Consider the following 111,942-nt stretch of genomic DNA (forward strand, 5'->3'; position numbering starts at 1 on the left):
GGCGGCGGGCTTCCATTTCCTCGGCGGAAAGGCCACCGGCATTGGACTGGCCGCGCGGCGCGTTGCCGCGCGGTGCATTGCCGTCCTGACGCGGGCGAGCAACATCAAAGCCCTGAGGGCGCTGATGGCCGCCACCAGCGCCCGGGCGGCGCTTGGTTTCGACAACAACCGTCTTCGACCGGCCGTGGCTGAAGCTTTGCTTCACCGTACCGGTCGAGACCGAGCCTGCAGCCCGCGGCTTCAGAGTCAGCGGGGCGCGTGCGCCGCCTTGGGAAGGCGCATTGCCAGGGGTCTTGCCGTCGTTGGTTTTGTCGTTTTCGTCGCTCATCCGGTCGCTTTACTTGTGACGGAGAATTCCGCCTTCGTCTTTCATACCCATACACGAATGCGGCCCCGCCTCCTTAACCGGAGGCTGGTCCACACCCACCAAACCCGTCAGGGCTCTCCTTCGGAACCTTGGTCCCGAATATCCTCCGCGGCGTCGCCTGTGTCCAACCGGCGCCAATCCTGGGGATGGAGAAGCCTGAAACCCGCCAGTCGCTCGACCTCTTCGGTCCAGCGCGCAGCGCGCCCGCCTTTCAGCAGGACGGCGTGTATCGCATTTTCCAGCCCAAGGGCCAAACTCAATTCATCCGCACTGAACGCGCCGCATATTTTCGGCGCCGGAGACACATGTCTCGCTAGGGCTATCAGCTTATTGCGGCCATCTGGGGACCCGTCGGACGCTTCCAGCATCCATGCGGCCTTACCACTGCGGATCGCAGCAGCGGATTTTTCAAACCCAGAGATAAGTACGCCTTCGCGTCGGGCAAGGCCCAACTGGTCCAAACAACGCTTTACCAGCAGTTTTTCGACCATATCCGACAGATCGGCTGCCGGTTTCAGCGGGGCCTTGGCGGCCCGCGCGAACATATTCTTCTTTACTGCCGCATCGATGGAGGCGCGATCGGCCGCGACCCAAAGGCCGCGACCGGGCAGTTTGCGCGCCAAGTCGGGATAAACCGCGCTGTCCGGACCGGCAACGAAGCGGATCAGACGAGACTCATCGAGAACCTGGCGGGACACCAGATCCTGACGCTCTCTATCGATCAGCACCTCGGAAACAGTCATGAACAGCAGCGGTCCTCATCACGCGTCTTGGGGTTCGTCGGTGTCGCCTTGCGGCTCACCGGCTTCAACTTCGCCTTCGGCGAGGTCGTATTCACCGTCAAAGGCTTCTTCGCCTTCGATCTCTTCTTCGTATTCCGGCTCGACCTGCGGCAGTTCCGAAGCGTCGATCCAGCCAGCAGCCACACGGGCTTGCAGGATCAGCAGTTCGGCCGCTTCCTGCGACAGGTTGAAGCTTTCCAGAACACCGGCAACCTTCACACGCTCGCCGCCGCGGATTTCAACACCGCCACGGATTTCGTCGGTGGCCAGGTCAGCCAGGTCTTCCACGGTCTTCACGCCACCTTCGCCGAGGGCAACAGCCATCTGCGGGGTGATGCCCGGAACTTCCAGCACGCCGTCCTCGACACCCAGCGCCTTGCGCTTGTTGTCCAGTTCGGTGGCCTGACGCTCCAGATACTCGCGGGCGCGGGTTTGCAGCTCGTCGGCGGTTTCCTCGTCGAAGCCTTCGATCTCGGCCACTTCGTAAGCCTCGACATAGGCGAGGTCTTCCACGGTGGCGAAGCCTTCGGTCACCAGCAGCTGGGCGATGGTTTCATCGACGTCCAGAGCTTCCTGGAACAGGGCGGTGCGCTCAGCGAATTCCTTCTGGCGACGTTCGGAGTCCTGCGTCTCGGTGATGATGTCGATCTGCCAGCCGGTCAGTTGCGAGGCCAGACGCACGTTCTGGCCGCGACGGCCGATGGCCAGCGACAGTTGATCGTCCGGAACCACGACTTCAACGCGGTCGGCGTCTTCGTCCAGAACCACCTTGGACACTTCAGCCGGAGCCAGAGCGTTCACGATGAAGGTCGGCTCGTCATCAACCCACGGGATGATGTCGATCTTCTCGCCTTGCAGTTCGGCCACAACGGCCTGAACGCGCGAACCGCGCATACCCACGCAGGCACCGACCGGATCGATCGAGCTGTCGTTCGACAGCACGGCCATCTTGGCGCGCGAGCCAGCGTCGCGGGCGGCGGCGCGGATTTCGATCACGCCGTCATAGACTTCCGGCACTTCCTGCGAGAACAGCTTGGCCATGAAGCCCGGATGGGCACGCGACAGCATGACCTGAGGGCCCTTGGCCTCGGGACGGACGTCGTAGATGTAGGTGCGGATGCGGTCGCCGATGTTGAACACTTCACGCGGGATCGACTGGTCGCGGCGCATGATGCCTTCGCCACGGCCCAGATCCACGATGGTGTTGCCGTATTCGACGCGTTTGACCGTACCGTTGACGATCTCGCCGACGCGGTCCTTGAACTCTTCGTACTGGTTGGCGCGCTCGGCTTCGCGGACCTTGCCGGTCACGACCTGACGGGCCATCTGGGTCTGCACGCGGCCGAACTCGAACGGCGGCAGGTTTTCGATGTATTCCTTGCCGACAAAGGCTTCCGGATCGCGCTTGGAGGCGTCACGCAGACGCACCATGGCGCTGTCGTTGAACTCTTCCAGCTCGTCTTCCGGCTGCCAGTCGTCGGCCACAACCGTGGTGTGACGGGTCAGCGAAAGCTCACCGGTCTTGTGGTCGATCTTGGCGCGGATGTCGTGGTGCGCGCCATAGCGCGACTTGGCACCTTTCTGGATCGCTTCCTCGATCGCGTCGATCACGATCTCGCGGTCGATGTTCTTTTCACGCGCGACAGCGTCGGCGATCGAGAGCAGTTCCAGACGGTTTGCGGAAATTCCGGTCACGGCCATCAGGCTTCGTCCTTGGACAGGTCAGGGTTTTCGGTATCCGGCGCGCCTTCCGGCAGGCCGTCATCTTCGGGCTCGCCACGGGCGGCACGCAGGGATGCGCCACGCTTGAGCAGTTCGTCGGTCAGCACCAGCTTGGCATCGGCCAGCCAGGCGAACGGGATAAGGGCGGTGTCTTCCTCGCCGTCGAGGTCGATGGCGATGTCCTCGCCTTCGGTACCGGCCAGAATGCCTTTGAAGCGCTTGCGGCCTTCGACCATGCGGTCGGTTTCAAGGCGGGCCTCATAGCCTTCGAACAGGTCGAAGTCCGACAGACGGGTCAGCGGACGGTCGATACCCGGCGAGGACACTTCCAGCAGGTATTCGCCGGCAATCGGATCGGCGGCGTCAAAAACTTCGGAAACGGCACGCGACAGACGGGCGCATTCCTCGACCGAGATGTCGTGGTCCACCTTGCGTTCGGCCATGATCTGCAGACGACGACGCAGGGTGCCGCCCATCAGGCGCACGCGTACCACCGCCAGCCCCTGGCTGTCGGCGATAGGGTCGATCATCTCGAGAAGAGCACGGTCTTCTGCGGTTTTGGCCCGCACGCGGAACCTCCGGAAAAACAAAAGCGACGGACCGTCCGGACCGCCGCTGGAAACGACGTCGTTGGACGTCGGCCTAACGATGTGGAGGCTCATATAGGGCAAACAGGCCGTCTTGTCAGCCCTTAAACGCTTGCAGCCCTACCGAACCGCGTGTTTCAGAAACCGGATGAAGGATTTCGCGCCCCGTTTGATCGCCCTCGTCGCCTTCGCCATTCTCATGGCTCTCGGGGCCCAGATCGATGTGCCGATGCATCCGGTCCCGATGACCATGCAGTCGTTTGCCATCTTTCTGGCAGGACTGTGCCTGGGTCACAGAGACGGTTTTCTGGCCGTACTGGTCTATCTGGCAGCAGCAGCAGCGGGCCTGCCAGTTCTTGCCGAAGGGGCTTCGGGGCTGAAGCCGTTCACGGGAGCGACGGCGGGATACATCTACGCCTTCCCCGTCGCCGCCCTGCTGGCGGGGCTCTGGGTCCGCGCGGGGCAAAGCCGCCCCCGGATACTGCGCCCCTGGTGGATCATCGCCGCCCTGTTTGCCCTGCACCTTCTGCTGCTCGGCATGGGGACGGCCTGGCTGGCGACGCAAATCCCGCTTGCCGATGCCATCAGCGGCGGCTTCACCCCCTTCCTGATCGGGGCGGGCGTAAAATCGCTGCTTTGCTGGCTGGTCTGGGCGATCCAGCGCCGGTTCAGACGCGGCGGAACTGGATGAAGATCGGGTCGGTGTCGCCCAGCTTCTTTTCCTCGTAGCGGGTCACGAAGTGATCCGACGGCGGCACGAACCAGTCCTGCCCTTCCGTCTCGATACGCTCCAGCCCCTCGGTGCGCAGCAGGCGCTCCAGCGTCCATTCGGCATAGTCGAACCAGTCGGTGACGAAGCGCACCACGCCGCCCGGCTTCAACAGACGGGTGATTTCCTGGGCCGTCTCGTCCTGCAGGAAGCGGCGTTTGTTGTGGCGGGCCTTGTGCCACGGATCGGGGAACAGGATCATCACGCGATCCAGCGAGGCGTCCGGCAGGGCCGACATGACCGCGCGGGCATCATCGGCATGCAGGCGGACGTTCTTCAGATCGCCCTCCTCGACGTGACGCAGGGCCGAGGCCACGCCGTTCAGGAAGGGCTCGCAGCCGATCATCAGGGTGTCGGGGTTCTGCGCCGCCTGATGGGCCAGATGCTCGCCACCACCGAAACCGATTTCCAACCACGCACCTGTCGCTTCGGGCATCATGGCCTTGGGGTCGATCGGGCCCAGCTTGGGGTCCGGCACGGCGATCTGCGGCATCAGTGTGTCGAACAGCGCGGCCTGACGGTTCTTGATCGGGCGCGACTTGATGCGTCCGAACGAGCGCAGCGGACCGTTGGGCTTGGCCCAGTCGGGACGGTCGTTGGTGTTGTCGGGGGTGTCGGGCGTATCGGTCATGTGCGCGCCCCTAGCCGATTAAGCGCGCGCACGCAAAGTGTAGGAAGGCCTAAAGTCTCAGCTCCAGGGCCCGCGTGGACCATCCTGTGGTGTAGCGGGCACGCTGGTCTGCGAGGCGGAACGGGTCGGCGGCGCGCCGGTCCCGGCAAACCCCTGCGCAGTATTGCGCGGGGTACGGCCCATCTTCATCGCCAGTTCCATCAGGGCCCGCACACGGTTGTGGGTCGCCGGGTGGGTCGAGAACAGGTTGTCCGCGCCCTTCCCGTTCAACGGGTTGATGATGAACATATGGGCCGTGGCCGGATTGCGCTCGGCCTGCGGATTCATATTGCCGCGGGCATAGGCTTCGATTTTTTGCAGGGCGCTGGCCAGAGCATCGGGATCGTTGGCGATCTCGGCGCCAACGCGGTCGGCCTCGTATTCGCGTGACCGGCTGATGGCCATCTGAACCAGACCCGCCGCCATTGGTGCCAGCAGCATCAGGGCGATGGTGCCGATCATGCCGCCCGGACGGTCACGGTCATTGCCGCCAAAGAACATGGCGAAGTTGGCCAGCATCGAGATGGCACCGGCAATCGTTGCCGTGATCGTCATCGTCAGGGTGTCACGGTTTTTAACGTGGGCCAGTTCGTGGGCCATCACCCCACGGATTTCGGCGCGGGTCAGCATGTCGAGCAGGCCGGTGGTCGCAGCCACCGCCGCATTCTGGGGGTTGCGGCCCGTAGCAAAGGCGTTCGGCTGATTGTTCGGAATGATGGTGATCTTGGGCAGGGGCATGCCCGCATCCAGCGCCATCTGCTTGGTATCGGCCACATAGGCGCGCACCACGGCATTGGGATGGCTCTCGTCCACCACCTCGGCCTTGTACATCTTCAGGACGATCTTGTCGGCGTTCCAATAGGAGAACAGGTTCATCCCGATGGCTATCAACAGGGCGATGGCCATGCCTCCCTCGCGGCCGATCATGAAACCCACCCCCATGAAAAGGGCGGTCATCGCGGCCAGCAATGCGAAGGTCTTGAGATGATTCATTGGGCTTTAGTCGTCAAAGTGGGTGGCACAAGCGTCCTTATCCCCTATTTGATCATCTAACTCCCCGCTCTCAAGACGGTGCCCCTGTGACCGAACATCCCACCCCATCGTGCGGCTGCGCCTCGCACAACTGCGACACACACGCCGAAGCCGAAGCTCCCCGACCGGCCTTCAACGAGGATGTTCCGCATGCCACGCGCGAGCGTCCGCTGACCGAAGCTGCGCGCCGAGCCTTGCTGGAAGCGGCAGAGCGCCGTGCCGTGGACCTGTCGGCACAGCAAAATCCGACCGAAGTCGGTGGCCGCAAGGGGCCGGAACCGACCCGCTTTGGCGACTGGGAAAAGAAGGGCATCGCTATCGACTTCTGAAGATAGCGCGACGGACAGCGACCTTCCGCCGCAGGCAGGAAAAACAACGGCGGCCCGCATGGAGCCGCCGTTATGCGTTCAGCCTGTACAGACCCGCGCGATTTCGCGTGTAATGGCCCGGGCCGCCGCACGGGGGTCGCTCGCCGCCGTGATCGGACGGCCGATGACCAGATGTGTCGCGCCGCCCAGAAGAGCCGCTTCCGGACTGGCGATACGCATCTGATCGTTCAGGTCAGCCCCCAAGGGCCGTACACCGGGCGTAACAACCAGAAAATCATCCACGCCGCGAATGCGGGCGGCCTCGCGGGCAGCGGCAGCCTCGACCGGACTGGATACAACCCCGTGGATACCGGCATCCAATGCCTGCTGAACACGAAGCCCCACCAGTTGCTGGGCATTCAGTGTGTGGTCGTCGGCCTTGAGGTCTTCATCCGTCAGGCTGGTCAGCACCGTCACGCCAAGGATTTTCAGGTCTGAGCCGGCGGCCCCGCGGGCTGCCGCTGCCATCACCTGCGGACGGGCATGTACTGTCAGCAGATCGCAACCTGACTCCGCCAGAACCGCCGTGGCCTTTTCAACCGTCACGCCGATGTCATGGAGCTTCCAGTCGAGGAATATCTGCGCGCCCGAGGCCTTCAGCTCTCGCGCCAGCGCCATGCCATCAGAGGCAAACAGCTGCAGACCGATCTTGTAGAAGCCCACCGCATTACCGATGCGCTCGACCAGCGCCCGCGCCTCGTCGGCCGTCGGCACGTCCAGGGCGCAAATGACACGCGGGTCGAAAGGACGGTCGGCGAGGTCGTTATTGACGGCTTCTGACATTTTGGACCTCTGTGCGGGTTGCAGCCACAAGAATATACCCCGATAGGAGAACTATAGGGGCGCCAAGGGCGCATAGGCTGTTTTTGATGAGGCGAGGCGATGAACGCCAGCGAACTGGGTGTCAACCTCTTCGTGACGCTGTTTGCGTTGTTGGACCCGATCGGGAACCTGCCAATCTTTGCCGCCGCGACGGTTGGAGCCACCCTGCGCCAACGTGTTTCGGTGTCGTTCCTTATCTGTCTGTTCGCCGCAGCCTTTCTGGCCTTCTTCCTGTTTACGGGTCTGGGTCTGCTGCAATTCTTCGGAATCTCGCTGGCGGCATTCCGCATCGCGGGCGGTATTCTGTTGCTCTTCCTGGGTCTGGATATGGCCCGCGAAGACTTCCTCAAGATGTTCGCAGACACCGATATCACCCATGACAAGGCCGATGTACGCGGTTATGCCCGCCGCCGCTTCCAACGTCTGGTGGTGCCGTTCGCCATCCCGCTGATGATCGGCCCGGGTGCCATTTCGGCTGTCATCATCAATGCTGGCGAGGCCGCCAAACTGGGTGCCATCGGCATGACCTGGTCGATGGCGGCCATTGCTGCCGCAGCCTTTGTGTCTTTCATCTGCTTCTCGATGACCGGCTGGCTGAGCCGGATTCTGGGCGAAGTCGGCATGGCCATCATTGTGCGCGTGCTGGGCCTGATCCTGTGCGCGCTGGCGATCCAGTTCATCCTGATGGGTCTGGGCGAGGCCCTGCCCGGCATGATCAGCTCGGGCGTGACCACGCCCTATCCGTCGGGTCACTAGTTCACATGACAACGGCGGCTCCTGCGGGAGCCGCCGTTTTCAATTTCAGATCCGTTCAAGCGCCTTGGCGTGTTTGGCCGCTGTGTTCAGCCCCATCCGGTCCGGCATCAGCTTGCTGATCGTCGCCAACACCCGATAGCGCTTGCCCGGAATGATGCGCGGCCTGTCGGCTTCGACCGCGTCCCAGCCGTCCTGTGCCACGCGCTCGGCGCTCAGCCACATCCATTTCGGATAGGCCTTGGACACCTGATCGCGCGAACCGTTCACATCGTGGAACTCGGTATAGGTATAGCCGGGGCAGAGCGCGGTGACGTGCACACCCTTGCCGCGGTTTTCGATCCAGAGCCCTTGGGAGAAGCGGATCAGGAAACTCTTGATCGGGCCATACAGCGTGTCGCCGCCGGTGGCCTGAAGGAAACCCGCCATCGACGCCACATTCAGGATGCGGCCCCAGCCGCGTTCCTGCATGCCCGGCATCCATACGCGGGACAGTTCGACCGGTACGGTCAGCATCACACGCAACATGGCGGCCTGCGCCTCCGGCGGGGTTGTGACAAATCCCTTGGTGTTGCTGAAGCCCGCATTGTTGATCAGGCCATCCACCGTCAGCCCCTTTGCGGCGACGGCAGCGACCAGTTTCTGCGAGGCATCCGGTTCGGCAAGGTCCGCCGTGATGACATGGGCCTTGATACCGTGGGCCTCCTCGACCTCTGCCGCCAAGGCGCTCAGCGGGGCTTCGCGGCGGGCGATCAGTATCAGGTCATAGCCCTTGGCGGCACAGACCCGCGCCAGCGCCGCGCCAATCCCTGCCGATGCGCCTGTGATGGCAATCGTGCGTCGTGCCGTCATCCGTCCCTCTCCTAAGCGGATGCTATGTCAGTAATCTCAGGCCGCCTGCGGACAGGAGGCGTGCGGTGCAAACCCGCGCAGGCACTCCGGATCCTCGGCCAGAAGGTCCGCAATGGTGATCTTGGCCAGCGCCTCTGCAGCAGCAGTATCTGCGGCGGTCAGGGCCTTGGCCACCTGACGCGGTATGTGCTGGCCGATCGGACAGCCCTTGGCGCCTTCGGGGGTCGAGCCGAGATGGGCGCAACCGTTCACAGCCCGCAGAACCTCATCCAGATGGATCGTTTCGGGGCGACGCAGAAGCCATGAACCACCGCTGGCTCCCGGACGTGTTGCGATCAGGCCTGCCTTGGCCAGCAAGGCCGTGACGCGACGGATGACCACCGGATTGGTCGGCACGGATGCCGCCAGCACAGCGCTCGGCGCAGCATCCTTGGCCTCATACGCCCCCTTGTGGGCCAGATAGGCCAGGGCGTGGGCGGCGACCGGGAATTTTTGGCTGTCAGACATGATGCATAACTCTCCGGCTTATAAAGTAGGCTGTCGCAGGGGGTTTCACAAACCGATCTGCATCAGATTCTGTTTCTTTTTGCGAGTTCTGACCCTAAGCTCCTGCCTTTACAGCATATTTCCACGCGGCATCAGACAAAGGTTTAACCTGTGCCGCCATGAGTCTGGCGTGTTCGCTGGCGGCGGTTCCGTCGCGCACGCGGCCCGCTATTCCCTGACAGATGGCGGCCAGACGGAAGAGATTATAGCTCAATAGCCATTCGAGATTGCCCGGTGTGCCCCACCCCGTCGCCTTGCCATACCGGTCGGCCAGCGCCTCTATAGACGGAATGCCCAGACCTTCGATGTCGGCGCCGTTCAGACCGTTTCGAAGCTCCGCCGGAATGGCATAGGCGATCAGCAGATAGGAAAAGTCGGCCATCGGATCGCCCAGCGTCGATAGTTCCCAGTCCAGCACGGCCTGAACGCGGGGCTCGGTGGGATGCAGGATCATATTGTCCAGACGCCAGTCGCCATGAACAATGCGGCTCGGCCCCTCGGGCGGCAGGGTTGCGGGCAGGAACTCCATAAGCCTGTCCATCTCCGGTACGGCCACCGTCTCCGATGCGCGATACTGTTTGGACCAACGGGCCACCTGACGGGCGAAGTAGTTCCCCGGCTTTCCATAGTCACCCAGACCTATGACCTGCGGATCGAGGCGATGTAGCGCCGCGAGAGTATCCACTTGAACGAACCATATTTCGCGACGCTGTTCAGGTGTCAGTCCGGGCAGTTTCAGGTCCCAATAGATACGGCCCTCGACCTTTTCCATCACATAGAAGATCGAGCCGATGACGGTTTCGTCCTCGCACAGCCCATAGGGTCGCGCGACCGGAAACCCCTGCCGGTACAGGGCGCTGATCACGGCGAACTCGCGGTCCACGGCATGGGCGCTGGCCAACAGAGTGCCCGGCGGCTTGCGGCGCAGGACATATGAACGTGAAGGCGTGACCAGTTCATAGGTCGGGTTCGACTGCCCGCCCTTGAACTGCCTGACCTCGATCGGGCCAGCAAAACCTTCGACATTGGCGTTCAGCCATTCGAGCAAAGCCGCCTCGTCCAGCCGGTAGCGGGGATCAACCTCGCGCGTACCCGAAAAGGCTTTCTGAGCATCCAGGACTTCGGTCATACCGTCCCTCCCCTTCAATGGTCTTCAGTCTGCGTCAGAGGCCGCAACGATGGCCGCCTTGACCGCCCTGCGCCATCCCTTGATGAGTTTCAGGCGTTCGGACGCCTCCATCCCCGGCTTCCAGATGGCGGGGGCCGTTTGCGGCGGTGACCACAGCTCGGCCGTCAGGCCACAGCCGAAGGCCGCCAGCCGTGCCGCCCCCAGTGCCGTCATTTCCTGAAACGACGGACGCTCGACCTCGATGTCGCAGATGTCGGCGATGAACTGCATGACGAAGGCATTGGCCGTCACCCCGCCATCGACCTTGAGCCGCTTCATCGGCGGGGCACCGTCCTTTTGCAGTGCTTCGAGAAGGTCGTTGGTCTGGTAGGCAAGGCTCTCCAGAGCCGCCCGCACCAGATGGGCCGGACCGCTGTCACGGCTGAGACCGATGACAGTGCCGCGCGCATCCGGCTCCCACCACGGAGCGCCCAGACCTGTAAAGCCCGGCACCAGATAGACACCGCCATTGTCGTCAAGCGTCTGTGCCACCGCTTCGGATTGCCGCGAGTCCGAAATGGCCTTCATGCCGTCGCGCAGCCACTGCACCGCAGAGCCCGCCGAAAAGATCGAGCCTTCCAGCGCATAATGGACCGTGCCGTCCGCCGCCCAGCCCATTGTCCCCAACAGACGGGCTTCAGAGCGGACGATCTTCTGCCCTGTGTTAGCCACCAGAAACGCGCCTGTGCCATAGGTGATCTTGGCATCGCCCGCTTCCAGTGCCCCGTGGCCCACGAGGGCCGACTGCTGATCGCCCGCGACCCCGTGGATCGGCAGGGCACGCCCCAACAGTGAAGGCTCGCAATCACCGAAAGCGCTGTCGCTCGGTTTGATTTCAGGCAGGGCTTCGATCGGAACATTGAACAGGTCGCACAACGGCGGCGACCACTGCATCATCTCCAGCGCCATCAGATTGGTACGCGCCGCATTGGTCACATCGGTGACGTGCGACGCTCCATCCGTCAGCTTCCACATCAACCAGCTGTCGATGGTGCCCAGTTTGATCTCGCCCGCCCGTGCGCGTTCGCGACCGTCCTTGACCTGATCCAGCAGCCACGAGAATTTGGACGCCGAAAAATAGGGATCGAGGATCAGCCCTGTCTGCTCGCGCACCCTATCCTCGTGACCGGCCTCGACCAGTCGCTCCATCTCGGCGGCGGTACGGCGGTCCTGCCAGACGATAGCGCGGTGTAGAGGCTGGCCGGTTCGGGCGTCCCAGATGACGGAGGTTTCGCGCTGGTTGGTTATGCCGACGGCAGCGAAACGCTCGACGCTGCCGGACTTCTTGATCACCTCGCGGCAGGTTTGCAGCACCGCCCGCCAGATCTCTTCGGCGTCATGCTCGACCCAGCCTGAATGGGGGAAATGCTGGGCCAGTTCGATCTGGCTGACGGCCAGCACCGAGAACACGCCCTTGGGCGAAACCTCAAAGGCAATGGCACGGGTCGAGGTCGTGCCCTGATCGATCGACAGGACGAGATCATGTTTCATGAGGGTAACTATGCAGATGTCACAGTTACCCGTTAAGGAAAAACTATGCGCAGTCCTTCGTATTCCGGCGTGATCGACGCCGCCCGCCAGATCGCTCCCGCCGCCGTCCGCACCCCCGTTATCGAGCATCCTGCCCTGAATGACGCCGTGGGCGGACGGGTACTGATGAAGGCCGAGACATTCCAGGTCGCCGGTGCGTTCAAGTTTCGCGGGGCCTATAACCGCATCAGCCGTCTGAGCGAAGAAGAGCTTACACGCGGCGTGGTGGCTTTCTCGTCGGGCAATCACGCGCAGGGTGTGGCCGCCGCAGCCAAGATGGCGGGCACCCGATCCATCATCGTCATGCCGTCCGACAGCCCCAAGGTGAAGGTCGATGGCGTTCGCCACTTCAGCGGCGAGGTTCGCTTCTATGACCGCTGGACCGAGAGCCGCGAGGATATCGGGGCCGCCATCGCCAAGGAACGCGGCAGCATCCTCGTGCCGCCGTTTGACGACCCTTACATCATCGAGGGTCAGGGCACCTGCGCGCTGGAACTGCTCGACGATGCCGATGCCCCCATCGACCAGTTGCTGTGCGGGGCCTCGGGCGGGGGACTGCTGGCCGGTATCAATCTGGTCATGGCCGAACGCAGCCCCGGCACCGCCGTCCATGTCGTAGAGCCCGAAGATTTTGACGACACCCGCCGCTCGCTGGAAGCGGGCGAGCGCACCGCCCATCCGCAGGGCAAACCGTCCATCTGCGATGCGCTGATGGCCCCCATGCCGGGGGAGCTGACCTTCCCGATCAACCGCCGTCTGGCCGGGGCGCTTACCGTCTCGGATACCGAGGTGGCCGAGGCCATGCGTTTTGCCTTCCGCTGGCTGAAGCTTGTGATCGAACCGGGGGGAGCGGTTTCTCTGGCGGCGCTGCTTTCGGGACGGATCGACGCCGGCGACAGGACCACTGCCATCATCCTGTCCGGCGGCAATGTCGATCCTGATCAGTTCGGAGACATCATAGGCGGTCGCTTCGCGGGCTAGTTGCCCTCACTTGCATTTGCGTAAACGACGCGCAAACCTGACCTCATATAACAAGGGGAGGTTAGGTCATGACATCTGCACAGGATTTGCCGTCGCTTATCGGGTCCGAGGTCGGCCTTAGCCGATGGTTCGAAATCGATCAGGACCGCATCAACGCCTTTGCCAAACTGACAGAGGACGAGCAGTTCATCCATGTCGATCCCGACATGGCACGCCACACCCCTTTTGGCGGCACCATCGCCCACGGCTTTCTGACGCTCAGCCTCGGCTCGGCCATGAGCTATGACGCCGTAAAGCCCGTGGACGGTGTGGTCATGGGCGTGAACTATGGCTTTGACCGTCTGCGCTTCCTCGCGCCCGTCAGGGCCGGCAAACGTGTGCGCGGCCGGTTCGTACTCAAAAATGCCGAGAACAAGGGCAGCGACGGCGGCATCACCCGCTGGCTGCTGACCCATGAGATGACGGTCGAGATAGAAGGCGAGGACAAGCCCGCCCTTATTGCGGACTGGCTGTCGATGCAGATGGTGCGTGAAGAAGGCTGAGATCACGCGGCCTGAACCCTCTGCAAATCCATGCACAGGCCAGGGCCGCCAACGCGCCGACGACGAACATAGCCCCCAAGCCGTACGCGATGCTTCCCCATAAGCCGTGCTCGCGTCCCAGCAAATATACCAGCAACGGCGTCTGGACAGAGACCGCTGAAAACACGCCACCTAATGCAGTGGTGTAAGTGCACCAGCGCCACGTACTTAATGTTCCACGTGAAACCAAGCCGCTGAAAAACCCCGTGATTAGGGCTGAGACAAAGCCCATTGGGGCAAGGACAAACAGGACAGAGGCCAGCCTGACCATCCCGGCGGCAAAGCTGATCGAGTTCGGGCCACTTGGGGCCACGCTCAAGCTGAAGGCCAACATAAAAATCAAGGTGCCGATGATCGGGCCGAGTATCGAAAAGGCAAAGGTCAGACCCAGAAGCGTGCCGCGATTTACGGCAGGCCGGGCGCGGGGCGCTTCATATTCCACCGCATCTGGATGATCCTGGGCCAAAGGGCGCCACCGCATCATGAACCGTGCCGTCCCGGCCCCTGCCACTGCACCGCTGGCGATCGTGATCATCCAGATCCACGACCACCACCAGACATCATGGAAGCGGAGCACGAGCGGCGCATAGGAAAACACACCCAGCAGGCTTCCGATCAAAGCCCCGCGCATGATCCACAGGCGCGGCGTCGCGGTCTTTCTTGACACCAAGGTCCCTATCGCACCGAACAGCATTCCGACCGGCACAAAAACCCATCCCGTGGCGATGGCATAAAAGGGCAGCGCTGGCACAGCAAAGAGTGCAATGCCTATGGGCAAATCCCCATAGGCCGTTGTCTTCGCCAGATAGATGGAACCGACAACAAGGCGGTACAGGAACGGATAGGCCAGCGCCGAAACGCCCACCATCAGCGCAAATGATCCCCTGCCCCAAGCCTTCATCATCGGTACCAAATAAAAACGGCGACCCGATCCGGATCGCCGCTTTCATATCAATGATGTCTGAAGAACTTATTCCGCGAGGCAGCGCAGGGCCACTTCAAGGTTCCGCAGGCCGTCCTCGCCGGTAACAGCGGGGGTTTCGCCCGTGGCGATCGCCGAGGCGAAGGCTTCCAGCTCCTTCTTCAGCGGCTCGTTGGGCCAGCTGTTCAGCATGCGGGTCGAGTACGAACCGTCTGGCTGCTGACCGAAGTATTCGGTGACCTGACGGGTGATCAGGTCGGCAACCACGAAACGCGACTTGGTGGCGACCTGCAGGGTGCGGGTCTTGTACGGCGTCACCCAGTTGGTGGTGATGTGGGCGATGGTGCCGTTTTCCATACGGAACTGCAGCAGGGCCGAGTCCTCGCGCAGGGCGTGGGTGTGGCCCAGCAGCGATTGCACATCCGACATTTCCGAGCCGGTCAGGTGGCGGATGATGTCAATGTCGTGCACCGCCAGATCGATCACGACGCCAACGTCGCCCATACGCGGCGGGAACGGGCCCACGCGGGTGATCTGGATCGAGATGATTTCGTCATCGGCGATGGCGCGTTTGACGGTTTCGACCGCCGGATTGAAACGCTCGACATGGCCGACCATCAGCACGCGGTTGTTGGCGCGGGCCGCATCGATGATGCGCTGGGACTCTTCAACGGTCGGGGCGATCGGCTTTTCGACCAGAACGTGGATGCCACGCTCCAGCAGGGCCACAGCCGTTTCGGCGTGGAAACGGTTCGGTGTTGCGACAATCGCCGCTTCGATGCCCGACGCGGCAAAAGCGTCGATGTCGGTATAGGCGGTCGCCTCATAGGCGGCGGCCACTCCGTCGGCGGTCACGCCATCCGGATCGAATACAGCCGACAGGTCGAACTCGCGCATATCGGCGGCGACGCGGGCGTGGTTGCGGCCCATGACGCCGACACCGGCGACACCCAGTTTCAGAGCGTTCATATCAATTAGCCTTTGAACGAGATGACAGCGGCGATGATCTTGTCCTGGGTCGCCTCGTCCAGATCCGAGTGCATCGGCAGGCTGATGACAACATCCTTCAGGCGCTCGGTTTCCGGCAGACCACCGGCACCGCGCGGGAAGGCTTCATACGCCGGCTGCATGTGCAGCGGGATCGGGTAATAGACCGCGGTCGGGATGCCTTGCTCCTTCAGGTGCGCGGCCAGGGCGTCGCGGTTCGGGTGTTCGATGGTGTACTGCGCCCAGTTGGAGATGTTGCCTGCCGGTACATCCGGCACCTTGGCGACGTGGGCGCGCAGACCCTCGTTGTAGCGGGCGGCGATACGGTTGCGCCACTCGATCTCCTGACCGAAGACCTTCAGCTTTTCGATCAGGACAGCGGCCTGGATGGTGTCCAGACGGCTGTTACGGCCGATACGCATGTTCAGGTATTTCGGGTCGTGGTCGAAGGTACGATCCTTCAGGTCCACAGCCACCGCCTTGCCGTGCACGCGCACCGAGTCCAGCAGCTGGGCCAGCTCGTCGTCATTGGTCAGAACGGCGCCGCCGTCGCCATAGCAGCCCAGCGGCTTGGCCGGGAAGAAGCTGGTGGTGGTGACATCGGCCCATTCAAGCGGGTGCTTGCCGTCCACGGTGCAGCCAAAGCCCTGGGCCGAATCCGAGATCAGCTTCAGACCGTGCTCATCGACAATCTTCTTGATGGCCGGATAGTCAGCCGGCTGACCGAACAGGTCCACGGCGATGACCACGCGCGGGGTCAGGCGACCCTCGGCCTTGATGGCGTCGATGGCAGCGGCCAGCTTGGCCGGATCCATGTTGTAGGTGACCGGATCGACGTCAACGAACACCGGCTCGGCACCGAACCACGGCACGACCTCGGCGGTGGCGGCGAAGGTGAAGCTGGGCACAAAGACGGCGTCGCCCGCACCGATTTCCCACGCCATCAGCGGCAGGGCCAGTGCGTCGGTACCGTTGGCGCAACCCAGCGCGTGCTTGGCCTTGCCGAAGGCAGCCAGATCGGCCTCGAATTGGCGGACCTGCGGGCCCATGACCCACGCACCACCGACGACAGCCTCGGCCACAGCAGCCTCAATCTTGCCATCCAGACGCAGACGCTGGGCTTGAAGGTCAATAAACGGGATCATGATTTTCGCTCTCCACACGGTCGGGGGCGGCACCCACGCGGGCGCGACAATATTCTGGCGACGGTCTAGCAAAACCTCGCACCCGATCAAAACGCCACGGGGTCACTTCGCGTTGCCGGATGCAACGAAGCTGTAACAATCACAGCGTTCCCAAAAGAGCCGCAGCGGGCTATCCAACCCTATCCTCCCTGACTGAACAGGTTTGCCCCTATGAGCCGCCCAGCCGCTTTTCTCGACCGCGACGGTGTCCTGATCCACGATTGCGGTTATCCGCACCGACCGGATCAACTGCAGATGATGCCCGGCGCCGCTGCGGCGGTGAAGAAGCTCAATGATGCAGGCTATGTGACGGTCATTGTGACCAACCAGTCGGGTATTGCGCGCGGGTACTTCTCCGAGGACACCATGCACGCCTTCCACAAGCTGCTGCTGGCGGAACTGGACAAGGGCGGGGCGAAAATCGACGCCATCTATTTCTGCCCCTTCCACAAGGTGGCGGTGGAAGCGCGTTACGAGCACCCCAACCACCCCGACCGCAAACCGAACCCCGGCATGCTTTTGCGCGCCGCAGCGGATCTGGATCTGAAACTCGACGAAAGTTCCATCATGATCGGGGACAATCTGTCGGACATGGAAGCCGCCAGAAACGCCGGAGTACGGGGCTTTCACTTCCTTGGCGGTGACCTCGAGGCCTTCGTCTCGACCATAGTCGGCGGCTGATCGACAATTCCCTATGGGATGAATAACCTGAGGCTAATTCAATGCCGAGGGGTCGTCCTATATGTCTAGTGCCGCGTTTTCAGAGTTTTTTTGGACCAGCCGTGATGGTCTGAGACTCTATGGTCGCGACTACGCCCCGAAAACCGACGCCGGCAAGCTGCCTATCATCGCCATTCATGGCCTGACCCGTAACAGCACCGATTTCGGCAGCATCGCCCGCATTCTTCAGAATGAGGGCTATCGGATTATCGCCATCGATGTGCGCGGTCGGGGCAAGTCGCAGTATGCGGCCGATCCGATGACCTATGTCCCGACGACCTATGCCTGTGATGTCGTCGATCTGCTGGATCATCTGTCCATCGACAAGGCGATATTCCTGGGTACATCGATGGGCGGACTGATCACCATGTGTCTGGCGGCGCTGAAGCCGGATGCCATCGCCGCCGCCATCCTCAACGACGTCGGCCCCGAGGTCGCGCCCGAAGGACTGGCCCGCATCGCCGCCTATACCGGCAAGCCCGTTGTGATCGAAAACTGGGACGACGCGACCGAATACGCGCGCCAGATCAACGAGGTCGCCTTCCCCCACTACGACCGGAGCGACTGGGAAGCCTTCGCCCGCCGCATCTTCAAGGAAGATGAGAACGGTGTGCCGGTTCTGGCCTATGATCCCGACATTTCCGCGCCGATCCGTGCGGCGGGTTCGGGCGCGCTTGTGCCGGACCTGTGGCCGCTGTTCCGCGTTCTGGCCGAGCGCCCGACCCTGATCGTGCGCGGCGGCACCTCTGACCTGCTGAACACCGCCATTGCGGGCCGCATGATCATGGAAGGCAAGAACACCCGACTGATCGAGGTGCCCGACATCGGCCACGCCCCGATGCTGGACGAGCCGGAAGCCAGCGAGGCCATCCTGAATTTCCTGTCGGCCTTGAACTGACAAAGCAAAAGGGGCGCTGGTGACAGCGCCCCTTTTTCAATGGGTCAGGCCTTTTTGACGAACTCGGTCCGCAGGACGAGGCCGCGTACCTTTTCGACATTGGCTTCGATCTCATCGGGATCGCCGGTCAGGCGGATCTTCTGGACCTTCGTGCCGCGCTTCAGCGTGACGCCGCCGGAGCCCTTGACCTTGAGGTCTTTGATGAGGGTGACGCTGTCGCCGTCTTTGAGCTCTGCGCCGTTGCTATCGCGTGTGATTTCGTCGGTCATTTTCGCCCTCTAGCGAACCGCCCCGCTCCAAGTCCAGAAAAACCTTGCTCAAGGCAGGGTTTTTATTTCACCGCCGACAGGGTGACCGGCGGCAGGTTGGCGTCCAGCTCGTCCAGCCACACCCGCGCAGAGGAATCCGATGGTGCCCGCCAGTCGCCGCGCGGTGACAGCGAGCCGCCCGTGACCACCTTGGGCCCGTTCGGCACGGCGGAGCGTTTGAACTGGCTGGTCTGGAAGAAGCGGATCAGGAATTTGCGTAGCCAGAAACGGATCGTCTCCAGATCGTACTGGACCATCTCTTCCTCGGGCGTGCCGACGGGCCATAGCCCCCTCTCCCGCTCGCTCCATGCCTGTTGCGCCAGATAGGCGACCTTGGACGGGGCCATGCCGAAACGGCTGATGTGGAAGAGGAAGAAGTCGTTCAGCGCATAGGGCCCGACCGTGCCCTCGGTGGACTGGATCTTGCCGTCGCTACCTGCGGGCACCAGTTCCGGCGAGATTTCGGTCGCGAGGATGGAATAGAGCGTCGGAGCGGCCTCCTCGCCCACCAGCTTCCTGTCCGCGACCCAGCGGATCAGATGCCGGATCAGGGTTTTGGCTACGCCGCCATTGACGTTGTAGTGGCTCATGTGGTCGCCAACGCCATAGGTGCACCACCCCAGCGCCAGTTCCGACAGATCGCCCGTGCCCAGCACAAAGCCGTTGTTGTGGTTGGCCAGACGGAACAGATAGTCGGTGCGAAGTCCCGCCTGAACGTTCTCGAAGGTCACGTCATAGACCGGCTCGCCCTTGGCAAAGGGGTGGCCGATGCCTTCCAGCATGGCGCTGGCGGCGGGGCGGATATCGATCTCGTGGCCGGACACCTGCAGCGCCTTCATCAGCGCCCAGGCATTCGACTTGGTGCCGTCGGAGGTCGCAAAACCCGGCATGGTATAGGCCAGAATCCCCGTGCGCGGCAGGTTCAGACGATCAAACGCACGGCACGCCACCAAGAGGGCCTGCGTGGAATCCAGCCCGCCCGACACACCGATCACCAGAGTTTTCGAGCCCGTCGCCGTCATACGGCGCATCAGGCCCTGAACCTGAATGTTGAAGGCCTCGAAACAGTCCTGATCCAGCTTTGTCGCGTCGTCTGGCACGAAGGGGAAGCGGTCCATCGGACGGATCAGCCCGCCCGACGGGCCTTCGGCGGCGATGAAGGGAACCACGGTCGCCACCTCGCCCTCATGGCGGGCGCAGTCGGCGAAGGTCCCGTTGCGAAGGCGGTCCAGACCGATCCGGTCCACATCCACATCGGCGATCGTCAGGTGGCTTTCCAGCGCGAAGCGCTCGCCCTCGGCCAGTTTGGCACCCAGTTCATAGACGGTCGCCTGACCGTCCCATGCCAGATCGGTCGTGCTCTCCCCCCAACCGGAGGCGGCAAACACATAGGCCGACAGGGTGCGGGCCGACTGGCTGGCGCACATCAGGGCACGGTCCTCGGACTTGCCGATGACGATGTTGGAGGCCGACAGGTTGCAAAGGATGCGCGCCCCCGCCAGTGCGGCACGCGTGGACGGCGGCTGCGGGGCCCAGAAGTCCTCGCAGATCTCGACGGCAAAGGTGAAGCCCGGACGGTTGGCCGCCTCGAACACCAGACCCGGCTGGAAGTCCACTTCCTCGCCGTTCAGCACCACCACATCCTCGGTGCGCGAGGCCGCGGGCGCGAACCAACGCTTCTCGTAATATTCGCGGTAGTTCGGCAGATAGGACTTCGGCACCACGGCCAGCACCTCGCCGCCCGACAGCACCACCGCACAGTTGAACAGGGCATCGCCCTGACGGATCGGCGCGCCGACCACGGCCACCAGTCCGGCCTCTCCCACCACTTCGGAAATGCGGGCGATCTGGCGCTCGACCTCGTTCAGCAGCGGGGCCTGATGGTGCAGGTCGTCGATGGCATAGGCGCTGATCGACAGTTCGGGAAAGACGATCAGATCAACTTCGGACTCCGCCGCCTGTTCGATCAGCCGGATATGCTCGTCGGCATTGGCGACAGGATCGGCGATGTGAACCACAGGCGTTGCCGCCGCCACACGGACAAAGCCATGGGTGCGGGCGTGGTAGAAGTCGTGGGTGGTGCGGGCCATCAAGCTTTCCAATGCGCGAAACCAACTTCATATCCATATAGGTTCGCGCGTGACCTGAGAACCGCACTCCGCTAGAGCAGTGATTATGAGCGATACGCCGAAAAAAGGCTGGTTCCAGCGCCTGAGCGAGGGGCTGTCCCGGTCCTCCAAACAGATGACCGAACAGGTCGTCTCCGCCTTCGTCAAAGAGCCCCTTTCCGAAGAGGCGCTTGAACGACTGGAAGAGCACCTGATCGAAAGCGATCTTGGCCCTGCGGCCTCCGCCCGCATCGTGGAGCGTTTCCGCGCCCTGCGCTTCGGCAAGGAGTCCAACGAGCGCGAGATCAAGGAAGCTTTGGCCGAAGCCGTGGCGCAGGAACTGCTGCCGCGTCAGGCCAGGTTTGACCCGCTGTCGGGTGACAAGCCCTATGTGGTGCTGTTCGTCGGCGTGAACGGGTCGGGCAAGACCACGACGCTGGGCAAGATCGCATCGGACCTGACCGCCAAGGGGGCCAAGGTCATGATCGTGGCGGGCGATACCTTCCGCGCCGCCGCCCGCGAACAGCTCAAGGTCTGGGCCGACCGCGCGGGTGCCCATTTCGAGAGCCGCCGCGACGGTGCCGATGCCGCGGGCCTTGCCTTCGATGCCTATACAAAGGCCAAGGCCGAGGGCTTTGACGTGGTGCTGATCGACACGGCGGGCCGGCTGCAGAACAAGTCCACCCTGATGGACGAACTGCTGAAGATCGTGCGTGTACTGAAAAAGGTCGATGCCGACGCCCCGCACGAGACCCTACTGGTGCTGGATGCCACCGTGGGCCGCAACGCGCTGGAGCAGGAAAAGATTTTCGGCCGCACCGCCTATGTGTCCGGCGTGGTGATGACCAAGCTGGACGGCACGGCGCGCGGCGGCGTGCTGGTGCCCGTGGCACAGGCGTCCGACGCCCCCATCAAACTGATCGGCGTGGGCGAAGGGGTCGAGGACCTTCAGGACTTCGATGCCGTCGCCTTCTCGCGCTCCCTCGTCGGTCTGGAGGACTGATTTTTCGTGTCTGAGAACAAAAAAGCCTCCAACCTGCGCCAAGCCGTCGATTTCGGCGCCCTTGTCGCCTTCATGGGCTCCTATGCCTTCCTGCGCTTTTTCAAGGGACAGGAAAGCAGCGAGGCGCTGATCTCGGCGACGTGGGTACTGGTGGGCGCTTCCCTCATTGCCCTGATCGCCGGATGGCTGCTGGAGAAACGCCTTGCGCCCCTGCCGCTGTTCAGCGGCCTGTTCGCGCTGGTGTTCGGCACCCTGACCATCTTCTTCCACGACCCGAACCTGCTGAAGATCAAGATCACGGTCCAAAATCTGGCCCTCTCCGCCATTCTTCTGGGATCGCTGGCGTTCAACAAGGCGGCGTTCAAATACCTGCTGGGCAGCGCCTTCAACCTGACCGATGCGGGCTGGAAGGGCCTGACCCTGCGCTACGGCCTGTTCTTCCTGACGGTTGCCATCGTCAATGAAGTGATCTGGCGCACCCAGACGGACGACTTCTGGGTCGCCTTCCGTGGCGGTCTCTGGATGGCTTCCGCCGCCTTTGGCATCTGGCAGGTCTTCTTCATCATGAAGCATCTGGTGAAGGACGAGGACGCGGACACCGCGCCCCCGGACCGCTAAGGCTCACAACCCGCCGATCCCCGGATCGGTGGGTTTTTCTTTCTCAGGACCGCCCGAATTTGTCAGCACACCGACGTTGAACCGTCGTCAAACTTTCAACCCTGATTGGTAGGCCTGACAGATAACAGGACATTTGCGGGAATGACGCAATGATCAAGACGGCCATACAGAAAGGTCCGGTAGCTGAATTGGCGCAATCGCCCAGCCACCTGATGCATCGCGCCCTTCAACTGTGTCTGGACATCTACGCCGAAGAAGCCGTCGAAGCGGGCCTGACCCAGCGGCAGTATGCGGTGCTTGAGGTCGCCTCCCAAAAGCAGGGCCTGACCCAGACCGATCTGGTCAAGGCCACCGGTATCGATCGTTCCACCCTGGCGGATCTTGTCAGCCGCATGATCACAAAAGGCTATCTTGAGCGCGAACGCTCGGCAGTCGATGCCCGCGCAAAAGCGGTACGTGTTTCGCAGGCCGGCCTTGCTGCGCTCGAGGCCGCGCGCCCCTGTGTCCAGGCCGCCGACAAACGGCTTCTGGCCATGCTGCCAAAGGCGAGGCGGCAAAACTTTATCGAGATCCTGCAACACCTGTCCGACGTTGCAGACGCTGCCCCTGAAGAGATCAAGGCCGCGAAGAAGGCTGCGAAAAAGGCCGACAAGGAAGCCCGTAAGGCGGCCAAACTTCTGAAAAAGTCCAAAAAGGATGACGAAGCATCCGGTCGGACCAAATCCAGGAAAGCCTAGACCCGGATATCGAGCAAACTTCCCGGACGGCGGATCGCGGGGGCCACAGGTGCAGTCTCCTCGACCTGTTCCGGCTCGGGTGCCGGTGCGGGCGTGGCTGTCGAGGGACGGAAGAATGCGGCCTGTGCTTCACGCAGGACTTTCGTGGCATTTACAGGCGCAGCGCCACCCTGCCCCGACTGGGGTGGGAAGAACGGGCGATTTGAAGCAATGGCCGACATAGGACCAAGCTTTGCTGCATCACCGCTAAATTATGGTTAACGGCTCATTCACCGTAAATGGACAGGTCTACAGGCTGGAATAGGCCGCCAAAATATCCTGACCGTCCTGCTCGCTAATGACCGGCCCCGACGCCTTGTGACGGATCACCCCATAGGCATCGACCACAAAGGTTTCGGGAACGCCGGAAATACCCAGATCCAGCCCGGCGCGCCCTTCGCGATCCACCAGCACCACATCGAACGGGTCACCCAGTTCATCCAGAAACGCCCGGGTCCTGGCCGGATCGTCCTTGTAGGCGATCCCGATGATTTTCACGCCTTTCGCCTTCAGGGCCATCAGTTGCGGATGCTCCAGACGGCAGGGCGCGCACCAGCTGGCAAAGACATTCACCACCACAGGCTTGCCGACTGCGGCTGTTTTCGGGTCCAGCATCTTTTCGGATGCCACAGCCCCTTCTAGCATAGGCAGTACAGTTTCGGGCAGAGGTTTGCCGACCAGCGCAGCCGGACGGTATTCAGCCCCCTGACCGCTATCGGCCATACGGTTCATCTGGAAGGCCAGAAAACCGCCCAGCAACACCAGAGCGACAATCGGCAGTAGCGCCATCCAACGCGACATCAGCGGACCTTCTTGTCTTGCAGGCGCGCCAGTTCGATCTTCCAGCGACGGGCCTCGATCAAGGCGCGCGCAGCCAGAGCGGCAAACACGACGGCGGTAATGCCAAAGGCGGGCCAGACGAAGGCGGCATATTTGCCCATGTCGAAATCGAGCATTCCTGTCTCTCCGGTCAGGCGTTGAAGGCCGCGCGCGCGCGCAGCGACAGGACGCGGCGGCGGCGGACTTCGGTACGGATAGCGGTCACCCAGACCGCGCCAAAGAACAGGCCATAACCTGCGATCATCGCCAGCAGGCCCGGCAGATAGGCGGCATCCACCGAGGTGCCGCCCGAACGGATCAGCGAGGCCGGCTGATGCAGGGTATTCCACCAGTCGACCGAGAATTTGACGATCGGAAGGTTGATAAGGCCGACCAGGCCCAGAACAGCGGCGGCACGCGCAGCGCGCTGTTCGTCGTCAATCGACGACCGCAGCGCCATATAGCCGATGTAGAACAGGAACAGCACCAACACGGACGTCAGGCGGGCATCCCAAACCCACCACGTCCCCCACATGGGCTTGCCCCACAGCGATCCGGTGATCAGCGCCAGCGCCGTCAGCGCCGCCCCCGGAAGGGCTGCGGCCTTGGCTGCGGCATCGGCCAGCGGATGGCGGAACACCAGCGCAAACAGGCTGGAAACCCCCAGCGCCGCATAGGCGCCCAGGCCGACAATGGCGGCGGGCACATGGATGAACATGATGCGGACGGTATCGCCCTGCTGGTAGTCCTCGGGGACGGCAAAGGCCTGAAACGTCCCGAAGGCCAGCAAGCCGACAGCCAGCATCCACAGCACTGGAACCAGCGGTGTGGTGAAACGCATGAATTTGTCGGGATTTGCGAGACCAAACATATCGCAGCGATTACTTGGCCTGAGCGTCCACGGCAAGCGGGCGCGTGAAGCACCCGCCGCCGCAAACTGTCGCCTTAGAGGGCGAGAGACTTTTCCTTGGCCAGATCGGCCAGCGACACCTGCGGGCGCGGGCCCCAGTGCGCGATCACTTCGCAAGCGGCCAGCGAGCCGAGCTTGCCGGCATCCGCCAGCGGCAGGCCGCGGGCAACGCCCAGCAGGAAGCCAGCGGCGTACTGGTCACCGGCACCGGTCGTGTCCAGCACCTTGTCGACCGGGAAGGCTGCGACAGCGTGACGTTCGCTACCGGCGATGATGACCGAACCCTTTTCGCCACGGGTCACAGCCGCGATATCGACCATAGCCGCCAGTTGGTCGGCCGCCGCGTCAAAATCTTCGGTCTCGAAAAGGGCGGCCAGTTCGGCCTCGTTGGCCAGGACGATATCGGCAGACGACTTGATGAAGTCCAGCAGTTCGGCACGCCAGCGATGGACGACAAAGCTGTCCGACAGGGTGATGGCGACCTTGCGGCCTGCCTTGTGGGCCGCAGCGGCGGCGGCTTCGAAGGCCGCGCGGGCCGGAGCCGGATCGAACAGATAGCCTTCCAGATAGACGATGGCGCTGTCGGCGATCAGGGCTTCATCGATATCGCCCACGGTCAGTTGGTTGGCCGCACCCAGGAAGGTGCACATGGTGCGCTGGCCATCGTCGGTGACGTTGATCAGGCACCGGCCTGTGCCCGCTCCGCCTTCCAGAACCGGCGTGTCGAAATGCACGCCACCGGCGCGGATATCGTGGCTGAACACTTCGCCCAGCTGGTCATTGGCGACCTTGCCGATATAGGCCGCGCGACCGCCATAGGAGGCTACGCCCGCGACCGTATTGCCTGCCGAACCACCCGAGGCCTCGACGCCCGGAGCCATCGTTTCGTACAGGGCTGCGCTCTGTGCCTCATCGACCAGTTGCATCGAGCCAGCCACCAGACCTTGCTCGGTCAGGTAGGCGTGCTCGCACGGGGCCAGAACATCCACGATGGCATTGCCAACCGCGAGAACATCGAAACGGGCGCCATCGGCGAAGGAAGGGGTTTTGCTCATGGGAAACCCCATAACCCCAGAGCGGGCGGTACGCCACATGGCGCATCCGATTTTCTGGGGCAGGAGATCGGTTTTGTCCCGGTGTGTGACGGTGCATGGTCGCCGTTGCGGCAAACCCTTTTGTCAACTCGGCCAAGTCAGATCATAAGCGGGATATGGCCAAGATCGTCGTTCTCACACCCTCCCCGTCCGATCCTTCCTATTCCAGCCAGTGGCCCGTTGTCATGGACCGCCTGAAGGGTGCCCTCGAGCCCGCAGGCTTTGATGTTTCGACCAGCCCGTGGACGGATCACGTCACATCGGTCGAGGGTCTGCGGGACTATGACCTGATCCTGCCCCTGCTGACGTGGGGCTATTACACCGACTATGCCGACTGGTGCCGCGCCTGCGACCTGTGGGAGGCGGAGGGCCTGCCCGTGGCCAATCCGGCCCGCACCCTGCGCTGGAACTCCGACAAGGCCTATCTGAAAGGCCTGCGCGATGCCGGTATACCGATGGCCGCGACCCTGTTTGTCGATCAGGCGAACGAACAGAATGTCGCCGAGGCTTTTGACGCGCTCGGCACCGATGTCCTGATCGTCAAACCCACCATTTCGGCGGGCGCATGGCGCACCTTGCGTATCCAACGCGGCGACGATCTGGCAGCGGCCATGCGCGATGCTCCGCAAGGGGCGGCGATGATCCAGGCCTATCTGCCCTCTATCGAAACGGCGGGCGAAACCTCGCTGCTCTTCTTTGGCGGTGCCCTCAGCCATGTGGTGAACAAGCGCCCCGGTGCCGAAGGCGAGTTCCGCATTCAGGTCCAGTACGGTGGCCGCTATCAGGCCCTGCCCCAGCCGCCGCAAGGCGCGCTGGCACTGGCCGAACAGGTGCTGGCACAGTTTGATGACGATCTGCTCTATGCCCGCATCGACATGACCCAGACCGATGACGGCCAATGGGTGCTGATGGAGGCCGAACTGGTCGAACCGGACTTCTATCTGGCCTCGGACCCCAAGGCAGGTGCCCGCTTCGCCGCCGCCGTCAAAGCGCGGATTTAATCGGCAAAGCTCGCCCGCGAGGGGCAGATGTCCGCAAGGATACAGCCCCCGCATTTGGGCCGCTGCGCCAGACAGGTATAGCGGCCATGCAGGATCAGCCAGTGGTGTGCCTTGGCCAGCCATTTCCTGGGCACCACCTGATGCAGCTGGTCCTCGACCTTATCCGGCGTCGAGCCGTTGGCCAGCCCGAGGCGGTGCGAGACACGGAAGACGTGGGTGTCGACGGCAATCGCTGGCTCGATGCCCAGTTCGTTCAGCACCACGCTGGCGGTCTTGCGGCCCACGCCCGGCAGGGCCTGAAGGTCCTTGCGGTTCAGCGGCACCTCGCCGCGGTGCTGGTTCACCAGTATGCGGGCCGCCGCGATCACGTTCTTGGCCTTGGTGCGATAGAGGCCGATCGAGGAAATCAACGGGATCAGCCCCTCCTCGCCCAGTGCCAGCATTTTTTCCGGCGTGTCGGCCACGGCGAACAGGGCCTTGGTCGCCTTGTTCACGCCGACGTCGGTCGCCTGTGCCGACAGGGCCACCGCCACCACCAGTGTATAGGGATTGACGAAATCCAGCTCGGTCTTGGGATCGGGCATGATGCCGGACAGGCGCTCGAACACCGTCTCGACCTTGGCCTTGGACGGTGGCCAGCGGACGATCACACCCACCGGAGCCTTCTTGGGCTGGCGGGATCGCTTTGCAGGTCCGGTCGGGGTCAGGCCGGACAGGACGGCGGTGCCGGGCTTTCGCTGTGTCATGCCGAACCCATGCATTTGCCTCTGCCGGATTTCAAGAGCCTCAGCCTCCGCCATCAAAGTGCGACATTCTGGCGCAGTTAATGCTGGACAAAGGTGCGTGGTTGTTTTTTAGACAGTGCGTCCATTTTTAGAAATTGAACAGAACGACGGTTTCCATGAGTGCTTCTGCACGTAAGCGCCTCCCGCTGATCCTCGCCATTGTTGTCGGCCTGGCCCTTGTTGCAGGCGGTACCTGGTGGTGGATCGGCAAGCAGCGCTGGGAAAAGACCGACAACGCCTTTGTCGAAGCCGACATGGTGTCTGTTTCACCGCGCATCGGCGGCTCGGTCGTCGAGGTTCTGGTGCGGGACAACCAGCATGTCGAGGCCGGGCAGCTTCTTGTCCGGCTGGACGACGCCGACGCCCGTGCGGCACTGGCCGAAGCAGAGGCCAATCTCGCGGCTGTTCTCGCCTCGGTTGGAAATGTCGAGGCCCAGATGGCCCAGCAACAGGCAGCCATCGCCGCACGCGCCGCAGCGGTTGATCGCTCGACCAGCCAGGCCAGCCTCGCCCAGAAGGAAAGCCAACGCTACGGACATCTGGCGGCACAGGGCTGGGTTTCAAGCCAGCGTATGGATACCCAGCAGGCCGCCGTCGACAATGCCCGCGCCGGTGTTGCCGAGGCACGCGCCGCGCTGACGGCTGAACAGCGCACAATGGCCGTGCTGCAATCGGCCCGCTCGCAGTCTTCGGCCTCCGTCGATCAGGCCCGCGCAGCGGTCGAAAAGGCCAGGCTGACTTTGGAGCGCACGGAAATCCGCGCGCCCGTGGCCGGTGTTGTCGGCGCGCGCGGTGTACGCGTCGGTCAGGTCGTACAGGCCGGACAGCCCCTTATGTCCGTGGTGCCTGTTGCGGATGTCTATGTGGTCGCCAACTTCAAGGAGACCCAACTGGACCGAATGAAGCTGGGCCAGAAGGTCGAGATCAAGGCGGACGCCTATCCCAAGCTGAAAATCTCGGGACACATCGATAGTTTCGCCCCTGCGACGGGTGCGGAATTCGCCCTGATCCCCGTAGAGAATGCCAGCGGAAACTTCACCAAGATCACCCAACGCGTTCCCGTACGTATCGCGATTGACGATGCCGCCGACGCCCAGCTCCGTCCGGGCCTGTCGGTGCATGCCACGGTCGATCTGAAGAGCCAGACCACGGCGACGACAGCCCCGTGACCGAAGCCGCCGCCCCCGTGGGTTCACCGGCGAAGGCCGCCGGAGCCGAATCCGCTCCAGTAAACTGGACGGTCCTCATGCTGGGTTTTGCCGGCATGGTGATCGGCCAGTTCATGGCCATTCTGGATATCCAGATTGTCGCCGCATCCCTGTCACAGATCCAGGCGGGCATTGGTGCCTCTGCCGACGAGATCAGCTGGATCCAGACCGCCTATCTGATCCCCGAAGTGGTGATGATCCCGCTGTCGGGTTTCCTGTCGCGGCTGTGGGGGACGCAGAAGGTCTTTCTGGCCTCCTGTACTGGATTCCTGATCACCAGCGTGGCGGTGGGCCTGTCCTCGTCCATCGAGATGATGATCTTTTTCCGTGCCGTGCAGGGCTTTGTCGGCGGGGCCATGATCCCTACCGTGTTCGCGGTCGCCTTCACCGCCTTCCCGCCCGAGCGGCGCGTGACGGCCAGTGTGATCATGGGCCTGATCGTCACCCTGGCACCGACCATCGGCCCGACGCTGGGCGGTCACCTGACCGAGTGGCTGAGCTGGCGCTGGCTGTTCTTCATCAACGTCTTTCCGGGAATGCTGGTGCTGTTTCTGGTGGGTCGCTACGCCAATTTCGACAAGGGCGACCCGTCTCTGGCCAAGGGCTTCGACTGGTGGGGGCTGGGCCTTATGGCCGTGTTCCTGATGAGCCTTCAGTTCGTTCTTGAAGAGGGCGCAAAGGAAGACTGGTTCGCCAATGATCTCATTCTGCTGCTGACGGTGGTTGTCGCGGTCACCGGCCCTGTCTTCGTGTGGCGTTCGCTGTCGTCCAAAAATCCCATCGTCGAGTTGCGGGCCTTCGGGAACCGCAACTTTCTGGTGGGGGTGATCATGACCTTCATCGTCGGCGCGGCCCTGTTCGGTGGCTCTTTCCTGATCCCGCTTTTCCTGTCGCGTGTGCGCGAATATTCGGCCGCCGAAGTCGGCACGACCATGATCGTCTCAGGCCTTAGCATGTTTGCGGTCGGTCCTTTTGTCGGTCGTCTGGTGCGCAAGGTCGACGCGCGTATCCTGATGTTTGTCGGCTTCATCATGGCCTCATGGGGCATGTGGGATGCCCGTCTGGTCACCGAAGAATGGGCGTTCTGGGAGTTTGCTGGCGTACAGGCCATGCGCGGCGCAGGCATTATGATCGCCATGATCGCCTCGCAGCAGGTGACCATGACCACCCTGCCCCCGCACATGGTCAAGAACGCCTCGGGACTGGTGAACCTCTCGCGCAATGTGGGCGGTGCTGTGGGGCTGGCCCTGCTCAACACCAGCCTGACCGAGAACGCAGCGCGACATATGGTCGAGTTGACCAGTGCCGTTGACCAGACCAATGGACAGATGCGCCAGATGATCGAAAATCTGGCCTTGCGGTTCGCCAATTCCATCGACCCGCACGCCTCTGCGCTGAAGGCCGTCTACGGCATGATGCAGAAACAGGCGACAACACTGGCCTTCGGAGATGCTTTCGCACTGTTGGCCATCGCCTGCGCGGTTGCGGCCTTTGTCACGCTGTTGTCGCGCCCCGTCAAACCGGGGTCTACCCCGCCGTCCTCGGAGGTTCACTGATGCCCAGAGCACCAGGACAGGTCGATGAACAGAAGAGCACGGCCATCCTGCAGGCCGCGCTCGATCTGTTCGCGGCCAAAGGCCCCCGCGCCACCATGACCGAAATCGCCCGCGCCGCGGGCGTTTCCAAACAGACCCTCTACAACCGCTTTGCCTGCAAGAGCGACATCGCGCGCGCCCTGCTCAACCGCCGGTCGATGGCCATCACCGCGCCGCTGGACAATGATGTGCCCTTGGAAACGGCGCTGGCCAGCGTTGCCGAAGGGCTGATAGAACGTGCCCTTGATCACCGCAGCTCGGAGCACATGCGCGCCCTTGCGCTGGTCGCCCGCGATGATCCCGGACTAGCCCAGGCGGTGTTCGAGGCCGGTCCGAACCAAAGCCTGTCAAGGATCGCCGAGTTTCTTCGCCGTCAGGATGCCAGGGGCAAGCTCAGCGTTTCCAATCCAAAGGAAGCTGCGGAAATCTTTATCGGTATGGCGCTGGGCCACAGCCATTTCCGGCTGATCCTTGGCCTGCAACCGTTTGAATACGACCCCAAGGTCCACGCGGCGGAAGCAGCCCGCCGTTTCGTGCGCGCCTACGCCCCCTGATATATCGCCTCTGATATTTCAGATGACAGGTTTGGCCTTTCCCTGCGGATTGGCCTAAAGCCAATAGCACCTGAAGCTGGCGACGGCCGCCAGCCCTGCGGAGCCTATCCATGCTGATCCATCTTTCGTCTTGGCCTGAAATCGATGCGCGTCTGAAGTCGGGCGGTGTCCTGTCCAAGACGGTTGTCGTTCCGATCGGTTCGAACGAACAGCATGGCCCGACCGGCCTTCTGGGCACCGACTGGCTGTGCCCCGAAATCATCGCCCACGCCGCCGAAAAGACCAATGACGACATCGTCGTCACCCCGACCTTCAACATCGGCATGGCCCAGCACCATCTGGCCTTCCCGGGCACCATCACCCTGCGCCCCTCGACCTTCATGGCCGCCATCGCCGACTGGGTGTCGTCGCTGACCCGCCACGGTTTCGAGCGCATCTATTTCCTGAACGGCCACGGCGGCAATGTCGCCACCATCGAAGCCGCCTTTGCCGAAATCTATGCCGAATGGTCGTTCACGCCCGAGCCGTGGGCCGAGCGTCCGCCCTTCATCCTGAAGCTGCGTAACTGGTGGGACCTGCCGGGCGTGCAGAAATTCTGCGAGGAGATGTTCCCCGTCGGTCACGGGTCCCACGCCACCCCGTCGGAAATCGCCGTCACCTACGCCGCCTATCCGGACCGCGTGAAGACCGCGACCTATGAGCCGAAGATCGCCCCGAACGGCCCGATCTGCGACGCCAACGATTACCGCGCCCGCTTCCCCGATGGCCGCATCGGTTCGGATCCGGCACAGGCCTCGCCCGAAAAGGGCCAACAGATCATCGACAAGGCCCTGCCGGCCCTGATCGAGGACCTGACCGCCTTCGCCACCGAAGTCCTGCCGGTCGCCTGATGAAACATTCGGCCCGTTCCGTCCTCAAATCGCTGGATACCCTCAACCGTCTCGGCCTCGAGACGGCTGAGGCCTCGGTCTATGTGGTCAACCAGCGCCTTGGCATGGCAGGACAGGCCGGACTTTCCGAAATGGGCGTCATGGGCCCCGAAAAGGTCGAGGCGGCGGCCGCCTCGGCCGTCGCAGGGGCCCTCAGCGCCATCGATGTGGCCACCATCGCCGCGGACATGACCAAGCGCCAGCTCGACAATGCCGTCGACAAGCTGGGCAAGGCCCGTGACATCCACGATGCGGGCGCTTGGCTGGGCGAAGCGGTCGGGCAGTCGCTAACCGACGGCCTCACACTCTGGAACCGGATGCTGACCGGACAGGTGGAGATGCTGCGCCCGATCCATTCGCGGGCCACCGACAATGCCCGCCGTCTGGCGGCCCGCGACTAGGCGGTTTTCACCACCCCGTCCACGACCTGAACCGGCCACGGGGTCAGCTTGCCGCCTGCGCACGGACCACCGACGCATTTGCCGCTGATCGGCTCGAACACCGCCCCGTGCCAGCCGCACAGGATCAGCTCACCATCACGGCTCAGATAGCGGTCCAGCTCTACGGCGATCGGAAAGCCCGCGTGCGGACAGCGGTCGACCCATCCGGCCACCTCGCCGTCCTTCTTCACCACAAAGCCATGGAAGAAGGCATCACCGATCTGCAGCACAAAACCGCGCGATCCGGGATCAGCCAGATCGCTTTCCAGACACAGGGTCACATTGGCGGGCGTTTTCCAGACCCGCTTGCGCTGTTCGGGAGCGGCGGCCTCTTCGCTCATTCGCGCTCGGGCTTCAGCGGACGCGACAGCAGGCTCTCGATGGCGGCATCGACCGTGGTCTCGCCCGCCAGAACCGCCGCGACAGCTTCAATAATCGGCGTCTCGACGCCCAGCTTGCGCGACAGCTCGCGAACGGCCGGAGCGCTTTCATAACCCTCGGCCACCGAGCGTTTGCCCGCCAGCGCCTGTTCGACCGTCTGGCCCTGACCCAGAGCCAGACCCAGACTCATATTGCGCGACTGCGGGCTGGAGCAGGTCAGTACCAGATCGCCCAGACCGCACAGGCCCGTCACCGTCTCGGCACGTCCGCCCAGCGCCTCGGTCACGCGCACGATCTCGGCAAAGCCGCGGGTGATGACCGCGGCGNNACCGCGGCGTGGGCGCTGCGGCCCATCTCGCGGCCCTCGACGATGCCACAGGCGATGGCCAGAACGTTCTTCAACGCCCCGCCCGTCTCGGCACCGATGATGTCGTCGGCATAGTAGGGACGGAAGACCGGACCGGACAGCGCGCCGGCCAGCTTCTCGGCCATGTCGATGTCGGCGCAGGCCAGCGTCACGGCGCTGGGCAGGCCACGGGCCACCTCACCGGCAAAGCTGGGGCCCGACAGGACCGCCGTGGTCGCGTGAGGAATGGTTTCCGACAGCACTTCGGCCATCAGTTTCAGCGAGCCGCGCTCGATCCCCTTGGAGCACAGCACCACCGGCAGCCCCTCGAGGGCATGCGGCGCAAAGGCCGACAGGGTGGCGCGCATGTGCTGGGCGGGCGGCACCGCCAGAATCAGGTCGCAACCGGCCAGATCGGCCAGTTCGGGCGTGACCGCGATGCCCGCATCCAGTTCCACATTCGGCAGGAAGGCTTCGTTGACGCGCCGCGCCCGAATGCTCTCGACCACCTCGGGCTCGCGCGCCTGAAGCGTGACCTTGAGGCCCGCTGCTGCTGCGCTTTGTGCCAAGGCGGTACCCCACGCACCGGCCCCGATCACACCTGCCGTTTTGAATTCCATAGTCACTCCGCTGGCCCCGCCCCCGCGAGGGCCGTGCCTTAAGCCTTGGCGCCTTTACGGCCCTGTTTCTTGTGCACAGGATCAACTGTCGCACGCGCCTCGTCCAGAGGCCATCTGGGACGCGCCACCGCATCCATATCCGACACCCAGCCTTTTTCCAGCCTTTCGGCACCGGCCAGCGCAATCATTGCGGCGTTATCGGTACAGAAGGCCATCGGCGGGGCGAAAAAGCCAAAGCCGTATTTGGCCGCCAAATCGGTCAGGGTCTGGCGCACCGTCTTGTTCGCCGCAACACCGCCGGCGACAACGAATAGACGCTGTCCGCCCTTGGCAGCACCGGCTTCGGCATCAAACGGCTGCAAGTCGGCGTGGCGCTCCAAATAATCCTTCATCGCCCGCTCGGTGCGCTCTTTGAGTTGGCGCGCGATGGCTTTTTGCACGGCATCGGCCAGATCGGCCTTGTCCTGTTCCGTCTCGCAGGTCTGGGCCAGACGCGAGGCCGCGGTCTTCAGGCCCGAGAAGGAGAAGTCGCAGTCCTTGCGCCCCAACAGCGCGCGCGGCAGCTCAAAGCGCGATCCGTCCCCCTTGGCCGCCAGCTTCTCAAGCGCAGGGCCGCCCGGATAGGGCAGGCCCATGGCCTTGGCGATCTTGTCAAAGGCTTCGCCTGCCGCATCGTCGATGGTGGTGCCAAGGCGGCTCATATCGCCGATGCCGCGCACCTCCAGAAGCTGGCAGTGCCCGCCCGACACCAACAGCAGCAGGAAGGGATAGGCCGTCTCGGCCCCCAGACGCGCCGATACCGCATGGCCTTCAAGGTGGTTGATGGCGACAAGCGGCAGATCGCGCGCCAGCGCCACGGCCTTGCCGTAAGACAGCCCCACCATCACCCCGCCGACCAGACCCGGCCCCGCCGTCGCAGCCACACCATCCAGCGCGTCCCAATCCAGACCCGACTGGGTCATAGCCTGACGGGTCACGGTATCGATCATCTCGACGTGGCTGCGCGCCGCGATCTCCGGCACCACGCCGCCATACGCCGCGTGCTCGTCAATCTGGCTGTGAATGACACTGGACAACACCTTGGCACCGTCTGGTCCAAGGCGCACGACCGAGGCAGCCGTCTCGTCACAGCTGGTCTCCAGGCCCAAAACAGTTAGAACTAGGGTCGAATTTTCGACCATCGGACTGTCTGTCCGATTTGCTCCGCTTGTCGGGCTGATATAGTTCGCGCCGGTATTCATCGGGTCGAGGTAGCGGCCCACCCCACCTTTCGCAATGTCTGGCGCGTTTTCATGACCCCGCTTCTTCGCATCGGCACCCGCCGTTCCAAGCTCGCTCTCGCCCAGTCGGGCATGATGCAGCGTGCCATCGGCCGTGCCCTCGGTGTTCCCGAAAACGAGGTCGAGACCCTCATTCCGCTGGTCGAGATCGTGACCACGGGCGACAGGATACAGGACCGCCGCCTGCTGGAAGTGGGCGGCAAGTCACTGTTTACCAAGGAAATCGAAGAAGCCTTGCTCGACGGTCGCGTCGATCTGGCTGTCCACTCGATGAAGGATGTTCCGGCTGAACAGCCCGCGGGACTGGCCATCGCCGCCATCCCAGAGCGCGAAGATCCGCGCGACGCCTTCATTAGCCATAAGTCCAAAACCTTTTTGGGCCTGCCGCAGGGGGCAAAAGTGGGCACGGCCTCGCTGCGTCGCCAGGCACAACTTCTGTCTGCCCGTCCGGACCTTCAGATCGAAATGCTTCGCGGCAATGTGGATACCCGCCTGCGTCGCCTGAACGAGGGTGATTTCGATGCCATCCTGCTGGCCTGTTCAGGCCTGAACCGCCTTGGTTTCGATGAGGTGATCACAGAACGTCTGGCCCTTGATGCCTTCCTTCCCGCCCCCGGTCAGGGCGCATTGGCGCTCCAGACCCGCGCCGAAGACACCGACAGCGCATGGGCCATTGCCCTGAACCACGCCCCTACCGCTCTGGCTGTGGCTGCTGAACGCGGGGCCATGCTCGCTCTGGAAGGGTCGTGTCGCACGGCCATCGGGGCTTATGCCCATATCCAGCAGGACAGACTGTTCGTCGCGACCGAGATGCTTTCTCCCGACGGCCGCTCTCGCTGGACCCGCTCTGAATCGCTGCCCGCCTCGGCGACCGAGGCCGAAGCCCGCGCACTGGGTCTGGATTTGGGACATCAGGTCAAAACCGCCGTCGGTGACCAACAGGTCGCAGTCTGAGATGACAGCCCCCGCGCGCATCTGGGTGACACGAACTCTTCCGGGAGCCGAAGCCACCGCTGCGCGCCTCAGGCTTATGGGCCACGTGCCGTTGGTCCGCCCCCTCCTGGCCGTGCGGACCCTGGAGGGCGCTATGAACGCCGCCCCCTTTCCCCATGAGATTGCATGTCTGGCCCTGACCAGCCCAAATACGCTGGACGCCATCCGCAATGACATTGCCCGATACTCAAGCCTTCCTGCCTATGCCGTGGGCGACACCACCGCCTGCGCCGCACGAAAGGCCGGGTTCAAACATGTGTTCTCCGCATCCGGAGACATTCAGGCCCTTGCGGATATGATCCGCCGAGAGGCCCCCATCGGTCCCGTATTCGCGCCCGGCGCACAACGCCCTGCGGGCGACCTGCCCGCCTTGCTGCCGGACAGAAATGTCATCCGACTCGCTGTCTATGCGACCGATGAAACGGACGTCACGATTCCCGAAGATATCGATCTGGCCCTCGTCCACTCCCCGCGCGCCGCTAGAGCTCTCGCCAAACTGCTCTCGATTTCCCCCCGGCCACTGGACGTCATCGCCATTTCACAGGCTGCAGCACAACCATTTTCGGGCTTTTCAGACGTGCACGTCACCATTGCAGATCATCCTGATGAAGATGCCATGCTAAGAACCCTTGGCAATTCATCATCAGCCGTATAAGAAACCCGCCTCTCGCCATCGGTTCTACCGATTTGCGCACCAGGGCCGCTTTAGCTCAGCTGGTAGAGCACCGCATTCGTAATGCGGGGGTCACGTGTTCGAGTCACGTAAGCGGCACCACCCTTCCAGCCAGTATATGGACTTCGCCTAAGGCTAACGTGCCTTTGGCTAGGGTCCGTCGTGGGTTCCTAGTGGGTGTGCTTTTAACGTTACCGCCGACTTGAAAGGTTACAAGCTGACCTGCTCTTCTGCAGCTTAAACACACTCCTAAGTTTCACCTTAGATTATTCTGCCAGCGAGGCATGCCAAGACGCTTGATCGAATTGGGCCGCGCCTCATATGCTCTTTTGATTATTCCGCCACATCATGGATGGGACTTGCTTTGGTTGAAAAATTTTCCATCACTAAGTTCGTCCCGACAGTCCTAAAAGAACGCCCCGGACAACGGTTCATTGCTCGTGAAATAGCCATGCTCATCATGCAGCAATATCCAGATGCCTGCGAAGATAAGCGCTTACGCAGTAAAGCATCAAAGACCCCGCTCGATAATGATGACGCATTGCTGCAGCAAATCGTGGCTGAAATCGGCGCTCAACGAAAGAGACTTGAAGACCGCCTAGATATCAAGACAACCGAAGAGCGCCCTCGGAAGTATTACTATTCCACACAATCAGATACAGCGGAGATCGAGGCCGTCGAAAAAGTCTCTCCGCTAGCAGGCTATGACAACCAGCCAACCAAGCTTCTTGAGGCTGATCTCTATCCCATACTCTCTGAGTTCCTATTCAATGAGTTGAACATCTACTCCAAGCGAATTGATGAGAAACGATCTCGCAAGCAATATGGCCCTGATGGGAATAAGTGGCTCTACCCCGACCTCGTGGGCATTGAGGACCTAACCTCGAATTGGGAACGTGCAGTAATCGAATGCGTCTCGGCCAGTTCCGAGACACGCACCAAGCTTTATTCTTTTGAGGTTAAGCTCCTTCTGAATCGCTCCAACGTTCGAGAGTGTTTCTTCCAAACAGTCAGCAACTCTTCTTGGGCGAATTTCCCATACCTCGTCGCAGCTGAAGTTCAAGGCAGCGATACACTCAGCGAATTGCGTGTCCTCTCTGGAACACATGGCGTGGGATTGATCCGACTGGACCCCGAAAATCCAAGCGAAAGTGAAATCCTTATCCCGGCTAAAGAAAGGACCGAGATCGATTGGAATAGTGCCAACCGTTTGGCAGCATCCAGCACAGACTTTACAGATTACCTGAACCTTGTCCGTCAATTTTATCAGACTAAGGATATACGCCCGCAAGACTGGGATTATAGCGGAATCTAACCTTTGCAAGGGTGACTGCGACGCATCTCTGCGCAAATCTCGACATCTTATATGATGCGCACTTCCAAGCGCATGAGAGAACGGCTTTCAGAGGCGGCTACGGTCATCTCTCCCAGCGTTCCGTCAGCACAGTAACCACCACATAAGAAGTGCCCGACAGGAAAGTCACGGGGTCGTTCGGGGGGCGCTCGTAACACCCTGTCGGGCTACATTAGGTCAGTACGTTGACCTAACGTCATCATAGAACCACGACTTAAGCTTTACGGCGAGTCATATATATCGACGATATACATAAGTCGCACACCACCTCCCCCCCGCCCCCCTTTTTGCGGCGAGAGCTGCGTGACCCGACTTCGACTTAGACGCCGTTCACTACACCAAACCCAACTGACCCCCGTGGCCAACCGCTGCGGGGGTTTTTCTATGCCCGCAAAGGAACTCCCACCATCATCACCCTCTCCGACATCTTCGAGGTGTCAGCCGCTCTCGAGGACGGCAGCCTAGACGTCCACCTCAGAGCCCTGCTCGGCTTTCGCGCTTGGCACATGATTGTTGAGCACGAAGCAGAACTTGGCGCAGACGCCCTTATCCATGTCATCCAGGCTGGCGATAAGGCCGACACCATCAACACAGCCCTTGGCTTTGCCATCACAGGTGACGATGCAGAGCCGCCCTCCTTCGTGTCCATTGAAGATCACGGCGGTCAGTGGTTCGAACTGGCCTACGCTAGAGACGATGCCCCTCACCAACGCATCTTCATCGAGGTCCATCCAGACACCGATCAGGACCTTCTGACCATGTGTTTCGCCAACATGTGACGACACCAACAACTCCCAGCCCACAACGCCCTCACGGTCACGCCGTCGAGGGATTTTTTATGCCTGAAAGGTCCCCAATGCCTTCCAACACCCCATCACCTAGCCATGACCAGTAAGGTAATCACCCTGCTTATCGTGCTGCTGGTTCTGAGCCTTGCCAAAGTCCTCCTGATCATCCTGGCGATGGCAGCCTTGGGGCTCACGCTGTGCTGTCTCGCAGTAAGGCCAAGAGCCACCCTTCTGGCCTTAGCCCTGATACCCATCACATGCTTGGCAAACGCCAAACCGGGCCTTTGCATCCTCATGATCGCAGTGATCAGCATTGTGCTGATAGCCACCAAACCAAAGCCTAAACCTAGAGAGGTTCAAACCCTGTTGATTATGGACAACTAACCAAGAGATCGCTTCTGGAAGCGTACAGGTACGGCAATCATCAAGTCGTTGTTATCCGCCTTCCAGAAGCCCCCATCAAAGCTTCTCTCTGCGAGAGCAGAAGAACCTTAAAATGAAAATATCCTTCCATTTTCAGGGAAGAAGGCAAGCTCAGTCCTTATCGGACTTAGGGACGCTAGGCGGCACTCTCAAATGCGCAGTCGATGTACCAACTTTACCTGCACGATCAGGCATTTTGAGGCCATCACCTGAAACAGGTCCATAACTCAACGATGTTGGCGCAACGCCAGACATGCGCACTTCTGCCAGCGTCTGGATTATGAGCTGGGCTACCTCAAGGAGCTCCAAACCATCATCCGTGAGTGTTGCTGGCACGCTGTCAGCATCAACCAGTATCTTTCTCGACCACCCCTCTAAGCTTTGGATGTGCTTAGTCACAGCGCCTTGAGATAGGCCCAGCTCCTTCCCTACGGCTGATCGATTACGAAGCCGAGCGACGCACACAAACGTCTCTAGCCAAGCCAGACGCAAGTCACCGAAGTCCAAGCTCGCGTAACGCTGATTCGAATCACTTCTCACGACTGATTCGCTCCAATTGATGTCAGTGCACCAATGCCAAATCATATTCCAAAAAGGAATGAAGCGCTCCAAACTTTCATTGGATAGGACCTTTCCATTTTGGAATATGCTCATTTAAAATACTGTTTTCAAACGGATTTTTTGATGCTCAACTTTGATCATCAACCGAGGGAACAACTGCTCAACAAGCACCAAACCCGAGGTCGACCCTAACAACCCTTGAGGATCAAAACGTGGTTATACGATCTCATCCCACCCAACCGCCGAAGGGCCTACGGGTGCCTCCACCGCCCCCGCCACTGCCGACATCTAAAGAGGTAAAGGGGGAGCCCTCCGCCGTCGCTCAACCCCCTTTCACCCCTTCTGCATCCGAGATGCAAAGCAGCGCCCTCGCAGTCATCGCTACCGACACAGAGGCGCTGATCCCACCGAAGCCCGTCATCAGGCTAGTGGTGGGACAAGACGATGTTGCTGTGTACGAGGCCGAAAGGATCCTAGCCCTTATCGGTTTGTACTATGTCGTCAGCTGCCAACTGGTGCGTCTGGTACCGAATGGTACATCCTTCCAGTGCGAAGTGATCAACAACCAGACACTCTATGTCCTGCTGTGCGAGCTGTTTGAATGGCAGATCAAAAATCACAAAGGCGACTGGGTAACCTGTAATCCACCCCTACGCATCGTAAACGCCCTGCTGCACAATCAGGACCGAAAGCACCTGAAGACGCTCAAGGGCATCGCCAACCAGCCGTACCTACATAACCGTAGCTTCGTTACGACCGCAGGCTTCAATGCTGAAACCGGTATCTACGCTGCCTTTGATGACTCTGATTTTCTAGATCTGATCAATGTTACAGAGGAGGACGCTCGCTTCCGTTTGATGCAACTGAAGGCTGAGTTGGCAGAGTTCGAGTTTGAAACTCCAGCGGACCTTTCAGCAGCTTTGGTTGCCATTCTGACAGCGGTGTTGCGTACAGGCCTGCCCTTAGCCCCTGCTTTCAACATCAACGCTACGGTGTCGGGCAGTGGTAAGAGTTTTCTGGCCAAAATCATCGCTCTGTTTGCCACACCACTACCGCCCTATGTGACGAGCTATCCGACCAAGGCTGAAGAGGCCAGTAAGCTCATCTTGGCTATGTTGCTGGAGAAGCCTCCTGTCGTCCTGTTTGATGACATGCAGACCGACTGGAAGCCCTTTGGTGCCATCAACAAGGCTCTAACCAGCCCAACCACGACTGAGCGAGTTCTAGGCTCTAGCCGCACCGCTACGGCCTCCACCAATAGCCTGTTCCTTGGCACGGGTAACAACGTCGTGCCCATCAAGGACATGCGTCGTCGTGTCGTAACTATACGACTTGCACCCAAGTCTGATGCCGCAAGCCTGCGCACCTTCGAACACGACCCGTACAAACAAGTTGCCCGTTATCGTAACGCCTTCGTCAGCTTTGCTCTGAGCATCATCCAAGCCTACCTCCTGCACGGTAAACGCGATGAAACTATCACGCCTATTGGTTCCTACGAGGAATGGTCTGAACTGTGCCGTGAACCCCTCATCTGGTTGGGTGAACCTGATCCTGCCTCGAGCCTGATTAATCAGGTCACGGACAACACCGATAACGAGGCCTTGGGCGTGTTCCTGCAGGAATGGCGCAAGTTCTACATCGAGAAATCCGTCACGGTCCGAGAGCTTATCTCGGTGCCGCACACCCATTCGAATGCCAAGACCCCGCTGCTGGAGATCATTCAGGAGTTGCCCGTCACCGAGCGCGGAAGTGTGAACCCTCACATGATGGGCCACTATCTCAAACGCCATCGCGGTGTTCGTGTGAATGGCCTTCGCATCGAGGACGGAAAGTCCAGTGAGCGTAAGGCATGGTGTGTCCTGACTGACGACGAGTGACCCTCGCCGCCCCAGCCAAGGGCAGCCGCTAAAGGGGGAGAAGGGGGACGCCTCTTTCACCCCATTTGATCCCGGCCCTGCCGCCTTCAACCCGGCCCAGAAACCGGCCCCGCTGAGCGCTCAGTGGGGAACCGGATGGGACACCATCGCCGGGTCAAAGCCCCCCGCCTGAGCGGGCCACTCTGGGGCAACCGCGCCCCTCCCACACCCTAACCGCCGCCACCCGCTGCGCCCCTCCGGCACCGCGTGATGGCGCACGTCTGAACTAAACTCATCACAAGGATCAATCCTATGCCTAAAGCCCACTTCTCTAACGACTTCATCCGCCGTGTGACTGCTGAACCCACGGGTCAGAAGACCGTCTACTACTGCGAAGAGATCACCGGCTTCATCGTCGAAGTCCGTCAGAACGGCAGCGCTACCTATGCCCTGCGATACCGTGATCCTCGCGGGAAGCTGCGTCAGATTAAGATCGGCGGCGTCAATGACATCACTTTCGCCCAAGCCCGCAAGAAGGCTCAACAGCTTCGAGCCGAAACGGTCATGGGCGGTGACCCTCTAGCCAAGAAGGAGGAGATCAAGTCCATACCTCTGTGTGCCGTCCTACTGGATATGTATCTGGAGGACTCCAAGGCCCGCCTGAAGTCTCATGACACCAATGAGATGTATGTGCGTGTCCATATCCGTCCCAAGTGGGGCAAGGTTCCGGTCAATGAGATCGAGCACCGTGCTGTCGCTTCATGGCTTCAGGAGCTGGGCAAGACCCTCGCTCCGGCTACCGTCGAGAAGATCCGCGTCATCATGGGGCGGGCCTATCAGCTAGGCCAGAACTGGGGCGTTCCCGGCACCGATCGTAACCCGACACGTGGCATCGCCCGCAAGCCCTTGAACAATGCCCGTGATCGCTATCTGACGGCAGAGGAAGTCGAACGTCTGCGTGAAGCCTGCATTGTGTCCAACAACCCGATGCTGCAGCACATCGTTGGCCTTCTGCTTCTCACTGGTGCCCGTAAGCGCGAGCTTCTGGACGCCAAGTGGGAGAATGTGGATCTGGCGCGTCGCTCTTGGTTCATCCCTACCACCAAGACCGGCAAGCCTCGTCACGTGCCTCTGTCGCAAGCGGCCATCGACATTATCGAGAGCCTACCGCGCTACAACGGATGCCCGTGGCTTGTGCCGAACCCGGACACGCAGAAGCCCTTCGTCTCGATCAAAAACGCTTGGGCCTATGCGATCAAGACGGCCAACCTTCCGGGACTTCGCATCCATGACCTACGCCACTCTGCGGCGTCCTTCATGGTCAACAGTGGTGTCGATCTGTTCGCGGTCGGCAAAGTGCTGGGTCACGCCAGTTACCAATCGACCCAACGCTATAGCCACTTGGCAAACGACACCCTCTTGAAGGCCGTCGAGGCTGGCGCGGCAAAGCACAAAGCCTGGTGATCAACCCTACCCTCTGGGCTGGCTACGGCAGGCTCAGGGGGCGCTTCACCATCATTGATAAGGAAATCATCATGACGACTACAGATGCGCCTCTATACGGCGACAAGACGCTTTCTGAATGGGATCGGAAGTGGGAGCCCGTGCCGAACTGGCAGAAGGACTATCAGGACGATCTGAAATATCGCGTGGGCCTGTACCGCTTCCTTGAGAACGGACGGATCTTGTTGATTGGTGTTGGCACCGCTGAACACGGGGCCTTGGCCAAACGCATATCGGATTACCGACGCCCCAGCCCTAGCGGACGACGTTGTCACTCCGGCCAGTACATCTATGAAAACCGTCACCGGCTACAGGTCGAGGTGATGGTGGTCGGAGATGTAAATAATGAGCAGGCAGCAATAACAGCTCGCGAGTTGAAGCCACTTATGATCGAGCGACACAAGCCAGAACTGAATGTGCCTGCTGATGTCATCGCACAAAAAATCCAGTGTCTGAAATCATCCCATATAGCGTCACAGCCATCTTACCCATGACGTTTCAATGATGTCGGGAGCACTGAAGTACAAGGCTTGGTGAGGATACACCTACCCTCTGGACTGGCTAACGCCAGCTCAGAGGGGGCTTTATTAGTTGTATCCTACAACATCCATTAGCTTGCCAAAATCAGTGACCAAATCATATTTGACCTTCTGATCTTTGAATGGCTGACTGATTTCGTCAAAAAACTTCCTGGCGCATTCGATCTTTGTTTTCTCAATCTCTCGTAGCTTCATCGAAGACATCGTACCCTTGGTCTCAGCCACGAAATAGATGTGCCGCACGCTGCCAGATTTAAATGATATGGCCCAGTCTGGGTTGTAGTCACCAACTGGAGTCGGGATGAGGAAACCGCGAGGCAACTTAGCATACACGACAACCTCACTGCTCGCGTCCAGATTTTCGACGAACTCTCGCTCAACGTCCGAATCCGTGATCGCGTAGTCATAAACATGGTTCTTCAGCTTCGCCGTTGCCCGCGAGAAATTCTGGCCGGTCTGGTTGGCAGTGAAGATGTCTACGTCGTAACGCTCATCGACTTCATCATAGACTAGGCGCTCAATCACCATCGCCGCCTTCTGTTCGGCAACGATACGCGACGCTTCGGAAATGAAGTGTTCAGGATTTTTGGTGAACTGACCGAAAACCGCTGGTGTGATTTGGCCCAGGATGGAGGCAGCCGTGTCTCGCGTTAGCTGAGCATTTTCGGCTACCTTACCCAGAAGGTCATACTTCACCAGGGAGTGGACAGAACCGCCACGACTAGTGGTCGTGTTCGTAACCTTGAAGCCGTCGCCGCTACGCAGTTGGCTGTCAGTCAATCCATCGTTTTGCTCGCCGATTTGAACCGTGTACTGCAGCGGGGTAACTCGCAACTGGCTATCCAGCGCGCTGACGCATTTGCGGATCAACTCAGCCGAGTCGAACTCAACCCTGTAGACCGCCTTCCGGTTGATGCGCCCCCAAAGCTCCTGGAACTCCTTCTTCTCGAAATTCTCATTAAGAGGATTAGTCTTTGGCTTACGTCCATCTTCAACCTTGGGCAGATTCGCGGCGCTGAAGACGCTGTCTATAAGCTGAAATATCTGTTCAGCATGCGCCTTTAGGTCGTCGTGAAGATCGGCCAGTTTCCCTGCAGCCTTTGCTTCGTGATAGACGGCAGAGATCTGGTCTGTATCGTCGGTGTAATCATTCTTCACCAGATAGCGGTAGATCTGCTTGGCCATCGCCGAAGTGACCTCAACTGTGCCCTGCTCGGTCGCTAGAACCTTGCCGGTGAAGTATTCTTCGGTTGCCTGCCTCGGGCGCAACGAGAGAGTCTCCGCAATCTCCTGCTGGAGCCCAACCACGAAATCCTTGTAGCTCTCGCTCGCCACCACAGTCAGCACGTTGATGTCATGCACCACCGCAGGATGGTCCATCCTGTCACCGTGCTGATTGACGCTCAGCCGTAGACCACGCCCTACTTCCTGGCGCCGGGATATGGTGTTGTCACTGTGCTTCAGCATGCACATGACAAAAACATTCGGGTTGTCCCAGCCCTCGCGCAGCGCCGAGTGCGAAAAGATGAAACGGGTGGACTCGGCGAAGGAAAGCAGACGTTCCTTGTCCTTAAGAATCAGGTCGTAAGCGTCCACGTCGTCGGAATCGACAGAGCGGGCCCCAACCGCAGGATCTTTGAGACGGTTCGTATTTTTGTCGATCGAGAAGTAACCGTTGTGGGTCTTGGCCGAAGCGATGCCCCCGAGGTATTTTCGGTACGCTTCGTTGTCGATTGCGAGCTCAGACAGATACTCAGCCGTCAGCAACTCGTACTCTTCCTCAAAGACCCGAGCATATTCGCCTTTCTCGTCGGCCTGCTCGTAGTCACGGTACTTCACCACCTCATCGATGAAGAACAGCGACAACACCTTGATGCCCTGTGCGAACAGTTGCTTTTCTTTGTCGAGATGCGCCTTGATCGTCTCGCGGATCTGGATACGACGGATGTCGCGCTCCGAGACGTCACCATTCGCCTCGCCAGCCCTCAACACTACGCCATTGGTAAATTCGACCGTGTCGTTGACAGCATCGATCTGACTGATCGTGAAGCCTCGGTACTGGTCCAACTCGCCAGACGTCACGAACAGGTCGTCGCGGAACTCGATCCGCCGCAGCTGACGCTTGATCTCGCCCGACTTCAGCTTCACTTCCAGCTCGATCCGCGCCAATGGCGCCTTTTTCGAAATGTCGATGCCTTCGAGGTAAAGGTAGGCATTAGTACCGGCCAGACCGCGCGTCTGAATGCCTCGGACCGCGATCTTCTTGACCAGCTTCTGGTTATAGGCATCCAGCGCGTCCAGGCGGTGAACGCGGTTGTGCTGGGTCCGGTGCGTGGCCGAATAACGCAGGATGAACAGCGGCTTGAACTTCGGCAGTGCCTCCATCGTCGCCTTGCCTTCCATCTTTTGCGGCTCATCCAGGATCAGGATCGGCCGGTTCGAGGCGATCACATCGATGGGCCTGCGCGACTGGAAATCGTCCAGCTCCTCGTAAATGCGCCGATTGTCCTTACCGCTGGCATTGAAGGCCTGGATGTTGATCACCATCACGTTGATGCCGGCGTCGGACGAAAAGCTCTCCAGCTCGTGCAGGCGCTTGGAATTGTAGATGAAGAACCGCGCCTTTTTGCCATAGCTTTCGGTGAAATGGTCCGCCGTGATCTGCAGCGACTTATAGACCCCTTCGCGGATCGCGATCGACGGCACCATGATGATGAATTTCGACCAGCCGTAGCGCTTGTTCATCTCAAAGATGGTTTTGATGTAGCAGTAGGTCTTGCCCGTGCCGGTCTCCATCTCAACGTCGAGGTGAACGCGGGTCGCGGCCAAGGCATCGCGCTTGTAGGTCGCCGCTACGGGGCCTCGTTCACCTCGCGCATTCAGAGTCGTGAAATCCGTCAGCGACTGCGTGACGGGCAGGTTCTGGCGTTGTTGGACCTTTTGGATGTTCTCCAAGATCTGTGCGTCGGTCAGGGCTAGGTCGGCGTTCTTGAAGCCTTCGTATTCGGCTTCAGACCGAAACTGCTGGCCCTTTTCCACCACACCTGGATCAATTTGATAGCTTAGAGCAGACGCCATCGGCTGCCCCGCAAAGCAGTCAACCACGTCATTGACAGCATTGGTCTGATAGGGCTGGACCTTGAACTTGAATTTCATGGTCGGCCTCAGATCGCTTTCACTTCGGTGCTGGGCGAAAGCTGGCGGAAGATCTGGATCACGTTGATCTTCACCGCGTCTGAGACGAAGCCATTGTCTCGGAAAACGACGCGCAGGGGCTCATGGCCTGCCAGCTCCTTCACCAGATCCTCGTTGATACCACGATCGAAACAGGCGACAAGGGCATTGTCGTCGACGAAGAAAACGGTCTTACCCTGCACCGTATCACGACGGATCGGCAGCGTCAGATCCACGCCCCAATCGACCATCACCTGGAACAGCAAGTCCTCCGCCGTGCGGCCATCCTTAACGTTGTCGACCACGCCGGGCAGGTCGGCCTGCTGCAATTCATCGGGACGGTAGTAAACGTCCTTCATATTCGAGGTGTCGACCTTTAGCACCCGGAAGCCGACATCACGGTTCCAGTCGGGATGGCACTCGCCTTCGAGGATTTGCTTGCCCGCGCGACGAATGCGTTCTTTGGAAATTTCAGCGATGTTTTGGTATCCTGCTTGTAGTGCGGCGGAATCCTCGTCTGTGGGCTCGGGGATTTGAACAGAGATAACGCTTCTATTGCCGCCATCCTCTGCGTTCATCTGAAACGCGGCGTGCGTCGTGGTTGCTGACCCAGCAAAGAAATCCAAGACTATTGCGTCTTTATCTGCTGCAAGATGCAGAGCGCGTTTCAAAAGTCGCACGGGCTTCGGCGTATCGAAAACCGAAGCTTCAGGGAAAAGCTTGTTGATCTCTTTCTTGCCCTCTTGGTTGTGACCAACCTCGTTGTACTTCCAAATAGTTTGGCAAGCAGTTCCTTGTTTAACTTCAGACAGAAAGCGCTTTACTGCGGGGACGTTGTTTCCATCCGCGCCGAACCAAATACGGTTGTCCGCCACCATTTTTTTGAAGACTTCTTCGGTGTAGAGCCAGCAGCGGCCATTCGGCAAAGTATGTTTCTTGCCGTTGGGTGCCGTTAGTTCGTAAAACTGACTCTTGGTGCCGTGGCCTGCCTGAGCGGTCGCATCTGCAGGTTTCCAAACACCGCGCGGGTCGTTATCAAGATTCCTATATCGAGCATTCATCTCGTCTGTGCGCTCGAGCAAATTTGGATACCAGTTCATCTTCTCCCTTGCGTAAACGAGTATAAAATCGTGGGATTCAGAGAACCATTTTACTGCATTTTGTGGACTATAGCGTTTTTCCCAAACAACGGTATTAACGAAGTTCTCACTTCCGAATATTTCGTCGCACAACCGCTTCAAATTAGCTTGTTCACCGTCATCAATGCTTATGAAAATAGCTCCATCATTGCGAAGAAGATTCCTCGCAAGATGCAAGCGAGCGTACATCATACTTAACCAGTCAGAATGAAAACGGCCATTAGCAGCAGTATTTGCTACAAGCCTATTGCCATTTTCGTCTTTCTGGTTCGTCCTCTCTAGAAAATCTGCCGAGCTTTCGGCGAAATCATCCTCGTAGACAAAGTCTTTTCCCGTATTATACGGCGGATCAATGTAGATCATATTGACTTTTCCAAGATAGTTTTCTTGCAAAAGCTTCAATGCTTCTAGGTTATCTCCTTCGATAAACAGGTTTTTCGTGGTGTCAAAATCCACACTTTCCTCGCGACAGGGGCGCAATGTCTTTGCAATCGGCGCGTTTGCCAGCGCCAAGGCCTCCCGTTTTCCTGGCCAGTCCAGCCGATATCGCTCCTGCGGTCCCTCTACGATGTGGTCGCTCAAATCCTGACGCAGCTGATCGAAGTCTACCGCCAGACGCACTGCGCCTGTCGCCTCGTCCCGAGCCTCGGTGACGCAGCCAGGAAAAAGCGCGCGGATCTTCGCGATATTGTCCTGGCTCAGGTCGGGGCTGTGCATCTTCAGCTTGTCCATGGTCGTCTTCTCACTCATTCGTCATTGCGGTTCGGGCATTCACCCCGGTCAGTCGCTCAAGTTCTTGTCTTGCCGCGCGCAGCTCAGCATTGATTGCCACGCGTTTATTGAATTGTCTTTCGCGCCCTGCCCGCGCTTTGATCCGCTCGACTTCACGCGTCTGCGCCTTGATCGCCTCTGCCAGAGCGATGCGCTCCTCCAGCGAAGTGAGGCGGGCCGCCTCTTGGTGTGTGAAGGGCGTTTGCGCGGCCTCGCCCATGCCGGGGATTAAGCGGGCCGTCTGTCCCGCGACCAGCGGCTCAAGCAGCCCCTCATAAAGAGCACCCATGTTTAACGCCAGAGGGAGCGGGATGCGCGGTGCATCTTCAGGCAACCATTCCCCGTGGAAATAGTCTCCGATCACCCAGCGGCTACCGTCGGCCTCGCTCGGACGTTTATAGGCCGCAATAAGCTGCACCCGACCCGCCTGCACAATCTCGAAGATCAAGGGAAAGGGGATGGCCTTGTCGATCGCACGCAACACAGTCGTGTCCAGCACCGCGGTACGCGTCGTCAGGCGAATAACTTGTATCTCGGTGACTTGTTTGGTGGCCGTTAGGTTGACCGTTTCGGGTGACAGTTTGTGCGCCCAGATAATCTGATTGACCTCGCGCACAAAGAGGTCCTTCAGGCTCGTATTGGCCTCTGCATGCTCATAGATCTTGCTTTTAGGAATTACGCGCCCGAAAGCGCTCGCTCGCGGCCAGTCATAGAGTGTCACTCGCCTCCCCCTTCGATGACAAGGAAAGCAACCAGCTCGAAATCGTCCAGCCCCTTGATTGTGTGGTTCAGCGCCGTTGTTCGTCCGCCGCTGAATAGACTATCGACATCCTTTTCTTCCTTCACTTCGATCATGGAACGGATTGCGCTGGAGAGCAGGTCGGAATACCGGCCCATATTGCGCCCGTCCTCGGTACGCTCGTTGAAGATACGGCAGACGTCGCGGATAGGCTCGATGCGTCCCTTGCAGCTAGACCTTATCAGATCGAGCAAGCGCTTGACCTCGGTATGGTCGGCGACGATTTCCCCGTCGTCATCAATGTAGACTAGGTAAAAGGGATGCAGTCGGTTCTGCTGGTTCACATTCACGCTGTCATGGATATTCTTGAGCGCGAAAATAACGCCGGGCTGCAATCCAAGCTCTGGCTGCGCCGGGACGATAGCGTGCATGCCGAAGGGCACGTTGTCGAGTTCACCATGCTCTTTGACGTAGTTGAGCAGGTCCATCCGGAAGTCGTTCAGGCCGAGATCGGTGATGGAAATGCCGGCCTTCACGTCCTCAAGCTCGATCACCTCCTCCTGCATCCGCTTCAACTGTTCCTTGCGATAGGCAATGTCGCTCGACTTGGCGGTCAGCACATTGTCATCGCCGGTCGCCGTGACGTCCGCAATCACCATCCGATTTTCGACGCGCTCCTTGAGGTTGATGTACTCGTCGAGCGTGATGTCCGGCCAATAGTTGACCAACTGGATCTGGCTGTTGGGTGAGCCAATACGATCGACCCTGCCGAAGCGCTGGATGATGCGTACCGGGTTCCAGTGGATGTCATAATTCACCAGGAAGTCGCAATCCTGAAGGTTCTGGCCTTCCGAGATGCAGTCGGTGCCGATCAGGATGTCCAGCTCCCCGGGCTCATTGGGCAGAACAATGGCCTTATCCTTTGAACGGGGGGAGAACAGCGTCAGCACACCCTGAAAGTCGTAGGACTTCTTCAGGGTGGTCTTCGGTGAATCTGATCCGGTGACCTTGCCGACGTGCAGGCCGAGCTGCTGCGCGAAGGGCGCAAGATTGTCGTAGAGATAATTGGCTGTATCGGCGAAGGCCGTGAAGATCAGGACCTTGCGGTTACCTGCATTCAGCGGCTCTTTCACCTTCTGACCGAGGAGCGAAAGCAGGTGCTGCAACTTCGAGTCATCTGCAGGTGTCACCTTGTCCATCGACGCAATCAGATCGTTAATCAGAACAAGGTCGGCTGCAAGGTCGTGCTTCCACGACGGCAAATCCATGTCGCCAAGGCTAATCTGAACTTTCTTGCCCACAGTAAACTCATCCAGACCGGCCAGATCGTCGTCTTCAGGATCGAAGGCGCTCATCTCCGCGAGATGGTTGCTAACGCCGTCCGCTTGCCCAGTGCACTCAAACTTCTCGATAGCGCTCAGCGTGCGAGAGATGTTGCTACCAAGGGATCGTAGCGTCAGCCGGAATGCCTCGACCGAACTTTCGAGGCGTTTCAGAAGATTAGTGGTCATCAGCGCCTGAAGGCTACGCTCCCGATCTGCCTGGCGCAGTTTGCCGCGGCCACCTTCGACCTGCGTGTCGTAGATTTCTTCGTATTTCCGCAACCGGCTAGGCAAGATGTAGCTAATGGGCGCATAGACCGCGAGCTTGAGCACTGACAGCTGCGTGAAGATGTCGTTCAGCTCCATTACGTCGGGCCGCTGGGTAATCGGGCAATGGAACGATAGCGGCTTCCGACGCTGCGGAAATTTACCAATATCCTTCGTATCGTAGAAGGTCTCAATGTGCTTGCGGGAGCGGGCAATGGTCACGGAATCGAGCAGCTCGAAGAAGTCGAAGTCCAGTGCCTTTAGGATTGACGCCGCTGTCCGCTCTTCCGCAGGCAGCGACGTCCACTCGTTGAAGGCCTTCTGCGCACGGCGGAAGATTTCCTCAATACTGGTGTCCGTTTTCAAGTTCTTACTGAGCGCCTCGGACTGCCCCTCGTAGGCCAGCGCGAGCTGATTGCGCAGATCGGTAAAGCGGTTGTTCACCGGCGTCGCCGAGAGCATTAGAACTTTGGTTTTTACACCAGCGCGGATGACCTTGTTCATCAGCTTTTGATAGCGCGTCTCACGATCCTTGAAGACGTCGTTGTTCCGGAAGTTATGGGATTCGTCGATGACGACCAGATCGTAATTGCCCCAGTTCACACGGTTCAACGGGATGCCAAAAGATTCTCCGGAGGTTCGGGACAGATCAGTGTGGCACAGGACGTCGTAGTTGAACCGGTCCGTAGCAAAGATGTTGGTGGTCAGGTTGGTATTGTAGTTACGCCAGTTGTCCGCGAGCTTCTTGGGGCACAGCACCAGTACAGAGCGATTCCGTAACTCATAATACTTGATTACGGCCAGCGCGGTGAACGTTTTGCCAAGACCCACGGAGTCGGCCAGAATGCAGCCGTTGTAGGTTTCGAGTTTGTTGATGATACCTGTCGCTGCATCCTTCTGATAATTGAACAGCTTGTTCCACACCACGCTATTCCGGTAGCCGGTCAGATCATTCGGCAGGACATCTTCGTCGACCTCCTCTAGGAAGTCTCGGAAGATATTGTAGAGCATCATGAAGTAGATGCGTTCGGGCGCATTCTCCTGATACACAGATTCGATATGGTCACAGATGGCGGCAGTAACGTCTTGCAACTTCTCCGGATCCGACCAGATCTGATCGAAAAGTTGAAGGTACATTTGTGCGTGAGTTGGATCGTCGAAGCGCGTCACGAAGTTTGAGACTGCATCGCCCTTCTGGTAACCTAGATCAACAGCCGTGAAACCACTGATTGGCATGTAAGCCACTGCATCCTCGGTACCTCCGACGTGCATGAACTGCTGCATCGGTGCCTTTGTCCCGTTGGACCGGAATTTTGCCTTTCTACGGATCCACTCGGCGCATTCGCGTGCGACAGCACGCTGTGTCAGCTTGTTACGCAACTGGACTTCGAAATCGGTTCCGTAAAGGCCGCTTTCACGCCGAGCTTTCGGTATAAAAAATTCCCGCCGCTCCTTTGCAAGACGATCGGTTGCTCCGTTCGGAGTGAATGTAGGGGCGGTAAATATGAACTGCAGGCTCTCAACTCTACAGAGCTCTGACTTGAGTGCCTCATATGCATAGATCGAGAAGCAAGAGGCGGCGATCTTCACGCGCGAGCCTGTGGTCAAGACCTGTTTGAGATCGTCACCCCACAGGTAAAAATTGTTATCAATGATCTGCATTTATAGCCTCCCGAATTTGAGAGTGTATCAGCACTATCTTGCGGGTATAGCGCGGGTCAAAATTTGGGCCGCTTCCTAGCTATCGATCGCAACTTAGGAAGCATCCCAATAGCCCCTGTAGGCCAGTGTGGGTCGTCGATGGGGTGGAACAAAAACCCTACCCACCAAACAAAACAATCTATTGTAATATATAAACTTTATGTGCCGCTTCCCAAGATTTCGTAATGCGGGGGTCACGTGTTCGAGTCACGTAAGCGGCACCACCCTTTCAGACAGCATATAAACTTCGCCTTAAGCTAACGTGCCTTTGGCAAGGATCAGTCGCGGCTGCTCCTGATGATGTTCCACTGACTGACGAAGTTTCAGTATGGACGTCAGAAAAATCTCTGATGATCCTATTTCCATACAGCCCCGCGACAGATCTTATGTCCTTCTATTCGTATACTCCAAATGATGTAGCACAAAGAAGATCGAGTCAGCCAAACTAAACCTATCTTTCAACTTCGAAGATTAGACGGACTGCACTTCACTTACTCCATCAAAAGCGCTGCTGGATGTATCCTTGTGCCGTACTGCCGTGAAGTTCTTGTGTAGATGGGCCATATCGGACGTAGAAACGCTCGGCCTGACCATCTTTAACGAAAACAGGAGACTTTGATCGATCGCACTCGATCACCAGCACGCGATGGCCTTCATGGTCATCGAAGCGAGGGTGAACGTGCAGAGCATTGTGGCCGCCGAGACGATCTTTAAGCAGATTGATGAGATGCAAGGCCGCTTTGTCTTCATTTTCGAAACCGTCCGGTTCCAGCCCAACTGGAGAGCCGTCGTCCGACACACCGACGATCAAAGTCCCGCCTTGTGTGTTCAGAAAGCCCGCGATGGTTTTGAGAACCGCCATCTCCATCCGAGCATCCCGTTCCCCAGTGTGGAGATTGGTACGCAGAGTGCTCTTGAACTCCACGGCGTCGGACTCACTTCCCGCGATCAGGTCGGCAAGTTGAGGCATTGCATGAGGAGCATGTGGCGCTCCTGCCAGTCGCTCATATGCGGCCTTGATGGTCTCGGCCATCAACGTCCGCCGGGCTTTGAGAAAGTCCTCGAAAGCCATGTCCTGCCATCCTACTGGCAGGGCGTGGTGACGATACATCTCGTGAAGCGTCTTCTGGTCAAAACGCTTCTCGAAAGCCGGAACGTATTCGCTCGGAGGGGCGTCCGAAATTGCTCCGTTGTCACCCCATTCCACAATCGCGAAGTTGGCGATTTGATTATAGTCCCGCTGATCGTCGATACCTTGCTTCTTCAAGTAGCCGACAGGGAATAGATGGTGCCTTTCAAGCGCACTGCGGGTTCCGCGGGTAGCCGGATCCATTAGCTCCCGGACGGTGTGCTGAGAGAAGAGCGCGCGGGCATCCAACACATTCAGCGCGGCGAAGAAAGCAAACATCGAAGGGCTTCGCGCTGCCGAGGTCGCGAGATCGCTCGGCAAGGTAATGCTCCAGAAGTCATTCGTCATCGTGGATGAACAGATGTCGTCAATGACAGCCAAAAATTCTTTGTCGTTGCTCACATTCCGCAATCTCGCCAGATCGAACTCCATCTTTGATTCCGGCGAACTGGTGAAGCGCCCACTTACACTCGACACGAACAGCCACTGAGCGATGGCCTTCCGAAGGGCATACTCCTCAACCCCGAAATCAGTGCGGCCAATCAAATAGAAGGCATAGGCGAAGATCAGAGAAGCTTCGCTGCTGATCATTTTTGACGTTCGGTAGCCGGCCAGAGTCACACAGCGCAAAAAGTCGTGCCAGTACTGAACCCGTAAGGCGGCCGCTTGCCCCCGCTTCAGGTGATCGAACTGGCTGACCGGGTTGGCGCTGGAAGTCACTTCATCTGCTGCCTCCCGGCCACGCAGGACGGCGTAGACGGCGGACAGGCGTGCGCGACGAAAACCTACAGCAATCGCGACGCGAAGGAGTTGGTCAGGGGTCGGCTGGAACAGGTGATTGAATGGGGAGGCAGAGCCATCTGACGGTGTCCGCGACAGACGGCTAAAATCCTCGAGCTGGCGTCGCCCTTCGTCCCAAAACACCGACATCAACGTCAGGATGAAGTCGGATTGGTTAAGCTTGGCCCCGAGGCTATTGATCCTCACGAAGACGTCAGAAACCTGATCGGCAGTCACCTGCTGCGACAGTTCCAGAGCCGTGAATGGGTAGTGAAGCAGGGCGTGCAATCGCCCAAGCGCGCGTTGTGCCCGTTTCACGTCATCGGACGTGATGTCCTCGTTCTGGGCCTTCAGCCCCTCGACATAATCGCTTGAGAACTCAATCAGGTTGGTTCCGCTATCCCATATCGCGGAAATGTTCGGGATGTAGCGCTTGTCGCGTTTGATCGCGGCGTCAGGGACGGCGAACTTCTCATCGAGGGGATTAAAAGCGATTTCGATCTTCTCAGTTGAGAAGTTGTCCCGCACGACGGGGATGCCCTTGATGACAGCGTAAAGCGAGGTGAGACGCTGCTGCCCGTCTACAATGAGCCGTGAAGGAACCAACTGCTTGTCATCGGTGCCGATCTGCTTCGTGCCCGGCTGCACCCCCGTTTCCCAAAACAGCAGATAGCCGACCGGGTATCCTCGATACATCGAATCGAAGAGGTCCCGGACCTTAACATTCTTCCAGACAAACGGGCGCTGGATGTCGGGCAGACCCAGCTTGCCGTGAGCGATGTCGTCGGTAAGGGACGACAGGGTATAATCTACTTTAGTGAAGAGCGTATTTGACATTAATCCCCCCAATATTATGTCACGACGTCAGCCGCGTTTTGGCAACACATGCTCCGCCAGTCGGACGCCTTTCCTGATTTCAGTCGCCCACGATTTTCCCAAACCTGCGCGCGCGGCAAGTTCGGTCAGGTTACGGCCATCCAAGGCTGCGGCGTAGCGAATACCGAAAAGGTGGATCGCAACCACCTTGCTCCCCTCTTCCGCTCCAAGCACCGTATCCCGAAGCTCACGGACGAGTTCTTCGGTGGTCATACTCTGCTCCTCACATCAAACCGTCTCAACAGGTCGTCATTACAGTGCGTCCAGCCTGGTGCTGGCTGCACCGCGTCATCGGGAGTGGAGCATAGCTCACGGTTTGTCGCTGCGGTTCATTGTGTGACCTACCGTCATGACGTTTGGGACAAATTATTGTGCGGATTAAAAGAGATTTGCCGTGTTTCGGATTGATATTAGGCGGTGATTTGAAGTTTCCGCAAGCGCCTATATTCTAGAATAAAGACCTATCGAGGTGAGATTCATGATCTGATTAATATTTTAAGAATATTGTATTATAAGAGATTTTTTACGTAACGGACGAGCAGCCGGTTCTGCTTGCGCCCTTATTCCCAAGAGCCACAGCAGAGCGCGCATCTATAGCGACCGAGAGCGGACCCGGATCATCTCCGTAAACTGCAACGTCTATCGCTTGCGGGATACTCCGTCAGCGTTTGGCCTATTGTGTCATTGTATGAACGGTTCCGGCGTCGCTTTGCGTACACTTGAAATGGTAACAGTGGTGATTACCTATTTTCCAACTCAGGAGGATAGACATGACAAACAGCGTCATCAGCACCAAGCCGTTGGAAAGCCCGTGGCAGGGGCTGGACCCGTTTCTGTTCGCGGTTCATCACATCGATAACTATCCCGCGGGCGATGGTCGTCTGGGTATCAAGCCCGAAGATCGCGCAAAGGAGGGTCAAGGATGGCGCATGTATCACGGCGCGCGTGTACCCGGCTTTCCTGCACACCCGCATCGCGGCTTTGAAACCGTCTCGATCGTCCTCAAAGGCTATGTGGACCACGCCGACTCCCTCGGTGTCGCTGCCCGCTATGGCCAGGGCGACGTCCAGTGGCTGACCACCGGCGGCGGTGTGGAACATGGCGAAATGTTCCCGCTGCTGAATACGGACAAGCCCAATCCAATGGAGATGTTCCAGATCTGGCTGAACCTTCCGCCGGAAGGCAAATCCGCTAAGCCGGACTTTGAAATGTTCTGGGCCGAAGACATTCCCGTCATCCAGAAGGACGGCGCAACAGTCACCGTCGTTGCCGGTCCTTTCGGTGATGTTCGCCCGCTTGCACCGCCTTCGGCATCGTGGGCGGCCAAGCCCGAAAACGAATTGACCATCTGGTTGATCGACATCGAAAAGGGTGGCGAAGTCACCTTGCCCACCGCATCGATAGAGGCTCTGCGCCGCGCCTATATCTATGAGGGTGTGGCCACGTTTGACGGCAATGCGATCCCGACCGGACATCTGGCCAATCTGGATGCATCGCGCGTGACGACCATCCGCAACGACGGCGATCGGAAGGTTCGCATCCTGCTGCTGCAATCCAGGCCTATCGAGGCTCCGGTCGTGGCACGCGGTCCGTTCGTTCTGAATACCAACGAGCAGATGATCGAGACGATTACCCGCTACCAGTCCGATGGCTTTGGCCGTTGGCCTTGGCCGACGTCAGACCACACCCACGGCGAGGAAGGTCGGTTCATCCGCTATCCCGACGGGCGTTATGTGACACCGAAATCGACTTAACGGTCGCACTAAAGACAGCCACGGCTAGGCAATGACTTGCACGTATAAGCATATCTTTATATGTCTGCGTTCATCGCATCATTCAGGAGCCGACCCGTGGCCCGTTCTTCTTTCCAGTTCACGTCCGAAAGCGTCTCTGAAGGTCACCCCGACAAGGTCGCGGACCAGATCTCGGACGCCATTGTTGACCTCTTCCTGTCGAAAGATCCGGAAGCTCGCGTTGCCTGTGAAACTCTGACCACCACGCAGTTGGTGGTGCTGGCCGGTGAAATCCGCGGCAAGGGTATCTGGGAAAACGACGGCTGGGTCGGCAATATCGAGCAGGAGATCGAGGACGCCGTTCGCCGCGTCGTCCGCGAGATCGGCTACGAGCAGGACGGTTTTCACTGGAAGGAGTTCACCTTCCAGAACAATCTGCACGGCCAATCGGCTGACATCGCTGTCGGCGTCGACTCCACCGAGGAGAAAGACGAAGGCGCGGGCGACCAGGGTATCATGTTCGGCTATGCCTCGAACGAGACGCCGGAACTGATGCCGGCCACCCTCGCCTACAGCCATAACATCCTCAAGAAGCTGTCGGACGTGCGTCACGCCGGAGGTTCGATCCTCGAACCGGACGCCAAGGCCCAGGTCACCCTGCACTATGAAAACGGCAAGCCGGTTCGCGCGACCTCGATCGTCGTCTCGACCCAGCACGCCAAGGGCAAGAAGGACGAGGTCGAAGCTGTCGTCCGTCCTGTCGTTGAGAGCGTTCTGCCTGCCGACTTCATCACCGACGAGACCGTCTGGCACATCAACCCGACCGGCATCTTCGAAATCGGTGGTCCGGACGGCGACACCGGCCTGACCGGCCGCAAGATCATCGTCGACACCTACGGCGGTGCCGCTCCGCACGGCGGCGGTGCCTTCTCGGGCAAGGACCCGACCAAGGTTGACCGTTCGGCGGCCTATGCCGCGCGCTATCTGGCCAAGAACGTTGTCGCTGCCGGCCTCGCCGACCGCTGCACCATCCAGCTGTCCTACGCCATCGGCGTGGCCCAGCCGCAATCGGTCCACGTGGACCTGCACGGCACCGGCAAGATCGACCCGGCCATCCTTGAAAAGGAACTGCCGGCCCTGATCGGTGGCGCGACCCCGCGCTCGATCCGCCAGCACCTGGGTCTGAACAAGCCGATCTACGAGCGTACCGCCAAATACGGCCACTTCGGTCGCCAGCCTGACGCTGACGGCGGCTTCTCGTGGGAGAAGACCGATCTGGTCGACAAGCTGAAAGCGCTGGTCGCCTAAGGTCGTATTCCGACCCAAGACAATGAAGGCACAGCGTTTTGACGGCGCTGTGCCTTCTTTTTTGTCCGAAAACACCCAACATCCGCTTGCATCGCATGGGGTTAGGTCTTTTAAGCGCGACAACACCGCCTGGAATGGCGCTCCCCTGTTTTCAAGGATTTGCCGAAGATGAGCCTCCCTGCTCCCAAAAAGGTCGTCCTCGCCTATTCGGGCGGTCTGGACACCTCGATCATCCTGAAGTGGCTTCAGACCGAATACGGTGCCGAAGTCATCACCTTCACCGCTGACCTGGGTCAGGGCGAAGAGCTGGCTCCGGCCAAGGAAAAGGCTCTGAAGCTGGGCATCAAGGAAGAGAACATCTTCATCGATGACCTGCGCGAAGAGTTCGTTCGCGACTTCGTCTTCCCGATGTTCCGCGCCAACACCGTCTATGAAGGCCAGTACCTGCTGGGCACCTCGATCGCGCGTCCGCTGATCGCCAAGCGCCAGATCGAAATCGCCAAGCAACTCGGTGCCGACGCCGTCTGCCACGGTGCGACCGGCAAGGGTAACGACCAGGTCCGCTTCGAGCTGGGCTACTATGGCCTGGCCCCCGACATCCGCGTGATCGCCCCGTGGCGCGAGTGGGACTTCAAGTCCCGTGAAGCCCTGCTGGCCTTCGCCGAGAAGCACCAGATCCCGATCTCGAAGGACAAGCGCGGCGAGAGCCCGTTCTCGGTCGACGCCAACCTGCTGCACTCCTCGTCGGAAGGTAAGGTTCTGGAAGATCCGGCTGTCGAAGCTCCGGAATTCGTCCACCAGCGCACCATCTCGCCTGAAGCCGCTCCGGACGTGGCCACCGTCATCACCATCACCTATGAAAAGGGTGATCCGGTCGCCATCGACGGCGTTGCCATGTCGCCGGCCGAAATCCTGACCAAGCTGAACCAGTTGGGCCACGACAACGGCATCGGCCGTCTGGACCTGGTTGAAAACCGCTTCGTCGGCATGAAGTCGCGCGGTGTCTACGAGACCCCGGGTGGCACCATCATGTTGGCCGCCCACCGCGGTATCGAGTCGATCACGCTGGACCGTGGTGCCATGCACCTGAAGGACGAGCTGATGCCGAAGTACGCTTCGCTCGTTTACAACGGCTTCTGGTTCTCGCCGGAACGCGAAATGCTGCAGGCCGCCATCGACAAGTCGCAAGAGAAGGTCTCGGGCACCGTCCGCGTCAAACTCTACAAGGGCAATGTCACCGTCATCGGTCGCGAAAGCCCGAACTCGCTCTATGACCAAGAGCTGGTCACCTTCGAAGAAGGTGCCGTGGCCTATGACCACAAGGACGCCGAAGGCTTCATCAAGCTGAACGCCCTGCGTCTGCGCGTTCTGGCCAAGCGCGACAACCGCGAAGGCTGATATCGCCCCAAAGGCCGATATAATCGCCGATCAGTAAGGCCGGATGGTGCAACGCCATCCGGCCTTATTCGTTTTCGGTGTGCGGGGCGCTGTGCAGACCTATAGGTTGAACACCGATTTCGCGAACCGGACCTTTCGGGGTCAAACCTTCCGGAGCACGCGTGCTCCGCTGCTACGGAACATTTAGATGACCCTTCGCCTCATAATGGCTGCTTCGGCGGCACTGGCCCTGTCGGCCCCCGTCATGGCTGCCCCGGCACTTGCCGTTGCCGCGCAAACCGCATCGCCAGCCAGCGAAGAGGAAATGCAGCTCAAGAGCGAAGCCTTCGACGCCCGCATGCAAGAAATGAACAAGGAACTGGCAGCGGCCATCGAGGGCGCTAGCGGCGATACGGCCAAGGCAAAGGCCGATACCGATGCCATCATCACCCGCTACACCCCCGATATCATCGGTTTCGCCGACAATTTCGAAGCCTTCCTGAATGCCCAGCTCGCCAAAGAGCAGGATGCCGAGAAGCGTCAGCAGATCACGACCGTCCGCGATCAGGCCGTGCCGATGCTCCGCAGTGTGCCGGACCAGCTTCGCACCAGCATTGCGCAGGCGCTTGCGGAACAGGCAGCCGACTAGAACCGCCTATAAAAAGGCGGTCCGCCTCTTTTTACAGGGCTTTAAGGCCGGGCGATCCTCAGGATGGCCCGGCTTTTGTCATCTGTGACCCAGATCGCACCATCGCGCGCGACCGCCATTGCGACAGGGGTCCCGCGAGGATGCTGTCCTGGCACATTGTCCCAGCGTGGCGTGATGATTTTACCGCGTACACTGGGGGTATTGGCGGGATAACGCAGGGCTCTGCGAGGATAGATGGCGTAATAGCCATTGATATCGGTGAGCGGGACGCCTGAAGGATCGACCTCCATAGCGATGATCCGACCCGCGGCGCGGCGATAACCATGCCACGTCGCCAACAGCCTGCCTTCCAGTTCGGGAAACATGGCACCCGAATAGTACATCAGGTCCAGCGGAGCCGCGTGCGGTGGTATCAGCGCAACCGGCTTGTCCCTTTCCGCACAGCGGGACCGGGCGGGCGTCCAACCCGGCAGGGGCGTTTGCATGTTCACGCAGTAGGGCCAGCCGTAATGGCCACCCTGCCTCAACACATTCACCTCTTCGAAGGGGTTGTTCGGATCGTTCAGATCCACCGAGTTTTCCGCCTGGAGCACCGTTCCCGAGCCATGCCGCACAAGGGCAATCGAGTTGCGAAGGCCCGACGCAAAGACCGTGCTGTTCTCACTCCAGCGCCCCCGCCCCAGATAGGCATGGCGGCGGACCTGTCCTGTATCAGCTTCCTCGGCACAGACACCCCGCGCGGTTGTGCGCGGCCTGCCCCGTACGTCGAGGCAGCGATCACTGGGTGCCCCCACATTCACCAACAGGTCGCCATTGCCGTCGAAAACGAAACTGGAGAGGGGATGCCGGTTGTCGTGCAGCCTATTGTCCGGCAGGCCACCGATGACCGTGCGCAGACTGGCCTGAGGATCCGCTGCATCGACATCCAGTGTCAGGATACGGTTCATCTCTGACAGATAGATGCGCCCGTCAGGCCCCCTGGCGATGGTGTGTGGCATCGAAAGCCCCGACAGCAGACGCCGCCACCCGACCGTGCCATCACGGGCGACAGACATGCGCCACAGCGCTCCGCGTCCGGCCGTCCATGCCCCCAGATCACTGACAAGCCAGTCGCCGTCTTCCAACGGCATCAGATCGCGCGGCATCTGCGGGCCGTCACGATCCGCACCCTGCCACACCAGGCCCATGCACAGACCCTCCACCATGCCGACCCGCGTCGCGGCATAGCCGCCGCAACGACCTTCTGTGGAATAGGTCCGCGAAGGGGCCGCGGACGACAGACCCGTTGACAATCCTGCGACGGCCACAGCCACGCAAAGTGTCCGCCACCTCACCCGCGCCATACCCCTTACTCCTGACAGACTCCATCCAACCTTATGGCCGCTCCAAGCGGTCCGCCAGCGGCCTTGCATCCTTACGTCGGGGTTTAGGTAACGTTGATGCAATCACTTAATGTAGCGCAATTCTTCAAACAGGCTCTGCAGGCTTGACCGTTGCCATGCGACAGCCCACAGGCGGAGCATGACATCTCTTCCGGTCGATCCGCATCTCTATGTGGCCTATCTGGGCGCTATGGCCGTCATGGCGTTCACGCCGGGACCGGCCAATGTCTTTGCCATCGCCACAGGTATGCAGCGCGGCAAGGGTGCAGCCTTGCTGGCAGTGGCCGGTATGAATCTGGCTACACTGACCTGGTTCGGCGCGGCGGCTCTCGGCCTTGGGGCGATGGTCAAAGCCTTTCCCGCTGTCTTCAAGATCATTGCGGTCGGTGGGGCAGTCTATGTCGCTTGGCTGGGCCTGAAATCGCTTTTGAAGGCGCTCAAACCGGAAAATGGCAATCTGGCCGCCGCCCGTCTGGATCAAAAACGCAGCCCCGTTTTCGATGGTTTTCTGGTCCAGATCGCTAATCCGAAGGCCATACTTTTCTTTACGGCAGTCCTGCCGCCATTTCTGGATCTGGCCCGGCCTATCGGCGCGCAATTGGTTTTGTTCGGTGCCGGGACCATCGGCTTCGATATCATCGCCATGTGCTGTTACGGACTGGGCGGTGCGGCGATTGCGCGCATGATGGTAAAACCTGCGTTCAGACGAGGCTTTGATATCGCCGTCGGCGTACTACTTCTATTGGCAGCGGGGCTTATCGCCTCACGTTTGTAGGATCGGCCGGATTGGCTGGAACACCCGCGTTCACCCGCCGTTCAGACGGCATAGTGTTTTGTGGGACCAAGGAGAGACTTCGATGAAGACACCTCGTAAAACTCCCATTGCTCTCGCTCTTGTAGGCGTACTGGCGCTTGGTGCCTGTGCGACCGCCACGCCCTATCAACCGGCTGGCGTCAACGGCAATCGTGGCGGCTATGCCGAACAGCGCCTTGAGCAGGACCGCTTCCGTGTCAGCTTCGCCGGTAACTCGGTCACTTCGCGTGATCGCGTTGAAATGTCGCTGCTACTGCGCGCCGCCGAACTGACGGTCGAGCAGGGCTATGACTGGTTCCAGACGGTCGATCGCGTGACCGATCGTGACAGCCGTCTCGTCGCCTATCCCGACCCCTTCTATTATGACCGCTACGGGCCGTTCTGGGGGCCGCGCTGGCGTTATTACCACCGTGGCTACTGGAGCCCGTGGGGTCCCGCCTGGGGCGGCGACGTCGATGTCCAGCGTGTCGACCGCTACGAAGCCACCGCAGAAATCAAAATGGGCCGCGGTCCCAAGCCTGCAGACAACCCCAACGCCTTCAATGCACGCGAAGTGATCGAAAACCTGTCATCACGCGTCGCGCGACCGCAGTCTTAAAGCTTCTCCCCGAAACCCCCTCTTGCGGGTTTCACGCCCTGACAGTCCTGACTGTCAGGGCGTCGCTTTATCAGACGTCCAGTTCCATCATTACCGGCGCGTGGTCGCTGGGCCGTTCCCACTCGCGGACATTGTCCAGGATGCGGGCACTGCCCTTGACGACGGCAGGTGTCAGGCCCGGCGAAGTCCATAGATGGTCCAGCCGCAGACCGCGGTTTGAGACGCGGAAATCCTTGGCGCGATAGCTCCACCAGCTGGCCAGCTTCATCGGCTCCGGATGCTGGTCCCGCACCACATCGGTAAAGGCGCCTGCGTCCTGGAAGCGATACAGGGTCTCGATCTCAATAGGGGTGTGGCTGACCACCTTCAGCATGTGGCGGTGGTTCCAGACGTCGAACTCGCCCGGCGCGATATTGAAGTCACCCGCCAGCAGCAGCGGAGCCTGACGGTCACGACGCGCGGCCTCGGCGGTCAGTCGCTCGTAGAAGTCCATCTTGTGATCGAACTTCGGATTGATCATGCGGTCCGGAATGTCTCCGCCCGCCGGAATGTAGAAGTTCTGGATTTCGATGCCGTTGACCATCACCGCAACATTGCGAGCATGTTTCTCGCGACAGACGTCAAGGATCGGGGCCTCGGTGATCGGCAGTCGGCTGGCAATCGCTACGCCGTGCCAGCCTTTCTGGCCGCCGATCTTCAGATAGGGCAGACCCATGTCGATGAAGGCCTGACGGGGGAACTGGTCCTCCGTACATTTGATTTCTTGCAGGCACAGCACGTCGGGGGCGTACTCGGCCACGAAACGGGCCACCTGATCGATGCGCAGACGCACCGAATTGATGTTCCAGGTCACAATGCGAAGGGTCATGGCCTTGCCTTAGCAGGGGCCGGTGCGTTCCGTCCAAAAAGAAACGCCCGAAGCACGAGGCTTCGGGCGTCAAACCTTGAACCGGTGCGGATCAGTTGCGTGACGGACGACGGGTCGGATCGCGCAGCTGGAACAGGCTGTTGGACAGACCCGAGGCCGGTTGCAGCGTGGTCAGCTGAACCCGCGTGCGCGAGCCCTGGGCATCAGAAATGGTCCATTCCTGCAAACGACCGCCGGCAAAGGACAGGATCACCGAGCCTTCGTTCGGACGCCGCGCATCGCGGGCCGTGATGGCATAGGCCCCAGAGGCCATGCGGGTCACGCGGTCAATGCGCACGCCTTGGTCCAGACGCACATTGCGCGCGAGGAAGGTGGAAAGCGGGGTCTGGGCCAGCGGCACCTGACGGAAGCTGTTCAAGCGCGGATCATAACGGTTGACGTTATTGCCATCGGCCACCACCAGCAGACCCGCCGGATTGGTGTATTCAAAGCGCATCTTGCCGGGGCGCGACAGCCAGAAACGGCCTTCGCGGCGCTGGTTGTTCGGGCCCGTCTCAACGAAGGTGCCCTGCGCCGCCGTCAGATTGGTCAGATAGGTCTGAGCCTCGCGCAGAACAGCCTGATCCTCTGCCGACAGGTTCGACTGGGCCACAGCCGGCATGGCGGCCATAGCCACAATCGCAGCAGCGCCAAAACCAAAAGCGCGTCGAGAAAACGTCATGTCTTAAAATCTCCCGTTCGGGATTATCGAGACCCCCACCCTGCCCCGTCGGCTTGGCGTCCTCATGACCCAAGCCAGACCATATTCCGGCGGCAGAATGAAGGGGTGTTCAGCTAGATTTATGCCCGTTCATCCTACAGGCGTCATAGAGCCAAACGGTCAAGGAAAGCGCGCGTTCCGAAAGGCCATTCATCAAAGACAGAGCCCTATTTGCGCTCAAGCAACAGGCCCCCTGTGGGGCCTTCGTTAGCGCGGCAGCAAAGCGGCCACGCTCTAAAAAACCTATTGTCTGACAAAGTCAGACGATGGGGGGCGGTCCAGCGAGGACCTCGCGTTTGCCAGCATGGTTGGCAGGCGTGACCACGCCTTCCTGTTCCATGCGCTCGATCAGGGTCGCGGCGCGGTTATAGCCGATCTGCAGGCGGCGCTGGACGTAGGAGGTCGAGGCCTTGCGGTCGCGGGTGACGATGGCCACGGCGCGGTCGTACAGGTCATCGCCCGAACCGCCGCCGCCTTCATCGCCATAGCCGCCATCGCCGTCGCCATCCGGCTCGTCGGTAATGAGGTCGAGATATTCCGGCTCGGCCTGCGCACGCAGGTGTTTGCAGACTTCCTCGACTTCCTGATCGCCCACGAACGGGCCGTGCAGGCGGGTGATACGACCACCACCGGCCATGTAGAGCATGTCGCCCTGACCCAGCAGCTGCTCGCCGCCCTGCTCGCCCAGGATGGTGCGGGAGTCGATCTTCGACGTCACCTGGAAGGAGATACGCGTCGGGAAGTTCGCCTTGATGGTACCGGTAATGACATCCACCGACGGGCGCTGGGTGGCCATGATCAGGTGGATACCGGCGGCGCGGGCCATCTGGGCCAGACGCTGGACGGCGCCTTCCACTTCCTTGCCCGCGACCAACATCAGGTCGGCCATCTCGTCCATCACCACGACCAGATAGGGCATGGGTTCAGGGCGGATCTTCTCGCTTTCGTAAACCGGACGGCCCTGTTCGTCGAAGCCGGTCTGGACGGTACGTTCGAAATGCTCGCCCTTTTCCTGGGCTTCACGGGCGCGTTCGTTGTAGCTGGCCACGTTACGCACGCCGAGTTTGGACATGCGGCGATAGCGGTCCTCCATCTCGCGCACGGTCCACTTCAGTGCGACCACCGCCTTCTTGGGATCGGTCACCACCGGCGCCAGCAGGTGCGGGATACCGTCATAGACGGACAGTTCCAGCATCTTCGGGTCGATCATGATAAAGCGGCATTCGGCAGGCGAATGGCGATACAGGATCGACAGGATCATCGCATTGACGCCCACCGACTTACCCGACCCCGTCGTACCGGCGATCAGCAGGTGGGGCATGCGGGCAAGGTCGGCCACATAGGGCTCGCCGCCGATGGTTTCGCCCAGAGCCAGCGGCAACAGGTGGCTCTTCTTGTCATATTCGCCGGATGCCAGCAGGTCGCGCAGGAAGACGGTCTCACGCTTGGCATTCGGCAGTTCGATACCGATGGCGTTACGGCCCTGAACGACCGAGATACGGCAGGCGCGGGCCGACATTGAGCGGGCGATATCATCCGCCAATGCCACCACGCGCCCGTGCTTCACGCCCGGCGCAGGCACCAGTTCATAAAGCGTCACCACCGGCCCCGGACGGATCTGGTCGATCGAGCCACGGACGCCGAACTCTTGCAGCACGCCTTCCAACATCTTGGCGTTGGCTTTCAGCGAGGCCTCGTCCACCATGCCGCCACGCTGGGTCGGCTTGGCGAGAATGCCCAGCGAGGGCAGTTCGAACCCGCCTTCATGCTCGAAGCGGAAGGTCTGCTGGTCAATATCGATGGCGGGCTTCGGTGCCTTGGTCGCGGCGACCTTGGGCTCGTCTGAACCGCGCGCGGGCTTGGCCGAAGGCGGTGCTACCGGAGCAGGTTCCTCCCACGGCGGGGCGAAATCGCCTTCGTCTTCGATGCCCGGCTCGGGGGCCGACAATGGTGCCTTGATCCCCGGTGCTGCGGCCGCAGCGGCTGCGGCGGCGGCAGAGACAGCCGGTGCATGGACTTCATCCTCGTCAAACTGTTCAGGCAGAACGTGACGTGGCTTGCGTACATTTGCCGGACGCGCCTCTTCGCGCTTGGCCCGTTTACCCGCAGCGGCTTTGGCAGGACGCGCAACGCGGACACTGGCCCCCTTTTCGGCTGCCCAGCCTGCGGTATCGGTCAGATCGCGGGTGCGCAGCCCCACCGTGTAGCCCAGAGCCCAGAGTCCCATGAGACCATAAAGCGATCCAAGGATGATATTGGCATAGGGAACATGCAGCGCACTGAGGCCGCGTGTCGTCAGGCCGATAATGCCATCGCCCCATAAACCGCCCAGACCGCTGGCCAAGGGCCATGCGGCGGGCTCTGCCAGCGCGGACAGGCCCGCGCTGGCCAGCAGAACGCCCATGACCGCGGCAAAAGTTTTCAGTCGCGTCGGATGCAGGCGGTGCGGCACAGAGTCACCCAGCGCCACGCCGACCCCAAAGGCACCGACCAGCAGGACCGCGATCCACGCCCCGATGCCAAGCGACTGCATCAAAATATCCGACAGAACGGCACCGCCGCCGCCCAACCAGTTCCTCACCGGCTGGGTCGAGGCCGTATTCCAGCTGGGATCGGCGGCATTCCAGGACGCCATAGCGACAAGAACGAGCGCCGCGATAACGGCCTGCGCCACACCGCGTACACGCACAGCAAAGGGCGCACCCCACACAATGCGGAATGTGGTCCAAGCCCGTTCGACGAGTACGGCAGCAGTCATGAGGCGCACCTCCGGCACAGAACTAACTTCTGCTTGTGCCGGATCAGGGTTAACGGCCTATTTACCAGCGGCCGTTCGTGACCTTCTTTGACCATCATTCGTGCGGCCCTCTGGACCTTTGCGCCCTAAAGGGCGACACAGGACCTATGAGCGGTTCTGATTACGACATCGTCATTGCGGGTGCAGGTCTAGCCGGGGCTGCGTTCGCGCTGGCTGCGGCACAGGGCGGGTTGAAAGCGGTCGTGGTCGACCCCCAACCCTTCGAAAACCAGTTGGCACCGACATTTGACGGTCGGTCCACCGCCATCGCCTATTCCACATTCCGCATGCTGGATGCGCTGGGCTTGGGGGAAAGCCTGCGACCCCATGCCTGCCGCATGGACCATATCCTGGTGACCGACGGCCAGCGTCCCAGTGCGTCCTCGCGTCCGCCCTCCCCGGCCTTTATCCGCTTCGATGCCGAAGAGATCGGTGACCGTAACGGCGGCGAGCCACTGGGCTATATGCTGGAAAACCGCCGCATCCGTCAGGCTTTGGCCGAGGCCCTGCCCAAGGCGGGCGTCGAAGTGATGGCTCCTGCCGCCGTCAAATCGGTCTCGGTTGGCCCCGGTCATGCCGAGGTTACCCTGGTTGATGGCCGATCGCTCCAAGCGCCACTGGTAGTGGGTGCCGAGGGTCGTGGCTCCACCGTTCGCCGCGAGGCCAAGATCGACACCCTCGGCTGGAAATACGGCCAGTCAGGCGTGGTCTGCACGGTCAAACTGGGCAAAGACCACGGCAATGTCGCACACGAATATTTCCTGCCGGACGGTCCGTTCGCCATCCTGCCACTGACCGAGCAGCGCGCCTCTCTTGTGTGGACCGAAAGCACCCGCCGCGCCGATGCACTGAAAACCTGCTCGGACGAAGCTTTCCAGGCCCATCTTTACCGCCGCTTTGGCGAGTTCCTGGACAGTGTCGAAGTGGTCGGCCCCCGCTTTGTCTATCCGCTCAGCCTGCAATTGGCCGAGAACCTGATCGCGCCGCGCACGGCCATTCTGGGCGATGCGGCCCACGGGGTTCACCCCGTCGCGGGACAGGGTCTGAACATGGGCCTGAAGGATGCCGCCGCCTTGGCCGAGGTGCTGACCGACGCCCTTCGTCTGGGCGAAGATATCGGCTCGGAACTGGTACTGGAGCGCTATGCCCGCTGGCGCCGCTTCGACAATGCCGTTCTGGCCGCCGGTTTCGACGGTTTCGTGCGCCTGTTCTCCAACGACTTCGGCCCCCTGCGCCACGCCCGCGATCTGGGTATGGCCGTGGTCAACCGCATCGGCCCCATGCGACGCGCCTTCATGCACGAAGCCGGCGGCGCCACCGGCGACCTTCCTCGCCTCTTACGAGGCGAGAAGCTTTAAGTAAGGGCGCTTCGCGCCACCGCAAAAGGGCCGCCAGCAAAGCTGGCGGCCCTTTGTGCGAAACTAAAAATCACGCAGCCTTAGTCTTCTAAGCTGCGTGCATCCTCGACCAGCATGATCGGCACGCCCTCGCGGATCGGGAAGGCGAGTTTGGCCCCTTGGGAAATCAACTCGTTACGCTCGCGATCATAGGTCAGGCGCCCACGCGTGACCGGACAGATCAGCACTTCCAGAAGACGCGGGTCCACAGTGACGGGGGTGTTGAAATCATCGCTCATAGGCAGGTTCTATCCTTCCCGCACAAAACATGAAACAGGCCATATCGAGCCACTACTGCACACGCGGAGGAATATCTTCGTCCGAGGCGGTGCCTGCGCTGTCGATGTGCAGCAATGCCGTCAGGGCCTCACAACGGTCCCGCAGGCTGCTGGCTTCGACGAGCGCCTGTTTCTCTGCGGGCTCGAATGGCAGTCCCATCGACAGACTGTTGATCAGGGCCTCGGCCGGTGCCGCGCGCGCGGTATCCCAGTCAATGTCCAATCCGCGACTGCCCAGATACGGGGCCAGCACCCCGAGAAAACTGTCGCGGTCAAAACTCTCGAAGGGGTCCGGCCCGTCCAGATCGTGGGCATAGGGACTGAAATCCGCCCTGACCTGCCGATAGGGCGTCTTGACCTGAAGCTCGGTCGCAATGCGGAAACGCGCGATCCCCGTCAGAGTGATGAGATAACGGCCATCCGATGTTTCAGCGAAACTGGTGATCCGTCCCGCGCATCCCACACGCATCAGCGGTGGACGCTCTCCCGTCGGGCCCACGGTCTGGATCATGCCGATCATCCGGTCACCCGCCATCGCATCATCGACCATATTGAGATAGCGGGGCTCGAAAATATTGAGCGGCAACTGACCGCGCGGCAGCATGGTGGCTCCGGGCAGAGGAAAGACCGGAATGACCTGCGGCAGGTCCGACGATCTTACATAACCCTGAGCCATCTCAATCAATCCTAACCGAACAGAAGGGCAGACAGGCGACGGCGCCCGTCCTTTGAAACATCACTCATCGTGCCCGCCGCCTCGAACACCGTCAGAAGCTCTTTACGCGCGGCCTGGTCGTTCCACTCGCGGTCGGCTTCGATAATGCTCAGCAACTGATCCACCGAACCTTTGAAGTCACCCGCCGCAGCCAGGGCCTGAGCCAACTCGAAACGCGCCTGATGGTCGGTCGGATTGGCCTGGACGCGGGCTTCGATTTCCGCCGCAGGTCCGGTCGATTTGGAGGCCAGGGCCAGTTTGGCGCGAACAGCCTGAACCGACGGGTCCTTGGAATCTGCCGGTGCCATCGCAATCGTCTGGGCCGCCTGTTCGGCATCACCGTCTGCCAGATAGACCAGAGCAAGACCGGCAATCGCCTTTTCATTGGCCGGATCCAGGGTCATCACCTGGGCAAAGGCCTGGGCGGCACCGCCGATATCGTTCAGGCCCAGAGACTCTTCGCCTTGGGACAGAAGCTGTTCGATGTCGGTGTTGGCCGCGCCCCCCCCGGTCAGACGATCGATAAAGGCCTTGATCTGGCTTTCCGGGATCGCCCCCTGGAAACCGTCTACCGGCTGGCCGTTCACAAAGGCATAGACCGTCGGGATCGACTGGACGCGCAGCTGGCCTGCATAGGCCGGGTTCGCGTCAACATCGATCTTGACCATCTTCACCTTGCCACCAGCGGCACGCACGTTCTTTTCCAGCAGCGGTCCGAGGGTGCGGCACGGTCCACACCACGTCGCCCAGAAATCAACGATAACGGGCTGGGTCTTGGAGGCCTCGACCACGTCCTGAATAAAACTGGCGTCCGTGCCGTCCTTGATCAGGTCGGCGGGAGGAGGATTGGACGGGTCGGCGAAGGTCATGAATTTCGGCTCCCAAGCGCGAAACAGATTGAAGGGTCTGCCCATCAGATGGTTCTGATAGTGGCCAAACTCAAGGCCAAGGTGTCAGACGATGCGTTCCATGCGGTCGAAATCGACCACAAATGGCGCACGTCCCAAGGCCTTGAGGAAGGACCGAAAAGCGGTCTGGTCCAATCCGGTTGTGGCCGTATTCTCCAGCGGGTGGAAGTTGACGATGTCAGCGTCCCACAAACGGGCATCCAATATGAATGTGACGTCCTGTTGCGGGTCATTGACCAGACCCAGCGCCGTTACCGATCCCGGTCGTACCCCCAGATGACGCCAGAGCAGGGTCTCGTTGCCAAATGACAGGCGGTCAGAACCGATGACCTTGTGTGCGCGCTTCAGGTCGATAACCGTGTCCTGCGCTGCCGAGATCAGCCACAGCCGTCCCTTCTTGTCTTTCAGAAAGAGGTTCTTGGTATGGGTGCCGGGCATACCGGCCTTCAGGTCCAAGCCTTCCTCGACGCGGAAGACCGCCGGATGTTCGTGCGTGACGCAGTCGATGCCCTGCCCGGCCAGATAGGACATCAGGGCGTGGCGATCGAACGGCGGCGTGAAATCTTCTGATAAAGCGACGGCTGCGTCTGTCATTGCGCTTGTCTGTAAGTACCCGGCAACGTTAGGGGAGAAGGCAGAGATCTACCGATAGCCTGTGGAGCCGAGACTTGGAACTGGAATGCTATCCGATGAGCGCCCGCCCGTGCGATCTGGTGCCGGGGCGTCAGTCGCGCAATTGGATGGATGCTTTTGCGTCTCGCCACCCCTATCGGTGCCTGCCGCTGAACATGGCCAATACCACCGGATGGGAAATCCTTTGCCCGTTCGGATTTACGGCCGAGTGGAACGGTGGTCCGGCGCAGAGCGACATCACGATCAAGCCCGACCATCCTGTCGAGAACATGGAGCATTTCGTCACCTCGCACTTCTCGCGCGGGGTTTTGACCATGCACCCCCAATATCTGTTCCGCACGCCGCCGGGCTGGGGCCTGATTGCCAAGGGGTCGCCCAATCATATGAAGGACGGCATCCAGCCTCTGGAAGGTTTGATCGAAACCGACTGGCTTCCCTTCCCCTTCACGATGAACTGGCTGTTCACGCGTCCGGGACGTGTGAAATTCGCAAAGGGCGAGCCGTTCTGCTTCATCCTGCCGATCGAGCACCGCAAGGTCGAAACCATCGAGCCGGTGATCCGTACGCTAGATTCCAATCCCGCCATGAAGGGTCAGTTCGAAGCGTGGAACCGCGCCCGCACGGACTTCAACCAGCGCCTGGCCAATTTCGAGCCCGATGCCGTGAAGGAGGCGTGGCAGCGCTATTACTTCAAGGGCGAAGTCCCCGAACAACTGGGCACCGCGCCCGAAACCCACGCCAACAAACGTCGCCTGAAAATGCCCCGTTTGGGATAGGTCGATAAAAAAGCCCGCCTGGAAATCCCAGCGGGCTTTTCTTTATCGGTGTGCGCCGGTCAGGGCTGGAGGCGATATCCGCCCGCATCCGTCAGCAGAAGGCGGGCCTGGCCCGGTTCGGCTTCGATTTTCTGGCGCAGGCGATAGATGTGGGTTTCCAGCGTATGGGTGGTGACCCCCGCATTATAGCCCCACACCTCGGTCAACAGCTCTTCACGCGACACAGGCTTGCTGCCTGCGCGGTAGAGATATTTGAGAATATTGGTCTCTTTCTCGGTCAGGCGAACCTTCTTGCCGCTGGCGTCCACCATGATCTTGGAAGCCGGACGGAACTCGTAAGGACCGATCTGGAAGACCGCATCCTCGGACTGTTCGTGGCTTCGCAGATGGGCGCGGATACGGGCCAGAAGGACAGCAAACCGGAAAGGTTTGGTCACATAGTCATTGGCACCGGAATCCAGTCCGAGAATGGCGTCGGAATCCGACGACTGGCCCGTCAGCATAATGACCGGCGTCAAGACGCCCGCCTTGCGGATCAGCCGGCAAGCCTCGCGGCCATCCATGTCCGGAAGGTCAACATCCAGCAGGATCAAATCAGCGCGCGCTTCGCGGGCCTGTTTGACTCCGTCAGTCGCATTAGCGACCTGAACCGGGCGGAACTCTTCATGAAGCGCGAGCTGCTCTGCGAGGGCTTCGCGCAGATCGTCGTCGTCATCGATGATCAGGATCGTCTTGGGCGTCGGCATATTTAGACAATGGCGACCCAAAGGGCGTAAGCCAAGAGGCACACCGCGCTATTCGGCCATAATCAGTCCGATTTCGCCGGTTTTCTGGCTCCGAACAGTGCCGATCCGACTCTGACATGGGTTGCACCCTGACGAATGGCCTCTTCGTAGTCGCCGCTCATACCCATTGAGATCACAGCCAAGCTATTGCGGTCGGCTATACTTTTCAAAAGCGCAAAGTGCGGGCCCGGATCTTGATCAAAGGGCGGAATACACATCACCCCCTCGACCTTCAGACCATAGGTGTCACGCGCCAATGCAATAAGCGCGTCGGCACCATCAGGCAGCACACCGGCTTTCTGGGGCTCCGCACCGGTATTGACCTGCACCAGAACGCGCACCTCGCGACCGTGTTTTTCAGCTGCCACCGACAGTGCCCGCGCCAACTTTTCACGGTCCAGCGTTTCGATCACATCGAACAGGCGGACGGCATCCTCGACCTTGTTGGTCTGGAGCGGGCCGATAAGGCGCAGTTCCAATCCATCGCGTCGATGCGCCCAATGACTATAGGCCTCCTGGACGCGGTTCTCGCCAAACACAACCTGCCCCGCAGCCAGCGCCCCCGCCAGAGCCTCTTCGGTCTGGGTCTTGCTGACCGCTGTCAGGGTCACCGATGCCGGATCGCGACCCACGGCCTCGCAGACCTGACGGATATGCTGGCGGACCTGATCGAAATTCCCGACAATGGTCGTTGCGACAGCAGCAGGATCAATGGCGCTCATGACTCTCTCCAAGGATGCAGACATCCTGTGGCAAACCGCATTGGAACTAGCGCGTCGCAGTGCCGAAGTCAGCCCGCGCGCGCGCAAACTGCCGCCTCTGCTGTTCTTTACCGATCCCGAACGTACGCCGGCGCCGTGGCGGATCGTTCCGCACCTGCCCGCGGGGGCCGGCGTCGTCTATCGGGCCTTTTCCCGTCCGGACGCCCGCGAGGGCGGACTGCGCCTCAGGGCCGAATGCGATCTGGCCGATGTTCTGCTGCTGGTCGGCAAGGATGAAGGGCTTGCCCGCGACATCGCCGCCGACGGCGTACACCTGCCTGAAATCGATCTGTCCCGCGCTGAGGCCATCCGCATGGCCAACCCGTCATGGATCATCACCGGTGCCTTACACCGGCACTTGGGGGACCGAACATTGAGAGGACTGGATGCCGCCGTCGTCTCGCCTGTGTTTCCGGCGGGCGGTGCTTCCGCAAGCAAGCCCGACCTGGGATTGTGGAAGGCCAACGAAGTGATCGAAAGCCTGCCCTGCCCCGCCTATGCGCTGGGTGGCATCAGTTCCGCAAACGCCGGGTGGCTTCTGGACACCAAGGCATGCGGCATCGCCGGCGTGGACGCTATCCAGAAAGCCTTTGGCGGCTGATCAGAATTTGAAAATGGTTTCCAGACGGACGCGCGGCTGGCTGCGGCGGTCGCTGTCTTCAACGCGGGCCGGATCGGCATCGCGGGTGGCCAGATTCGCAGCGGCCCCCACACGCAGGCGCGGGTTCAGGCGATAGAAGGCGCCGGCTTCCACGTCACCCCAATCGGTACCACGGCCTACCGGCTGGTTCAGATTGAGGTTCAGGCCCCAGCGGCCGTTCTCGTTCCAACGCAGGCCGCGACGCGACTGCTGGAGGTTCGAACGTTCGGCACTGGAAGGGGCAGCGGTTGCCGCCTGGGACAGGCCGACCTGCGATCCGCGTGCCTGGGCAAGCGCATCGGTAGACACGCTGGCCAGTGCCAGTGCGCCTACAATCGCCAGACCTGCTACGCCGATGCGCATCAAACCCAAATCCATCCAACGCCCGCCATTTGGAGGGCCATCAATCTGTCCACAGGGGACTGATCCTGCGATTAGACACCGCTGGTTCGCGTGGTCAACGGCTGCGAACCCATGCCGTTGCACTTGGCGCGTTCCAAATGCGACTCCGTCGAGACCTGTGTCTCTCGCGTCACGAATTTACACCGCCGCCCATAAGGCAAAGCTTGGTCGGCCCGTCACAAGCCGCCGTTCCACCCGCTATTGAGATATATAATCATCCACAGCATCCCTACGCTTGTCATATCCCCTTTTCAGCGTGTTATAGAGCGACATTCCGGTGTCTGGTGATCCAGCGATTTGGCTGAGAACTCTGTACGCCTTTTACGTCGAGACCTTTTTGGAGATCTTGGAATGGCTCTAGTTCGTGGCGCTGCTATCGCCCTGGTCGCTACTGGCCTGCTCGTAAGCGGCTGCTCCAGCCTGCCGTTCGTCGGTAAGAAGACCGAAAAGGTGGCTTCGATGGAAGACCGCCTCGGTATCGGCGTGAACGCCTATCTGTGGCGCGCGACCCTTGATACCCTGTCTTTCATGCCTCTGGCTTCGGCTGACCCTTGGGGCGGTGTCGTCAACTATGACTGGTACACCAATCCGCAGGCCCCGAACGAGCGCTTCAAGGCGACCGTATTCATTCTGGACCGCCGTCTGCGCGCCGATGCGCTGAACGTTGCTGTCACCAAGGAAGTACAGGACGCTGCCGGTCAGTGGGTTTCGGCCCCTGTCGCGGCCCAGACCGAAACCGATCTCGAGAACGCGATCCTGACCAAGGCCCGCCAACTCAACCTCGCCAACGCAGCCCGTTAAGGGCTGCGCTACCTTTCTTTCTACGTTTAACCGCTAGACCTCAGGCCCGCCTCACGCTTCCCGCCTGAGGCGACGCTTAGGATTAGCCGTGGTCCGCTACGAGCCCAAAGTAACCGAACCCCGCCAACAGGCCCGCTGGGCCGAGGCCGACGTATTCTCCGTGTCCAACGAGGACACCGGTCGTCCGAAATACTACGTCCTGGAGATGTTCCCCTATCCGTCGGGCAACATCCACATGGGCCACGCCCGCAACTATGTGATGGGCGACGTCATCGCCCGCTGGAAGCGCGCGCAGGGGTTCGACGTACTTCACCCGATGGGCTGGGATGCCTTTGGTATGCCCGCGGAAAACGCCGCCATGGAGCGCGGCGTGCATCCGGGCGACTGGACCTATTCCAACATCGACAACATGCGCTCGCAGCTGAAACTGCTGGGCCTGTCGCTGGACTGGTCGCGTGAGTTCGCCACCTGCGATCCGGAATATTATGGCCAGCAGCAGGCGTGGTTTCTGGAGCTGATGAAGCGCGGCCTCGTCTACCGCAAGGAAGGCACGGTCAACTGGGATCCGGTCGACAATACCGTTCTGGCCAACGAGCAAGTCATCGACGGCCGTGGCTGGCGTTCGGGCGCTCTGGTCGAAAAGCGCAAGCTAACTCAATGGTTCATCCGCATCACCGACTATGCCGATGACCTGATCGACGGCCTGAAGGAACTGGAAGGCCGCTGGCCGGACAAGGTCCGCCTGATGCAGGAAAACTGGATCGGCCGCTCCAAGGGCCTGCAGATGAAGTGGGCCTTTGCGGGTACCGCTCCGGCGGGCTTCGAGGACGGCGTAGAGCTCTACACCACCCGTCCGGACACTATTTTTGGTGCCTCTTTTTTGGGCTTAGCCCCAGATCACGCGATTTCCAACATGCTGGCCGAAGCCGACCCGGAGGTCGCCAAATTCGTGGCCGAATGCCGCAAGGGCGGCGCCTCACAGGCCGAGATTGAACAAGCCGAGAAGATCGGACGGGACACTGGCCTGAAGGCCATCAATCCGTTCACAGGAGAAGAGGTACCTGTCTGGATCGCCAACTTTGTTCGATCCGATTATGGTACAGGTGCTGTCTTCGCCTGCCCTGCTCACGATGAGCGAGACTTTGAATTTGCTCAGAAATACGATCTTCCTATTATCCCTCAGCTTTACCCTGCCGGAACTACATACCTTCAGGAAGAAAATATAGTTATAGAGGGCCCATTCGAATACGAAGAAGCATCTCTTTATCTTGACTTCAAAAAAGAGCCTTTTACCTATAAAGGTAATGAGCCTTGCGAATACTTGGATCCTCGCGCATTTAAAATTTTGAATTCGACCAACTTTGATTATCCAATCAAGATTGATGATGCCATCAAAATATTTATTTCGTATGCTGAAGATCATGGCATAGGTAAAGCTACTATAAACTATCGCCTGCGCGACTGGGGCGTCAGCCGTCAGCGCTATTGGGGCTGCCCGATTCCGGTCATCCACTGCGAGGACTGCGGCGTCGTTCCGGTGCCGGCCGACCAACTTCCTGTCGAACTGCCCAAGGACGTCACCTTTGATGTGCCGGGCAACCCGCTGGACCGCCACCCGACGTGGAAGCACGTCAACTGCCCGACCTGCTCCAAGCCTGCCCGCCGTGAGACGGACACGCTGGACACCTTCGTGGACTCCAGCTGGTATTTCGCCCGCTTTACCGATCCGAAGGCCTCGACCCCGATCAACAAGGCCGCCGCTTCGCGCTGGCTTCCAGTGGATCAGTACATCGGCGGCATCGAACACGCCGTGCTTCACCTGCTCTATGCCCGTTTCATCACCCGCGCCCTGTCGGACGCCGGTCTGATGGATGTGAAGGAGCCGTTCGCGGGTCTGTTCACCCAGGGCATGGTGGTCCACGAGACCTATTTCGACGGCCACGAGCCGAGCGGTAAGCCCAAATGGGTCGAGCCCACCGACGTCCAGATTGAACACGTTGACGGCAAGCGCATCGCCCGCCGTCTCTCGACGGGTGCTGAAATCAGCATCGGCGAAGTCGAGAAGATGTCGAAGTCGAAGAAGAATGTCGTCGCCCCCGTCGACATCATCGAGACCTATGGCGTCGATGCGGGCCGTCTGTTTGTCCTGTCGGACAGCCCGCCAGAACGTGACGTGCAGTGGTCGACCGGCGGTGTCGAGGGGGCCTCGCGCTTCGTCCAGCGAGTCTGGAACGAGTTTGACGCCTATGACGCCTCGGCTCCAGCCAACGCCGACGTGGACGCCAGCCTGATCCGCGAAACGCACAAGGCCATCAAGGCCGTCAGCGAAGGCATTGAAAGCTTCCGCTTCAACTCGGCCATCGCCAAGCTGTACGCCTTCCTTGGTGTGCTGAAGGACCACGCCAAGGCTGGTGGCGAAGCCCGCAAGCTTGCCCTGTCGGCTCTGGCCCGTCTGGTGGCGCCGTTCACCCCGCACCTGGCCGAAGAAGGCTGGACGCGTCTGGGTATGGACGGCATGGTTCTGGAAGCCGAATGGCCGGTCTATGACGCCAAGCTGGCGGCTGACGACCAGGTGACCATGCCGGTCCAGATCGGCGGCAAGCGTCGCGGCGAAGTTCAAATGCCGCGCGGTGCCGACCAAGCCGATGTCGAGGCCGCAGCCCTCGCCAATCCGACGGTTAAGGCCTACCTTGAGGCCAACAACCTGACGGTCCGCAAGGTGATTGTGGTGCCGGATCGCATTGTGAACCTGGTGGCCAACTGATGAAACGCATCCTTCCCCTGTCTGCGCTTGCTGCTGCGGCTGTACTGGTCTCTGCGTGCGGGTTTACCCCGTTGTATGGCCAGATGGGGGAAGGTGCCGTCGGTACAAGCCTGTCGCGTGTGGCCTTTAAAACGCCGGATGATCGACTGGGTTATCGCCTGCGCGAGCAGTTGGAGGATGCGTTCGGGCGCAATGCCTCCCTGCCCCCGCAGTACCGTCTGGAAACCGAGGTGGAGCAGTCGCGTCTGCCGCTGGGTCGCCGGATCGATGACACCGCCACGCGTTATCAGCTGACGCTGAAAGCCAAATGGACACTCATTCCTTTGGCCGGTGGGGAGCCGATCCAGGGCCAGCGCACGACCACGACGACCTATGCCTCTGCCGATCAGCCCTATGCCGCCATTGCAGCCCAGCAGGACGGTGAAGACCGCGCAGCCGCCGATATGGCGCGTCTGCTGCGTATGGATTTGATGCGTGTTCTGGGTCGCAGGTGATCGCACGGGGATTTCCGCGTGATCCTTTCAAAACGCCCTGAAATCGAACGCTTCTTAAAAAGCCCCGATAGCCATATCCGGGCCGCCCTGATCCACGGCAAAGACCGGTCGGGCGTGCAGGAACGTGCCGTCGCCCTTTGCAAGACCGTCACGACCGATCTGAATGATCCGTTCAACGTCACATCGCTGACGGATGCGGATATCGACGCCGATCCCATCAAGCTGGAGGAAGCCCTGACGGCGCTTTCCATGCTGGGCGACAGGCGTCTGGTGCGGGTCCGTCTCGGTGATCCCAAGGCCAGTGTCGATAAGGCCGTCGCCGCGGCCCTGACGGCCCACGCAGAGGGGCAATACAACCCCGACGCCCTTTTGGTGGTCGAAGCGGGCGCGCTTGGCCGCGAGTCTGCCCTTCGCAAGGCTGCCGAAAAGGCGTCAGGCGCTGCTGCTATCGCCTGTTACGAGGACGAGGTCGGTGACGTCGCCCGTATGACGCGTGAGGCCCTGTCCGCGGACAAGGTCGGGCTGAATTCCGACGCTTTGGACCGCTTTGTCGCCCGCCTGCCGCGTGAGCGTGGACTGATGCGTCAGGAAATCGAGCGCCTGATCCTCTATATCGGTCCCGGATCGGGTCGCACCATCGACCTGGAAGAGCTTGAAAAGCATCTGGGGGTCGAACCCGATGCCTCGCTGTCCGATGCTGCGCTTCAGGCTTTCGGCGGCCGGGCCGGTCCTGCACAGGCCGGCCTACGTCGCGCTCTGGCCGAGGGCGAAAGTGCCGTCATGGCCGTGCGGATGGTTTCCATACACCTCGGAAAACTACGCCGTATCAATATCTTGCAGGCAAATGGCCAAGGCGCGAAAGAAGCCGCCAAGGCTGCTGGCGTATTCTGGAAACAGGAAGCGGAAATGCTGCGACAGGCGCGTAGCTGGCGTCTGGAAGTGCTTGATGAAGTGCTGAACAGCGTCAACACAGCCGATGTTGCGACAAAAACAACCGGCATGCCAGAGCATTTGATTGCCGAGCGTCTTTTGCTGGAAATCGCAGCCCGCGCGCGCCGGATGGGCCTTTAACCGCGGTGTGACATCCAGCGGAAGGCAGGCTTGTTCATCGCGGCAGCTTCGCGTTGCAGCTGTTTTTCCAATGACTTGGCATCCAGGCCACCGCCTACGCCCTGACTTTTGGCCTTTGCTGCCTTCTTGGCGGCCAAAGCGCGGCGCATGGTTTCGGCCTGAGTAGGTTTGGGGGATTGTTCGGTCATACCCTGCCCATAGCACAACGGGCCCCGAAAGGCCCGTCGCTTGGTCTATTGTGTGATCCGGATCAGCCGCGCATCAGGCGGCGGCAGAGATCATCCAACTGCTCAAGGGTAGAATAGTTCAGGGTAATCATACCCTTACCACCCTTGTCCACCAGCACGACCTTGAGGCCGAGCGCATCCGACAGGTCCTGTTCCAGTGCCGCGATGTCCGCCGCGCCTTCCTGATTGACCGCTGCCTTGGGCTTGGACGGCTTGGGACCTTCTGCCGACTTGCGGGCCAGCATTTCGGTCTGGCGGACATTCAGGCCCTTGGAAATGATCTCTTCGGCCAGTTCCTGCGGGTTCGGCGCTGTGATCAGGGCGCGGGCGTGACCGGCGGTCAGACGGCCATGCACCACATGATCGCGCACTTCCGGCGGCAGTTGCAGCAGGCGCAAGGTGTTGGCGACGTGCGAGCGGCTCTTGCCCACCACACCGGCCACGGCATCCTGCGTGCGGCCGAATTTTTCCATCAGCTGGGCGTAGGCGTTCGCCTCTTCCATCGGGTTCAGGTCGGCCCGCTGGACGTTTTCGATAATGCCGACTTCCAGCACCTCGACGTCGTCCATTTCACGGACAACGACCGGCACCTGGGTGACACGGGCCGCCTGTGCCGCGCGCCAGCGGCGTTCACCGGCGATGATCTGATAGACGCCCGGCTCGCCCGGCTGGCTGCGGACCAGAATGGGCAGCAGCACGCCCTTGTCGCGGATCGAGGCCGTCAGTTCGTCCAGATCTTCCTTTTTGAAGACCTTACGCGGCTGATCGGGGTTGGGTTTCAAGTTCTCGATCGGAACCCGCTGCACGCCAGCGGGAGCCACGGCGGCACCATCAACGGCCACAGCTTCCTGTGCGTTTTCTCCCAGAAGGGCCGAAAGCCCCCGTCCCAGACCGCGTTGACGTTCAGACAAGATACGGATTCCGCTATTGTTTTTACTTAAGCCGCGAGGACTTCACGGCGTTGACGCTCGCGCGCGACCACTTCGCGCGCCAACTTCAGATAAGCCTGACTGCCGGCGCATTTCAGATCATAGATCAGCGCGGGCTTGCCGTATGACGGCGCTTCGGACACCCGCACATTGCGCGGGATCACGCTTTCATAGACCTTTTCGCCAAAATGGGCACGCACATCCGCGGCCACCTGACCCGACAGGGCGTTGCGGCGGTCATACATGGTCAACACCAGCCCCTGGATTTCCAGCGACGGATTGAGGTTCTGCTTCACCATGTCGATGGTGCGCATCAGCTGGGTCAGACCCTCAAGGGCGAAAAATTCGCACTGCAGCGGCACCAGCACAGCGTCGGCGGCGGCCATGGCGTTCAGCGTCAGCAGATTCAGCGACGGCGGGCAGTCGATCAGCACATAGTCAAAGGCGCGCTCGCCATTGGCCCCCTGCGCTTCCAGAGCGTCGCGCAGGCGGTAGGAACGGCGGTCGGCTTGGCTCAGCTCGATCTCGACACCGGACATGTCCGGATCGGCCGTGACGATATAGAGGCCCGGAACGGCCGTCTGGACGGCGGTTTCATCGATGGAGTGACCGTCGACGATGACGTCGTAGATCGTGACCTTGCGCGTTTCACGTGGCACGCCCAGACCCGTCGAGGCATTGCCCTGCGGGTCCATGTCCACGATCAGAACCTTCTCGCCAATCGCGGCCAGCGCGGTGCCGAGGTTGATCGCCGTCGTGGTTTTACCCACGCCGCCTTTCTGATTGGAAACCGCAAGGACGCGGGTCGTCTTCGGTTTATCGGACACGACGCAAACTCCCCACTGAAACGATGCGGCCACGCGCATCGCTGCGCGAAACCGAGAGCTCAGAGTCAAAATGCCAGACAGTGGCTGCCTGTTTCAACTCAGCTTCGGCCTTCTCGCCCTTCAGGAACAGACCTTTTGCACCACGTTGGAAGTAGGGCTGTGCATAACCGAGTAATTTTTCCATCGGTGCGACGGCGCGGGCGGTCACGATGTCCACCTTCACCTGCTGTTCCTCGGCACGGCCATTGATGACCGTAGCGGGCAGATCCAGCGCATCAACGACGGTCTGCAGGAAGCGGCAGCGTTTACCGAGGCTGTCGATCAGCCAGACATGGCCGCCTTCGACACCCTTCATCATGATGGCCAGCACGACACCGGGAAAGCCCGCCCCTGCCCCTAGATCGGCCCAAGTGCGGGCCTCGGGTGCCAGAGACAGCAGCTGGGCGCTGTCCCACGCATGGCGGTTCCAGAAGTCAGGAATGGTGTCCGGACCAACGAGGTTCATCACCTCATTAGCCTCGGTCAACATGCCGAGGAAGGTCGTCAGATCGGCGATCTGGGCGTCGGTCGCACCGGCATTGGCGCGGAATTGGGCGATAGCGTCCATGGAACTCTTTTCCGCGTTTCAGGCGACGATGGTGGCGGCATCCGCGGCAACGGCGCGGGATTTTTTCACGTGGGCGAGAAGTGCGGTCAGCGCACCCGGTGTCATGCCCTCGATACGGCCGGCTTGCCCCAGCGTTTGCGGGCGAACCATGGACAGCTTTTCACGGACTTCGTTCGACAGCGCGCCGATGGCCGAATAGTCGAGGTCCGTCGGCAGGGCCATCCCCTCCTCGCGCCGCAGCGCCTCGGCATCCTGAGCCTGACGATCAAGATAGCCCGCATAAATGGCGTCGATTTCGACCTGTTCACGGACGGACTTCGACCAGTCAGCGATTTCAGGCTTCACACTGAGGAAATGATCCAGCGTCACACCGGGGAAGGACAGAAGATCGCGGATAGAACGGCGCTGGCCATCGGCATTGACGTTGATGCCAAGGGCGGCGGCTTCCTTGGGCGTAAACTGTGTTTCACGTGAAACACGGTTCGCCGAGTATAACCAGTCTGCCTTGTCCAGCCATACTTTTGCACGCTCGGTGCCAACAACACCTGCATCGATACCAAGCTGCGTCAGGCGCACATCGGCATTGTCGGCGCGCAGCGTCAGGCGGTATTCGGCGCGACTCGTAAACATACGGTAGGGTTCGGTGACCCCGCGCGTGACGAGGTCATCGATCATCACGCCAATATAGCCCTGATCGCGACCGAAGATGATCGGGTTCTTGCCCGCCACAGCCCGTGCGGCATTCATGCCCGCCATCAGGCCTTGGGCACCCGCCTCTTCATAGCCGGTCGTGCCATTGATCTGACCCGCCAGATAGAGGCCCGGACGCTTCTTGACCTCGAGCGCCGGAGTCAGTTCGCGCGGATCGACATAGTCGTATTCGATGGCATAGCCGAAGCGGAACACTTCGACATTCTCCAGCCCCGGCATGGTACGCAGGAAGGCCATCTGGGTCGCATCGGAAACCGAAGTCGAAATTCCGTTCGGATAGACGGTCGGATCATCCAGACCTTCGGGTTCAAGGAAGACCTGATGGCTGGTCTTGTCGGCGAAGCGGACGACCTTGTCCTCGATGGACGGGCAGTAGCGCGGCCCGCGACCGGACAGGCGGCCACCGTAAACCGCGCTCTCGCCTAGGTTTTCGGCGATGATCCGGTGGGTTTCCTCGGTCGTATGCGTCACGCCGCAGGCGATCTGGGGCACATCGATCTTGTCGGTCAGGAAGGAGAACGGCACCGGATCGGCGTCGGCTTCCTGTTTTTCCAAACGGTCCCACGCGATGGTGCGGCCATCCAGACGTGCGGGCGTGCCGGTCTTGAGACGGCCCATCATCAGGTCAGCAGAATGCAGGCTAGCCGCCAGTCCGATGGACGGATCATCGCCATAACGGCCCGCCGGAATACGCAGGTCACCACGATGGATCACGCCATTGAGGAAGGTGCCCGTCGTGAGGACAACGGCCCCTGCCCTGATAGTCTTGCCCTCGCCCGTCACCACGCCGACGACGCGGTCGCCATCAAGGATCAGGCTTTCAGCCGTCGATCCCATCAGCGTCAGGTTCGGGTAATCGGCCAGTTCGGCCTGCATGGCCAAACGGTACAGCTTGCGGTCGATCTGGCTGCGCGGCCCCTGCACCGCTGCGCCTTTAGAGCGGTTGAGCAGGCGGAACTGGATGCCGGACTTGTCGGCCAAACGCCCCATGACACCATCCAGCGCGTCTATCTCGCGCACCAGATGTCCCTTACCCAAACCGCCGATGGCCGGATTGCAGCTCATCTCGCCAATGGTTTCGAGCTTCTGGCTCAGCAGCAGGGTGTTGGCACCCACGCGCGCGGCAGCGGTCGCGGCTTCGCAGCCTGCGTGGCCACCGCCGATCACAACGACGTCAAAACTGTAATCCGGGGTAGAGGTCATGCGTGGTCACATAGTGCATCGGGGCGGAAATCTCCACCTCGACACCTCACTTAAAGTTTCACGTGAAACGGCTATTTGCCGATGCAGAAGGACGAGAAAACCTCGCCCAAAATGTCTTCGACGCCGATGGCTCCGGTCACACGGGATAGGGCATCACTGGAACGTCGCAGATCATCGCCCGCCATTTCAGGTGCTACATCAAGTGCGCGGCGGGCCATGCGGGTGGCATCAAGTGCCTCGACCAGTCGCCGACGGTGGCGCTCGCGGGTCACCGCGGGGAAGTCGGCCCCCGACAGATCACGCGCCAGTCGCGCCGACAGCCAGCGATGCAGTTCATCGATACCCTGCCCCGAGACGGTACTGATCGACAGGGCTTCGATCGACGGCACGGGTTCGATCGCGCCAATGTCGGCCTTGTTTAACAGCTGCAGATCGGACGGCTGGATATAGTCCTTTGCCGGATCGTCTCCCTCGGTCGTCGGAGACCGCACCCAGATCCGAAGGTCTGCATTTTCCGCCCGCGCCCGTGCACGGCGGATGCCCTCGGCTTCCACCGGATCATCGCTGTCGCGCAGACCCGCCGTGTCCGACAGGGTCACGGCATAGCCACCGATCATGATATCGGCGTCCAGAACATCGCGCGTGGTGCCGGCAATGGGTGTGACAATCGCAGCCTCGCGCGCGGTCAGGATATTGAACAGCGACGACTTGCCCGCATTCGTTTCGCCCAGCAGGACGATGCGATACCCCTCGCGCACGCGGCGACCACGGTCGGAATCCGCCAATGCGGCCTGAAGATCCGCGATCAGCTTGTCCAACACAGGACCTGCCGTACGGGCCAGATTCTCGGGCACTTCCTCGTCGGGGAAGTCGATTTCGGCTTCCACCAAGCTCATGGCTTTCAGCAGGTCGGCGCGGAAACCGGCATAGGTTTGAGACAACGCACCGTCGAGCTGCCCCAGAGCCTGCGCCTTCTGGGCATCGGTTTCGGCGTCGATAAGGTCGGCGACAGCCTCGGCCTGCGCCAAGTCCATCCGGCCATTCTGGAAGGCGCGGCGGGTGAACTCGCCTGGCTCGGCCGGACGCACGCCCAGATCGATCAGCGACTGACTGGCCGCTTCGATCACCGCCCTGCCCCCGTGCAGGTGGAGTTCAGCGGTGTCCTCTCCCGTATAGGAGTTGGGGCCAACGAAATAGAGCACCAGAGCCTGATCGATCAGCCGCCCGTCATGACGCAGGTTCCGTACGCTGGCCAAGCGTGGCTTTACCGTGCCCGCCCCTATTGCCCTCAGTATGTCTGCGGTGTCCGGACCGGAGATACGGATAATGGCAACGGCCCCGCGACCGGGAGGGGTCGCCAGGGCGAAAATGGTGTCAGTCATGATCGGGAGATCAGCCCTTGGTGGTGCCGCCAGAGACGGCTGCTTCCATCAGGCGGCGGAACTGGTCCTGCGCCTGAACCCCGAAATTAGCCCATGATTTCATAAGCTCTTCGGGCTGCATGGCCGTGATGTTCTCGGCCATGCGCTTTTGCATTTCTGCGACCAGTTGGTCGTTCAGAGGCGCGACATCGGGAAGACCGAGGAAGGCGCGTGCCTCCTGCGGGGTGCACTCGACTTCTACGTTGATCTTCATCCGATGCGCTCCTCATGTTTCACGTGAAACACCGGTATGGCAAGTATGGCCAAGCTTGGTGTTTAGGTATTCATCGACTGGAAGAAATCGGAGTTGTTCTTCGACTGGCGCAGCTTGTCGAGCAGGAACTCGATCGCATCCTGCGGGCCCATCGGGTTGAGGATGCGACGCAGGACATAGGTCTTGGCCAGCTGGTCCTTCGGCGTGATGAGGTCTTCCTTGCGGGTACCCGACTTGAGCACGTCGATGGCCGGGAAGATGCGCTTGTCGGCAACCTTGCGTTCCAGAACGATTTCCGAGTTACCGGTGCCCTTGAACTCTTCGAAGATCACCTCGTCCATGCGGGAGCCGGTGTCGATCAGAGCGGTGGCGATGATGGTCAGCGAACCACCCTGCTCCACGTTACGGGCGGCACCGAAGAAGCGCTTCGGACGCTGCAGGGCGTTGGCGTCCACACCACCGGTCAGAACCTTGCCCGACGACGGCACGGTGGCGTTGTAAGCACGGCCCAGACGGGTGATCGAGTCCAGCAGGATCACGACGTCCTTCTTGTGCTCGACCAGACGCTTGGCCTTTTCGATCACCATTTCAGCCACGGCAACGTGACGCGATGCCGGCTCGTCGAAGGTCGAGGCCACAACCTCGCCCTTCACGGTGCGCTGCATGTCGGTCACTTCTTCGGGGCGTTCGTCGATCAGCAGGACGATCAGGAAGACTTCCGGATGGTTCTTCTCGATCGACTTGGCGATGTTCTGCAGCATGACCGTCTTACCGACTCGCGGCGGTGCCACGATCAGGCAGCGCTGGCCCTTGCCCAGCGGTGCGACGATGTCGATCACACGACCCGAGCGGTCTTTCAGCGTCGGGTCCTGGATTTCCATGTGCAGACGCTCTTCCGGATAGAGCGGCGTCAGGTTGTCGAAGAGGACCTTGGTCTTGACCGTTTCGGGGTCTTCGAAATTGATCGTGTCGACCTTGAGCAGGGCGAAGTAACGCTCACCCTCGCGCGGGCCGCGAACGGCACCGTGGACGGTATCGCCCGAGCGCAGGCCGAAGCGGCGGATCTGCGACGGCGAGACATAGATGTCGTCCGGACCCGGCAGGTAGTTGGCGTCGGGGCTACGCAGGAAGCCAAAACCGTCCGGCAGGATTTCCAGCACGCCCGAGGCGATGATCTCGACTTCTTCGTCGGCAAGGGTCTTCAGGATGGCGAACAGCAGGTCCTGCTTGCGCAGGTTGCCGGCGTTCTCGATGTCCAGGCCTTCGGCAAAGGCAACCAGTTCTTCCGGCGTCTTTTCGTTCAGTTCCTGCAAGGTGATGCGGCCGTTCGGGCCTTGCGGCTCGCCGTCCTCGTCATCTTCCTCGGCCGTGGTGTCGACGCCCGTATAGTCGTTCTGCACGACTTCCTCGGTTTCGGTCGGGGCCTCGGCCTCTGCGGGCGCGGCCTTCACACCACCGAGGGTCAGGGTGCGACGCGGGCGCACTCCCTGATTTTCAGCAGCGTTTTCAACGACTTCGTTTTCAGGCGTATCGGTCATAATGCAGGCTCATATGCTCAGCCGCACACCTCTTCAGGCGCACGGTTGGCTCATCTCGCAAATTGTGTCGGCCGGAGCCGTAAAGGGAATAACAGCCGGTTCCCGTTCGCCGAACGATCAGGGGCTGTCGAAAAGAGAGGCACCGTGCTGTCGCTGACCCCACGGTTCAAACCAGCGAAAACACGGATCGCCCTTACCGGTCAAGGCACCAAAACGTATTAGGCACCCCACTCCATCGTTACGGCCAGGACCATGACAATCGCGATCAGGAACGGGATTTCGTTCGTCATACGCCAGAACTTGCCCGTACGGGTCGAGGTGCCGTTGGCAATCTTCTTGCGGCTGGCGGCCAGAAAACCGTGCCAGCCCAGAAGCGCGAACACGCCCAGCAGCTTCACCAACATCCACGGCTGATGCGCGAACGAGAAGTCGGCCCCCTGCCCCGAGCGGAACCAGAACAGGCTGATGCCGAAGACCAGCGACAGGATCATGGCCGGATTGATGATGATCCGCAGCAGACGCGCCTGCCACGTACGCAACAGAGCCTGCATTTCCGAACGCAGCGGCTCGGCCTTGGCATTTTGCTCCGCGTCATAGGCGTACAGGCGCGGCAGGTAGAGGATACCGCTCATCCAGGCGATCACAGCGATGATGTGCAGGCCACGAGCCACGTCATAGGCGTTCATTCAGGCATCCCCAAAAGCGGTTCATGCGACCTCGGTCGCTGTTGTCGGTCGGACCGGATTGGCAAAACGGTCGTCGCACGCGCAACTGCCATTACCACAACGCGAGGTCTGTCCGCCCAATATTGTCAGGGTTTCCTGCGCGAGGGCCGCGATGAAATCGGCATCGGCCCCCACGGCAGGCGCGCGCAGATAGGGCGCACAGCCCACTTCATGCGCCAGTTCGCCATACTCGATGTCCAGTTCGACCAGCGTCTCGATGTGTTCGGACACAAAGGCGATCGGCACGACCAATGCGCCAACACGATCGGCTGCCGCCTGTTTGATGGCATCGGGCGTCGCCGGACCCAACCATTCCAGAGGCCCGACCTTGGACTGGTAGCAGATCGCCCAGTCGGTCAGGCCCAGCTTGGCGACCACCGCCGCAACCGTCGCCTCGACCTGCGCCTGATAGGGATCGCCCTTTTCGACCAGTTTCGACGGGATACCGTGGGCGGAGAACAGCACGCGCACGGGCTTGCCTTCGGCCCGTGCCATCGTCTCGCGGATCATGCGGGCCTGTGCCTCCACAAAGCCCTGAGACTGCGGATAGCAGCAGACCGTGTGCTGACGTCCGGATCCCTTGTAGGTATTGCGCCACAGCTTCAGCGAAGAGGCCGTCGTCGTGGTCGAATACTGCGGATAGAGGGGCAGGAAGACCACCTCATCCGGCCGGAAAGCCTCGACCGCCCGCGCCGTTTCGTCCGTAAACGGGTGCCAGTAGCGCATGGCGATGAAAACGCGTGTCTCGTCATCCGGCAGGGTCGCGTTCAGACGGGCTTCCAGCGCCTCGGCCTGTTTGCGCGTTTCGGGCAAAAGCGGAGAGCCTCCCCCCATCAGCGCATAGTTTTCCTGCGCCGGCTTCTCGCGGCGGCTGGAGATCAGCTTGGCCAGCGGCGTGCGGAAAATCCCCGGCAGGCCGATGATGGCCGGATCGTTGAACAGGTTGAACAGAAAGGGTTTGACGCTGTCCGGACCGTCCGGCCCGCCCAGATTGGCCAGCACCACCGCGATGCGGCGGCCCGGCCCCGATTTCAGTGGTGTGACCGACATGGGCTTATTGCGCTCCAATACGCTTCAGAACCTGCTCGACATGCGCGATCGGCACGTCTGGCGTGATGCCGTGACCCAGGTTGAACACCCACGGCCCCTGCCCCCACGCTTCCATAAGTTGATCGACACGGCGATCCAATTGCTCGCCCCCGACGCGCAGCAGCATCGGGTCCAGCGCGCCCTGGATCGGCTTGATCTGCTGCACGCGCTTGCCGACTTCCAGCGGACAGGCGGTATCCAGCGCCACGGCATCCACGTCGCATTCACGGGCATAGCGTTCGGCAATCGCCGCCGAGCCGCGCGGGAAGCCCATGATCGGCACCGTCACCCCCAGTTCACGCGCACGGGCCACCAGTTTCTGGTGCGGGCGAAGAACGAGGCTTTCGAAGAGATTGTCCGGAAGACCTTCGGCCCAGCTCTCGAAAATCTTGAGCACCATGGCGCCTGCATCCTGCTGCATCTTCAGATAATGCGCGGTGCTTTCGATCAGGGCGTCGAGGACGGCATCGACCTTTTGCGGGTCGGCATAGGCATAGGCGCGGGCGGCAGCGCGCTCACCCTTACCGATGGTGCGGGCCTCGCCGTCGAGCATATAGGTCGCAACGGTCCAGGGAGCCCCTGCAAAGCCAATCAAGGTCTTTGACGGGTCCAACTGTGCGCGGACCAAGGAAAGGCTCTCACCGACCGCCTTAAGGGCCTCTCCGGCGAAGGGAGCCTTCTCCGACATCTCCTCGACCGACGGCAGGACGCCCAGACGCGGCCCCTCGCCTGCCTCGAACCAGACCTTCTGGCCCAGCGCACCCGGGATCAGCAGAATGTCCGCAAAGATTATGGCCGCATCGAAACCGTAACGGCGCATCGGCTGAAGCGTCGCTTCGGCGGCCATTTCCGGATTCAGGCAGAAGGAAATGAAATCCGGCGCCTTGGCCCGCAGCTCGCGGTACTCCGGCAGGTGACGGCCTGCCTGACGCATGAACCATACGGGAGGACGGGTAGTCGTCTGGCCCTGAAGAGCCTGGATCATAAGAGGGGTGCTCATGACCAAAGGCTTTAACGTTCCCCAAGCCCCAAGCTCAATCTCAAATCGAAATTATAAAAATTAGAATTGGAAGTTGGAATTTGGGCAGGGGACGACGTGGACAGTTTTTCGTTGTCCCGCCGGTGGAAGATGTTTTCCTATCGATGGCCGGAATGAATCCATGAGGGTGAAAGCCTGTGTGTGGATTATGGGGAAAACCCGTGAAACACCCGAGTCAATTGGGCTCTCCTCTGGGCGCCGTTGTGGGTGAGTCGCTGGGCGCCAAAATTGGACAGCAATTTCTGTACACAGCATGGGATAGATAACCGGCGCCCAATTTGACGGGCAGGGCGCCGTTCATGACTTTGGCGCCCGATCTTCATGGGCACCCTCCATGGCGCCGCAGAACGCCCAATTCGGCGCCCAGAAATCGGCGAATGGCGCCCCGGGTTTTCCACACGGTCAGGGCGCCGTTTTGGTGGGTATGGGCGCCACGACGCAAACGGGGCTAGAACAGCGTCACCCGTCCTTTGACCGCTCAAGGAAGACGAATGAGCCCCGCGCGCCCGCCCGGCACCTCGCGTATCGCGACCTATTTCCACGTCCATCTGGTGTCTGACTCGACAGGTGAGACGCTGAACGCGATGGCCAAGGCTGTTGTCGCCCGCTTTGACGGCGTTATTCCTATCGAACACATCTATGCCCTGGTCCGCTCGGAGCGACAGATGGAAGAGGTGTTGGCCGAGGTCGCCGATGCCCCCGGTCTGGTCCTGCATACGGTGGTTGACCGTGATCTGCGCGAACAGCTGGAACGCGGCTGTAAGGCTTTGAATATTCCGCAGATCGGTGCGCTTGATCCGCTGATCATGGCCCTGTCGCACTATCTCGGTGCGGATGTTTCTGCCCGCGTCGGGGCCCAGCACGCTCTGGATACCGGCTATTTCAACCGTATGAGCGCGCTGGATTACGCCATCGCCCACGATGACGGTCAGGGATCGCTGTCCGAGCTGGAAGAGGCCGATGTCGTCCTGTGCGGGGTCAGCCGCACATCCAAGACGCCCACCTGTATCTATCTGGCCCATCGCGGCATCCGCGCGGCCAATGTGCCGCTGGTGCCCGGTTCCGAAGACGGATCGCGTCTGGAAGGACTGCGCAATCCGCTGGTGATCGGCCTGACGGTTTCGCCTGACCGTCTGGTCCAGATCCGTCGCAACCGTCTGGACAGCCTGAACCAGATCCAGGAGACGGACTATGTCGACCACGACGCCGTCCGCGCCGAAATCATCAAGGCCCGTCGTGATTTTGAACGCCGTGGCTGGCCTGTGATCGATGTCACCCGACGCTCGGTCGAGGAAACGGCGGCAGCCATAGTCAATCTGGTCAATGCACGGCGCAATCGCCGCATGGGAGTGCCTTCATGAGTTCGGTCCGCTTTATTCTGGCGTCCAAGAGCGCGGTGCGCCGCGAGGTGCTGACCAATGCGGGCGTGGCTTTTGATGTTCAGGTGGCCGGCGTCGATGAAGACGCCCTGAAGGTTCCGGGTGTCGATCCCCGCCAACTGGCCATCGATCTGGCCAAGGCCAAGGCATTGGCTGTATCGGCGAAGCATCCCGATGCGGTGGTGCTAGGTGCGGACCAGACGCTGGCCTTTGATGGCGGTCTGATCTCCAAGGCCCCTGATCTGGAACAGGCCAAGGCGCGTCTGGCGGCCATGCGAGGCCGTCCGCACCAGCTTCATTCCGGTGTCGCTCTGGCCCGCGGCGGAGAAATCGTCTGGGCCGATGCCGATACGGCGGACATGCTTGTGCGTGATTTCTCCGACGCCTTTCTGGAAGCCTATATCGCGCACGAAGGCGAGGAACTGCTGCACTGCGTCGGTTCCTATCGCCTCGAGGGCATGGGATCGCAGCTGTTTGACAAGGTGGACGGCGACTATTTCACCGTGCTGGGCATGCCGCTATGGCTGGTGCTGGACAAGCTGCGCACCTTTGGAGTGCTGCCCGCATGAGCCGGATCAGCGGACGCGCCATTCTGGCCGGTGTGGTCGGTCAGCCCATCGGTCACAGCCTCAGCCCCGCCATCCATAACGGATGGCTGGATGCGGCGGGCATCGACGGCACCTATGCGGCCTTTGGCCCCAAGGATGCGGAGGGGTTCGACGCCCTTCTGAACGCGGGCCGTGCCGGACTGATTGCGGGCGTGAATGTCACCGCCCCCTTTAAGGAACAGGCCTTTGCCGCCTGTGATCGGGTGTCCGAGGCGGCGCGGCTGGTCAAATCGGCCAATATCCTTGTGTTCAAGGATGGCCAAATCCATGGCGACAGTTCTGATGGCCGCGGGGTCATCAATGCCCTGTCGGAACAGGCACCAGCGCTTGAACTCAACGGCGCCAAGGTCGTGCTGTTGGGCGCCGGCGGTGCCAGCCGCGCCGCTGCGGGGGCCTTGGTCACGGCAGGGGCAAGGGTATCGGTGCTCAACCGCACGAAAGAGCGGGCACAGGCCTTGGCCGATGATCTGGGCGGCCTGGTCACTGTCGCTGACGGCGAGGCCGAGACCTATGACGCCGATCTGCTGATCAATGCGCTGAGCGTGCCGCCGACCTATGATGTGCGCCGCTTGAAGCCGACGGTGGTGGTCATGGACATGACCTATAAGCCGCTGATCACCCCCTTCCTCCAGTCGGGCCGCGATCACGGACTGACGGTGGTGGATGGGCTGGCGATGCTGATCGGACAGGCTGTTCCGTCGTTCGAGGCCTTCTTTGGCCGGACGCCCCCGTCGATCGACATCCGGTCCACCATCCTGACCCTGTTGGGAGAGGCCCGATGATTATTCTGGGCCTGACGGGTGGGATAGGCATGGGCAAATCGACCACCGCCGACTTCTTTCGCGAAGAAGGGGCTGTGGTCTGGGATGCCGACGCGGCCGTTCACCGTCTGTACGCCAAGGGCGGAGAGGCAGTCGCCGATATCGCCAAGGCTTTCGGGCCTGATGTTATCGTTGACGGGGCGGTGGATCGCCCGCGTTTGGCGGCGGTTCTCGGCAATGACGGGGCGCAGTTCGATCGTCTGAACGCGATTGTTCACCCCTTGGTCCTGAAAGACCGGATGTGGGCAATGGGGACGGCCAAGGAAGAGGGTGTTCGTCTCTTCATCGTGGATATTCCCCTTCTGTTCGAGACGGGGGCCGACGCCTATGTCGATGCCACGGTGGTCGCTTCGGCACCGGCAGAACTTCAGCGGGAGCGGGTTCTGGCCCGACCGGGCATGACGCCGGAGCGCCTTGAGGCCATTGTCGCGCGCCAGATGCCAGATGCCGAAAAGCGGGCGCGGGCCGACTTTATCGTCGAGACCGGCGAGGGCCTTGAGCCAGCCCGCCAAAGGATCAGACAGATTGTCGCCACTGTCCTTGATCCGTCGTGGAAGAGCGCCCGCGCGGGCCTTTTCTCGGACCAATAAAGGGGGCAATACAGGGCATGCGCGAAATCGTCCTCGATACCGAAACCACCGGCTTTGATCCCAAGTCCGGCGACCGCCTGATTGAAGTGGGCTGTATCGAGATTGTCGACCTGTTGCCGACGGGGCGGACCTATCACTGCTACGTCAATCCGGAGCGATCCATCCCGGAGGATGCCATTAAGGTCCACGGCATCACCGACGATATGGTCAAGGATGCGCCGATCTTTGCCAAGATGGCAGACGAGTTCCTGGATTTTATCGGCGATGCGCCCCTGATCGCGCACAATGCGGCCTTCGACCGGAACTTCATCGACTGGGAATTGACCCTCGCGCACAAGCCCATCACCGGCGAGCCGCGCTGGATCGATACTCTGGCCATCGCCAAGTCAAAGTTCCCGGGCCAGCCCAATACGCTGGACGCCCTATGCAAGCGCTACAAGATCTCGCTGGCCGACCGGACCTATCACGGCGCGCTGATCGACGCCCGCCTTCTGGCCGAGGTCTATCTGGAGCTGAAGGGTGGCAAGGAACGGACCTTTGATCTGGGCGGTGGTGCGGTCAGCACTTCGGGACTGCCGGTGGTTCAGGGGCGCACCGAACATGGTCCGCGCCCGCGTGCCCTGCCCCCGCGACTGACCCCGCAGGAAGACGCCGATCACCGTGCCTTTCTGGCCAAATGGGTCAAGGATCCGCTCTGGACCCGTTTCGGCGTTGAACCCGCAGCCAAGGACGAAGCCTGAACAAAAAAGCCCGCCGCGTTATGTGACGGGCTTTTGTGTGTTTGATCGGTAAGGATCAGGCCTGACCGGTTTCGGCCGGAGAGCCCGCGATCTGCTGCTGGCGGGCCACATAGATGGCGGCAAAGTCGATCGGGTCGACCATGAACGGCGGATAGAAGCCGCCGTCGGCCGTGGCCTGGGCAATGATCTGGCGCGCGAACGGGAAGAGGTAGCGCGGGCATTCGATGAGCAGCATCGGCTCGATGTCCTGCGGTGCCACACCCGTCAGGGCGAACAGGCCACCGTAGACCAGCTCGACCTGGAACACCGGAGTGTTGTCTTCGGCGCTGGCCTTGACGCTCAGCTTCAGCTCGACTTCGAACAGACCGTCCGGACGGCCCGCGGCGTTCATCTCGACGCCCATGTCGATGGCCGGCTTGCCTTCGATGCGCAGGCTTTCCGGTGCCTTCGGGTTCTCGAACGACATGTCGCGAACATATTGGGTCAGGATGCGGAAGCCCGGACCTTGCGGCTGACCCTGTGCCTGATCGGCTTGCGGGTTCTGGCCGTTGGGGTCGGTGGGCTGCGTAGCGTCAGTCATATCGAAGGCCGTCTCTTGAAAAAAACGAAGTGCCCCCGTTTGGGGCGGGTTTATGGCGTCGCGGTAGCACGTTGGGACTATCCGTCGCAACGGTAGGTGGAAGCTGAGACACTTGCTTTGCCTTGCGCCGGTCCTAATCGCCCCCTAATCACAAGGATAAGAAGGCGCTGTTGTCCTGTTCGCCGGTTTTCGGATAGCGGATTTGGCTGACAGCTGCCCATGAGGGCCAGTACGACTGGCCGGATACACTGAGGAATGACTACGTCGTGACCGTCCAGATCGTGTTGTTCGCCGTTCTAGCGGCGTTTCTGCTGTTCCAGCTCTATAACGTCTTGGGCAAGAAGGTCGGGCGTCAGCCCGAGGACAACGCCAAAAAGGCCAAGGCCAAGGGCATGGTCATTGCCCCCCCTCTGCCCGTCGGCGGTGATCCCAAGGTGCAGGGGCAACCGCCTGTGGACCCCGCAATCGCCACGGCGATTGCAGGTCTGAAGGAGCGTGATCCGGCTTTTGATCCGGCCCGCTTCATTGATGGGGCCCGCCAGGCCTATGAAACCATTGTCCGTGCCTATGCGCGCGGTGACCGTGAGGCCCTGCGCCCCCTGCTGACCGAAAAGGTCATGGCCTCTTTCAACGCCGGTATCTCGGCCCGCGAGACGGCGGGACGTACCGAGGCCGTGGAACTGGTATCCCCGCCACGTGCCGATCTCGAACTGGGCACCGTAGAGGGTGATGTCGCCAAGGCCCGCGTGCGCTTCCTCGCCGAGGTGCGCAATACGGTTACCGAAACCTCCGGTGAAAGCCATGTCGAGGAACGCCGTACCGCCGAGGTATGGACGTTCGAGCGTCGCCTCGGTTCCTCGGACCCCAACTGGGCTTTGGCCAAGGTCGAGGCGGCCACGGCCTGATGGGGGCAGAGGGTAGTATGCGTAGCGTAGCGGGTAATGGATTGAATTCCGCAGGCCGTGGCTTTGCCGGACTGGCACTTGTCCTTCTGGCAGCGGCCTGTGCCTCGTCGCCGAAAGTACCCACCCTTCCCTATCCGGGACAGCCGAATGTCCCGCCGGTGAACTATCCGCCGGCCAATGTGCCGCCCCAGACGGGGCCCGTGCCCTATCCCGGACCCCAACCCTATGGCCAACCCCTGACCCAGCTTCCGGGCTGGGAGTACGAGGATCATCAAGGCGCGCTGCGGGCCTATGCCGAGGGCTGTGGTGTATTGCGCACCCCCTATCAGGCTTGCCAGAACGCCAAGTCCATGATGTCCCGCTATCCGCACCCTTCCGCGGAAACCGCGCGGGCCTTTTTCGAGCAATGGTTCGTGGCTGTCGAAGTGCGCAACGATGATGGCTCCAACGGTTTGCTGACATCCTATTTCGCGCCTGAATATCCGGCCCGTTGGATTCCGGATTCAGAGTTCGACATGCCTGTTCTCAGCCGTCCGGCCAATCTGGCGTCGGTGGGCGACCGGCGGGCCATCGAGGCAGGTTCGGCGCAGTCGCAGGCCTTGGCCTGGATGCGGGCCGAGGATCTGTTCTTCCTGCAGATCCAGGGCTCAGGAAACCTGACCTTCCCCGACGGGCGCCGCATGCGGGCAGCCTATGCCGCCGACAATGGACAGAGATTTGTCGGTATTGCCCGTCCTATGGCCGAGCGCGGCCTGTTGCCGCAAAACGGTACGTCGGGTGATGCCATCCGCGGCTGGCTGGCCCGTAACCGCGGTCCGCTGGCGCGCGAGGTGATGCAGCTCAATCCCCGCTACATCTTCTTCACCCTGGCCCCTGATGACGGTCGCGAAGCGGTCGGCGCGGCGAACATTCCATTGCACGCACGGCGGTCCATCGCGGTGGATCCGTCGAAATGGTCGTATGGCGAAGCTGTATGGATCGAAGGTGATGGCGGGAACCTGCGCGGCGCCCGTGGCAGCTATCGGGGCTTGATGATGGCGCTCGATACCGGATCGGCCATTCGCGGCCAGGTCCGTGCCGATCTCTATATGGGCACAGGCGATGCTGCCGGTGCGGAAGCGGGCACCGTCAGGCACCCGCTTCGCATGTGGCGGCTGATGCCGCGCCAATAAGGCCTAGCGGCGTTTCAGTCCGCCCAGCACACCGCGTAACAGTTCACGCGTAATGGTGGAGCCGGCAGTACGCAGCACCGACTTCATCAGGGCTTCGGTCGGTGTCTGCCGGCTGGATCTGCGCGCCGGAGCGCGGGTGGTCTTTGCGGCCTCTTTCTGGGCCTTGGCGCGTTGCTTTTCGGCTTCTTCGGCCTGTTTTTGTTCGGCCTCGATACGTGTGGCCTGTGCCTTGCGGGCTTTCAGCACTTCTTCGGCGCTCTCGCGGTTGATGGCCGTACCGTAGACGCCGCGTACAGGGCTGGACTGCAGGATTTGCGCCCGCTCTGCATCGGTTGCCGGGCCCAGACGCGAGTCCGGTGGCCTGATCTTGGAGCGGGCCACCACCGTCGGTGCCCCTTTCTCGTCCAGCGTCGAGACAAGCGCCTCGCCCACCCCGAGCGCCTGTATGGCCTCGGCGGTGTCAAAGCCCCCATTGGTGCGGAAGGATTGAGCGGCCGCTCTCAGGCCCTTCTGCTCGGCGGGTGTATAGGCGCGCAGGGCGTGCTGGATGCGGTTTCCCATCTGGGCCAGCACAGTGTCGGGAATATCGGCGGGGTTCTGGGTGACGAAATAGACACCGACACCTTTCGAGCGGATCAGGCGGACGACCTGTTCGATCTTTTCCAGCAGACTTTTGGGCGCATCCTTGAAGAGCAGGTGGGCTTCATCGAAGAAGAAGACGAGGCGCGGCTTGTCCGGGTCACCGATTTCGGGAAGCTGTTCGAACAGTTCCGACAGCAGCCACAGCAGGAATGCCGCGTACAGGCGCGGATTGTTCATCAGGCGGGTGGAGTCCAGAACATTGATCTGGCCCCGTCCGTCCAGGGACGTCCGGATCAGGTCGTCCAGCCTCAGGGCGGGTTCGCCGAAAAAGGATTTGGCCCCCTGTTGTTCCAGCTGGAGCAGGGCCCTTTGGATGGCGGCCACGGACTGGGGCGAGACGTTGCCCACCTCGGCACCGATGGTCTTGGCGTTCTCGGACACATAGGTCAGCAGGCTGCGCAAATCCTCCAGATCCAGCAGCAGCAGGCCCTCCTTGTCCGCGACGTGGAAGGCGATGGACAGTACGCCCTCCTGCACGTCGTTCAATTCCAGCATCCGGGCCAGCAACAAGGGCCCGACATCTGAGACCGTGGCCCGGATCGGATGGCCCTTTTCTCCGAACAGATCCCAGAACACGGTCGGTGCGGCCCGGCCGGTCAGTTCCAGACCCATTTTACCGGCGCGTTCCGAAAACTTGGCCACATCTCCGGGCTGGCTCACCCCTGACAGGTCGCCTTTGATATCGGCGCAGAACACCGGCACGCCCGCGTCTGAAAAGCCCTGTGCCATGATCTGCAGGGTGACAGTCTTTCCCGTGCCTGTAGCACCGGCGACGATGCCGTGGCGGTTGGCGCGGTTGAGCAGGAGTTTCTGGGGTTCGCCCTCGAAGGACTGACCCAGAAATATCGAAGGCGCATCGGTCATTAAAACGGTCTCCGTATCAGAACCCTACGCTGCGTCACGCGTGAGCGAACGACAAGAGGCTAGGGCCGATAAAGGAACATTCCCGTCTCCCAGCGATTGACGCTCCGCCGCCTAAACTGGACACTCTCTGCTATGAAGCTGCCGCTTACCTCAGACACAGCCCTTGCCTCGCGTAATGCGTTGGTGCTCACCGCCGTCGTGGCTGCCGGTGCCACCCTGTACTGGCTGAGGGATATTCTGACGCCGCTGGCGATGGCCATCTTCCTGATGATCATGATCGCGGGGATCGAGCGCTGGCTGATCAACAAGGCACGGGTTCCTGTGCGCTTTGCCGGTATCGCGGCTGTGGGCCTGGTGGTTGTCGGCTTCCTTGGCTCGCTATGGATCATCGTTGACGGCGCGGCTGGCTTCTTCACAGACGCCACCGGTGTCGCGGGCAGTATCGGCCCGCGTCTCGACCGGATTATTCTGGATATCAGCGGCATGGTCGGTATGGAACATCCTCCGACGTTCCAGGACCTCATGGCCGGTGTCGATGTCCGCGGCTGGCTGACGGTTGCGGCGGTTCAGGTACAGGGTGCCGCTTCGGGTGCCTTCTTCGTACTGATTTATCTCGGCTTTCTGATCGCCTCAAAGCAGGGCTTCAAAAAGAAGATCATCAATATGTTCCCTGACCGTGGACGTCGTCACGAGGCCGTGGAGGTTTTCGAACGTGTTCGCGGTGGCGTTGAGGGCTATCTGTGGGTGCAGGCTGTTACTGGCGTGATGATCTGTCTGGTGGCCTGGATATTGATGCGTGTGGTGGGTCTTCAGAACGCCGAGTTCTGGACCTTTGTGATCTTTATCGTGGGCTTTATCCCGATCCTGGGCGGTGCGATTGCGGGTCTGGCGCCGCCGTTGTTCGCGCTGGTCCAGTTTGAAAGCTATTGGCCTGCCATGATCCTGTTGATCGGTTTGCAGGTTGTGCTGTTTGTCGTCGGCAATGTCGTCCAGCCGCGCATGCAGGGCGACAACCAGAATATCGACCCCATTGCCGTACTTCTGGCCCTGGCCTTCTGGGGCAAGATGTGGGGCGTGGCCGGTATGTTCCTGTCCACTCCGCTGGCTGTCATGGCGATGGCTATTCTGGCGGAATTCAAATCGTCGCGCTGGATGGCGGTCCTGCTGTCCGGTGACGGCAATCCATATGCGGAAAAAGGCGACGACAATGGTGATGGCAAGAAAGCGTCACTATTCGAGCGGGTGTTAGGAAAGTTCACGCGCTGATTTCAAAAAGACCGAAAAAATTCGTCTATCGGTCCTTGATTCGCCGCAATCGACCCCTAAATCGGTAATCACACGACGGGGTCCCTTCCCCCTCCCCTCCCCCTGGGGCCCTTCGTAAATGGCCGGCGCTTCCCCTCCCCCTCCTATAGCGCCGGACTGAGCAGGCCGTCGGACCCCGTTCGACGGCCTTGTTCAATTCAGGCCCGAATATTTCGACCGACCATCCTTACCTTGACGTAAGGGTGAAGTGTAATCCGGCCTAAAATGGCAAAATCGTTCAACATTGTGGCAGATCACGGGTCTGTATTCTTGGTAATGGGCCGTTCGCGCAACATTGTGCGGTGCACACAGACTTAAAGGCGCAAACCCCTCTAGGAATAAGAATTGAGGGCGCTAATGTGGGATCATCTGGTGGCATCCTGCCCCGTCTGATGAGATTTTCACATGTCAGCCGCTTCGCGTTCTGCTCCTGCCGACCTGGCCAATATGGAGGCGCTTGAGAAAGCTTTCTCCGAGGTTGCGGCGGGGCCCCCGGGCGCGGCACAGGCTTCCCTGCTGAAACAGGTCATCGAAGACTATGAATCCGATGAAACGCCGGACATCGATCTGAAGGATCTGGCGTCCCTTCTCAATCAGGCCCTGGAACAGGCCGAGAAACGCGAGGCGGGTTCCGCCGCTCTTGTGACTGTACGTTCTCTGGCGGGTGCCGATGGTCGCGCCACGGGTTATGATCAGGTCCTGATCATCCAGGACGACGCCCCCTTCCTCGTGGACAGTGTGCTGGGCGAACTGGCCGATGCAGGCGTGACGGTCCGCGCCTTCTATCACCCGATCGTCGAGGTCGCCGGCGGGCGCCGTGACTCCCTGATCATCCTGATTATCGATCCGCTGCCGCAGGAACGCCGCGACGTCCTGGGTGAAGGTCTGGCCGCCGCCCTGTCGGATGTGCACGCCGCAGTGGACGATCACGCCGCTATGGTCGAGACCATGCAGTCGGCGATCAGCCGCCTTGAAGCCGAAACCTCTTCGGGCCGCATCGACGAAGCGGCCCTGCAGGAGAACATCGCCTTCCTGCGTTGGGTGAAGAGCGACCATTTCGTCTTCCTCGGTGCCCGTGAATACGAATTCCCGAGCGAAGCCGAAGAGCCGATGAGCAAGGTCGAGGGCCTTGGTGTTCTGCGTTCGCCGGAACGTCGTGTGCTGCGCCGGGCTTCGGAGCCGAACGTCCTGACGCAAGCCATGAAACAGCAGCTTGACCAGAGCGAGCCGGTGACGGTCGCCAAGTCCAATCTGCGCTCGCGCGTGCATCGCCGCGCCTACATGGATTACATCGGCGTCAAACGCTACGACGACAACGGCCGCGTTGTGGGCGAGACCCGTTTCGTCGGTCTGTTCACCGCCGAAGCCTATGACAAGATGGCCAAGGAAGTGCCGCTGATCCGGCGCAAGGTGGCCAATGCGCTGGAACGCGCGGGCAAGGCGCCGGGCACGCACAACTACAAGCGCCTGAAGAACATCCTCGAGAACTATCCGCGCGACGAGCTGTTCCAGATTTCGGAAGACGAACTGCTGGATACCTCTCTGGGTATCCTGCACCTCTATGACCGTCCGCGTATCCGTCTGTTCTCGCGCCGTGATCCGTTCGACCGTTTCGTGTCGGTGCTGGCCTTTATCCCGCGCGAACGTTTCGATGCCGTCCTGCGCGCCCGTATCGGGCGTATCCTTGCCGAGGAATGGGGTGGCCGCGTCTCGGCTTGGTATCCGCAGCTGTCGGATCAGCCGCTGACCCGCGTGCACTACATCATCGGCGTGACGCCGGGCGAGCATCCGGTACCGGATCACAAGGCGCTGGAGGCCCGCGTGGCCGAGGCAGGGCGTTCGTGGATCGACCGTTTCGAAAGCGCGCTTCGTGCTGCCGAGTTCGATGAAGTGGCCGTAGGCCCGACCAGTGCCAAGTGGGCTGATGCCTTTGGGGCCGGTTATCGCGACCGTTACGATGCCGCCGAAGCTGCCCAGGACCTGAAACAGTTCGACCGTCTGGCCGCTTCGGGCGAGGGCGATGGCATCACCGCCGAGTCGGTGGCCGTCCGCGCCTTCCGCACCGCCGCCGAAAGCCCGCTGCAGTTCCGCTTCAAACTGTATCGCCGTGGCGGCGCCGTGCCGCTGTCGGATGTTCTGCCGATCCTGGCGGATATGGGCCTGAAGACCCTCGAGGAATCCGACCACGTCGTGCGCCCGACCGGGGACGCGCCGATCTATATCCACGACTTCCTGCTGGAAGATCCGCGTGGTGAGGGACTGCAATTCTCGGACATCAAGGCCCCGTTCGAGGCCGCCTTTGCGGCGGTGTGGAATGGTCGCACCGAGAGCGACGGCTTCAACCGTCTGGTGCTGGAACTGGGCATTGACTGGCGCGAGGCAGCCCTGATCCGCACCCTCGCCCGCTATCGCCAGCAAACCGGCCTGGACCCGTCGCAGGCGATACAGGAAGAAGCCCTCAAGCTTTATCCAGCCGTGTCGCGTGCCATCCTGGCGCTGTTCAAGGCCAAGTTCGATCCGGCCGCCGGTGGCGATGCCGCCTCGCGCGAAGAGGAAGTCGCCCGTATCCAGTCGGAAATCGCCACCCTGTTGCAGGATGTGGCCAGCCTGGATCACGACCGCGCCCTGCGTCGTCTCGCTGACCTGATCGGGGCGCTGAAGCGCACCAACTTCTATCAGGGCAAGCCGCACATCTCGATCAAGATCGCCCCGCGCGAGCTTGAGGACATGCCCCTGCCCAAGCCGTTCCGCGAAATCTTCGTCTGGGCGCCGCACGTCGAGGGCGCGCACCTGCGCTTCGGTCCGGTGGCCCGTGGCGGCCTTCGCTGGTCGGACCGCCGCGACGATTTCCGCACCGAGGTTCTGGGTCTGGTGAAGGCCCAGCAGGTGAAGAACTCGGTCATCGTGCCGGTCGGCTCCAAGGGCGGCTTCTATCCGAAACAGCTTCCGGTCGGTGGTGACCGCGACGCGCTTCAGGCCGAAGCCATCCGCGCCTATAAGACCTTCCTGTCGGGCATGCTGGACATCACCGACAATATCGTCGGTGAAGGCGCTCCGGTCCGCCCTGACAATGTGATCGCCTGGGAAGGTGACGACCCCTATCTGGTGGTCGCCGCCGACAAGGGCACGGCCACCTTCTCCGATATCGCCAACGGCGTGTCGCAGTCCTACGGCTTCTGGCTGGACGATGCCTTTGCTTCGGGCGGCTCGGCCGGTTACGACCACAAGGAAATGGGCATCACCGCACGCGGCGCATGGGAAGCCGTCAAGCGCCACTTCCGCGAGATGGGCAAGGACATCCAGTCCGAACCGTTCACCGTGGCGGGCGTGGGCGACATGTCGGGCGACGTGTTCGGCAACGGCATGCTGCTGTCCAAGGCGATCAAACTGGTCGCTGCCTTCGACCACCGCGATATCTTCATCGATCCGAACCCGGATCCGGCCAAGTCGTGGGAAGAGCGCAACCGTCTGTTCAACACCCCGCGCACCAGCTGGCAGGACTATGACAAGTCGCTGATCTCGGAAGGCGGTGGCGTGTTCCCGCGCAACGCCAAGTCGGTCACCCTGACCCCGCAGATCAAGGAACTGCTGGATATCGAGGCCGACACGGTCACGCCGCAGGAACTGATGCAGGCCATCCTGAAGGCCCGCGTCGAACTGCTCTACTTCGGCGGCATCGGCACCTACATCAAGGGTGCGGGCGAGACCAACGCCCAGGCGGGTGACAAGGCCAACGACAGCATCCGCATCAACGGTGGCGACGTGCGCGCCGCCGTCGTAGGCGAAGGTGCCAACCTCGGCGCCACGCAGGTGGGCCGTATCGAGGCCGCCCGTGCCGGTGTGCGTCTGAATACCGACGCCATCGACAACTCGGCCGGTGTGGACTCCTCGGACCATGAGGTGAACATCAAGATCCTGACCGGCGGTGCCATCGCCGCTGGCAACCTGAAGGCCGAGGACCGCAACGCCCTTCTGAAGTCGATGACCGAGGAAGTCGGCCTGAAGGTGCTGGCCCACAACTATGACCAGACCCTCGCCGTCAGCCTTCAACAGGCCGAAGGCGCGGCGGCCCTCGACGCCCAGCAGCGCTTCATGCATGCGCTGGAAGCCGAGGGTAAGCTGAACCGTGCGGTGGAATACCTGCCGGACGATGCCAAGCTGGCCGAGATGAAGAAGGATGGCGAAGGTCTGACCCGTCCGGAACTGGCGGTGCTGACGGCATATGCCAAGCTGGAACTGTCGGACGACATCGTCGCCTCTCAGGCGCCGGAAGATCCGTTCTTCGAGGAAAGCCTGATCCGCTACTTTCCGGCTCCGCTGGCCAAGTTCGAGGCCGACATGGCCGGTCACCGTCTGCGCCGCGAGATCATCTCGACCGTGATGGCCAACGAGATCGTCAACATGTGCGGCCCGACCTTCCCGGACCGCCTGCGCGCTGCCGCAGAGTGCGACACCACCGCCATGACCGTGGCATTTGAGGCCGCCCGCCGCATCTTCCGTCTGGATGAGGCATGGGATGCCGTCTCGGGTCTGGACCTGAAGATTCCGGCAGAGGCCCAGCTGGCCCTCTATCAGGAAATCGCCGTGGTCCTGCGTCGCCAGACCTTCTGGCTGGCCCGACGTGCGGCCCGCCAGGAAACCAGCGTCGGTGGTCTGATCGAGAAGTACCGCCCGCACGCCGACGCCCTGCGTCAGGCCGGTGGCGATGTGCTGTCGCGCTTCGAACAGGGCCGTCTGGAAGAGCGCGTCCAGCGCTTCATCGATCTGGGGGCACCGGAAGAACTGGCCCGCACCGTGGCCATGTTGCGTCCGCTGGTGGCGACCGCCGACATCGGCGATCTGGCCGATGAAGCCGGCTGGAAAGCTCCGGCTATGGCCCGCCTCTATCACCAGGTTGGCGCCGCCTTTGATTTCGACCGTCTGCGTGCCGCGGCCGGTTCGGTGAAATCGGGTGATCACTTCGACCGTCTGGCCGTGCGCCGTCTGGTGCAGGACCTTATGACCGAGGAAATGACCCTCACCCGTTCTGTCGCCAAGACCTGCAACGAGGAAGTCGGCGAAACCGAAGCCAAGGCCGAGGATGCTGTCGATGCATGGATCGGCCAGCGCCTGCCGTCGGTCGAGGCGCTGCGCGCCTCGGTAGACGAGATCGAGGCCTCGGGCGCGGGCTGGACCTTCGCCAAGCTGACCATCGCCAATGCGGCGATCCGCGAGGTGATCTCCAGCGAGGCTTAACCTCGTCTGGACAGTGGAAATGGGCGGTCTGGAAACAGGCCGCCCTTTTTCATGTCGATGACGAGGGCGTGAAGGGACTTGGCCTTCATCAGTGCTTTGGTTTAGCTGATCAAATCACGCAGCAAGGAGACGCCCCTTGATCCGCAAATTTCTGGTCGTCGTTGACGATACGCCTGAAATGAACGCGGCCCTTGGCTATGCGGCAAAGCGTGCCCGCTCGACGGGCGGTCGTGTCGTGCTGTTGCGCGTAACGCCAGAGGCAACCGAAGAGCACTGGACGGGTGTGCGTGACGAAATCCGCAGGCAACAACGCGCCGAGGCCGAAACCCTTCTGGCCAGTCTGTCAGACAGGGTGACGGCCCTTTCCGGAGCGACACCGATTTTCCTCATTTACGAGGGAGATCCTCTGGCGGCGGTACGGCGCGCGGCGGCAGAAGACCCGGACATCAAAATTCTGGTTCTGGCCTCGGCAACAGGGTCGCGCGGGCCCGGGCCACTGGTGACGTCTATCGTCAACAAAGGTGTGGGCGTCGAAGGGCGCAAGCTGCCTGTCACCATCGTGCCGGGTGAAATGACCGACGCCGATATTGAAGACATGGCCTGACGGCCCTTCGAGGCGGTTTTTAGATGACCTGCTCGACGGCGGTCACTTCGGGTACATAGTGGCGCATCATCTGTTCGACACCGGACTTCAGCGTCGCGGCTGACGACGGACAGCCCGAGCAGGCGCCGCGCATGCGCAGACGCAGTATGCCCGTCTCGTGGTCGAAGCTGTCGAACAGGATGTCGCCGCCGTCCTGGGCAACGGCCGGACGGATGCGGCTATCCAGCAGGTTTTTGATTTCGAGGGTGATCTCGTCATCTTCCTGCGCGGCGTGGGTGTCACCGGCGGTTTCATAACGCAGAAGGGGGGCACCCGAGACAAAGTGGTCCATGATGACCGACAGGATCGGGGCCTTCATGTCCGACCATGACGGACCGCGCTCGTGGCGGGTGACCGAGATATAGTCCTCGCCGAACATCACCCCGTCCACGCCTTCCAGTTCGAACAGGGCTTCCGCCAGCGCGGAGGCGGCGGCCTCTTCGATGGTGCGGTATTCGATCGACGTCCCCGGGGCGACTTCGCGGCCCGGCAGGAACTTCAACGCGTTCGGGTTCGGAGTGGGTTCGGTCTGAATGAACATGATTGCCAGATGCCCCCTCGCCTGCCGGATCGCAAGGGCGCAGCGACTTAATGTTTCACATGAAACCCTCTCGTCACGTGCGATGCGAAGTGGCAAGCTGGGCTGATGAACGAACGTGAAGAGGCCGGTCGTATCGGCGAGGCACTCGCCGCTATGCGTCGAGAGCGGGGGTTGAGCCAGGCCGAGGCGGGAAGCCGTATCGGCATGACCAGTCAGGGGTGGAGCCTGTACGAGGCCGGACGCCGCGCGGGCATTTTCCGGCCGGATGTTCAAAGGCGCCTGACACAGGCTCTTGATGCGACGCCCGAAGACCTTGCCCTGCGTCTGGATGGCGGATCACCCGATCCTGCGGACACGACATCGAATGGCGGGCTTTCCTCGAAGGGCCGTGACTTTGACCATAGACCCGCGCGACCGTCTCCTCCCCTCGCCCCGGTCCAACCCGAGACAGTCATGTTCCGAATGGGATCGGACGACATGGCACCGTGGGCTTTCGCCGATACTGTCATCGAATACGATCCCGACAGGCTGCCGCGTGAAGGTGGCGGTTGTGTGCTTGAGTTGAAGGACGGGCGACGGCTGGTCGGCCTGTTTGTCCGTCTAACCGATAGACAGGTCGTGGTGGCCGATGCGCATTCGCGAAATGTAACCCTGTCACCGGCAAATGTCCGCCGTGTGTGTGCGGTGGTCGCCCGTCACGACACCTGATGAAACAAAAACGTTGCAACTTCCGTGGCACCATGCAACGATATTGTTGCAAGGTGAAGGGGGTTCAATGGCGCGTCAGGTCTTAGAGGTTGATGTCATGGTCGGTCGCGCGGTCGCGCAGCGGCGCCAGCATCAGGGGCTGTCCCAATCCGCATTGGCCCAACAACTGGGCATCAGTTTCCAGCAGGTCCAGAAATACGAGGCGGGCCAGAACCGTCTCTCGGCCGGTCGCCTATTTCAGCTGTCGCAGATCCTGAATTGTCCCGTCGGGGCTTTCTTCCCCTCTTCCGAGCGTGACGAACCCCTGCCCGGAAGCCATCGCGTCTATTCGATGGAAGCGCGGCAATTGGTCCGGTCATTCAACCGTATCGAGGACCGCGCCCTGCGACGTTCCATAAGTCGTATTGCCGAGGCGCTGGCACCAAGCGCCTGACGGCGCTAGGAGGGGACCATGAAAGTCATGGTCATCGATACGGCCCTCGGGGCCTGCCTTGCAGGGTGTTTCACTGTCGCGGACGGTCAGGTCAAAGCCGACGGTGTGCGCCGCGAGGAAATGACCAAGGGCCATCAGGAACGTCTGGGCGGAATGGCGCGTGACGCGGCTGCGGATGCAGGCGGTTTGTCAGGCATAGAGCGCATCGGCGTGACCGTCGGGCCGGGCAGTTTTACAGGTCTGCGTGTCGGGTTGAGCTTTGGTCTTGGCCTTGGCGCGGCGTTGGGGGCCAAGGTCGTGGGCCTGTCTACGCTTGATGCCTTGGCGGCATCGGTCCCTGCATCCGGTTTTGTCGTGGCTGCAATCGATGCACGGCGCGGTCAGGTCTATATGCGTAGCTTCAAAGACGGGGTGGCGATTTCCCCTGCCGAGGCCGTGCCTCTGGCCGAGGCTGCCGAGCGCGTGGTGTCGCTGGCGGATACAGGATCGACCGTCATCGTGGGTTCGGGTGCGCCGGTATTGGTTGAAGCCGATGCTAGGCTGTCTTCCATTGATATCCAGCCTTTGGCCGCGCCGACGGCAGAGGCCCTGGCCCATCTGACGGCCACGCTTGATGCCGACGCCTATCCGCCCAAGCCCCTTTATCTGCGCGCCCCGGATGCCACGCCGCCCACCCGACTGCCCGGCCAGCCCCGGACTGTTGCGACGTTATGACCCCGCAAGAACTGGCGGACATCCACGCGGAAGCTTTCGATACGCCGTGGGACGAAGCTTCCTTTTCAGAACTGCTGCGGAGCCCCGAGGTCCAGGTCAACGGAGACGCCAGGGGCTTTATCCTGACCCGAACCGTATTGGACGAGGCGGAAATCCTGACCGTGGCTGTCCGCCCTTCATGGCGCAGGCAGGGGTTGGGCCGCGCAATGATCGAGGCGGCTATAGTCTCCAGTGCGGCTCTGGGCGCGAAACAGATGTTCCTTGAGGTGGCGGAATCAAACGGCGGCGCCATTGCCCTATATCAGTCTATCGGCTTTCAAACGGTCGGCCTGCGCAAGAACTATTACAAGCGTGCAGATGGAAGTTCTGAACACGCCAAGGTGATGGTTCTGAACTTTTCTCTATAGCTTCCATAAATTCCAAGTCCGCCCTATCCTCTATGGATGGACCGGATAGAGAAACTTTGCGCCGATCGCGGCATGCGCATGACCGAGCAGCGTCGTGTGATTGCCCGCGTGCTTTCGAACGCTATGGATCACCCTGATGTGGAAGAGCTTTATCGCCGCGCATCAGCGATCGATCCGCATATTTCGATCGCTACGGTCTATCGTACCGTCCGCCTGTTCGAAGAGGCGGGCGTCGTTGAAAAACACGACTTCGGCGATGGCCGCAGCCGCTATGAAGAAGCGGGTGACGACCACCACGACCACCTGATCGACACCAAGACCGGCGAGGTCATCGAATTTTTCGACGCCGAGATCGAGCGCCTGAAGAACGAGATCGCGCGTAAGCTGGGTTTTGAACTGGTGGGACACAAGCTGGAACTGTACGGCCACGCCATTCCGGGGGCTGAACCGACCGAGCGCGAAGGCCTGATCTTCAAGCGTGAACGCGCGCCCCGCACGCCTGAAAGCGCGGCGGAGTGAGACTGTTTTCGCAAGGCATGGGCGATGTTTGAGACCGCCCGTGCCTTGCAGATGCCCAAAGACGGCATCATAAGCCGCCTATGACCGATACTCTCGATCCGACTGTGGCTGTGCCGGACGCCGTCCGTGCCGAAGGTGACGCGCCCAAGCGCCTCTTCATCAAGACCTACGGCTGTCAGATGAATGTCTATGACAGCGAGCGCATGGCTGACGTCCTGCGCCCGCTGGGTTATGCGACGACCGACACGCCCGAAGGTGCCGACTTCGTCATCCTGAACACCTGCCACATCCGCGAGAAGGCCGCCGAAAAGGTCTATTCGGAACTGGGCAAGCTGCGCCAGATGAAGGACGAGAAGGCCGCCAACGGTCAGGGCGCGATGACCATCGCCGTGGCGGGCTGCGTGGCCCAGGCCGAGGGCGAAGAGATCATGCGCCGCCAGCCTGCGGTTGATCTGGTTGTCGGCCCGCAGGCCTATCACCAGCTGCCGGAACTGCTGACCCGCACCGCCCGCGCCCGTGGCGAGCGCATCGGTGCCGATTTCGCGCCCAATGAAAAGTTTGACGCCCTGCCCGTCGCGCGCGGCACCGATGGCGTCACCGCCTTCCTGACGGTTCAGGAAGGCTGCGATAAATTCTGCACCTTCTGCGTTGTGCCCTATACGCGCGGCGCCGAATGGTCGCGCCCGGTCAAGGCCGTTCTGGAAGAGGCCCGCGCGCTGGCCGACCGTGGCGTGCGCGAGATCACCCTGCTGGGTCAGAATGTGAATGCCTACGACGGCGAAGGTGCGGACGGAAAGCCGTTCACCCTGGCCAAGCTGGCCTATGCGCTGGCGGAAATCCCCGGCATCGACCGCATCCGCTATACGACCAGCCACCCGAACGACATGTCGGATGACCTGATCGCGGCCCATGCCGATCTTCAGGCCCTGATGCCCTATCTGCACCTGCCGGTGCAGTCGGGTTCGGACCGCATACTGCGCCTGATGAACCGCAAGCACGGTCGCCAGAAATATTTCGACCTGATCGACCGCATCCGCGAGGCCCGCCCCGACATGGCCCTGTCGGGCGACTTCATCGTCGGCTTCCCCGGCGAGACGGACCGCGATTTCGAGGACACGCTGGATCTGGTGCGCCGCGTCAACTACGCCAGCGCCTTCTCCTTCATGTATTCGCCGCGTCCGGGTACGCCGGCGGCCACCATGGCCGCGCAGGTGCCGGACGATGTGGCCAAGGCGCGTCTGCATGCGCTGCAATCGCTGCTGACCGAACAGCAGGTCACCTTCAACCAGTCGCTGGCGGGCCGCGTCCTGCCGGTGCTGTTCGAGAAGAAGGGCCGCCACGGCCAGCAGGCGATTGGCCGTTCGCCCTATCTGCAATCCGTCCACGTCGAGGACGCCGATCACCTGATCGGCCAGATCGTCGAGGTCGAAATCCTCAGCGGTCAGCAAAACAGCCTCACCGGCAAGCTGATCCAAACCCGCTGACAGCCGTTTCCCTGAAAGCCTGCGCCGCCGTCGGCGTGTGGCCTTAAGGGTTGAAAGGAAAGCCTGATGGCACGCGAGTCCGAGTTTCTGTCTCTGAGCGACAAGGCCCTGCGTGCCGTCATCGGCCCGGGCAGCCGTCACATGGCGCTGATCGAGGATGCTTTCCGCGTCCTGATCGAGACGCCCGGTGGCGGCGTGTCGATCAACGGCTCGCCGCGCGACCGCGCACAGGCCAAGCGCGTGATCGAAAATCTGGCGACCGCCGCCGACCGCGGGGCAGAGATCGGCGAGGCTGACATCCGCACCGCCGTAGGCCAGTCGGTCAAGGCCCCGCGTCCCGGTCAGGGCCGCACGGTGCCTGAGGCCGCTTCGCTGCCCGTCGGGCGCCGTGGGGCGATCGCGCCCAAGACCCCGTCTCAGGCCCGCTATCTGGAACTGCTGGGCCGTTGTGAGCTGACCTTTGGTGTCGGCCCGGCCGGTACGGGCAAGACCTTCCTCGCTGCCGCCTATGGCGCCTCACTGCTCAAGCGCGGACAGGTGGACCGCCTGGTCATCACCCGCCCCGCCGTCGAGGCAGGCGAGAAGCTAGGCTTCCTGCCGGGTGATCTGAATGAAAAGGTCGATCCCTATCTCGCCCCGATCTGGGAGGCACTGAACGACATCCTCGGTGCCGATGACGTGGCCCGCCGCCGCGAGAAGGGCGAGATCGAGGCTGCCCCCATCGCCTTCATGCGTGGCCGCACCCTCAGCCACGCCTTTGTCATCGTTGACGAGGCCCAGAACACCTCGCGCATGCAGATGAAGATG

General features: G+C 61.0%; 110 protein-coding genes, 1 tRNA gene and 1 pseudogene (1 of these 112 only partly in view). 55 read left to right on the forward strand and 57 right to left on the reverse strand.

Annotated elements, in window-relative coordinates; translation table 11 throughout:
- The 4 genes from B3H86_RS07740 to rimP form a co-directional block, all read right to left on the reverse strand.
- Positions 1-328, reverse strand: a 328-nt coding sequence (locus B3H86_RS07740) for a translation initiation factor IF-2 associated domain-containing protein (protein ID WP_292052612.1), incomplete at its 3' end; no start/stop codon positions are given.
- Positions 329-435: 107 nt separating this feature from the next.
- Positions 436-1,110: an RNA-binding protein gene (locus B3H86_RS07745; protein WP_292052614.1), complete on the reverse strand. Its 675-nt coding sequence runs from the start codon at positions 1,108-1,110 to the stop codon at positions 436-438.
- Between the two features lie 18 nt (positions 1,111-1,128).
- Positions 1,129-2,850 (reverse strand): transcription termination factor NusA, encoded by a 1,722-nt coding sequence (gene nusA, locus B3H86_RS07750; protein ID WP_292052617.1) that lies wholly within the window; start codon positions 2,848-2,850, stop codon positions 1,129-1,131.
- Positions 2,850-3,440 carry a ribosome maturation factor RimP gene (rimP, locus tag B3H86_RS07755; RefSeq protein ID WP_292052619.1) on the reverse strand — a complete coding sequence of 197 codons (591 nt, stop codon included), beginning with the start codon at positions 3,438-3,440 and terminating at the stop codon, positions 2,850-2,852. Before rimP ends, nusA begins: the two co-directional genes overlap by 1 nt.
- Positions 3,441-3,606: 166 nt before the next feature.
- Between rimP and B3H86_RS07760 the strand changes: the two genes are divergently transcribed.
- Positions 3,607-4,149 (forward strand): biotin transporter BioY, encoded by a 543-nt coding sequence (locus B3H86_RS07760; RefSeq protein ID WP_349679846.1) that lies wholly within the window; start codon positions 3,607-3,609, stop codon positions 4,147-4,149.
- Here the strand turns inward: B3H86_RS07760 and trmB are convergent.
- Entirely contained in the window at positions 4,127-4,858 is a 732-nt protein-coding gene (gene trmB, locus B3H86_RS07765; RefSeq protein ID WP_292052622.1) for a tRNA (guanosine(46)-N7)-methyltransferase TrmB, read from the reverse strand. The two genes, B3H86_RS07760 and trmB, sit on opposite strands and share 23 nt — an antisense overlap.
- A 57-nt stretch (positions 4,859-4,915) precedes the next feature.
- Positions 4,916-5,890, reverse strand: coding sequence for a zinc metalloprotease HtpX (gene htpX / locus B3H86_RS07770; protein ID WP_292052624.1), 975 nt, complete (start codon positions 5,888-5,890; stop codon positions 4,916-4,918).
- An 86-nt stretch (positions 5,891-5,976) separates the two neighbouring features.
- On the opposite strand from htpX, the gene B3H86_RS13900 reads away from it, so the two are divergent.
- Positions 5,977-6,258 (forward strand): DUF1674 domain-containing protein, encoded by a 282-nt coding sequence (locus B3H86_RS13900; RefSeq protein WP_312820747.1) that lies wholly within the window; start codon positions 5,977-5,979, stop codon positions 6,256-6,258.
- Between the two features lie 78 nt (positions 6,259-6,336).
- Here B3H86_RS13900 and pyrF read toward each other — a convergent pair whose 3' ends face one another.
- Positions 6,337-7,080 carry an orotidine-5'-phosphate decarboxylase gene (gene pyrF / locus B3H86_RS07780; RefSeq protein ID WP_292052626.1) on the reverse strand — a complete coding sequence of 248 codons (744 nt, stop codon included), beginning with the start codon at positions 7,078-7,080 and terminating at the stop codon, positions 6,337-6,339.
- A 99-nt stretch (positions 7,081-7,179) separates the two neighbouring features.
- Between pyrF and B3H86_RS07785 the strand changes: the two genes are divergently transcribed.
- Positions 7,180-7,875, forward strand: coding sequence for a MarC family protein (locus B3H86_RS07785; RefSeq protein ID WP_292052629.1), 696 nt, complete (start codon positions 7,180-7,182; stop codon positions 7,873-7,875).
- Between the two features lie 45 nt (positions 7,876-7,920).
- Here B3H86_RS07785 and B3H86_RS07790 read toward each other — a convergent pair whose 3' ends face one another.
- The 4 genes from B3H86_RS07790 to glpK form a co-directional block, all read right to left on the reverse strand.
- Entirely contained in the window at positions 7,921-8,724 is an 804-nt protein-coding gene (locus B3H86_RS07790) for an SDR family NAD(P)-dependent oxidoreductase (RefSeq protein ID WP_292052633.1), read from the reverse strand.
- Between the two features lie 36 nt (positions 8,725-8,760).
- A complete protein-coding gene (locus B3H86_RS07795; protein WP_292052638.1) occupies positions 8,761-9,231 on the reverse strand; it encodes an Rrf2 family transcriptional regulator in 471 nt (156 codons plus the stop codon).
- Positions 9,232-9,325: 94 nt separating this feature from the next.
- The gene (locus B3H86_RS07800; RefSeq protein WP_292052642.1) at positions 9,326-10,399 is read right to left on the reverse strand and encodes a phosphotransferase family protein; all 1,074 of its coding nucleotides are present in this window, start codon (positions 10,397-10,399) and stop codon (positions 9,326-9,328) included.
- A gap of 24 nt (positions 10,400-10,423) precedes the next feature.
- A complete protein-coding gene (glpK, locus tag B3H86_RS07805) occupies positions 10,424-11,929 on the reverse strand; it encodes a glycerol kinase GlpK (protein ID WP_292052645.1) in 1,506 nt (501 codons plus the stop codon).
- 45 nt (positions 11,930-11,974) lie between these two features.
- Here glpK and B3H86_RS07810 point away from each other — a divergent pair, with 45 nt between their 5' ends.
- Positions 11,975-12,949 carry a threonine ammonia-lyase gene (locus B3H86_RS07810; protein WP_292052648.1) on the forward strand — a complete coding sequence of 325 codons (975 nt, stop codon included), beginning with the start codon at positions 11,975-11,977 and terminating at the stop codon, positions 12,947-12,949.
- Between the two features lie 68 nt (positions 12,950-13,017).
- Positions 13,018-13,491, forward strand: coding sequence for a MaoC family dehydratase (locus tag B3H86_RS07815; protein WP_292052651.1), 474 nt, complete (start codon positions 13,018-13,020; stop codon positions 13,489-13,491).
- On the opposite strand, the gene B3H86_RS07820 is transcribed toward B3H86_RS07815, so the two are convergent.
- The 3 genes from B3H86_RS07820 to B3H86_RS07830 all read right to left on the reverse strand — a co-directional run bounded on the left by B3H86_RS07820 (position 13,445) and on the right by B3H86_RS07830 (position 16,587).
- Positions 13,445-14,431, reverse strand: coding sequence for a hypothetical protein (locus tag B3H86_RS07820; RefSeq protein ID WP_292052654.1), 987 nt, complete (start codon positions 14,429-14,431; stop codon positions 13,445-13,447). The two genes, B3H86_RS07815 and B3H86_RS07820, sit on opposite strands and share 47 nt — an antisense overlap.
- A gap of 69 nt (positions 14,432-14,500) precedes the next feature.
- The gene (locus B3H86_RS07825; protein WP_292052656.1) at positions 14,501-15,421 is read right to left on the reverse strand and encodes a Gfo/Idh/MocA family protein; all 921 of its coding nucleotides are present in this window, start codon (positions 15,419-15,421) and stop codon (positions 14,501-14,503) included.
- Between the two features lie 5 nt (positions 15,422-15,426).
- Positions 15,427-16,587 carry a DegT/DnrJ/EryC1/StrS family aminotransferase gene (locus B3H86_RS07830; RefSeq protein WP_292052949.1) on the reverse strand — a complete coding sequence of 387 codons (1,161 nt, stop codon included), beginning with the start codon at positions 16,585-16,587 and terminating at the stop codon, positions 15,427-15,429.
- Between the two features lie 207 nt (positions 16,588-16,794).
- Between B3H86_RS07830 and B3H86_RS07835 the strand changes: the two genes are divergently transcribed.
- Positions 16,795-17,304 carry a D-glycero-alpha-D-manno-heptose-1,7-bisphosphate 7-phosphatase gene (locus B3H86_RS07835; protein WP_292052659.1) on the forward strand — a complete coding sequence of 170 codons (510 nt, stop codon included), beginning with the start codon at positions 16,795-16,797 and terminating at the stop codon, positions 17,302-17,304.
- A 61-nt stretch (positions 17,305-17,365) separates the two neighbouring features.
- Entirely contained in the window at positions 17,366-18,241 is an 876-nt protein-coding gene (locus tag B3H86_RS07840) for an alpha/beta fold hydrolase (protein ID WP_292052661.1), read from the forward strand.
- Positions 18,242-18,285: 44 nt separating this feature from the next.
- On the opposite strand, the gene B3H86_RS07845 is transcribed toward B3H86_RS07840, so the two are convergent.
- Positions 18,286-18,510, reverse strand: coding sequence for an alkylphosphonate utilization protein (locus B3H86_RS07845; protein ID WP_292052665.1), 225 nt, complete (start codon positions 18,508-18,510; stop codon positions 18,286-18,288).
- Positions 18,511-18,572: 62 nt separating this feature from the next.
- Positions 18,573-20,639: an NAD(+) synthase gene (locus tag B3H86_RS07850; protein WP_292052669.1), complete on the reverse strand. Its 2,067-nt coding sequence runs from the start codon at positions 20,637-20,639 to the stop codon at positions 18,573-18,575.
- A gap of 85 nt (positions 20,640-20,724) precedes the next feature.
- Here B3H86_RS07850 and ftsY point away from each other — a divergent pair, with 85 nt between their 5' ends.
- The 3 genes from ftsY (at position 20,725) to B3H86_RS07865 (ending at position 23,015) form a co-directional block, all read left to right on the forward strand.
- Positions 20,725-21,660: a signal recognition particle-docking protein FtsY gene (gene ftsY / locus B3H86_RS07855; RefSeq protein WP_292052672.1), complete on the forward strand. Its 936-nt coding sequence runs from the start codon at positions 20,725-20,727 to the stop codon at positions 21,658-21,660.
- A gap of 6 nt (positions 21,661-21,666) precedes the next feature.
- Positions 21,667-22,278 carry an inner membrane-spanning protein YciB gene (locus tag B3H86_RS07860; protein WP_292052675.1) on the forward strand — a complete coding sequence of 204 codons (612 nt, stop codon included), beginning with the start codon at positions 21,667-21,669 and terminating at the stop codon, positions 22,276-22,278.
- Between the two features lie 149 nt (positions 22,279-22,427).
- Positions 22,428-23,015: a MarR family winged helix-turn-helix transcriptional regulator gene (locus tag B3H86_RS07865; RefSeq protein ID WP_292052677.1), complete on the forward strand. Its 588-nt coding sequence runs from the start codon at positions 22,428-22,430 to the stop codon at positions 23,013-23,015.
- Here the strand turns inward: B3H86_RS07865 and B3H86_RS07870 are convergent.
- The 5 genes from B3H86_RS07870 to B3H86_RS07890 form a co-directional block, all read right to left on the reverse strand.
- A complete protein-coding gene (locus B3H86_RS07870; protein WP_292052679.1) occupies positions 23,012-23,236 on the reverse strand; it encodes a hypothetical protein in 225 nt (74 codons plus the stop codon). The two genes, B3H86_RS07865 and B3H86_RS07870, sit on opposite strands and share 4 nt — an antisense overlap.
- A 67-nt stretch (positions 23,237-23,303) precedes the next feature.
- On the reverse strand, positions 23,304-23,855 hold the full coding sequence (locus B3H86_RS07875) for a DsbE family thiol:disulfide interchange protein (protein WP_292052681.1): 552 nt from the start codon (positions 23,853-23,855) through the stop codon (positions 23,304-23,306).
- Positions 23,855-24,010: a heme exporter protein CcmD gene (ccmD, locus tag B3H86_RS07880; protein WP_292052684.1), complete on the reverse strand. Its 156-nt coding sequence runs from the start codon at positions 24,008-24,010 to the stop codon at positions 23,855-23,857. Before ccmD ends, B3H86_RS07875 begins: the two co-directional genes overlap by 1 nt.
- Positions 24,011-24,024: 14 nt before the next feature.
- On the reverse strand, positions 24,025-24,744 hold the full coding sequence (ccmC, locus tag B3H86_RS07885) for a heme ABC transporter permease CcmC (RefSeq protein WP_292052687.1): 720 nt from the start codon (positions 24,742-24,744) through the stop codon (positions 24,025-24,027).
- 74 nt (positions 24,745-24,818) lie between these two features.
- Positions 24,819-25,838 (reverse strand): adenosine kinase, encoded by a 1,020-nt coding sequence (locus tag B3H86_RS07890; protein ID WP_292052689.1) that lies wholly within the window; start codon positions 25,836-25,838, stop codon positions 24,819-24,821.
- Between the two features lie 155 nt (positions 25,839-25,993).
- On the opposite strand from B3H86_RS07890, the gene B3H86_RS07895 reads away from it, so the two are divergent.
- On the forward strand, positions 25,994-26,878 hold the full coding sequence (locus tag B3H86_RS07895) for an ATP-grasp domain-containing protein (RefSeq protein ID WP_292052692.1): 885 nt from the start codon (positions 25,994-25,996) through the stop codon (positions 26,876-26,878).
- Here the strand turns inward: B3H86_RS07895 and nth are convergent.
- Positions 26,875-27,624: an endonuclease III gene (gene nth, locus B3H86_RS07900; RefSeq protein ID WP_292052694.1), complete on the reverse strand. Its 750-nt coding sequence runs from the start codon at positions 27,622-27,624 to the stop codon at positions 26,875-26,877. The genes B3H86_RS07895 and nth overlap by 4 nt on opposite strands.
- Positions 27,625-27,779: 155 nt before the next feature.
- On the opposite strand from nth, the gene B3H86_RS07905 reads away from it, so the two are divergent.
- From B3H86_RS07905 to B3H86_RS07925, 5 genes are all read left to right on the forward strand, one after another.
- Positions 27,780-28,832, forward strand: coding sequence for an HlyD family secretion protein (locus tag B3H86_RS07905; RefSeq protein WP_292052695.1), 1,053 nt, complete (start codon positions 27,780-27,782; stop codon positions 28,830-28,832).
- Positions 28,829-30,427 carry a DHA2 family efflux MFS transporter permease subunit gene (locus B3H86_RS07910; RefSeq protein WP_292052697.1) on the forward strand — a complete coding sequence of 533 codons (1,599 nt, stop codon included), beginning with the start codon at positions 28,829-28,831 and terminating at the stop codon, positions 30,425-30,427. The genes B3H86_RS07905 and B3H86_RS07910 overlap by 4 nt, the downstream gene beginning before the upstream one ends.
- The gene (locus B3H86_RS07915) at positions 30,427-31,020 is read left to right on the forward strand and encodes a TetR/AcrR family transcriptional regulator (protein ID WP_292052699.1); all 594 of its coding nucleotides are present in this window, start codon (positions 30,427-30,429) and stop codon (positions 31,018-31,020) included. Before B3H86_RS07910 ends, B3H86_RS07915 begins: the two co-directional genes overlap by 1 nt.
- Before the next feature lie 110 nt (positions 31,021-31,130).
- Complete coding sequence (locus tag B3H86_RS07920) at positions 31,131-31,910, forward strand: creatininase family protein (RefSeq protein ID WP_292052701.1); 780 nt, start codon at positions 31,131-31,133, stop codon at positions 31,908-31,910.
- Entirely contained in the window at positions 31,910-32,350 is a 441-nt protein-coding gene (locus tag B3H86_RS07925) for a hypothetical protein (protein WP_292052703.1), read from the forward strand. The genes B3H86_RS07920 and B3H86_RS07925 overlap by 1 nt, the downstream gene beginning before the upstream one ends.
- On the opposite strand, the gene B3H86_RS07930 is transcribed toward B3H86_RS07925, so the two are convergent.
- The 3 genes and pseudogenes from B3H86_RS07930 to tsaD all read right to left on the reverse strand — a co-directional run bounded on the left by B3H86_RS07930 (position 32,347) and on the right by tsaD (position 34,917).
- The gene (locus tag B3H86_RS07930; protein WP_292052705.1) at positions 32,347-32,730 is read right to left on the reverse strand and encodes a Rieske (2Fe-2S) protein; all 384 of its coding nucleotides are present in this window, start codon (positions 32,728-32,730) and stop codon (positions 32,347-32,349) included. The two genes, B3H86_RS07925 and B3H86_RS07930, sit on opposite strands and share 4 nt — an antisense overlap.
- Positions 32,727-33,736: pseudogene (locus B3H86_RS07935) on the reverse strand (NAD(P)H-dependent glycerol-3-phosphate dehydrogenase). Before B3H86_RS07935 ends, B3H86_RS07930 begins: the two are co-directional and overlap by 4 nt.
- A gap of 38 nt (positions 33,737-33,774) precedes the next feature.
- Complete coding sequence (gene tsaD / locus B3H86_RS07940) at positions 33,775-34,917, reverse strand: tRNA (adenosine(37)-N6)-threonylcarbamoyltransferase complex transferase subunit TsaD (RefSeq protein ID WP_292052707.1); 1,143 nt, start codon at positions 34,915-34,917, stop codon at positions 33,775-33,777.
- 111 nt (positions 34,918-35,028) lie between these two features.
- Here tsaD and hemC point away from each other — a divergent pair, with 111 nt between their 5' ends.
- The 6 genes from hemC (at position 35,029) to B3H86_RS07970 (ending at position 39,208) form a co-directional block, all read left to right on the forward strand.
- The gene (gene hemC, locus B3H86_RS07945) at positions 35,029-35,970 is read left to right on the forward strand and encodes a hydroxymethylbilane synthase (RefSeq protein WP_292052709.1); all 942 of its coding nucleotides are present in this window, start codon (positions 35,029-35,031) and stop codon (positions 35,968-35,970) included.
- A gap of 1 nt (position 35,971) precedes the next feature.
- Positions 35,972-36,664 carry a uroporphyrinogen-III synthase gene (locus B3H86_RS07950; protein ID WP_292052711.1) on the forward strand — a complete coding sequence of 231 codons (693 nt, stop codon included), beginning with the start codon at positions 35,972-35,974 and terminating at the stop codon, positions 36,662-36,664.
- A gap of 44 nt (positions 36,665-36,708) precedes the next feature.
- Positions 36,709-36,784 (forward strand) — tRNA-Thr (locus B3H86_RS07955).
- A gap of 250 nt (positions 36,785-37,034) precedes the next feature.
- Entirely contained in the window at positions 37,035-37,997 is a 963-nt protein-coding gene (locus B3H86_RS07960; RefSeq protein WP_292052714.1) for a COG2958 family protein, read from the forward strand.
- A 473-nt stretch (positions 37,998-38,470) separates the two neighbouring features.
- On the forward strand, positions 38,471-38,815 hold the full coding sequence (locus B3H86_RS07965; RefSeq protein WP_292052716.1) for a hypothetical protein: 345 nt from the start codon (positions 38,471-38,473) through the stop codon (positions 38,813-38,815).
- A gap of 105 nt (positions 38,816-38,920) precedes the next feature.
- The gene (locus B3H86_RS07970; protein ID WP_292052718.1) at positions 38,921-39,208 is read left to right on the forward strand and encodes a hypothetical protein; all 288 of its coding nucleotides are present in this window, start codon (positions 38,921-38,923) and stop codon (positions 39,206-39,208) included.
- Between the two features lie 150 nt (positions 39,209-39,358).
- On the opposite strand, the gene B3H86_RS13935 is transcribed toward B3H86_RS07970, so the two are convergent.
- Positions 39,359-39,901: a helix-turn-helix domain-containing protein gene (locus B3H86_RS13935; protein WP_409450211.1), complete on the reverse strand. Its 543-nt coding sequence runs from the start codon at positions 39,899-39,901 to the stop codon at positions 39,359-39,361.
- A 260-nt stretch (positions 39,902-40,161) separates the two neighbouring features.
- On the opposite strand from B3H86_RS13935, the gene B3H86_RS07975 reads away from it, so the two are divergent.
- The 3 genes from B3H86_RS07975 to B3H86_RS07985 all read left to right on the forward strand — a co-directional run bounded on the left by B3H86_RS07975 (position 40,162) and on the right by B3H86_RS07985 (position 43,661).
- A complete protein-coding gene (locus tag B3H86_RS07975; protein ID WP_292052721.1) occupies positions 40,162-41,685 on the forward strand; it encodes a hypothetical protein in 1,524 nt (507 codons plus the stop codon).
- Positions 41,686-41,976: 291 nt separating this feature from the next.
- Positions 41,977-43,128 carry a tyrosine-type recombinase/integrase gene (locus B3H86_RS07980; RefSeq protein WP_292052723.1) on the forward strand — a complete coding sequence of 384 codons (1,152 nt, stop codon included), beginning with the start codon at positions 41,977-41,979 and terminating at the stop codon, positions 43,126-43,128.
- The gene (locus tag B3H86_RS07985) at positions 43,125-43,661 is read left to right on the forward strand and encodes a hypothetical protein (protein WP_292052725.1); all 537 of its coding nucleotides are present in this window, start codon (positions 43,125-43,127) and stop codon (positions 43,659-43,661) included. The genes B3H86_RS07980 and B3H86_RS07985 overlap by 4 nt, the downstream gene beginning before the upstream one ends.
- 93 nt (positions 43,662-43,754) lie before the next feature.
- On the opposite strand, the gene B3H86_RS07990 is transcribed toward B3H86_RS07985, so the two are convergent.
- From B3H86_RS07990 to B3H86_RS08015, 6 genes are all read right to left on the reverse strand, one after another.
- On the reverse strand, positions 43,755-46,862 hold the full coding sequence (locus B3H86_RS07990) for a type III restriction-modification system endonuclease (protein ID WP_292052727.1): 3,108 nt from the start codon (positions 46,860-46,862) through the stop codon (positions 43,755-43,757).
- Positions 46,863-46,870: 8 nt separating this feature from the next.
- Positions 46,871-48,769, reverse strand: a complete 1,899-nt coding sequence (locus B3H86_RS07995) for a site-specific DNA-methyltransferase (RefSeq protein WP_292052729.1) — start codon at positions 48,767-48,769, stop codon at positions 46,871-46,873.
- Positions 48,762-49,511, reverse strand: a complete 750-nt coding sequence (locus tag B3H86_RS08000; RefSeq protein WP_292052731.1) for a DUF4391 domain-containing protein — start codon at positions 49,509-49,511, stop codon at positions 48,762-48,764. The genes B3H86_RS07995 and B3H86_RS08000 overlap by 8 nt, the downstream gene beginning before the upstream one ends.
- The gene (locus B3H86_RS08005; RefSeq protein ID WP_292052733.1) at positions 49,508-52,780 is read right to left on the reverse strand and encodes a helicase-related protein; all 3,273 of its coding nucleotides are present in this window, start codon (positions 52,778-52,780) and stop codon (positions 49,508-49,510) included. The genes B3H86_RS08000 and B3H86_RS08005 overlap by 4 nt, the downstream gene beginning before the upstream one ends.
- A 538-nt stretch (positions 52,781-53,318) precedes the next feature.
- The gene (locus B3H86_RS08010) at positions 53,319-55,565 is read right to left on the reverse strand and encodes a GmrSD restriction endonuclease domain-containing protein (protein WP_292052735.1); all 2,247 of its coding nucleotides are present in this window, start codon (positions 55,563-55,565) and stop codon (positions 53,319-53,321) included.
- Positions 55,566-55,592: 27 nt separating this feature from the next.
- Positions 55,593-55,817 (reverse strand): HTH-like domain-containing protein, encoded by a 225-nt coding sequence (locus B3H86_RS08015; RefSeq protein ID WP_292052738.1) that lies wholly within the window; start codon positions 55,815-55,817, stop codon positions 55,593-55,595.
- A 557-nt stretch (positions 55,818-56,374) separates the two neighbouring features.
- Between B3H86_RS08015 and B3H86_RS08020 the strand changes: the two genes are divergently transcribed.
- The 4 genes from B3H86_RS08020 to B3H86_RS08035 all read left to right on the forward strand — a co-directional run bounded on the left by B3H86_RS08020 (position 56,375) and on the right by B3H86_RS08035 (position 60,671).
- Positions 56,375-57,358: a pirin family protein gene (locus tag B3H86_RS08020; protein ID WP_292052739.1), complete on the forward strand. Its 984-nt coding sequence runs from the start codon at positions 56,375-56,377 to the stop codon at positions 57,356-57,358.
- Positions 57,359-57,454: 96 nt separating this feature from the next.
- Entirely contained in the window at positions 57,455-58,645 is a 1,191-nt protein-coding gene (gene metK, locus B3H86_RS08025; protein WP_292052741.1) for a methionine adenosyltransferase, read from the forward strand.
- 168 nt (positions 58,646-58,813) lie between these two features.
- Positions 58,814-60,043 (forward strand): argininosuccinate synthase, encoded by a 1,230-nt coding sequence (locus B3H86_RS08030; RefSeq protein WP_292052743.1) that lies wholly within the window; start codon positions 58,814-58,816, stop codon positions 60,041-60,043.
- A gap of 187 nt (positions 60,044-60,230) precedes the next feature.
- Positions 60,231-60,671 (forward strand): translation initiation factor IF-2, encoded by a 441-nt coding sequence (locus B3H86_RS08035; protein WP_292052746.1) that lies wholly within the window; start codon positions 60,231-60,233, stop codon positions 60,669-60,671.
- A 41-nt stretch (positions 60,672-60,712) separates the two neighbouring features.
- Here the strand turns inward: B3H86_RS08035 and B3H86_RS08040 are convergent, their stop codons facing one another.
- Positions 60,713-61,984 (reverse strand): PQQ-dependent sugar dehydrogenase, encoded by a 1,272-nt coding sequence (locus B3H86_RS08040; protein WP_292052748.1) that lies wholly within the window; start codon positions 61,982-61,984, stop codon positions 60,713-60,715.
- A gap of 208 nt (positions 61,985-62,192) precedes the next feature.
- On the opposite strand from B3H86_RS08040, the gene B3H86_RS08045 reads away from it, so the two are divergent.
- Positions 62,193-62,828, forward strand: a complete 636-nt coding sequence (locus B3H86_RS08045; RefSeq protein ID WP_292052750.1) for a LysE family translocator — start codon at positions 62,193-62,195, stop codon at positions 62,826-62,828.
- An 82-nt stretch (positions 62,829-62,910) separates the two neighbouring features.
- The gene (locus B3H86_RS08050; RefSeq protein WP_292052753.1) at positions 62,911-63,465 is read left to right on the forward strand and encodes a CC0125/CC1285 family lipoprotein; all 555 of its coding nucleotides are present in this window, start codon (positions 62,911-62,913) and stop codon (positions 63,463-63,465) included.
- A 70-nt stretch (positions 63,466-63,535) separates the two neighbouring features.
- Here the strand turns inward: B3H86_RS08050 and xth are convergent, their stop codons facing one another.
- The 3 genes from xth to B3H86_RS08065 all read right to left on the reverse strand — a co-directional run bounded on the left by xth (position 63,536) and on the right by B3H86_RS08065 (position 67,851).
- On the reverse strand, positions 63,536-64,333 hold the full coding sequence (gene xth, locus B3H86_RS08055; RefSeq protein ID WP_292052755.1) for an exodeoxyribonuclease III: 798 nt from the start codon (positions 64,331-64,333) through the stop codon (positions 63,536-63,538).
- Positions 64,334-64,424: 91 nt separating this feature from the next.
- Positions 64,425-65,054, reverse strand: coding sequence for a LolA family protein (locus B3H86_RS08060; RefSeq protein ID WP_292052757.1), 630 nt, complete (start codon positions 65,052-65,054; stop codon positions 64,425-64,427).
- 298 nt (positions 65,055-65,352) lie between these two features.
- Positions 65,353-67,851, reverse strand: a complete 2,499-nt coding sequence (locus tag B3H86_RS08065; protein WP_292052759.1) for a DNA translocase FtsK — start codon at positions 67,849-67,851, stop codon at positions 65,353-65,355.
- Between the two features lie 146 nt (positions 67,852-67,997).
- Here B3H86_RS08065 and B3H86_RS08070 point away from each other — a divergent pair, with 146 nt between their 5' ends.
- On the forward strand, positions 67,998-69,248 hold the full coding sequence (locus B3H86_RS08070) for a UbiH/UbiF/VisC/COQ6 family ubiquinone biosynthesis hydroxylase (protein ID WP_292052761.1): 1,251 nt from the start codon (positions 67,998-68,000) through the stop codon (positions 69,246-69,248).
- Positions 69,249-69,328: 80 nt separating this feature from the next.
- On the opposite strand, the gene B3H86_RS08075 is transcribed toward B3H86_RS08070, so the two are convergent.
- The 4 genes from B3H86_RS08075 to B3H86_RS08090 all read right to left on the reverse strand — a co-directional run bounded on the left by B3H86_RS08075 (position 69,329) and on the right by B3H86_RS08090 (position 71,782).
- Positions 69,329-69,526 carry a Trm112 family protein gene (locus B3H86_RS08075; protein ID WP_292052762.1) on the reverse strand — a complete coding sequence of 66 codons (198 nt, stop codon included), beginning with the start codon at positions 69,524-69,526 and terminating at the stop codon, positions 69,329-69,331.
- Between the two features lie 52 nt (positions 69,527-69,578).
- The gene (locus B3H86_RS08080) at positions 69,579-70,241 is read right to left on the reverse strand and encodes an LON peptidase substrate-binding domain-containing protein (protein ID WP_292052763.1); all 663 of its coding nucleotides are present in this window, start codon (positions 70,239-70,241) and stop codon (positions 69,579-69,581) included.
- 11 nt (positions 70,242-70,252) lie between these two features.
- Entirely contained in the window at positions 70,253-71,149 is an 897-nt protein-coding gene (gene trxA / locus B3H86_RS08085; RefSeq protein ID WP_292052765.1) for a thioredoxin, read from the reverse strand.
- A gap of 84 nt (positions 71,150-71,233) precedes the next feature.
- Positions 71,234-71,782, reverse strand: coding sequence for a prolyl-tRNA synthetase associated domain-containing protein (locus B3H86_RS08090; RefSeq protein WP_409450212.1), 549 nt, complete (start codon positions 71,780-71,782; stop codon positions 71,234-71,236).
- Between the two features lie 74 nt (positions 71,783-71,856).
- Between B3H86_RS08090 and B3H86_RS08095 the strand changes: the two genes are divergently transcribed.
- The gene (locus tag B3H86_RS08095) at positions 71,857-72,597 is read left to right on the forward strand and encodes a DUF6065 family protein (protein ID WP_292052767.1); all 741 of its coding nucleotides are present in this window, start codon (positions 71,857-71,859) and stop codon (positions 72,595-72,597) included.
- Between the two features lie 59 nt (positions 72,598-72,656).
- On the opposite strand, the gene B3H86_RS08100 is transcribed toward B3H86_RS08095, so the two are convergent.
- Positions 72,657-73,343, reverse strand: a complete 687-nt coding sequence (locus tag B3H86_RS08100) for a response regulator transcription factor (protein WP_292052768.1) — start codon at positions 73,341-73,343, stop codon at positions 72,657-72,659.
- 62 nt (positions 73,344-73,405) lie between these two features.
- Positions 73,406-74,104, reverse strand: coding sequence for a YggS family pyridoxal phosphate-dependent enzyme (locus B3H86_RS08105; RefSeq protein ID WP_292052770.1), 699 nt, complete (start codon positions 74,102-74,104; stop codon positions 73,406-73,408).
- Here B3H86_RS08105 and B3H86_RS08110 point away from each other — a divergent pair.
- On the forward strand, positions 74,103-74,744 hold the full coding sequence (locus B3H86_RS08110; protein ID WP_292052771.1) for a thiamine phosphate synthase: 642 nt from the start codon (positions 74,103-74,105) through the stop codon (positions 74,742-74,744). The two genes, B3H86_RS08105 and B3H86_RS08110, sit on opposite strands and share 2 nt — an antisense overlap.
- Here B3H86_RS08110 and B3H86_RS08115 read toward each other — a convergent pair whose 3' ends face one another.
- Positions 74,745-75,161 (reverse strand): NtrZ family periplasmic regulatory protein, encoded by a 417-nt coding sequence (locus tag B3H86_RS08115; protein WP_292052772.1) that lies wholly within the window; start codon positions 75,159-75,161, stop codon positions 74,745-74,747.
- Between the two features lie 375 nt (positions 75,162-75,536).
- Between B3H86_RS08115 and B3H86_RS08120 the strand changes: the two genes are divergently transcribed.
- From B3H86_RS08120 to holA, 4 genes are all read left to right on the forward strand, one after another.
- Positions 75,537-75,986 (forward strand): DUF3576 domain-containing protein, encoded by a 450-nt coding sequence (locus B3H86_RS08120; protein ID WP_292052774.1) that lies wholly within the window; start codon positions 75,537-75,539, stop codon positions 75,984-75,986.
- Between the two features lie 88 nt (positions 75,987-76,074).
- Positions 76,075-78,750: a leucine--tRNA ligase gene (leuS, locus tag B3H86_RS08125; protein ID WP_292052775.1), complete on the forward strand. Its 2,676-nt coding sequence runs from the start codon at positions 76,075-76,077 to the stop codon at positions 78,748-78,750.
- Positions 78,750-79,244, forward strand: coding sequence for an LPS assembly lipoprotein LptE (gene lptE, locus B3H86_RS08130; RefSeq protein WP_292052777.1), 495 nt, complete (start codon positions 78,750-78,752; stop codon positions 79,242-79,244). Before leuS ends, lptE begins: the two co-directional genes overlap by 1 nt.
- Positions 79,245-79,262: 18 nt before the next feature.
- A complete protein-coding gene (gene holA / locus B3H86_RS08135; RefSeq protein ID WP_292052779.1) occupies positions 79,263-80,315 on the forward strand; it encodes a DNA polymerase III subunit delta in 1,053 nt (350 codons plus the stop codon).
- On the opposite strand, the gene B3H86_RS08140 is transcribed toward holA, so the two are convergent.
- The 11 genes from B3H86_RS08140 to hemE all read right to left on the reverse strand — a co-directional run bounded on the left by B3H86_RS08140 (position 80,312) and on the right by hemE (position 90,806).
- Positions 80,312-80,503, reverse strand: a complete 192-nt coding sequence (locus tag B3H86_RS08140; protein ID WP_292052781.1) for a hypothetical protein — start codon at positions 80,501-80,503, stop codon at positions 80,312-80,314. The two genes, holA and B3H86_RS08140, sit on opposite strands and share 4 nt — an antisense overlap.
- Positions 80,504-80,565: 62 nt before the next feature.
- On the reverse strand, positions 80,566-81,453 hold the full coding sequence (locus tag B3H86_RS08145) for a ParB/RepB/Spo0J family partition protein (RefSeq protein WP_292052782.1): 888 nt from the start codon (positions 81,451-81,453) through the stop codon (positions 80,566-80,568).
- A 26-nt stretch (positions 81,454-81,479) separates the two neighbouring features.
- The gene (locus B3H86_RS08150) at positions 81,480-82,337 is read right to left on the reverse strand and encodes a ParA family protein (protein ID WP_292052783.1); all 858 of its coding nucleotides are present in this window, start codon (positions 82,335-82,337) and stop codon (positions 81,480-81,482) included.
- On the reverse strand, positions 82,288-82,905 hold the full coding sequence (rsmG, locus tag B3H86_RS08155) for a 16S rRNA (guanine(527)-N(7))-methyltransferase RsmG (RefSeq protein ID WP_292052784.1): 618 nt from the start codon (positions 82,903-82,905) through the stop codon (positions 82,288-82,290). The genes B3H86_RS08150 and rsmG overlap by 50 nt, the downstream gene beginning before the upstream one ends.
- A gap of 18 nt (positions 82,906-82,923) precedes the next feature.
- Positions 82,924-84,819, reverse strand: a complete 1,896-nt coding sequence (gene mnmG, locus B3H86_RS08160; protein ID WP_292052786.1) for a tRNA uridine-5-carboxymethylaminomethyl(34) synthesis enzyme MnmG — start codon at positions 84,817-84,819, stop codon at positions 82,924-82,926.
- 71 nt (positions 84,820-84,890) lie between these two features.
- The gene (gene mnmE / locus B3H86_RS08165; RefSeq protein ID WP_292052787.1) at positions 84,891-86,201 is read right to left on the reverse strand and encodes a tRNA uridine-5-carboxymethylaminomethyl(34) synthesis GTPase MnmE; all 1,311 of its coding nucleotides are present in this window, start codon (positions 86,199-86,201) and stop codon (positions 84,891-84,893) included.
- A 10-nt stretch (positions 86,202-86,211) separates the two neighbouring features.
- Positions 86,212-86,454: a DUF6489 family protein gene (locus B3H86_RS08170; RefSeq protein WP_292052789.1), complete on the reverse strand. Its 243-nt coding sequence runs from the start codon at positions 86,452-86,454 to the stop codon at positions 86,212-86,214.
- 62 nt (positions 86,455-86,516) lie between these two features.
- Positions 86,517-87,992 carry a transcription termination factor Rho gene (gene rho / locus B3H86_RS08175; protein WP_312820753.1) on the reverse strand — a complete coding sequence of 492 codons (1,476 nt, stop codon included), beginning with the start codon at positions 87,990-87,992 and terminating at the stop codon, positions 86,517-86,519.
- A 218-nt stretch (positions 87,993-88,210) separates the two neighbouring features.
- On the reverse strand, positions 88,211-88,678 hold the full coding sequence (locus B3H86_RS08180; protein ID WP_292052793.1) for a CopD family protein: 468 nt from the start codon (positions 88,676-88,678) through the stop codon (positions 88,211-88,213).
- 21 nt (positions 88,679-88,699) lie between these two features.
- Positions 88,700-89,767, reverse strand: coding sequence for a ferrochelatase (gene hemH, locus B3H86_RS08185; RefSeq protein ID WP_312820754.1), 1,068 nt, complete (start codon positions 89,765-89,767; stop codon positions 88,700-88,702).
- A gap of 4 nt (positions 89,768-89,771) precedes the next feature.
- Positions 89,772-90,806, reverse strand: a complete 1,035-nt coding sequence (gene hemE, locus B3H86_RS08190; RefSeq protein WP_292052794.1) for a uroporphyrinogen decarboxylase — start codon at positions 90,804-90,806, stop codon at positions 89,772-89,774.
- Positions 90,807-91,336: 530 nt separating this feature from the next.
- On the opposite strand from hemE, the gene B3H86_RS08195 reads away from it, so the two are divergent.
- Genes B3H86_RS08195 through dnaQ form a run of 5 tightly spaced genes read left to right on the forward strand, consistent with a single transcriptional unit; the run spans position 91,337 to position 94,983 of the window.
- Positions 91,337-92,206: a pyruvate, water dikinase regulatory protein gene (locus B3H86_RS08195; RefSeq protein WP_292052796.1), complete on the forward strand. Its 870-nt coding sequence runs from the start codon at positions 91,337-91,339 to the stop codon at positions 92,204-92,206.
- Positions 92,203-92,793, forward strand: coding sequence for a Maf family protein (locus B3H86_RS08200; protein ID WP_292052798.1), 591 nt, complete (start codon positions 92,203-92,205; stop codon positions 92,791-92,793). The genes B3H86_RS08195 and B3H86_RS08200 overlap by 4 nt, the downstream gene beginning before the upstream one ends.
- Positions 92,790-93,614, forward strand: a complete 825-nt coding sequence (gene aroE / locus B3H86_RS08205; protein ID WP_292052799.1) for a shikimate dehydrogenase — start codon at positions 92,790-92,792, stop codon at positions 93,612-93,614. Before B3H86_RS08200 ends, aroE begins: the two co-directional genes overlap by 4 nt.
- On the forward strand, positions 93,611-94,243 hold the full coding sequence (coaE, locus tag B3H86_RS08210; RefSeq protein ID WP_292052801.1) for a dephospho-CoA kinase: 633 nt from the start codon (positions 93,611-93,613) through the stop codon (positions 94,241-94,243). Before aroE ends, coaE begins: the two co-directional genes overlap by 4 nt.
- A 17-nt stretch (positions 94,244-94,260) precedes the next feature.
- Positions 94,261-94,983 (forward strand): DNA polymerase III subunit epsilon, encoded by a 723-nt coding sequence (gene dnaQ, locus B3H86_RS08215; protein WP_292052803.1) that lies wholly within the window; start codon positions 94,261-94,263, stop codon positions 94,981-94,983.
- A gap of 55 nt (positions 94,984-95,038) precedes the next feature.
- Here dnaQ and secB read toward each other — a convergent pair whose 3' ends face one another.
- On the reverse strand, positions 95,039-95,563 hold the full coding sequence (gene secB / locus B3H86_RS08220; RefSeq protein WP_292052805.1) for a protein-export chaperone SecB: 525 nt from the start codon (positions 95,561-95,563) through the stop codon (positions 95,039-95,041).
- A gap of 266 nt (positions 95,564-95,829) precedes the next feature.
- Between secB and timA the strand changes: the two genes are divergently transcribed.
- Positions 95,830-96,468, forward strand: coding sequence for a TIM44-related membrane protein TimA (timA, locus tag B3H86_RS08225; protein WP_292052806.1), 639 nt, complete (start codon positions 95,830-95,832; stop codon positions 96,466-96,468).
- A 17-nt stretch (positions 96,469-96,485) separates the two neighbouring features.
- Complete coding sequence (locus B3H86_RS08230) at positions 96,486-97,640, forward strand: MltA domain-containing protein (protein ID WP_292052807.1); 1,155 nt, start codon at positions 96,486-96,488, stop codon at positions 97,638-97,640.
- 3 nt (positions 97,641-97,643) lie between these two features.
- On the opposite strand, the gene B3H86_RS08235 is transcribed toward B3H86_RS08230, so the two are convergent.
- Positions 97,644-99,146: a helicase HerA-like domain-containing protein gene (locus B3H86_RS08235; protein ID WP_292052809.1), complete on the reverse strand. Its 1,503-nt coding sequence runs from the start codon at positions 99,144-99,146 to the stop codon at positions 97,644-97,646.
- 132 nt (positions 99,147-99,278) lie between these two features.
- On the opposite strand from B3H86_RS08235, the gene B3H86_RS08240 reads away from it, so the two are divergent.
- The 3 genes from B3H86_RS08240 to B3H86_RS08250 all read left to right on the forward strand — a co-directional run bounded on the left by B3H86_RS08240 (position 99,279) and on the right by B3H86_RS08250 (position 106,290).
- On the forward strand, positions 99,279-100,412 hold the full coding sequence (locus tag B3H86_RS08240) for an AI-2E family transporter (protein WP_292052811.1): 1,134 nt from the start codon (positions 99,279-99,281) through the stop codon (positions 100,410-100,412).
- A gap of 444 nt (positions 100,413-100,856) precedes the next feature.
- Positions 100,857-105,686 carry an NAD-glutamate dehydrogenase gene (locus tag B3H86_RS08245; RefSeq protein ID WP_292052812.1) on the forward strand — a complete coding sequence of 1,610 codons (4,830 nt, stop codon included), beginning with the start codon at positions 100,857-100,859 and terminating at the stop codon, positions 105,684-105,686.
- 136 nt (positions 105,687-105,822) lie between these two features.
- Entirely contained in the window at positions 105,823-106,290 is a 468-nt protein-coding gene (locus B3H86_RS08250; RefSeq protein ID WP_292052813.1) for a universal stress protein, read from the forward strand.
- A gap of 19 nt (positions 106,291-106,309) precedes the next feature.
- On the opposite strand, the gene B3H86_RS08255 is transcribed toward B3H86_RS08250, so the two are convergent.
- Positions 106,310-106,870: a NifU family protein gene (locus B3H86_RS08255; protein ID WP_292052816.1), complete on the reverse strand. Its 561-nt coding sequence runs from the start codon at positions 106,868-106,870 to the stop codon at positions 106,310-106,312.
- A 105-nt stretch (positions 106,871-106,975) separates the two neighbouring features.
- Here B3H86_RS08255 and B3H86_RS08260 point away from each other — a divergent pair, with 105 nt between their 5' ends.
- The 7 genes from B3H86_RS08260 to B3H86_RS08290 form a co-directional block, all read left to right on the forward strand.
- Positions 106,976-107,578: a helix-turn-helix domain-containing protein gene (locus tag B3H86_RS08260; RefSeq protein WP_292052817.1), complete on the forward strand. Its 603-nt coding sequence runs from the start codon at positions 106,976-106,978 to the stop codon at positions 107,576-107,578.
- A 67-nt stretch (positions 107,579-107,645) separates the two neighbouring features.
- Complete coding sequence (locus tag B3H86_RS08265) at positions 107,646-108,011, forward strand: helix-turn-helix domain-containing protein (protein ID WP_292052820.1); 366 nt, start codon at positions 107,646-107,648, stop codon at positions 108,009-108,011.
- Between the two features lie 18 nt (positions 108,012-108,029).
- Positions 108,030-108,725, forward strand: coding sequence for a tRNA (adenosine(37)-N6)-threonylcarbamoyltransferase complex dimerization subunit type 1 TsaB (gene tsaB / locus B3H86_RS08270; RefSeq protein ID WP_292052821.1), 696 nt, complete (start codon positions 108,030-108,032; stop codon positions 108,723-108,725).
- Positions 108,722-109,132: a ribosomal protein S18-alanine N-acetyltransferase gene (gene rimI, locus B3H86_RS08275; RefSeq protein WP_292052823.1), complete on the forward strand. Its 411-nt coding sequence runs from the start codon at positions 108,722-108,724 to the stop codon at positions 109,130-109,132. Before tsaB ends, rimI begins: the two co-directional genes overlap by 4 nt.
- Positions 109,133-109,168: 36 nt before the next feature.
- Complete coding sequence (locus B3H86_RS08280) at positions 109,169-109,651, forward strand: Fur family transcriptional regulator (RefSeq protein ID WP_292052825.1); 483 nt, start codon at positions 109,169-109,171, stop codon at positions 109,649-109,651.
- Positions 109,652-109,731: 80 nt separating this feature from the next.
- A complete protein-coding gene (gene miaB / locus B3H86_RS08285; RefSeq protein WP_292052827.1) occupies positions 109,732-111,135 on the forward strand; it encodes a tRNA (N6-isopentenyl adenosine(37)-C2)-methylthiotransferase MiaB in 1,404 nt (467 codons plus the stop codon).
- Positions 111,136-111,201: 66 nt separating this feature from the next.
- Positions 111,202-111,942: the 5' portion of a PhoH family protein gene (locus B3H86_RS08290; protein ID WP_292052829.1), read on the forward strand. It continues 252 nt past the right edge of the window; 741 of the gene's 993 nt are visible here — the first part of the coding sequence; it begins with the start codon at positions 111,202-111,204; the stop codon falls past the right edge of the window.

This window comes from Brevundimonas sp. UBA5866 (assembly GCF_002432125.1).
Taxonomy (GTDB): domain Bacteria; phylum Pseudomonadota; class Alphaproteobacteria; order Caulobacterales; family Caulobacteraceae; genus Brevundimonas.

Excerpts from the sequence above, each read along its gene's own strand:
- miaB (WP_292052827.1), top strand. The coding sequence starts at position 109,732 with ATGACCGATACTCTCGATCCGACTGTGGCTGTGCCGGACGCCGTCCGT.
- B3H86_RS07810 (WP_292052648.1), top strand. The coding sequence starts at position 11,975 with ATGCGCAGTCCTTCGTATTCCGGCGTGATCGACGCCGCCCGCCAGATC.
- B3H86_RS08035 (WP_292052746.1), top strand. The coding sequence starts at position 60,231 with ATGACCCTTCGCCTCATAATGGCTGCTTCGGCGGCACTGGCCCTGTCG.
- B3H86_RS07930 (WP_292052705.1), bottom strand. The coding sequence starts at position 32,730 with ATGAGCGAAGAGGCCGCCGCTCCCGAACAGCGCAAGCGGGTCTGGAAA.
- B3H86_RS08170 (WP_292052789.1), bottom strand. The coding sequence starts at position 86,454 with ATGAAGATCAACGTAGAAGTCGAGTGCACCCCGCAGGAGGCACGCGCC.
- B3H86_RS08075 (WP_292052762.1), bottom strand. The coding sequence starts at position 69,526 with ATGAGCGATGATTTCAACACCCCCGTCACTGTGGACCCGCGTCTTCTG.
- B3H86_RS08045 (WP_292052750.1), top strand. The coding sequence starts at position 62,193 with ATGACATCTCTTCCGGTCGATCCGCATCTCTATGTGGCCTATCTGGGC.
- B3H86_RS07865 (WP_292052677.1), top strand. The coding sequence starts at position 22,428 with ATGATCAAGACGGCCATACAGAAAGGTCCGGTAGCTGAATTGGCGCAA.
- rho (WP_312820753.1), bottom strand. The coding sequence starts at position 87,992 with ATGACCGATACGCCTGAAAACGAAGTCGTTGAAAACGCTGCTGAAAAT.
- B3H86_RS08200 (WP_292052798.1), top strand. The coding sequence starts at position 92,203 with ATGAGTTCGGTCCGCTTTATTCTGGCGTCCAAGAGCGCGGTGCGCCGC.
- nth (WP_292052694.1), bottom strand. The coding sequence starts at position 27,624 with ATGACACAGCGAAAGCCCGGCACCGCCGTCCTGTCCGGCCTGACCCCG.
- B3H86_RS07835 (WP_292052659.1), top strand. The coding sequence starts at position 16,795 with ATGAGCCGCCCAGCCGCTTTTCTCGACCGCGACGGTGTCCTGATCCAC.
- B3H86_RS08015 (WP_292052738.1), bottom strand. The coding sequence starts at position 55,817 with ATGACCACCGAAGAACTCGTCCGTGAGCTTCGGGATACGGTGCTTGGA.
- B3H86_RS07970 (WP_292052718.1), top strand. The coding sequence starts at position 38,921 with ATGACCAGTAAGGTAATCACCCTGCTTATCGTGCTGCTGGTTCTGAGC.
- B3H86_RS08010 (WP_292052735.1), bottom strand. The coding sequence starts at position 55,565 with ATGTCAAATACGCTCTTCACTAAAGTAGATTATACCCTGTCGTCCCTT.
- B3H86_RS08070 (WP_292052761.1), top strand. The coding sequence starts at position 67,998 with ATGAGCGGTTCTGATTACGACATCGTCATTGCGGGTGCAGGTCTAGCC.
- B3H86_RS08060 (WP_292052757.1), bottom strand. The coding sequence starts at position 65,054 with ATGACGTTTTCTCGACGCGCTTTTGGTTTTGGCGCTGCTGCGATTGTG.
- B3H86_RS07815 (WP_292052651.1), top strand. The coding sequence starts at position 13,018 with ATGACATCTGCACAGGATTTGCCGTCGCTTATCGGGTCCGAGGTCGGC.
- hemE (WP_292052794.1), bottom strand. The coding sequence starts at position 90,806 with ATGAGCACCCCTCTTATGATCCAGGCTCTTCAGGGCCAGACGACTACC.
- B3H86_RS08105 (WP_292052770.1), bottom strand. The coding sequence starts at position 74,104 with ATGAGCGCCATTGATCCTGCTGCTGTCGCAACGACCATTGTCGGGAAT.
- B3H86_RS07845 (WP_292052665.1), bottom strand. The coding sequence starts at position 18,510 with ATGACCGACGAAATCACACGCGATAGCAACGGCGCAGAGCTCAAAGAC.
- B3H86_RS08260 (WP_292052817.1), top strand. The coding sequence starts at position 106,976 with ATGAACGAACGTGAAGAGGCCGGTCGTATCGGCGAGGCACTCGCCGCT.
- ccmD (WP_292052684.1), bottom strand. The coding sequence starts at position 24,010 with ATGCTCGATTTCGACATGGGCAAATATGCCGCCTTCGTCTGGCCCGCC.
- coaE (WP_292052801.1), top strand. The coding sequence starts at position 93,611 with ATGATTATTCTGGGCCTGACGGGTGGGATAGGCATGGGCAAATCGACC.
- ccmC (WP_292052687.1), bottom strand. The coding sequence starts at position 24,744 with ATGTTTGGTCTCGCAAATCCCGACAAATTCATGCGTTTCACCACACCG.
- B3H86_RS08080 (WP_292052763.1), bottom strand. The coding sequence starts at position 70,241 with ATGGCTCAGGGTTATGTAAGATCGTCGGACCTGCCGCAGGTCATTCCG.
- B3H86_RS07850 (WP_292052669.1), bottom strand. The coding sequence starts at position 20,639 with ATGGCCCGCACCACCCACGACTTCTACCACGCCCGCACCCATGGCTTT.
- B3H86_RS08005 (WP_292052733.1), bottom strand. The coding sequence starts at position 52,780 with ATGCAGATCATTGATAACAATTTTTACCTGTGGGGTGACGATCTCAAA.
- tsaD (WP_292052707.1), bottom strand. The coding sequence starts at position 34,917 with ATGGTCGAAAATTCGACCCTAGTTCTAACTGTTTTGGGCCTGGAGACC.
- trmB (WP_292052622.1), bottom strand. The coding sequence starts at position 4,858 with ATGACCGATACGCCCGACACCCCCGACAACACCAACGACCGTCCCGAC.
- nusA (WP_292052617.1), bottom strand. The coding sequence starts at position 2,850 with ATGGCCGTGACCGGAATTTCCGCAAACCGTCTGGAACTGCTCTCGATC.
- trxA (WP_292052765.1), bottom strand. The coding sequence starts at position 71,149 with ATGACCTTCGCCGACCCGTCCAATCCTCCTCCCGCCGACCTGATCAAG.
- B3H86_RS07990 (WP_292052727.1), bottom strand. The coding sequence starts at position 46,862 with ATGAAATTCAAGTTCAAGGTCCAGCCCTATCAGACCAATGCTGTCAAT.
- B3H86_RS07820 (WP_292052654.1), bottom strand. The coding sequence starts at position 14,431 with ATGAAGGCTTGGGGCAGGGGATCATTTGCGCTGATGGTGGGCGTTTCG.
- B3H86_RS08140 (WP_292052781.1), bottom strand. The coding sequence starts at position 80,503 with ATGACCGAACAATCCCCCAAACCTACTCAGGCCGAAACCATGCGCCGC.
- lptE (WP_292052777.1), top strand. The coding sequence starts at position 78,750 with ATGAAACGCATCCTTCCCCTGTCTGCGCTTGCTGCTGCGGCTGTACTG.
- B3H86_RS08195 (WP_292052796.1), top strand. The coding sequence starts at position 91,337 with ATGAGCCCCGCGCGCCCGCCCGGCACCTCGCGTATCGCGACCTATTTC.
- B3H86_RS08280 (WP_292052825.1), top strand. The coding sequence starts at position 109,169 with ATGGACCGGATAGAGAAACTTTGCGCCGATCGCGGCATGCGCATGACC.
- B3H86_RS07950 (WP_292052711.1), top strand. The coding sequence starts at position 35,972 with ATGACAGCCCCCGCGCGCATCTGGGTGACACGAACTCTTCCGGGAGCC.
- B3H86_RS07925 (WP_292052703.1), top strand. The coding sequence starts at position 31,910 with ATGAAACATTCGGCCCGTTCCGTCCTCAAATCGCTGGATACCCTCAAC.
- B3H86_RS07840 (WP_292052661.1), top strand. The coding sequence starts at position 17,366 with ATGTCTAGTGCCGCGTTTTCAGAGTTTTTTTGGACCAGCCGTGATGGT.
- B3H86_RS07905 (WP_292052695.1), top strand. The coding sequence starts at position 27,780 with ATGAGTGCTTCTGCACGTAAGCGCCTCCCGCTGATCCTCGCCATTGTT.
- B3H86_RS08235 (WP_292052809.1), bottom strand. The coding sequence starts at position 99,146 with ATGACCGATGCGCCTTCGATATTTCTGGGTCAGTCCTTCGAGGGCGAA.
- hemC (WP_292052709.1), top strand. The coding sequence starts at position 35,029 with ATGACCCCGCTTCTTCGCATCGGCACCCGCCGTTCCAAGCTCGCTCTC.
- B3H86_RS08115 (WP_292052772.1), bottom strand. The coding sequence starts at position 75,161 with ATGGATTTGGGTTTGATGCGCATCGGCGTAGCAGGTCTGGCGATTGTA.
- B3H86_RS07785 (WP_292052629.1), top strand. The coding sequence starts at position 7,180 with ATGAACGCCAGCGAACTGGGTGTCAACCTCTTCGTGACGCTGTTTGCG.
- hemH (WP_312820754.1), bottom strand. The coding sequence starts at position 89,767 with ATGTCGGTCACACCACTGAAATCGGGGCCGGGCCGCCGCATCGCGGTG.
- B3H86_RS07895 (WP_292052692.1), top strand. The coding sequence starts at position 25,994 with ATGGCCAAGATCGTCGTTCTCACACCCTCCCCGTCCGATCCTTCCTAT.
- rsmG (WP_292052784.1), bottom strand. The coding sequence starts at position 82,905 with ATGGACGCTATCGCCCAATTCCGCGCCAATGCCGGTGCGACCGACGCC.
- pyrF (WP_292052626.1), bottom strand. The coding sequence starts at position 7,080 with ATGTCAGAAGCCGTCAATAACGACCTCGCCGACCGTCCTTTCGACCCG.
- B3H86_RS07825 (WP_292052656.1), bottom strand. The coding sequence starts at position 15,421 with ATGAACGCTCTGAAACTGGGTGTCGCCGGTGTCGGCGTCATGGGCCGC.
- dnaQ (WP_292052803.1), top strand. The coding sequence starts at position 94,261 with ATGCGCGAAATCGTCCTCGATACCGAAACCACCGGCTTTGATCCCAAG.
- B3H86_RS07790 (WP_292052633.1), bottom strand. The coding sequence starts at position 8,724 with ATGACGGCACGACGCACGATTGCCATCACAGGCGCATCGGCAGGGATT.
- B3H86_RS08255 (WP_292052816.1), bottom strand. The coding sequence starts at position 106,870 with ATGTTCATTCAGACCGAACCCACTCCGAACCCGAACGCGTTGAAGTTC.
- B3H86_RS08100 (WP_292052768.1), bottom strand. The coding sequence starts at position 73,343 with ATGCCGACGCCCAAGACGATCCTGATCATCGATGACGACGACGATCTG.
- secB (WP_292052805.1), bottom strand. The coding sequence starts at position 95,563 with ATGACTGACGCTACGCAGCCCACCGACCCCAACGGCCAGAACCCGCAA.
- B3H86_RS08180 (WP_292052793.1), bottom strand. The coding sequence starts at position 88,678 with ATGAACGCCTATGACGTGGCTCGTGGCCTGCACATCATCGCTGTGATC.
- B3H86_RS07760 (WP_349679846.1), top strand. The coding sequence starts at position 3,607 with ATGAAGGATTTCGCGCCCCGTTTGATCGCCCTCGTCGCCTTCGCCATT.
- B3H86_RS07975 (WP_292052721.1), top strand. The coding sequence starts at position 40,162 with ATGCAAAGCAGCGCCCTCGCAGTCATCGCTACCGACACAGAGGCGCTG.
- B3H86_RS08245 (WP_292052812.1), top strand. The coding sequence starts at position 100,857 with ATGTCAGCCGCTTCGCGTTCTGCTCCTGCCGACCTGGCCAATATGGAG.
- B3H86_RS08110 (WP_292052771.1), top strand. The coding sequence starts at position 74,103 with ATGACTCTCTCCAAGGATGCAGACATCCTGTGGCAAACCGCATTGGAA.
- B3H86_RS08120 (WP_292052774.1), top strand. The coding sequence starts at position 75,537 with ATGGCTCTAGTTCGTGGCGCTGCTATCGCCCTGGTCGCTACTGGCCTG.
- B3H86_RS07920 (WP_292052701.1), top strand. The coding sequence starts at position 31,131 with ATGCTGATCCATCTTTCGTCTTGGCCTGAAATCGATGCGCGTCTGAAG.
- B3H86_RS08050 (WP_292052753.1), top strand. The coding sequence starts at position 62,911 with ATGAAGACACCTCGTAAAACTCCCATTGCTCTCGCTCTTGTAGGCGTA.
- B3H86_RS07960 (WP_292052714.1), top strand. The coding sequence starts at position 37,035 with ATGGGACTTGCTTTGGTTGAAAAATTTTCCATCACTAAGTTCGTCCCG.
- B3H86_RS13935 (WP_409450211.1), bottom strand. The coding sequence starts at position 39,901 with ATGAGCATATTCCAAAATGGAAAGGTCCTATCCAATGAAAGTTTGGAG.
- B3H86_RS08090 (WP_409450212.1), bottom strand. The coding sequence starts at position 71,782 with ATGACAGACGCAGCCGTCGCTTTATCAGAAGATTTCACGCCGCCGTTC.
- B3H86_RS08020 (WP_292052739.1), top strand. The coding sequence starts at position 56,375 with ATGACAAACAGCGTCATCAGCACCAAGCCGTTGGAAAGCCCGTGGCAG.
- B3H86_RS08150 (WP_292052783.1), bottom strand. The coding sequence starts at position 82,337 with ATGCGCGTGGCCGCATCGTTTCAGTGGGGAGTTTGCGTCGTGTCCGAT.
- ftsY (WP_292052672.1), top strand. The coding sequence starts at position 20,725 with ATGAGCGATACGCCGAAAAAAGGCTGGTTCCAGCGCCTGAGCGAGGGG.
- B3H86_RS07795 (WP_292052638.1), bottom strand. The coding sequence starts at position 9,231 with ATGTCTGACAGCCAAAAATTCCCGGTCGCCGCCCACGCCCTGGCCTAT.
- rimI (WP_292052823.1), top strand. The coding sequence starts at position 108,722 with ATGACCCCGCAAGAACTGGCGGACATCCACGCGGAAGCTTTCGATACG.
- B3H86_RS07890 (WP_292052689.1), bottom strand. The coding sequence starts at position 25,838 with ATGAGCAAAACCCCTTCCTTCGCCGATGGCGCCCGTTTCGATGTTCTC.
- xth (WP_292052755.1), bottom strand. The coding sequence starts at position 64,333 with ATGACCCTTCGCATTGTGACCTGGAACATCAATTCGGTGCGTCTGCGC.
- B3H86_RS07980 (WP_292052723.1), top strand. The coding sequence starts at position 41,977 with ATGCCTAAAGCCCACTTCTCTAACGACTTCATCCGCCGTGTGACTGCT.
- mnmG (WP_292052786.1), bottom strand. The coding sequence starts at position 84,819 with ATGACCTCTACCCCGGATTACAGTTTTGACGTCGTTGTGATCGGCGGT.
- mnmE (WP_292052787.1), bottom strand. The coding sequence starts at position 86,201 with ATGACTGACACCATTTTCGCCCTGGCGACCCCTCCCGGTCGCGGGGCC.
- htpX (WP_292052624.1), bottom strand. The coding sequence starts at position 5,890 with ATGAATCATCTCAAGACCTTCGCATTGCTGGCCGCGATGACCGCCCTT.
- glpK (WP_292052645.1), bottom strand. The coding sequence starts at position 11,929 with ATGAAACATGATCTCGTCCTGTCGATCGATCAGGGCACGACCTCGACC.
- B3H86_RS07875 (WP_292052681.1), bottom strand. The coding sequence starts at position 23,855 with ATGTCGCGTTGGATGGCGCTACTGCCGATTGTCGCTCTGGTGTTGCTG.
- B3H86_RS08240 (WP_292052811.1), top strand. The coding sequence starts at position 99,279 with ATGAAGCTGCCGCTTACCTCAGACACAGCCCTTGCCTCGCGTAATGCG.
- B3H86_RS07995 (WP_292052729.1), bottom strand. The coding sequence starts at position 48,769 with ATGAGTGAGAAGACGACCATGGACAAGCTGAAGATGCACAGCCCCGAC.
- B3H86_RS08230 (WP_292052807.1), top strand. The coding sequence starts at position 96,486 with ATGCGTAGCGTAGCGGGTAATGGATTGAATTCCGCAGGCCGTGGCTTT.
- B3H86_RS08265 (WP_292052820.1), top strand. The coding sequence starts at position 107,646 with ATGGCGCGTCAGGTCTTAGAGGTTGATGTCATGGTCGGTCGCGCGGTC.
- tsaB (WP_292052821.1), top strand. The coding sequence starts at position 108,030 with ATGAAAGTCATGGTCATCGATACGGCCCTCGGGGCCTGCCTTGCAGGG.
- B3H86_RS07870 (WP_292052679.1), bottom strand. The coding sequence starts at position 23,236 with ATGTCGGCCATTGCTTCAAATCGCCCGTTCTTCCCACCCCAGTCGGGG.
- B3H86_RS08030 (WP_292052743.1), top strand. The coding sequence starts at position 58,814 with ATGAGCCTCCCTGCTCCCAAAAAGGTCGTCCTCGCCTATTCGGGCGGT.
- aroE (WP_292052799.1), top strand. The coding sequence starts at position 92,790 with ATGAGCCGGATCAGCGGACGCGCCATTCTGGCCGGTGTGGTCGGTCAG.
- B3H86_RS07800 (WP_292052642.1), bottom strand. The coding sequence starts at position 10,399 with ATGACCGAAGTCCTGGATGCTCAGAAAGCCTTTTCGGGTACGCGCGAG.
- B3H86_RS07915 (WP_292052699.1), top strand. The coding sequence starts at position 30,427 with ATGCCCAGAGCACCAGGACAGGTCGATGAACAGAAGAGCACGGCCATC.
- B3H86_RS08065 (WP_292052759.1), bottom strand. The coding sequence starts at position 67,851 with ATGACTGCTGCCGTACTCGTCGAACGGGCTTGGACCACATTCCGCATT.
- B3H86_RS07745 (WP_292052614.1), bottom strand. The coding sequence starts at position 1,110 with ATGACTGTTTCCGAGGTGCTGATCGATAGAGAGCGTCAGGATCTGGTG.